The organism is Streptomyces sp. NPDC050145 (assembly GCF_044460245.1).
In the GTDB taxonomy this organism is placed as follows: Bacteria; Actinomycetota; Actinomycetes; order Streptomycetales; family Streptomycetaceae; genus Streptomyces.
In genome coordinates, this window is the sequence record NZ_JBITJS010000024.1 from 1 (window position 1) to 115343 (window position 115343).

General features: G+C 75.1%; 52 protein-coding genes (1 of these 52 running past the window's edge). 8 read left to right on the top strand and 44 right to left on the bottom strand.

Features of this window, described 5'->3' with window-relative positions; genetic code table 11:
• The 21 genes from ACIBTU_RS35150 to ACIBTU_RS35250 all read right to left on the bottom strand — a co-directional run.
• Positions 1–1976 (bottom strand): homocysteine S-methyltransferase family protein (locus ACIBTU_RS35150; RefSeq protein ID WP_399130743.1); only part of this gene is annotated, 1976 nt, incomplete at its 3' end.
• Positions 1973–2956: a carbohydrate kinase family protein gene (locus tag ACIBTU_RS35155; protein ID WP_399130744.1), complete on the bottom strand. Its 984-nt coding sequence runs from the start codon at positions 2954–2956 to the stop codon at positions 1973–1975. The genes ACIBTU_RS35155 and ACIBTU_RS35150, both read right to left, overlap by 4 nt.
• Positions 2957–2987: 31 nt before the next feature.
• Positions 2988–4211 carry a methionine adenosyltransferase gene (gene metK, locus ACIBTU_RS35160; protein WP_399130745.1) on the bottom strand — a complete coding sequence of 408 codons (1224 nt, stop codon included), beginning with the start codon at positions 4209–4211 and terminating at the stop codon, positions 2988–2990.
• Between the two features lie 30 nt (positions 4212–4241).
• Positions 4242–5087 (bottom strand): LLM class flavin-dependent oxidoreductase, encoded by an 846-nt coding sequence (locus tag ACIBTU_RS35165; RefSeq protein WP_399130746.1) that lies wholly within the window; start codon positions 5085–5087, stop codon positions 4242–4244.
• Positions 5084–6376, bottom strand: coding sequence for an LLM class flavin-dependent oxidoreductase (locus ACIBTU_RS35170; protein WP_399130747.1), 1293 nt, complete (start codon positions 6374–6376; stop codon positions 5084–5086). The genes ACIBTU_RS35165 and ACIBTU_RS35170 overlap by 4 nt, the downstream gene beginning before the upstream one ends.
• A 35-nt stretch (positions 6377–6411) precedes the next feature.
• On the bottom strand, positions 6412–13707 hold the full coding sequence (locus tag ACIBTU_RS35175; RefSeq protein ID WP_399130748.1) for an amino acid adenylation domain-containing protein: 7296 nt from the start codon (positions 13705–13707) through the stop codon (positions 6412–6414).
• Between the two features lie 151 nt (positions 13708–13858).
• Positions 13859–15181: a PLP-dependent aminotransferase family protein gene (locus ACIBTU_RS35180; protein ID WP_399130749.1), complete on the bottom strand. Its 1323-nt coding sequence runs from the start codon at positions 15179–15181 to the stop codon at positions 13859–13861.
• Entirely contained in the window at positions 15178–15396 is a 219-nt protein-coding gene (locus tag ACIBTU_RS35185; protein WP_399130750.1) for an MbtH family protein, read from the bottom strand. Before ACIBTU_RS35185 ends, ACIBTU_RS35180 begins: the two co-directional genes overlap by 4 nt.
• The gene (locus ACIBTU_RS35190) at positions 15393–16238 is read right to left on the bottom strand and encodes a thioesterase II family protein (RefSeq protein WP_399130751.1); all 846 of its coding nucleotides are present in this window, start codon (positions 16236–16238) and stop codon (positions 15393–15395) included. Before ACIBTU_RS35190 ends, ACIBTU_RS35185 begins: the two co-directional genes overlap by 4 nt.
• Positions 16235–17245 (bottom strand): alpha-ketoacid dehydrogenase subunit beta, encoded by a 1011-nt coding sequence (locus ACIBTU_RS35195; protein ID WP_399130752.1) that lies wholly within the window; start codon positions 17243–17245, stop codon positions 16235–16237. Before ACIBTU_RS35195 ends, ACIBTU_RS35190 begins: the two co-directional genes overlap by 4 nt.
• Positions 17242–18306 carry a pyruvate dehydrogenase (acetyl-transferring) E1 component subunit alpha gene (pdhA, locus tag ACIBTU_RS35200; RefSeq protein WP_399130753.1) on the bottom strand — a complete coding sequence of 355 codons (1065 nt, stop codon included), beginning with the start codon at positions 18304–18306 and terminating at the stop codon, positions 17242–17244. The genes ACIBTU_RS35195 and pdhA overlap by 4 nt, the downstream gene beginning before the upstream one ends.
• Positions 18303–19715 (bottom strand): enoyl-CoA hydratase/isomerase family protein, encoded by a 1413-nt coding sequence (locus ACIBTU_RS35205; RefSeq protein WP_399130754.1) that lies wholly within the window; start codon positions 19713–19715, stop codon positions 18303–18305. Before ACIBTU_RS35205 ends, pdhA begins: the two co-directional genes overlap by 4 nt.
• A gap of 17 nt (positions 19716–19732) precedes the next feature.
• Positions 19733–34273 carry an amino acid adenylation domain-containing protein gene (locus ACIBTU_RS35210; RefSeq protein ID WP_399130755.1) on the bottom strand — a complete coding sequence of 4847 codons (14541 nt, stop codon included), beginning with the start codon at positions 34271–34273 and terminating at the stop codon, positions 19733–19735.
• A complete protein-coding gene (locus ACIBTU_RS35215) occupies positions 34270–42078 on the bottom strand; it encodes an amino acid adenylation domain-containing protein (RefSeq protein ID WP_399130756.1) in 7809 nt (2602 codons plus the stop codon). Before ACIBTU_RS35215 ends, ACIBTU_RS35210 begins: the two co-directional genes overlap by 4 nt.
• A 102-nt stretch (positions 42079–42180) precedes the next feature.
• Positions 42181–42918: a DNA-binding response regulator gene (locus ACIBTU_RS35220; protein ID WP_399130757.1), complete on the bottom strand. Its 738-nt coding sequence runs from the start codon at positions 42916–42918 to the stop codon at positions 42181–42183.
• 166 nt (positions 42919–43084) lie between these two features.
• Complete coding sequence (locus tag ACIBTU_RS35225; protein WP_399130758.1) at positions 43085–43891, bottom strand: 4'-phosphopantetheinyl transferase family protein; 807 nt, start codon at positions 43889–43891, stop codon at positions 43085–43087.
• A 13-nt stretch (positions 43892–43904) separates the two neighbouring features.
• Entirely contained in the window at positions 43905–45680 is a 1776-nt protein-coding gene (locus ACIBTU_RS35230) for an acyl-CoA dehydrogenase (RefSeq protein WP_399130760.1), read from the bottom strand.
• Complete coding sequence (locus ACIBTU_RS35235; protein ID WP_399130761.1) at positions 45677–46633, bottom strand: aromatase/cyclase; 957 nt, start codon at positions 46631–46633, stop codon at positions 45677–45679. The genes ACIBTU_RS35230 and ACIBTU_RS35235 overlap by 4 nt, the downstream gene beginning before the upstream one ends.
• A 10-nt stretch (positions 46634–46643) precedes the next feature.
• Positions 46644–48398, bottom strand: coding sequence for an FAD-dependent oxidoreductase (locus tag ACIBTU_RS35240; protein WP_399130762.1), 1755 nt, complete (start codon positions 48396–48398; stop codon positions 46644–46646).
• Entirely contained in the window at positions 48395–48718 is a 324-nt protein-coding gene (locus ACIBTU_RS35245; RefSeq protein ID WP_399130763.1) for an antibiotic biosynthesis monooxygenase family protein, read from the bottom strand. The genes ACIBTU_RS35240 and ACIBTU_RS35245 overlap by 4 nt, the downstream gene beginning before the upstream one ends.
• A gap of 70 nt (positions 48719–48788) precedes the next feature.
• Positions 48789–50360 (bottom strand): class I adenylate-forming enzyme family protein, encoded by a 1572-nt coding sequence (locus ACIBTU_RS35250; RefSeq protein WP_399130764.1) that lies wholly within the window; start codon positions 50358–50360, stop codon positions 48789–48791.
• Between the two features lie 259 nt (positions 50361–50619).
• Here ACIBTU_RS35250 and ACIBTU_RS35255 point away from each other — a divergent pair, with 259 nt between their 5' ends.
• Entirely contained in the window at positions 50620–50859 is a 240-nt protein-coding gene (locus ACIBTU_RS35255) for a DUF6059 family protein (protein ID WP_399130765.1), read from the top strand.
• A 30-nt stretch (positions 50860–50889) separates the two neighbouring features.
• Here ACIBTU_RS35255 and ACIBTU_RS35260 read toward each other — a convergent pair whose 3' ends face one another.
• The 4 genes from ACIBTU_RS35260 to ACIBTU_RS35275 all read right to left on the bottom strand — a co-directional run bounded on the left by ACIBTU_RS35260 (position 50890) and on the right by ACIBTU_RS35275 (position 55327).
• The gene (locus ACIBTU_RS35260) at positions 50890–52344 is read right to left on the bottom strand and encodes an FAD-binding protein (protein ID WP_399130766.1); all 1455 of its coding nucleotides are present in this window, start codon (positions 52342–52344) and stop codon (positions 50890–50892) included.
• A complete protein-coding gene (locus ACIBTU_RS35265) occupies positions 52328–53653 on the bottom strand; it encodes an FAD-dependent monooxygenase (protein ID WP_399130767.1) in 1326 nt (441 codons plus the stop codon). Before ACIBTU_RS35265 ends, ACIBTU_RS35260 begins: the two co-directional genes overlap by 17 nt.
• The gene (locus ACIBTU_RS35270) at positions 53650–54423 is read right to left on the bottom strand and encodes a thioesterase II family protein (RefSeq protein ID WP_399130768.1); all 774 of its coding nucleotides are present in this window, start codon (positions 54421–54423) and stop codon (positions 53650–53652) included. Before ACIBTU_RS35270 ends, ACIBTU_RS35265 begins: the two co-directional genes overlap by 4 nt.
• 82 nt (positions 54424–54505) lie before the next feature.
• Positions 54506–55327 (bottom strand): BTAD domain-containing putative transcriptional regulator, encoded by an 822-nt coding sequence (locus ACIBTU_RS35275; protein WP_399130769.1) that lies wholly within the window; start codon positions 55325–55327, stop codon positions 54506–54508.
• Positions 55328–55577: 250 nt separating this feature from the next.
• Here ACIBTU_RS35275 and ACIBTU_RS35280 point away from each other — a divergent pair, with 250 nt between their 5' ends.
• The 5 genes from ACIBTU_RS35280 (at position 55578) to ACIBTU_RS35300 (ending at position 60011) form a co-directional block, all read left to right on the top strand.
• Positions 55578–55883, top strand: a complete 306-nt coding sequence (locus ACIBTU_RS35280; RefSeq protein WP_399130770.1) for a phosphopantetheine-binding protein — start codon at positions 55578–55580, stop codon at positions 55881–55883.
• A 111-nt stretch (positions 55884–55994) separates the two neighbouring features.
• Positions 55995–57092: an LLM class flavin-dependent oxidoreductase gene (locus ACIBTU_RS35285; protein ID WP_399130771.1), complete on the top strand. Its 1098-nt coding sequence runs from the start codon at positions 55995–55997 to the stop codon at positions 57090–57092.
• A gap of 11 nt (positions 57093–57103) precedes the next feature.
• Positions 57104–57841 carry a thioesterase II family protein gene (locus tag ACIBTU_RS35290; RefSeq protein ID WP_399130772.1) on the top strand — a complete coding sequence of 246 codons (738 nt, stop codon included), beginning with the start codon at positions 57104–57106 and terminating at the stop codon, positions 57839–57841.
• Complete coding sequence (solA, locus tag ACIBTU_RS35295) at positions 57838–58986, top strand: N-methyl-L-tryptophan oxidase (protein WP_399130773.1); 1149 nt, start codon at positions 57838–57840, stop codon at positions 58984–58986. Before ACIBTU_RS35290 ends, solA begins: the two co-directional genes overlap by 4 nt.
• Positions 58987–59021: 35 nt before the next feature.
• Positions 59022–60011: a BTAD domain-containing putative transcriptional regulator gene (locus ACIBTU_RS35300; RefSeq protein ID WP_399130774.1), complete on the top strand. Its 990-nt coding sequence runs from the start codon at positions 59022–59024 to the stop codon at positions 60009–60011.
• Between the two features lie 32 nt (positions 60012–60043).
• Here ACIBTU_RS35300 and ACIBTU_RS35305 read toward each other — a convergent pair whose 3' ends face one another.
• The 16 genes from ACIBTU_RS35305 to ACIBTU_RS35380 form a co-directional block, all read right to left on the bottom strand.
• Complete coding sequence (locus tag ACIBTU_RS35305) at positions 60044–60589, bottom strand: flavin reductase family protein (RefSeq protein ID WP_399130775.1); 546 nt, start codon at positions 60587–60589, stop codon at positions 60044–60046.
• A gap of 16 nt (positions 60590–60605) precedes the next feature.
• The gene (locus ACIBTU_RS35310) at positions 60606–61445 is read right to left on the bottom strand and encodes a 4'-phosphopantetheinyl transferase family protein (protein WP_399130776.1); all 840 of its coding nucleotides are present in this window, start codon (positions 61443–61445) and stop codon (positions 60606–60608) included.
• A complete protein-coding gene (gene fabD / locus ACIBTU_RS35315; protein WP_399130777.1) occupies positions 61442–62338 on the bottom strand; it encodes an ACP S-malonyltransferase in 897 nt (298 codons plus the stop codon). The genes ACIBTU_RS35310 and fabD overlap by 4 nt, the downstream gene beginning before the upstream one ends.
• Positions 62339–62357: 19 nt before the next feature.
• Complete coding sequence (locus ACIBTU_RS35320; RefSeq protein WP_399130778.1) at positions 62358–69983, bottom strand: amino acid adenylation domain-containing protein; 7626 nt, start codon at positions 69981–69983, stop codon at positions 62358–62360.
• 21 nt (positions 69984–70004) lie between these two features.
• Positions 70005–76811: an SDR family NAD(P)-dependent oxidoreductase gene (locus tag ACIBTU_RS35325; RefSeq protein ID WP_399130779.1), complete on the bottom strand. Its 6807-nt coding sequence runs from the start codon at positions 76809–76811 to the stop codon at positions 70005–70007.
• Between the two features lie 33 nt (positions 76812–76844).
• Complete coding sequence (locus ACIBTU_RS35330; RefSeq protein ID WP_399130781.1) at positions 76845–77642, bottom strand: polyketide synthase; 798 nt, start codon at positions 77640–77642, stop codon at positions 76845–76847.
• Entirely contained in the window at positions 77639–78373 is a 735-nt protein-coding gene (locus ACIBTU_RS35335) for an enoyl-CoA hydratase/isomerase family protein (RefSeq protein ID WP_399130783.1), read from the bottom strand. Before ACIBTU_RS35335 ends, ACIBTU_RS35330 begins: the two co-directional genes overlap by 4 nt.
• Positions 78370–79620 (bottom strand): hydroxymethylglutaryl-CoA synthase family protein, encoded by a 1251-nt coding sequence (locus ACIBTU_RS35340; protein WP_399130784.1) that lies wholly within the window; start codon positions 79618–79620, stop codon positions 78370–78372. The genes ACIBTU_RS35335 and ACIBTU_RS35340 overlap by 4 nt, the downstream gene beginning before the upstream one ends.
• Before the next feature lie 27 nt (positions 79621–79647).
• Positions 79648–80922 (bottom strand): beta-ketoacyl synthase N-terminal-like domain-containing protein, encoded by a 1275-nt coding sequence (locus ACIBTU_RS35345; protein WP_399130785.1) that lies wholly within the window; start codon positions 80920–80922, stop codon positions 79648–79650.
• A complete protein-coding gene (locus ACIBTU_RS35350) occupies positions 80919–81170 on the bottom strand; it encodes a phosphopantetheine-binding protein (RefSeq protein ID WP_399130786.1) in 252 nt (83 codons plus the stop codon). Before ACIBTU_RS35350 ends, ACIBTU_RS35345 begins: the two co-directional genes overlap by 4 nt.
• Positions 81171–81217: 47 nt before the next feature.
• Positions 81218–89116, bottom strand: a complete 7899-nt coding sequence (locus ACIBTU_RS35355; RefSeq protein ID WP_399130787.1) for a beta-ketoacyl synthase N-terminal-like domain-containing protein — start codon at positions 89114–89116, stop codon at positions 81218–81220.
• Entirely contained in the window at positions 89113–104088 is a 14976-nt protein-coding gene (locus ACIBTU_RS35360) for an amino acid adenylation domain-containing protein (protein WP_399130788.1), read from the bottom strand. Before ACIBTU_RS35360 ends, ACIBTU_RS35355 begins: the two co-directional genes overlap by 4 nt.
• A 21-nt stretch (positions 104089–104109) precedes the next feature.
• A complete protein-coding gene (locus ACIBTU_RS35365; protein WP_399130789.1) occupies positions 104110–106113 on the bottom strand; it encodes a thiamine pyrophosphate-dependent enzyme in 2004 nt (667 codons plus the stop codon).
• Positions 106114–106273: 160 nt separating this feature from the next.
• On the bottom strand, positions 106274–107098 hold the full coding sequence (locus ACIBTU_RS35370; RefSeq protein WP_399130790.1) for a BTAD domain-containing putative transcriptional regulator: 825 nt from the start codon (positions 107096–107098) through the stop codon (positions 106274–106276).
• A 177-nt stretch (positions 107099–107275) separates the two neighbouring features.
• Positions 107276–108175 carry a N5-glutamine methyltransferase family protein gene (locus ACIBTU_RS35375; protein ID WP_399130792.1) on the bottom strand — a complete coding sequence of 300 codons (900 nt, stop codon included), beginning with the start codon at positions 108173–108175 and terminating at the stop codon, positions 107276–107278.
• Positions 108172–108522, bottom strand: coding sequence for a chorismate mutase family protein (locus ACIBTU_RS35380; protein ID WP_399130793.1), 351 nt, complete (start codon positions 108520–108522; stop codon positions 108172–108174). Before ACIBTU_RS35380 ends, ACIBTU_RS35375 begins: the two co-directional genes overlap by 4 nt.
• Before the next feature lie 114 nt (positions 108523–108636).
• Here ACIBTU_RS35380 and ACIBTU_RS35385 point away from each other — a divergent pair, with 114 nt between their 5' ends.
• Positions 108637–109503 (top strand): prephenate dehydrogenase/arogenate dehydrogenase family protein, encoded by an 867-nt coding sequence (locus tag ACIBTU_RS35385; protein ID WP_399130794.1) that lies wholly within the window; start codon positions 108637–108639, stop codon positions 109501–109503.
• A 35-nt stretch (positions 109504–109538) separates the two neighbouring features.
• Here ACIBTU_RS35385 and pabB read toward each other — a convergent pair whose 3' ends face one another.
• From pabB to ACIBTU_RS35400, 3 genes are read right to left on the bottom strand one after another with little or no spacing between them, the layout of a single operon-like run.
• The gene (gene pabB, locus ACIBTU_RS35390) at positions 109539–111683 is read right to left on the bottom strand and encodes an aminodeoxychorismate synthase component I (RefSeq protein ID WP_399130795.1); all 2145 of its coding nucleotides are present in this window, start codon (positions 111681–111683) and stop codon (positions 109539–109541) included.
• 17 nt (positions 111684–111700) lie between these two features.
• On the bottom strand, positions 111701–112912 hold the full coding sequence (locus ACIBTU_RS35395) for a cytochrome P450 (protein WP_399130796.1): 1212 nt from the start codon (positions 112910–112912) through the stop codon (positions 111701–111703).
• 47 nt (positions 112913–112959) lie between these two features.
• Positions 112960–114018 carry an ornithine cyclodeaminase family protein gene (locus tag ACIBTU_RS35400; RefSeq protein ID WP_399130798.1) on the bottom strand — a complete coding sequence of 353 codons (1059 nt, stop codon included), beginning with the start codon at positions 114016–114018 and terminating at the stop codon, positions 112960–112962.
• Between the two features lie 192 nt (positions 114019–114210).
• On the opposite strand from ACIBTU_RS35400, the gene ACIBTU_RS35405 reads away from it, so the two are divergent.
• A protein-coding gene (locus ACIBTU_RS35405; protein ID WP_399130799.1) for a (2,3-dihydroxybenzoyl)adenylate synthase crosses the window boundary here: on the top strand, positions 114211–115343 show its 5' portion. It continues 520 nt past the right edge of the window; 1133 of the gene's 1653 nt are visible here — the first part of the coding sequence; its start codon is at positions 114211–114213; its stop codon lies beyond the right edge, outside the window.

The following is a 115343-nucleotide window of genomic DNA, read 5'->3' on the forward strand; positions in this document are numbered from 1 at the left end:
TTCTCACCGTCGATGATGCGGGCCTTGAGCCGCTCCTCCAGCGGCAGCGCCGCCAGCTCCTCCGCCTTGCCCGCCTTCAGCGACTTCGCGGTGGCACCCTCGAACAGGGCCATGAGCTTCTGGAGGGGGTCGTAGTCGTCGGTCCGCCGGTCGTGGATCAGGTCGAGAGCGGTGGTGACCTGCTCCTCGTCGAACCGGGCGATCGGCAGGATCTTCGAGGCGTGCACGATCGCCGAGTCCAGACCCGCCTTCACACACTCGTCCAGGAACACCGAGTTGAGAAGGATGCGGGCGGCCGGGTTCAGACCGAAGGAGATGTTCGACAGGCCGAGGGTGGTCTGTACGTCCGGGTGACGGCGCTTCAGCTCGCGGATCGCCTCGATCGTCGCGACACCGTCGCCCCTCGACTCCTCCTGACCGGTACAGATGGTGAAGGTGAGGCAGTCGATGAGAATGTCGGACTCGAGGATGCCCCAGTTTCCCGTCAGGTCCTCGATGAGCCGCTCGGCGATGGCGACCTTGTGCTCGACGGTGCGGGCCTGGCCCTCCTCGTCGATGGTCAGCGCGATCAGCGCCGCGCCGTGCTCCTTCGCGAGCTGGGTGACCTTCGCGAAACGCGACTCCGGCCCGTCACCGTCCTCGTAGTTCACCGAGTTGATGACCGCACGCCCACCCAGCTTCTCCAGACCCGCCTGAATGACATCGACCTCGGTCGAGTCCAGCACGATCGGGAGGGTGGAGGCGGTGGCGAAGCGGCCGGCCAGCTCCTCCATGTCCGCGACACCGTCGCGGCCCACGTAGTCCACGCACAGGTCCAGCATGTGCGCGCCCTCACGGATCTGATCGCGCGCCATCTCGACACAGTCGTCCCAGCGGCCCTCGAGCATGGCCTCACGGAACTTCTTCGACCCGTTCGCGTTCGTCCGCTCACCGATCGCCATGTACGCCGTGTCCTGCCGGAACGGCACCGTCTGATACAGCGAGGAGGCACCAGGCTCGGGGCGGGCCGCACGCTCGGGCGGCGTCATCTCCCGTACGCGCTCCACGACCTGGCGCAGATGCTCGGGAGTCGAGCCACAGCAACCGCCCACCAGGGACAGGCCGAAGCTGTTGACGAAGTTCTCCTGCGCGTCCGCCATCTCCACCGGAGTCAGCGGGAAGTGCGCACCGTCCTTCGTCAGGATCGGCAGACCCGCGTTCGGCATGCACATCAGCGGCGTCGTCGAGTGCTGCGCCAGATAACGCAGGTGCTCGCTCATCTCGGCCGGGCCCGTCGAACAGTTCAGGCCGATCAGATCGATGCCGAGCGGTTCGAGGGAGGTCAGCGCGGCGCCGATCTCCGAACCGAGCAGCATCACACCGGTCGTCTCGAAGGCCAGCGAGCAGATCAGCGGCACCGACACACCCAGCGCATCCATCGCGCGGCGGGCACCGATCAGGCTCGACTTCGTCTGGAGAAGGTCCTGCGTCGTCTCCACGATCAGCGCGTCCGCGCCACCCGCGAGCAGCCCCTCGGCGTTCTGCTGGTAGCCGTCACGGATCGTCGCGTAGTCGATGTGACCCAGCGACGGCAGCTTCGTGCCCGGACCGATCGAGCCCAGCACCCACCGCTGGCGCCCGTCCTTCGCCGCGAACTCGTCCGCGACCTCACGCGCGATCCGCGCGCCCGCCTCGGACAGCTCCACGATCCGGTCGGCGATGTCGTACTCACCCGACGCCGTGTGATTCGAACCGAACGTGTTCGTCTCCACACAGTCCACACCGACCGCGAAATACTCCTCGTGCACCGACCGCACGATGTCGGGCCGCGTGACGTTCAGGATCTCGTTGCAGCCTTCCAACTGCTCGAAGTCGTCCAACGAGGGATCCTGCGCCTGAAGCATCGTGCCCATGGCGCCGTCCGCCACCACGACACGGGTGGCGAGGGCGTCCCTGAGGGCGGCCACGCGGGCTCGGGGATCGGATGCGGGCGTCATGACAGGTCTCCGAGCCAGGAGGTGAGCGGCCCGGCCGCGGCGGCGCCGTACGTCCGGGCCACCGTGGCGAGGAGTGCGGTGCCGTCCGCGCGGTAGGTCTGGGAGCCCACGGTCGCGAGGGCGAGGGCGGCGACGGCGCAGCCGAGGCGGGCGGCGGTCTCGATCGGCAGGCCGCGGGAGACGGCGCCGAGGAAGCCGGCGCGGAAGGCGTCGCCGACGCCGGTCGGGTCGGTGACCGGGACGTCGGGGACGGCCGGCACGGTCAGCGCGGGCCGGCCCTCGGCCTCGATGCGCACGCCGCGTTCGCCGAGGGTGGTGACCCAGGTGCCGACGTGGTCCAGGACCTCGTCGCGGGTCCATCCGGTCCGCTCGCAGAGCAGGGCGGCCTCGTACTCGTTGGTGAACAGCCAGCGCGCCCCGGACACGAGCTGCCGGGTCTGCGGGCCGTCGAGCCGGGCCAGTTGCTGGGAGGGGTCGGCCGCGAAGGCGAGGCCGAGTTCGCGGCACTGGCGGGTGTGGCGCAGCATCGCGTCCGGGTCGTTGGGGGCGACGACGACCAGGTCGAGTTCGGCGGCGGGCACGGGCAGCCGGGTGAGGTCGATCTCGCGGGCCTCCGCCATCGCCCCGGTGTAGAAGGACGCGATCTGGTTGGCGTCGCGGTCCGTGGTGCACATGAAGCGGGCGGTCTGCCGTTCGGCCGACACGTGGACGCCGCCGGTGTCCACGCCGTGTTCCTTGAGCCACACCTCGTACTCGCCGAAGTCCGCGCCGACGGCGCCGACCAGCAGCGGGCGCAGGCCGAGGCCGCCGAGGCCGAAGGCGATGTTCGCGGCGACGCCGCCCCGTCGCACGTCGAGGCTGTCGACGAGGAACGACAGGGAGACGTGGTCCAGCTGATCGGGGATCAGCTGGTCCGCGAACCGGCCGGGGAAGACCGTCAGATGGTCGGTGGCGATCGAGCCGGTCACCGCTGTACGCACGTGAGCACTCCCGTCGGGCCGGACGCCCCGGTCAGACACCGGCGGCGAGCTTGAGCTGCTGGGCGCGGTCGGTCCGCTCCCAGGTGAAGTCGGGCAGTTCGCGGCCGAAGTGTCCGTAGGCGGCCGTCCGGGTGTAGATCGGGCGGAGCAGGTCGAGGTCGCGGATGATCGCGGCCGGGCGCAGGTCGAAGACCTCGCGGACGGCCTGCTCGATGCGCTCCTGGGAGACCAGGCCGGTGCCGAAGGTCTCGACGAAGAGACCGACGGGCTCGGCCTTGCCGATCGCGTACGCGACCTGGACCTCGCAGCGCTCGGCGAGGCCGGCGGCGACGACGTTCTTGGCGACCCAGCGCATCGCGTAGGCGGCGCTGCGGTCGACCTTGGACGGGTCCTTGCCGGAGAAGGCGCCGCCACCGTGGCGGGCGTAGCCGCCGTACGTGTCGATGATGATCTTGCGGCCGGTGAGCCCGGCGTCGCCCATCGGGCCGCCGATCTCGAAGCGGCCGGTCGGGTTGACCAGGAGGCGGTAGTCGTCGGTCTCCAGCTTGATGCCGTCCTCGGCGAGGCGGGCGAGGACGTGCTCGACGACGTGCTCCTGGATGTCCGGGGTGAGCAGCGAGCCCAGGTCGATGTCGGGCGCGTGCTGGGAGGAGACGACGACGGTGTCGAGACGGACCGGACGGCTGCCGCGGTACTCGATGGTCACCTGCGTCTTGCCGTCCGGGCGCAGGTACGGGAGCGTGCCGTCCTTGCGGACCTCCGTCAGCCGGCGCGAGAGCCGGTGGGCCAGCTCGATGGGCAGCGGCATGAGGTTCGGCGTCTCGTTGGTGGCGTAGCCGAACATGAGGCCCTGGTCGCCGGCGCCCTGCTGGTCGAGCTCGTCCCCTTCGTCTCCGCGGGAGGCCTCCTCGACGCGCTTCTCGTACGCCGTGTCGACGCCCTGCGCGATGTCGGGCGACTGGGCGCCGATGGAGACCGAGACGCCGCAGGACGCGCCGTCGAAGCCCTTGGCGGAGGAGTCGTAGCCGATGTCGAGGATCGTGTCGCGCACGAGCTGGGCGATCGGCGCGTAGGCCTTGGTGGTGACCTCGCCGGCGATGTGGACCTGGCCGGTGGTGATCAGGGTCTCGACGGCGACGCGGGAGGTGGGGTCCTCGCGCAGCAGGGCGTCGAGGATCGTGTCGCTGATCTGGTCGGCGATCTTGTCGGGGTGGCCCTCGGTGACGGACTCCGAGGTGAACAGGCGAGAGGACATGGTTCTCCAAAGGGCTGGGCGGACGGAGTGTCAGACCGTGGCGGTGACGCCGGTGTCGGCGTCGGCGTACCGGCCGGCGGGGCGGTGCAGGCCGAGCCGGGCGCGCAGGGTCGGTGCGTGCGGCCGGCCGGACGCGCCGGCCGCCGTCACACGGAGCGGGTCGTGGGCGTCGCGCAGTTCGACGACGAGGCCGTCGGCGCCCGAGGCGGCGAGCAGGTTCCCGGTGTCGGCGCCGGCGGGCGGGGTCAGCAGGATCTTGGCGCCGGGGGCCCGGTCGCGTACGCCGGGCACGTCGGCCGGGTCGTCGAGCAGGACGAGGTCGGCACGGTCGGCCAGTGCGGGGCCGGACACGGCGACGACGGGGTGGCCCTGCGGCGGGCGGGCCACGTTGAGCGGGCCCGCGACGTCGAAGTGGCGGCCCTGGTGGTCGAGTCGGTGCATCGCGTCGAGGCGCCAGTACAGGCCGTCGGCGCGGTCGTGGACGTAGGCGTCGTCGTCGAAGCTGTCCCACAGGCCGCGGGCGACCTCGATGAGCTCGGCGGTCCGGCCCTCGGGGTCGCCGCTGCCGGCGAGCCAGCCGGTGCGGCCGCGGCCGAGGTGGTCGAGCGAGGCGACGATGCGGGCCACGTGGTAGGGCGCCTGGTCGGCGGGGAGCGCGGAGACGATGAGGCCGATGCGCTCGGTGCGGGCGGCGAGCGCGGCGGCCAGCGTCGTGGCCTCGAAGCGGCCGGGCCCGGCGGCGGGCCGCGCCGAGTCGTCGAGGATCAGGGCGTCGAACCCGGCGTCCTCCGCGGCGCGGGCGACGGCGGTGAGCGTGTCGAACGTCGCGCCGTCGGCGTGCGTGTCGATGCGGCCGGCGAGAATCGGGGCGCTCATGCGGTGGCTCCTGCGGGGACGTCGGTGGTGCGGCCCGGCGCGGGGGTGTCGAGGCCGAGGTTCTCCCGCAGCGTGCCGCCCTCGTAGGAGGTGCGGTACAGGCCGCGGCGCTGGAGCTCGGGCACGACGTGGTCGACGAAGTCGTCGGCGGAGCCCGGCAGGTACGGGAAGTCGATGTTGAAGCCGTCGGCGCCGCGGCCGGTGAACCAGGACTCCATGTGGTCGGCGAGCTGCTCCGGCGTTCCGACGACGATGTCGCCCATGAGCCGCAGGGCGAGTCCGCGGATCGACAGGTTCTCGGCGCGGGCGAGGCCGATGAGCCGCTCGGTCGTCGACTGGGACTGGTTGGTGTACGGGATGTCGGGCACGGGGCCGTCGATCGGGTAGGTGCTGAGGTCGACGTCGTCGCCGAGGAAGTCCTGGAGGGTGCGCAGCGCCACGTGGTCGTGGGTGAGGTCCTGCAGCTCCTGGAGGCGCTGCTTCGCCTCGGTCTCGGTGGCGGCGACGATCGGCGCGAGGGTGGGCCAGACGAGGACCTTCTCGGGGTCGCGGCCCTGGGCGGCGACGCGCTGCTTGAGGTCGGAGTAGAAGGCCTGCGCGTCGGGGAGCGTGTTGTGCCGGGTGAAGATGACCTCGGCGTGCCGGGCGGCGAACTCGCGGCCCACGGGCGAGGACCCGGCCTGGATGATGACGGGCCGACCCTGCGGCGGGCGGGCGACGTCGAGCGGTCCGCTCTCGTCGAAGTGCGCGCCGTGGTGGTCGATCGGGCGGCCCTCGCTGTCCCAGAGCGCCTTGACGACCTCGATGAACTCCTGGGCCCGCTCGTAGCGCTTGCCGTGCTCCAGGTGCTCGGGGAAGCCGAAGTTCGCGGACTCCCAGGGGGCGGCGGAGGTGACGACGTTCCAGCCGGCGCGGCCGCCGCTGAGGTGGTCGAGCGAGGCGAAGCGGCGGGCGATGTGGGCCGGCTCGTTGTACGTGGTCGTCGCGGTCGCGCACAGGCCGATGTGCTCGGTGGCCGCGGCGTAGGCGGCGAGCAGGGTCAGCGGTTCGAAGTGCTCGGTGCGCGAGGTGCGGCACAGCGAGTCGAGGCGGGTGCCCCACACGGCGACGATGTCGGCGATGAACACGGCGTCGAACAGGCCGCGTTCGAGGGTCCGCGCGTTCCTCTTGTGGAACTCGAAGTCGAGTTGGGCGTCCGCCTGGGTCGACGGGTGGCGCCAGGCGGCGACGTGGCCGCCGGGGCCGTCGATGATGCCGGCGAGCGTGATGCGCCGGCGGGGCGTGGTCATGGTCGGTGCTCTCCCTGGGTTCGGTGCGCTCGACGTCAGCGGCGGACGGCGGAGGCGAGGATGCGGGCCAGGCGGCGGACGTTGTCGCCGGTCAGCATCGTCACGTGGTTGCCCGGTACGACCCGGATGGACAGGTCCTCGACGTGGTCCTCCCAGCCGAGTCCGGGCCGCGCGTGGAAGCGGTCGCTCTCGTCGTACTCGGTGCCCTTGCCGAAGCCGGTGTCGCCGGCGCGCAGCACGGCCGCGGGGCCGTCGTAGGGCCGGGGGCGGTAGCGCTGGACGGCCTCGACGCTGTCGCGCATGAGGGCGACCGGGTCGCCGCCGCCGTCGCCGCGCATCCAGTCGGCGATCTGGGCGAGTTCGCTCAGGTAGGAGGCGGAGCCGTCCGGTTCGGCGAGCGGGTCCGACCCGTCGTCGGCCTCGTCCTCGGCGGGCGCGCCGGCCGGTCGTGCGCCGGGGCCCTCGGCGTCCGGTGCGGGGGTACGGCCCTCGGCGACGGCCCGCAGCTGGCTGGCGAAGGATCCGTCGGCGTCGGCGTCGGTGAGTTCGCCGTCGGGCGCGCCCGCGTCGACGAGGAGGACCAGCGGGGGCCGGCCGCCCTCGGCGGTGATCAGGCGGGCCATCTCGTACGCGATGACGCCGCCGCCGGAGAAGCCGCCGAGGACGATCCGCTCGCCCGCGTCGAGCGCGGGGCGCAGCGCCGCGACGTAGTGGTCGGCGAGCTGCTCGGCGGTGAGGTGGCGCGGCTCGGGTTCGTCGACGCGCGGGTCGCGGATGCCGACGAGCGCCTCGGGGCCCTCGTAGCAGTGGGCGAGCTGCGCGTAGCAGGCGACCTGGCCGCCCGGCGGGTGGACGAGGTAGACGGTGCCGGCACCGGGCTGCCCGGCGGGGCGCAGGGGGACGAGGACACCGCGGGGGGAAGTGGCGTCGTCGTCCCCGGGGTCCCGGTCGAGCAGCCCGGCGATCTGTCCCGCCCTGGGGTGGGCGAGAAGTTCGTCGAGACGCAGGGTGCGTCCGGATCGGGTGTTGATCTCGCGCAGCAGCCGCATCGCGAGGAGCGAGTGACCGCCGGCTTCGAAGAAGTGCAGTCCGGCGTCGAGGGGTTCGGTGCCGAAGACGGCCTCCCAGGCCTCCTTCACCAGGCCGGTGCTGGGGCCTTCGGGCCAGGTGACGTGCGCGGCGCCGGCCGCGTCGGTGCCCGGTTCGGCGCGCTCGGCCATGCGGGGCAGGCCGGCGGCGTCCAGGCCCGCGACGATGTCCCCGACCGTGGTCGTGTCGTCGGCGGTGTCCGGCAGCTCGCGCAGCAGGCGGGCGCACTGGGCGACGAGACGGCCGGCGTCCCGGTCCGCGATCCGGCCGCGGTCGTGCACGGCGGTGAGGACGAGGCTGCCGTCGACGTCGCGGTGGGCGAGCAGCGTGACGGGGAACGCGGTCTGGGACCCGGCGGCCTCGGGGAGTTCGACGCGGATGTCGTGCGCGGCCAGCGCCGCCTCCAGGTCGTCGGAGGAGCGCGGGTAGTTCTCGAAGACGATGAGGCTCTCCACGAGCTTCTCGTCGGCCCGGCGCCCGCTCCACTCGTGGATCTGGCCGGTCGACACCCATTCGTAGGCGGCCATGTCGAGGGCCTGGTCGCGCAGTTCGGTGAGCAGCCGCGGGACGGTGTGCGCGGGGTCGACCTGGATGGTCATGGGGAGCGAGTTCATGAGGAGTCCGGGCAGCCGCTCGATCGAGTCGAGGGGGATGCCGCGGCCGGACACGGTGACGCCGAAGCCGACCGGGGCGACGCCGTCCGCTCCGGAGGCGCGGTACAGGAGCAGGGCCCACACGGCCTGGAGGGCGCTGGACTCGGTGGCGGCGCGGGCCGCGGCCCAGGCACGCAGCCGGTCGGCCTCGGCCCGGCCGATGCGGACCTCGGCGCGGCCCCAGCCGCTCTCCTCGGTCGCGGGACCGGGCAGGGCGGGGCGCACGGCCGGGGCGGCCGACGGTACGGCCGCCGACCAGAACTCCCGGGCGGGCGCGGTGTCCTGCTCGGCCAGCCAGTGCGCGTAGTCGCGGATGTCGGGACGGCGTTCGCTGCCGGGCAGGGCGCCGCCGACGAGGTAGGCCCGGTAGAACTCCTGGAGCAGCACGGACACGCTCCAGCCGTCCAGGAGCACGTGGTGGAAGGTGATCAGGACGCGGGTCGAGGGGGCGCCGCCGGCGTTCTCGGGGCCGGCCGCGGCGGCGTCGTCGACGAGGGTGGCGCGCAGGAGTCCGGGCTCGCGCAGGTCGAAGCCGCGCCCACGGTCACGCTCGAGGAGTTCGTCCCAGTCGACGCTGCCGGCGGGGTGGCGGACGATCTCGGGGGTGACGTCTTCGTGCAGGACGAGGCGGGGATCGTCGTCCCAGTCGAAGGCGGCCCGCAGGACCGTCTCGCGCTCGAACACGGACCGCCACGCCGCGACGAAGCGCTCGGTGTCCAGGGCGCCGTACCAGCGCCAGTACAGCTGCTCGACGTAGCGGCCGGTGCCGCGGTGGGCGAGTGCGTCGAGGAGCAGGCCGTGCTGCTGCGGGGTGACGGGCACCGTCTCCGGCTCCGCGGCCGCGATCGGCAGGGCGGCGCGGGACAGGTCGTCCTCCTCCCGCTCGGCCGGGGCGACCGGTCGGCCGGGGGCGGTGATCTCGGCGGCGGACACGTCGCGCGGGTCGGCGCCGGCGAGGGTCGCCAGGACCCAGCGCATCTGGTCGACGAGCGCCTCGACGCCCGCCTCGTCCACGCCGTCGGCGGGGCTGGGGACCCAGGTGAGCCCCATGCGCAGCCGGCCGCCGTGGACGATGCCGTAGACCTCGATGCCGTACACGCGCTCGCAGTGTGCGGAGTGCTCGCGCGGGATGGGGCGGCCGGACATGGTGAAGCCGCCGTTGGGGCTCAACTGGTCGGCCTGGCCGTAGTAGTTGAAGCAGACGAGGGCGGGCGGCAGTGCCCGCAGGAGGGTGCGCAGGGCGGGGTCGTCGGAGAACTCGCGGCACGCGCCGAACCCGACGCCGCCCTCCGGCACCTCGGTCAGCCCCTGGGTGACCTCGGCGAGCCAGCCCTCCGGGTCCTGGGCGCGCTCGGCGGCCAGGACGATCGGATGGATGGAGGTGAACCAGCCGACGGTCCGGAAGAGGTCGTCGCGCCCGTGCCGGCCGTGGGTCTCCACGTCGAAGGTCACCTGACGGGTGCCGCGCCAGCGGGCGAGCGCCTGTGCGAAGGCGCCGGTCATCACCTGGTGCACCTGGAGGCCGAGGCGGCCGGGCAGCGGGCCGATGAGCCGGGCGGTGGCCTCGGGGTCGAGCGCGAACTCGACCCGGCGGATGTCCCGTTCGTCGGGCGCGGGCGTGGTGAGCAGCAGGCTCTGCGCCGCGCTGCGGGCATCGGCGAGGGAGCGCCAGTGCTCGGCCTCGCCGGGCCGGGCGGCGACGGCGGGCAGGGAGGCGACCCAGTCCTCGTACCGGCACGCCTCGTCGGGCAGGGCGGGCAGGGCGCCGTCGGACAGGGAGGTGAGCGCGTGCTCCAGGTCCTCCAGGAGGATCCGCCAGGACACCCCGTCGACGACGAGGTGGTGGACGGCGATCAGGAGCAGGCCGTCGCTGTCGGGCCGGCGGTGGTCGTGCGCGAGCAGGGCCCGTACGTGCACGCCCTCGAGGGGGTCGAGACTGGCCTCGATGTCCTCCAGGGCTCCGTCGAGTCCGGCGTCGTCGTGCACCTGGCACTCGCGCAGCACGTCGCGGGGTTCGTACGCGGCGAACGGGGCGGCGGCGATCATGCGGCCCCCGGCGTGGTCGCCGTGCGCGTCGGCCTCGAAGCGGGCGCTGAGCGCGGGGTGGGCGGCGACGACGGCCTGGAGGGCGAGGCGCAGCACGGTGGGGTCGACGGGCCGGTTCAGCTCCAGGAGCACCGACTGGTTCCACTGGTGGGCGTCGGTCCTGATGTGCCGGAAGAACCAGGACTGCACCGGCGCGAGCGGTGACGCGGCGCCGCGGGGCGTGGCGGGCCTGGCCGTCGGGGCGGTCGCTGGGGTGGTCTCGGCGGGGGTCTGTGCCGGCGCGGGCGCGGGGGCCGTCTCGTCCAGGTGGGCGGCGAGCGCGGCGAGGACCGGGTGCCGGTAGATGTCGCGCATGGTGAGGGTGAGTCCCTCGCGGCGCAGCCGGGAGACCATCTGCATGGCGAGGATGGAGTCGCCGCCGGCCTCGAAGAACTGGGCGTCGTCCCGCGCCTCCCCCAGCAGTTCCCGCCAGACGGCACGCACGGCGGGCAGCGCGGCGGGGGCGGGCGGGGCCGTGGCTACGACGGGGGTCACGGGTTGTGCGATCTCTGCGTCCTTCTCAGGCGTGACGGGCTGTGCGGGCTGTACAGACTGCTCGGGCTGTGCGGGCTGTGCGGGCTGCTCGGGCTCGGCCGGCTGGTCGCCCCGGTCCGCGAGCCGGGCCAGGGCCTGCCGGTCGGTCTTGCCGTTCGGCAGGACGGGGATGACGGGGACGCGGTGGAGGTGGGCGGGGACCATGTGGGACGGCAGCAGCCGGGCCAGCTCCGCGCGCACCCGCGCGACCTCGGCGTCCGTCACCACGTGGGCGACGATCTGCAGGCTGCCGCCGGCGTGCCGGGACACCTGGACGGTGGCGTCCCGGACCTCGCGCAGCGACATCAACGCGCCGCGCACCTCGCCCAGTTCGACCCGGTTGCCGTTGATCTTCACCTGGTCGTCGAGCCGGCCCAGGTGAGTGAGCGCGCCGCCCGGCAGCAGCCGGACCAGGTCGCCGGTGCGGTAGACGGTCCCGTTGCGCGGGCCGAGGTCCAGGGTGCGGTAGCGCTCCGCGGTGCGCTCGGGGTCGCCGACGTAGCCGTCGGAGACGGTGCCGCCGCCGATCCACAGCTCGCCCGGGGCGCCCGGCGGGAGTTCGCGCAGGCCCTCGTCGAGCACGTGGCAGCGGATGTTGTCGAAGGGGACCCCGATCGGCACGTCGGCCCGCCGGGTCCAGAAGGCGTCCTCGTCCCGGCTCCAGGAGAAGACGGTGGAGTACGAGGTCTCGGTCGGCCCGTACGCGTTGTGCAGCCGCGCCGGGTGCGCGGCCTCGAAGGCGGCGCGCAGTTCGTTGGGCAGCGTCTCGCCCGTGGACACGACGGTGCGCAGGGTGCGGTTGCGCCGGAAGGCGTCCGCCTCGATGAGCAGCCGCAGTTGGGAGGGGACGGCGTGCAGCAGGGTGACGCCGTGCCGGTCGACGGCCTCGGCCATCACATCGGGGTCACGCTCGGCGTCCGGCGGCGCCACGATCAGCCGGGCGCCGGACACCAGCGCGACGAGCATCTCGTGGGCGCTGACGTCGAAGGTGAACGGGGCCTTGAGCAGCATCGCGTCGTCGGGCCCGATGCCGAAGTGGCGTACGGCGGCGAGGACGTCGGTGACCAGGGCGCGGTGGCTGAGCTGGACGCCCTTGGGTGTGCCGGTGGAGCCCGAGGTGTACAGGATGTGCAGGGCGTCGCCCGGGCGGGGGCCCTGCACGTGGGCGGTGCCGGGCCGGGCCAGCTCGTCCAGCGGCACCCGCTCGGGTCCGGCGGGGCAGGCCCGGGCCGTCTCCGGGTCGACGACGGCGAGCCGGATGCCGCTGCTGTCGACGATGTGGCGGCGCCGCGTCTCGGGGTGGGCGGCGTCGATCGGCACGTAGGCGGCGCCGGTGCGCAGGATGCCGAGCATCGCGGCGACGGCCTCGTCGGTGCGCGGCAGCAGCACGCCGACCCGGTCGCCGGACCGTACGCCGCGGGCGGTCAGTCCGGCCGCGTACGCCTCGATGCGGGCGTCCAGTTCGCGGCGGGTCCAGCGGCGGTCGCCGAACTCGACGGCGACGGCGTCGGGATCGTCCTTGGCCGCCCGGCGGATCAGCGTGTCGATGTCGGTGTCGTCGAGGCGGTGGTCGGTGGCGTTGAGGAAGTCGAGGGTGGCGCGGGCGCGCGGCCCGATGCCGTCGAGGTCGGCGACGGCCTCGTCGGGGCGGCGCACCAGTTGCCGGGCGAGTTCGGTGACGTGGTCGGCGAACGCCTCGGCGGTCGCCGCCTCGATGCGCGCGGCGTCGTACTTGAGCCGGCCGCGCAGCGTGCCCCCGCCCTCGTACAGCTCCAGGGTGAGCAGGCCGAGGCCGGGGGTGGGCACGTCCTGGCGCCAGCGGGCGCGCAGCCCGCCGCGCAGGGCGACACCCTCGTCGGCGGCGGTGCCCGGATCGGCCCAACTGTGCATGACGAAGGTGCAGTTGAACGGGTCGGCGGCGGCGCCGCCGGGGGCCAGGCGGGCGATGCGGGGGAAGGGCAGGCGGGCGTGGTCGACGGCGCGGGCCAGTTCGGTCTGCACGCCGGTGACGAACGCGGCGGCGGTCAGCTCCGGCTCCTGGGCCGGGGCACGGACCAGGAGCGTGCGGACGAAGTAGCCGACGGTGCGGTCGAAGCGCGGGTCGGTGCGGGCGCCGAGCGGCACGCCGACGGTGGGCGCCGACTGCCGGCCGTACGTGCCGAGGGCCTTGAGGTAGGCGGCGAGGAGCACGGCCGCGGCGCCGGCGCGGTGCGCGCGGGAGAAGCCGGTGATCTCCTCCCACAGGCCGGTGTCGAGCTCGAGCGGCACCATCGCCTCGCGCACGGTGTCGGAGCCCGGGGTGTCCAGCGGGAAGTCGACGGTGAGGTCGGCGCCGTCCAGCCGCTCGCGCCAGTACGCCTCGTCGGCGTCGGTGCGCGCGGCGGCCTCCTGGGCGCGGGCGGTGACGTAGGCGCCGAAGCCGGTGGGGGCCGGGGCGGTGACCTCTCCGTGCTCGTAGGCGTCGAGGAGGTCGGCGAGGAGGAGCCCGGTGGACTCGCCGTCGACGACGACGTGGTGGACGACGAGGAGCAGGGTGTGGTGCTCGGGCCCGTGGGCGGCGAGGACGGCGCGCAGGACGCCGGAGCCCTCCAGGTCGAGGGCGCGGCGGGCCTCGGCGAGCAGGTCGGCGGCAGGCGCGGCACCGGGGGCGTCCTGGCGTTCCAGGCGCGGGGCGCGGGCCGGGTCGAGGTCGAGGCGGGGCAGCCCGTCGCCGTCGTCGTCGCGGACCCGCGCGGACAGCAGCGGGTGGCGGGCGACGAGCCGGGCGAGCGCGGCCTCCAGGGCGGGGACGTCGAGGGGGCCGCGCAGGTCGACGGCGAGCGGCACGTTGTAGGGCGAGTTCTCCGGATCGGCCCGGTGCTGGAGGAGCAGGCCGAGCTGGTCCTCGGTCAGGGGTACGGTTCCCGCCTCGTCCGCCCCGCGGCCGGCGGTCTCGGCGGTCTGCGCGCCTGAGGGCTGGAGCATGGTCATCGGGTGTCTCCTGAGTCGGAATTCCGAGGCTTGGGTTCCTCCGGGCACACCTCGGCCCGGTGGTCCGCACCGTCCGGGGACGAGTGTGGTGCTCGCCGCCGACACGCCGCTGACGTGCGGCTGATGCGCGGCGGGGGCGCGGGGGCGGACGTCAGGCGCGGCCCGAGCGAGCCTCGACCAGGGCCGCGAGGCGGTCGAGGCCGACGGCGATCTCCTGCGGGGTCAGCACGGAGTACGAGAGCCGGAGCTGGTGGAGTCCTCCGGTGCCCGCGTAGAAGTGGTGCATCGGGGTCCACAGCACGCCGAAGCGGCGGGCGGACTCCTCCAGGGCCTGTTCGTCGGCGACGAAGGGGACGCTCACCACGGCGAAGAGTCCGCCCGCGGGCACGTTCCAGCTGACGCCGCTGTCGCCGTCGCGCGGGAAGCGGGCGGCGAGTCCGTCGAGGAGCGCGCGCAGGTTGCGGCGGTAGACGGCGGCCTCGCGGGCGCAGGCGCGTTCCATGCTGCAGTCGTGCTCGAGCAGCAGTCCGCCGATCGCGGCCTGGGACAGCGCCGAGGTGTTGAGCGTGAACATGCTCTTGAGCTTGGCGAGCTGGTCGGCGAAGAGTCCGCCCTGGGCGACCGGCTGGTCCGCGATGACGTAGCCGATCCGGGCGCCCGGGTAGGCGGTCTTGGCGTACGAGCCGATGTAGACGACGCGGCCGGCGGTGTCGAGGGACTTGAGGGTGGGCAGCCGTCCCTGGCCGTCGTGGAACATCGAGTACGGGTTGTCCTCGATCAGCAGGATGTCCGCCTCCTCGGCGACCCGCAGCAGGCGCCTGCGGTCGTCGAGGGACATCCGGGAGCCGCCCGGGTTGGCGAAGTCGGGGATGACGTAGCAGGCGCGCGGGCGCAGGCCGTCGGCGCGGGCGCGGGCGACGGCGCGGGCCAGTTCCTCGGGGTCGAGGCCGTCCGCGCCCTCGGGGACCAGGCGGACGGCGGTCTCGGTGAGGCGGGCCGCGCCGGTGAACCCGACGTAGGTCGGCACGGCCGCGAGCACGACGTCCTGGGCGTCGCGGCGCAGTGCGCGCAGCAGCAGGACCATGGCCTCCTGGCAGCCGGTGGTGACGACCACCGCCTCCGGATCGGCCGTGATGGACTCGTCGGCCAGGAGCTGGCGCACGACCAGCTCGTTGATGATGCCCTTGGTGGGCCCGTACTGGAACAGGGTGCGGCGCACCCGCTCCTCGTCCAGGCCGCGTTCCTGCTCCAGGTACCGGGTGTAGCGCCGCAGGTGACGGTGGAGCGCCTCGGTCCGGTAGTGGCCCTCGTAGGGCCGGCCGGCCGCGAAGGACACGGCGTCGGGGTGGTCGCCGGTGATCTCGTTGAGCAGGGTCATCGAGGTCAGGGCCGGGTCGGTGAGGCTGGCGTGGAGGTCGGAGGTGGCCAGCAGGGGCGCGGCCCGCGGGGAGTCGAGCAGCGCGGCCGAGGTCACGCCGCGGCCCCGTCCATGGCGTCGGCCAGGGACTTGGGCCGCATGTCGGTCCACTGCTCGCCGATGTGGGCGAGGGCGCTCTCGCGGTCGGTGGCCGGCAGGGCGACGGTCCATCCGGCGGGCACCTCGGCGAAGGACGGCCACAGCGAGTACTGGCCCTCGTGGTTGGCCAGGACGAGGTAGGTGCCTTCGGCGTCCTCGAAGGGGTTGCTCATGACGGTCTCCCGGTTGCTGATGCTGGACGGGTCGGACGTGCGGGGGCCGCGTGTGCAGCGGTCCCCGTCCAGGCTGGTCCGGTCCGCCGACGCGGGGCTGACATGTCGCTGACGAGGTCGTCGACCAGTTCGAGGAGGACCGGTGCGGGCTCCTCGGCCAGGTGGAAGTGGCCGCCGCGGAAGGTCCGATGGCGGACGTCCCCGGTGGTCGCGAGGTCCCATTCGGCCGCCTCCTCGGCGGCGAACTCTGGGTCGGCGAGGCCCCGGTGCACGGTGACGGGCAGGGCGGGCAGGGGGCCGGGGCGCCGGGTGTAGGTCTCGGCGAGCGCGTAGTCGGCGCGGGCCGTGCGCAGCACCAGTTCGACCAGGTCGGGGTGGTCGAGGACCTCGTCGGGGACGCCTTCGAGGCGCCGGAGTTCGGCGAGGAGTTCGGCGTCGGTGCCGAGGTGGACCGTGCCGGGCCTGACGCGGTGCGGCGGCGGCATGCCGGACACGGTCAGCCGCATCGGCGCGTGCCCCGCGGCCACCAGGCGCAGCGCGGTCTCGTGGGCGACGAGGGCGCCGAGGCTGTGCCCGTACAGGGCCAACGGGCGGTCGAGGAGCGGGAGCAGGGCGTCGGCCGCGGCGTCGGCGAGGGCGTGCAGATCGGTGTGCGAGGGTTCGCCGATGCGGTCGGCGTGCCCGGGGTACTGGGCGGCCCGCAGCTCGACCGTGTCGGGCAGCAGGGCGGGCCAGCCCCAGTAGGCGGACGCGGATCCGCCGCCGTGCGGGAAGCAGACGAGGCGGGCCCGGGCGGCCGGCCGGGGTACGGGGCAGCGGTACCAGTGCGCGGTGGTGTTCACGCGGCGGCCCCGGAGGTCCGTGAGGTCGCGGGCCACTCCAGGCGTTCCACCGCGTCGAGGATGCGCCCGACGTCGGGGAGGTAGTGGCCTTCGAGCAGCGGGGCCGGGTAGGGCACGTCGAGGCCGGTGACGCGGCGCACGGGCGCCTCCAGGTGGTAGAAGCAGCGTTCGGTGATCCGCGCGGCGATCTCGGCGCCGGGCCCGGCGAAGCCGTGGGCCTCGTGGACGACGACGGCGCGTCCGGTGCGGCGGACGCTGGCGGCGACCGTGTCCTCGTCGAACGGGGACAGAGTGCGCAGGTCGACGACCTCCAGGCTGCGGCCGTGTTCGGCGGCGGCCTCGGCGGCGGCGAGGGCGACCGGCAGGGTCGGCCCGTACGTGACGAGGGTGGCGTCGGTGCCGGGCCTGCGGATCGCGGCCCAGCCGAGCGGCCCGGTGTCGACAGGCAGCGCCACCTCGTCCTTCTGCCAGTACAGGCGCTTGGGTTCGAGGAAGACGACCGGGTCGGGCGAGGCGATGGAGCGGCGCAGCAGCGAGTACGCGTCGGCGACGGTGGCGGGCGTGACGACGGTGAGGCCGGGGGTGGCCATGTAGTAGATCTCGGAGGAGTCGCTGTGGTGCTCGACGCCGCCGATGCCGCCGCCGTAGGGGATGCGGACGGTCAGCGGCAGGGGCAGGGCGCCGCGGGTCCGGGAGCGGAACTTGGCTACGTGGCTGACGAGTTGCTCGAAGGCCGGGTAGGCGAAGGCGTCGAACTGCATCTCCACGACGGGCCGGTAGCCGTACATGGCCATGCCCACGGCGGTGCCGATGATCGCCGATTCGGCGAGCGGCGTGTCGAAGCAGCGTTCCTCGCCGAACTCCTCGGTCAGCCCGTCGGTGACGCGGAAGACGCCGCCGAGCGTGCCGACGTCCTCGCCGAAGACGAGGGTGCGGTCGTCCTCGCGCATCGCGTGCCGCAGGGCGGCGTTGAGGGCCTTGGCCAGGGTGACGGTGGGCGGCGTCATCGGTCCTCTCCTCCTCGCACCGCGGGGTCACCCGCCAGGAGCGCGGCCTGCTCGCGCAGGTGGTGCGGCGGCTGGTGGTAGACGTGGCGGAGCATCTCCATCGGGTCGCGCCGGGGCGGCTCGGCGAAGTCGCGGCGCAGGGCGGCCGTCAGCGCGTCGGCGGACGCGGCGATCTCGGCGATGCCGGCGGCGTCGAGCACGCCGTCGTCGACGAGGGTCCGCTCCAGGCGGGCGACCGGGTCCTTGCCGGACCAGGCGGCCACCTCGTCGGCGGAGCGGTAGCGGGTGTCGTCGTCGGCGTTGGTGTGCGCCTCGACGCGGTAGGTCAGGGCCTCGATCAGGGTGGGGCCGGCGCCGGAGCGGGCCCGCCGGGCCGCCTCGGTGACGGCGGCGTGCACGGCGAGGGCGTCGTTGCCGTCGACCTGGACGCCGGTCGCGCCGTAGCCGGGCGCCTTGTCGGCGAGGGAGCGGGCCGCGGTCTGCTTGCTGAGGGGGACGCTGATCGCGTACTGGTTGTTCTGGACGAAGAACACGACGGGGGCGCGCCGCACGGCCGCGTAGTTGACGGCCTCGTGGAAGTCCCCCTCGCTGGTGGCGCCGTCCCCGATGTAGGCGAGGGCGACCACGTCGTCGCCGCGCATCCGGGCCGCGTCGGCGAGCCCGGCCGCGTGCAGGCACTGGGTCGCCAGCGGGGTGCACTGGGGGGCGGTGCGGTGGGCGGCCGGGTCGTAGCCGCAGTGCCGGTCGCCGCGGAAAAGGGTGAGGACGTCCTCGGCGGGGATGCCGCGGGTCAGCAGGGCGACGCTCTCCCGGTAGGTGGGGAAGATCCAGTCGGTGGGGCGCAGGGCGAGCACCGAGCCGGTCTGGCAGGCCTCCTGGCCGCGCGAGGAGGGGTAGACGGCGAGCCGGCCCTGCCGGGTGAACGCGGTGGCGGTCCGGTCGAAGGCCCGGCCGACGACCATCGCCCGGTACAGGCTCAGCGCGGTACGGGCCTCGGCCGGGGCCTGCGCGGAGGCGGGCGGCGCGGAGGCGGGCGGCGGGGGCGCGTCGAGCACCGTCATCGCTGACCGCCGCCGCTCGTCGCCCGGTTCCGGTGGATCCAGGTGCGCTCCAGGGTGCTGATCAGCGCGGGGCTGTGCAGCTGGCGGGACTGCTCGTAGGCGTACTGGGCGAGGTAGCGGCGGAACAGGTCGAGGGGCTCCTCGACCATGGTGAGCATGCGCCGGTTGGCGCCGACGGCGGGGTGGTCGAGGTGCTCCGCCGCCGCGCGCACGGCGTTGTCCATGGCGTCCGCGGGCACGGTCTCGTCGACGAAGAGGGACGCCTCGGGGTCGGTGGCGCGCAGCTTCTGCCCCCAGAAGACGAGGCGCCGCGAGAGCCGCGACCCGGTGGAGTGCAGCAGCCGCATGTTGGCGAGGCCGGGGACCAGGCCCTCCTCCATGGCGGGCAGGCTGAACCAGGCGTCGTCGGCGGCGACGACCCGGTCCATGGTGGGCAGGATCTGCATGCCGCCGCCGATGGCGAAGGCGTCGACGGCCGCCACCCACGGCTTGTCGGCGTCCGGCCACCAGCCCTCGCCCGCCGTGTCGTCCAGGCACAGGCCGCGCACGAACTTGGCGATGTACCCGGCCTCGCGGCGCAGCAGGAAGCCGAGGAGCGAGATGTCGCCGTGGTACAGGTGCGTGAGGTTGATGCCGGCGCTGAAGACGCGCCGGCCCGCGTGGGCGGGGTGGGACTGGGCGGCGCCGCGCAGCACGCCGACGTGGCTGGCCGGGTCGAGCAGCACCAGGTCGGTGCCGGTCTCCAGGGCCTCGACGGCGGCGTCGTCCTCGGCGTTGAGGAACTCGTCGTTGCACAGCTCCAGATGGGCGATGCCGTCCTGGCGGGTGACGGTGGCGATGCCGAGGTCGGCGCGGCCGGTGAGCTGGAAGTCGAGGAGGGCGGCGCGGGCCCGCTCGGTGGGCCGGAGCATGGAGCGCAGCAGGTGGTTGCCGGCCGTCGGCGCGTTCAGGACGGCCTGGAAGAAGGTGCCGACGGCGACCTCCCAGCCCTCCTTGTTGCGCTGCATGTGCCGTGCGTCGTCGGCCAGTTGGGCGCGGGTGGGGACGAGGCCGGGGAAGCGGGCGGCGGCGAGCGCGGTCAGCTCGTCCAGGCGGGGGTGGCGGGTGAGGCCGTCGGTGAGTTCCGCGTAGACGCCCTCCGCGTGGACGGCGAGGAACCGTCGGCGCAGGGCGTCCGCCCCGGCGTGCAGGGCGGACGCGTCGCGCTGCTGGGACGCGCTGCGGGCGACGCGCGGCGGCAGGGCCTCGATCAGGCGCGCGGCGGACTCCAGGTGGTCGCCGACGGGCCCGCGGTCCAGGTCGAGGTCGCCGGTGAGGACGGGCGGGCGGCCGGGTTCCGTGTGCAGGAGCACAGCGGTTCCCGCGGTGGTGGTCGACGGGGTCGGGTCGGCGAGCGTGGGTGTGCGCACGGTGTGTCTCCGATCGTTCAGTGGCCGGCCCGCGGGGCGCGGCGGTCCGCGAGGGTGCGTGCGATCCGGCCGAGGGCCTCGGGCCGGGCGAGGCCGGCGTGGTCGGTGTCCAGGTGGTGCTCCTCGACCCGGCCGGCGACGTAGGGGCTCCAGTTGGCGGGGGTGAGCGCGGGGTCGGTGCGGCCGACGGTGGCGCCGAAGAACACCAGGTCGCCGTCGAACCGGGCGGGCCGGAAGTCGGCGATGAGCCGCGTGTTGTTGAGGAAGACGGTGACCATGCGGGTGACCGAGGCGTCGTCGAGGTGGGCGAGCGCGCTGCCGGTCTCGCCGAGCCGTTCGAGGACTGCGGCGCGTTCCAGGGGTGCGTCGCCGAAGGCCTCGGCGCGGTCGACGCCGGCGGCGTTGAGCAGGATCGCGAGGACCTGCTCCTCGCCGACCTCGTGCTCGGTGCCGTCGTAGGCGTCGGGGTATCCGTCGAGGACGGCGAGGAGGCTGACCTCGGCGCCCTCTTCCTGGAGCCGGGTGGCGACGGCGTGGGCGACGAGTCCGCCGAAGGACCAGCCGAGGATCTCGTAGGGGCCCTCGGGGACGGTCTTGCGGATCTGCTCGGCGTAGTCGCGGGCCATGGCGTCGATGTCGGCGGGCAGCGGCTCCTCCTGGCTCAGGCCGCGGGCCTGGAGCGCGTACAGGGGCTGCTCGCGGTCGATGTGGCGCAGCAGTCCGGAGTAGATCCAGCCGAAGCCGCCGGCCGGGTGGACGCAGAACAGCGGGGTGCCGCTGCCGCCCGCCCGCAGGGGCAGCACCACGCCGAACGGGTCCTGCCGGCTGCCCGGTTCGCCGTCGATGCGTGCGGCGAGCGCGGCCACGGTGGGGGCTTCGAAGAGGGTGCGTACGCCGATGTCGCCGCCGAGTTCGGCGCGGACGCGTCCGGCGAGCCGGGTGGCGAGCATGGAGTGGCCGCCGAGTTCGAAGAAGTTGTCGTCGATGCCGACCCGTTCGGCGCCGAGGACCTCGGCGAACAGGCGGCACAGCAGTTCCTCGCGCGGGCCGCGCGGCAGCCGGCCGGTGCCGCCGCCCCAGACGGGTTCGGGCAGGGCGGCGCGGTCGAGCTTGCCGTTCGGGGTGACGGGCAGGGAGGTCATGGGCACGAAGGCGGCCGGGACCATGTAGTCGGGCAGCGACTGTTCCAGTTCGGCGCGGAGTTCGTCGGTGGGGACCTCCTCGCCGACGAGGTAGGCGACGAGGGCCTTGTCGCCGCCGGGGCCGGGGCGGGCGACGACGGCGGCGCGGGTGACGGCGGGGTGGGTGGCGAGGGCGGTCTCGATCTCGCCCGGTTCGACGCGGAAGCCGCGGATCTTGACCTGCTGGTCGGCGCGGCCGAGGAACTCCAGGAGGCCGCGGGTGCCGCGCCGGGCGATGTCGCCGGTGCGGTACATGCGTCCGCCGACGTCGCCGAAGAGTTCGGCGTACGGGTCGGCGGTGAAGCGCTCGGCGGTGCGGGCGGGCTGGTCGAGGTAGCCGCGGGCGAGGCCGGCGCCGGCGATGTAGAGCTCGCCGGGGACGCCGGGCGGCACGGGCCGCAGGCGCTCGTCCAGGACGTAGGCGCGGGTCTCGTCCAGGGGGCGGCCGATGGGCACGGCGGCCGGGACCTGGGACGCCTCGGTGAAGCGGTGCCAGGTGCAGCCGAGGGTGATCTCGGTGGGCCCGTACAGGACCTTGACGGTGGTGCCGGGGCAGGCGTCGAGCACCCGGCGCACGGCCGTGGGCGACACGACGTCGCCGCCCGTCCACACGTCCCTGACACCGGCGAAGACCTCGGGGGCCTCGTCGGCGACGACGCCGAGCAGCCCGGCGGTCAGGAGCAGCGAGGTGACGCCCTGCTCGGCCAGGACCCCGCGCAGGGCGTGCGCGTCGATGTTCCCGGGCGGCGCGACGACGATGCGGCCGCCGGCCAGGAGGGGGCTCCACAGCTCGTAGGTGGAGATGTCGAAGGCGTAGGGGCTGTGCATGAGGACGCGCGAGTCGGCGGTGGTCTCCCAGCAGCGGTCCACGGCGAGGGCGATGGCGTCGCGGTGGGTGATGCCGATGCCCTTCGGCACGCCGGTGGAGCCGGAGGTGTACATGATGTACGCCAACTGGTCGGGCAGCACCGCGACTTCGGGGGCGTCGGCGCGCACGGCGCCGGGTCCGTCGTCCGGGGTGAGGGTGCGCACGCCCAGGCGCGCGGCGGTCGCGGCGTGTGTGGCGTCGGTGATCAGGAGTGCCGCGCCGGTGTCGGACAGCACGTGCCGCATCCGGTCCTCGGGGTAGCCGGTGTGCAGCGGCACGTAGGCGCCGCCCGCCTTGAGGACGGCGAGCGTGGTGACGACGAGGTGCGCGGAGCGTTCCTGGAGCACGGCGACGGGGGTTCCGGGGCGGACGCCCTCGGCGGCGAGGCGGTGGGCCAGCGCGTTGGCGCGGGTGTCGAGTTCCGCGTAGGTGAGGGTCGTGCCGCCGGGTTCGGTGACGGCGACCGCGTCGGGCGTCGCGGCGGCGCGCTCCGCGACCCGGTGCGGCAGCGAGGCGTCGGCGGCCTCCCGGCCGGGGCGGTGCGCCGTGTCGTTCCAGCCGGTCAGGACGAGGCTGCGCTCCCCCGCGCCCAGGACGGGGACGTCGGTGATGCTCATGTCGGGGTCGGTGGAGACGTACCGCAGGAAGGAGATCAGGCGGTCGGTGAGCGCCTGGGCGGTCGCCGCGTCGAACAGGTCGGTGCTGTACTCGAGGACGGCGTCGATGCCCTGGGGCTCGCCGTCCGTGTGCCGTTCGGCCAGGTTGAACGTCAGGTCGAACTTGGCGGCGCCGAGGGCGACCACCTCGGGCCGGACGGTGAGGCCGGGCAGCTCCAGGAGGGCTTCCGGGGTGTTCTGGAGGGCGAGCAGCACCTGGAAGAGCGGGTGCCGGGACAGGGAGCGTCCGGGGCTGAGCTCCTCCACGAGCTTGTCGAAGGGCACGTCCTGGTTGGCGTACGCGGCGAGGTCGAACTCGCGGACCCGGTCGAGGAGTTCACGGAAGCTGGGGTCGCCCGAGGTGTCGGTGCGCAGCACGAGCGTGTTGACGAAGAAGCCGACGAGGTCGTCGAGGGCGTCGTCGGTACGGCCCGCGATCGGGCTGCCGACGGGGATGTCGGTGCCCGCGCCGTGCCGGGTGAGGACCGCGGAGAGGGCGGCCTGGAGCACCATGAAGAGGCTGGCGCCGCTGGAACGGGCCAGGTCGAGCAGTTGCCGGTGCAGGGCGGGGTCGAGGGTGCGGAAGACGGCTTCGCCGCGGTGCGCGGGGACGACCGGGCGCGGCCGGTCGGCGGGCAGTTGCAGCTCGTCGGGAAGGGCGGCCAGGGCCTCCTTCCAGTAGGCGCTCTGCCGGGCGACGGTGCTGGCCGGGTCCGTCTCGTCGCCGAGCACCTCGTGCTGCCACAGCGTGTAGTCGGCGTACTGGACGGGCAGCGGCGTGTACTCGGGGGCGCGGCCGGCGCGGCGGGCGTCGTAGGCGGTGACGAGGTCGCGGGTGAGCGGGGCGAGCGACCAGCCGTCGCCGGCGATGTGGTGCAGCAGCAGGAGCAGGACGTGCTCCCGCTCGCCGACGCGGAACAGGACGGTCCGCAGGGGCAGGTCGGTGGTGAGGTCGAAGGAGTGCCGTGCGGCGGCGGCCAGTTCGGCGGCGAGCCCGTCCTCGGTGGTGTCGCGCAGGTGCAGGACGGGGCGGGCCTCGTCCGGGGCGAGGATGTGCTGGCGGGGGCCGCCGTCCTCGTTCTCGGGGAAGACGGTGCGCAGGGTCTCGTGGCGGGCCGTCACGTCGGAGAGCGCCGCTTCGAGGGCTTCCGCGTCCAGGGTGCCGGTCAGCCGCAGGCCGACCGGCATGTTGTAGCCGGGGTCGCCGCCGGTGAGCCGGCCCAGGAACCACAGCCGCCGCTGGGCGGGCGACAGGGGCAGGGTGTCCGGGCGGGTCCGGGACACGAGGGCCGGACGGCTGCGGCCGCTCTCGGCGGCGGCCACGGCCTCGGCGAGCCGCGCCACGGTGGGCCCTTCGAACAGGTCGCGCAGCGAGATCTCGGCGCCCAGGACGGTACGGACGCGGCTGAGCAGGCGGGTGGCGAGCAGGGAGTGCCCGCCGAGGTCGAAGAAGTTGTCGTCGATGCCGACCCGTTCGGCGCCGAGGACCTCGGCGAACAGGCCGCACAGGACCTCCTCGCGCGGGTCGCGCGGGGCGCGGCCGGTCGCGTCGGGGGCGTCCGGGGCGGGCAGCGCGGCGCGGTCCAGCTTGCCGTTCGGGGTGAGCGGCAGTTCGTCCAGGGCGATCCAGGCGGAGGGCACCATGAAGTCGGGCAGCCGGGCCGCGAGTCGGGCGCGGACCTCGGCGAGGTCGACGCCGTCGCGGGTGACGAGGTAGGCGACGAGGCGGTCGCCGTGGGGGACGGCGGCGGCGCGGACGACGCCCGGGTGGGCGGTGAGCGCCGCCTCGACCTCGGCGGGCTCGACGCGGAAGCCGCGGATCTTGACCTGGTGGTCGACGCGTCCGGCGAACTCCAGCAGGCCTTCGGTGTTCCAGCGGCCGAGGTCGCCGGTGCGGTACATGCGGGTGCCGGGGGCACCGTACGGGTCGGCGACGAAGCGGGCGGCGGTCTGGGCGGGCTGGCCCAGGTAGCCGCGGGCGACGCCCGCGCCCGCGAGGTACAGCTCGCCGGTGACGCCCGGCGGAACGGGGCGCAGCGCGCTGTCGAGGACGTAGACGCGGTCGTGGTCGACGGGGCGTCCGATCGGCGCGGAGGCCGGCCAGTCGGCCGGGTCGGCGGGCAGGGTGTGGGTGGTGACGGCGTGGGTCTCTGCGGGGCCGTACACGTTGTGCAGACGCCGGCCGGGGACCGCGTAGGCGAGGTCGCGGACGCGGGCGCTCGGGGTGAGGGCCTCGCCGCCCTGGAGAATGTCGGTGAGCCGGGGCAGGGTGCGGCCCGCCTCCGCGGCGGCCTCGGCGACGGCCTCGACGACGAGGTTCGGCGCGAAGAGTTCGGACACCTCCTGCTCGTCGAGCCAGGCGGTGAGCAGTTCGGCGCTGTGCCGTACGTCCTCGGACGGCACGACCAGGGCCTTGCCCATGACGAGCGGGGAGAGGATCTCCTGCACGGAGAAGTCGAAGCCGATGGCGGTGAACTGGGCGGTGCGGACACCGGCCGCGCCGGGGAAGCGGCGGGCGTGCCAGGTCAGCAGGTTCTCGAGGCCGCTGCCGGGCATGACGACGGCCTTGGGCGTGCCGGTCGAGCCGGACGTGTAGATGACGTACGCGGGATGCTGCGTCAGCAGCGCCGACGTCCGCTCACCGTCCGTCAGATCACCGTCCGCGTACCCCTCAAGCCCCGACGGCATCGCGTCCAGCACCAGCGCCGGGGCCGCGTCCTCCAGCATGAACGCGATCCGCTCCGCCGGATACGACACGTCCACCGGCAGATACGCGCCCCCGGCCTTCAACACCGCCAGCAGCGCCACGTACAGATCCAGCGAACGCGGCATACGCAGAGCGACCACGCTCTCCGGGCCCACACCCCGCTCCACCAGATACCGCGCGAGCCGGTTCGCCCGCGCGTTCAGCTCCGCGTACGTGAGCGACGCGTCGCCGTGCACCAGTGCCTCGGCGTCCGGCGTCCGCGCCACCTGGCGTTCGAAGAGCTCCGGTACGCGCGCGTCCTCGGTCGGCCGCGTCGCCTCGGTCTCGTTCCAGTCCTCGAGGACGCGGCGGCGTTCGGCGGGGTCGAGGAGTTCGATGCGGCTCACGCGGGTGCCGGGCTCGTCGGCGACGGCCGCGAGCAGGCGCAGCAGCCGGTCGACGAGGGCCTGGGCGGTGCCGCGCTCGAACAGGTCGGTGCTGTACTCCAGGGCGGCGCGGACGCCGCCGGGCGCGCCGTCGCCCGCGCGGAGTTCGACCATGCTCAGGTGCAGGTCGAACTTGGCGACGCCGACGCCGACGGCGAGTGCCTCGGCGGCGAGGCCGGGCAGGGCGAGGCGGGCCTCGCCGCTGTTCTGGAAGGCGAGCATGACCTGGAAGAGGGGGTGCCGGGAGAGGGAGCGCTCGGGGCGCAGCCGTTCCACGAGCTTCTCGAAGGGCACGTCCTGGTTGGCGTAGGCCGCGAGGTCCGTCTCCCGTACGCGGTCGACGAGTTCGGCGAAGGTGGGGTCGCCGGAGGTGTCGGTGCGCAGCACGAGGGTGTTGACGAAGAAGCCGACGAGGTCGTCGAGGGCGTCGTCGGTACGGCCCGCGATCGGGCTGCCGACGGGGATGTCGGTGCCCGCGCCGTGCCGGGTGAGCAGGGTCGCGAACGCGGCCTGGAGCACCATGAAGAGGCTGGCCCGGCGGTCGCCGGCGAGGGCGGCGAGCCGCTGGTGCAGCGCGGGCTCGATGAGGAACGGCACCTGGTCGCCGCGGTGGGTGGCGACGGCGGGCCGGGGCCGGTCGGTGGGCAGCGGCAGCTCTTCCGGGACCCCGTTCAGGGCCTCGGCCCAGTGGGCGAGCTGGCGGGCGTGGCGGCTGTCCGGGTCGTGCTCGTCGCCGAGCAGTTCGCGCTGCCAGAGGGTGTAGTCGGCGTACTGGACCGGCAGCGGGGCGAAGTCGGGGGCGCGGCCGGCGCGGCGGGCGGCGTAGGCCTCGGTGAGGTCGCGGGCCAGCGGCGGCCAGGACCAGCCGTCGCCGGCGATGTGGTGCATGAGCAGGAGCAGGACGTGCTCCCGCTCGCCGAGCTCGAACAGGGTGGCGCGCAGGGGCGGTTCGTGGGCGAGGTCGAAGCCGCGCCGGGCCGCCTCGGAGAGGTCGGCCTCCAGCCCGTCGGCGGTGGTGGCCCGGGTCTCGACGGCGGGGGCCGACGGTTCCAGGATCTGCTGGCGCGGGACACCGCCGCGCTCGGGGTAGACGGTGCGCAGCGCCTCGTGGCGGGCGGTGACGTCGGCGAGGGCGGCGCGCAGGGCGTCCCGGTCGAGGTCGCCGGTCAGGCGCAGGCTCATCGGGATGTTGTAGGTGGCGCTCGGGCCCTCCATCCGGTGCAGGAACCAGAGCCGGTACTGCGCGAAGGACAGCGGCACCTCGTCGGGGCGGGTACGGGCGGTGAGCGCGGGCCGGGCCTCCTGGGCGCCGTCGATGCGCTCGGCGAGCGCGGCGACGGTGGGGGCCTGGAACAGGTCGCGGACGGCGAGTTCGGCGCCGAGCACGGTGCGGATGCGGCTGAGCAGCCGGGTCGCGAGGAGGGAGTGGCCGCCGAGGTCGAAGAAGCTGCGGTCGATGCCGACCCGGGGCAGGCCGAGCACTTCGGCGAACAGGGTGGAGAGGATCTCCTCGCGCCGGGTGCGGGGCTCCTGGCCGGTGGCCTCGGCGCCCTGGTCGGGGGCGGGCAGGGCGGCCCGGTCGAGCTTTCCGTTGGCCGTCAGCGGCAGCGCGTCGAGCAGCACGTAGGCGGCGGGGGCCATGTGGGCGGGCAGCCGCTCGGCGACGAGGTCGCGCAGTTCCCCGGTGAGCCGGGTGTCCTCGCCGCCGCGGGCGGGGTCGTTGGCGAACGGCCTACCTGCCTCGCCGCGGCGCGGCAGGTAGGCCGGTCCGTCGCCCCGGTACGCGTCGAAGGTGTCGTCGCGGGCGCCCCAGGTGCACCGGACGCCGAGGGCGTGGAGGGTGTCGGGGTCGAGGGCCTCGGCGGGCAGGGGCCCGTCGAGCAGGCCGGCGGCCTCGGCGGCGGCCGGGCCGTCGAGCGCGCGCAGGGCCGCGCTCTCGCGGACGAGGCGGGTGTTGGGGATGCCGGTGACGCGGAGGGGGCCGCCGTGGCGCAGCGCCTCTTCGAGCGCGTCGGCGGTGTCGAGGTCGGTGCCCCAGGTCAGGGTCCGCTCTCCCCCGATCCTCCGCTCGCCCTCGTCGTCGGCCGCGGTGCGGCGCAGCGTCACGTCGTAGCGGTGCCGGCTCATCTCGTTGTGGTGGGAGCCGGCGCGCAGGGTGATGTCGGCGCCGGCGAACAGCGGCTCGCGCGCGGCGAGGTCCGTGAAGAAGTCGGGGTCGAGGAGGAGTTCCTTCTCGGTGGTCAGGGACTGCTCGATGGCGGCGCGCACGGCGGCCGGGTCGGCGAAGGCGCCCGCGCGGCGCAGTTCCACGGCGGTGCGGAAGGTGCGCAGGGTACGGAGGTTGCGGACGTCGCCGAGGAAGACGGTGCCGCCGGGGGCGAGGAGACGGGCGGCCGCGCGCAGCACGTCGGCGAGGTAGTCGGCGTTCGGGAAGTACTGGACGACGGAGTTGACGACGACGGTGTCGAAGCGGCCCTCGGGCAGCCCCTGCGTCTCGTGCGCGGCGCCCGCGCGCACGGTGACCTTCCCGGCCAGGTCGGGCCGGGTCTCCAGGCGGGCGCGGAGCTGGTCGACGACGCTCGCGGACAGGTCGGTGCCCCAGTACTCGGTGACGTGCGGGGCCACCTGGGAGAGGATCAGGCCGGTGCCGCAGCCGATCTCCAGGACGCGGCGCGGCCGCAGCGCGAGGACGCGGTCGACGGTGGCCGCGCGCCATTCGCGCATCTCGGTCAGGGGGATCTCGGCGCCGGTGTAGCTGCTGTTCCAGCCGGAGAAGTCCTCGCCGAACTCCTGGCCGGGCTCGGCCTCGTAGAGCTGCTCGTACGTCTCCTGCCACATGTCGATCTGGTCGGCGCCGCGGGCGGTGTCGGGCCCGGTGCCGTGCGGGTCGCGCACGACGTAGGCCACGAGGCGCTTGCCGGTGTCGGCGGGGCCGTCCTCGCGGGCGACGACGGCGGCGGTGGCGACGGCGGGGTGCGCGGTGAGCGCCGCCTCGATCTCGCCGGGTTCGACGCGGAAGCCGCGGATCTTGAGCTGCTGGTCGGCGCGGCCCGCGAACTCCAGGGTGCCGTCCGCGCGCAGGCGCGCCAGGTCGCCGGTGCGGTACATGCGGGCGCCGGTCTCGCCGAACAGCAGCGCGTACGGGTCGGGCACGAACCGCGCGGCGGTCAGTTCGGGGCGGCCGAGGTAGCCGCGGGCGAGCCCGGTGCCGGCGACGTACATCTCGCCGGTGACGCCCGGCGGGACGGGGCGCAGCCGCTCGTCGAGGACGTACACGCGGGCGCCGGGGACGGGGCGGCCGATCGGGGGCACGACGGCGCCGGCGAGGGGCTCGCTCATGGTGGCGCACACGGTCGTCTCGGTGAGGCCGTACGCGTTGACCATGCGGCGGCCGGGGGCGAAGCGGGCCGTCTGGTCGGGGGCGGTGACGTCACCGGCGACGATCAGGTCGGTGCCGGGCGGCAGCGCGTCGTCGGGCAGGGCGGGCAGGGCGCTGGGCGGCAGGGCGATCAGGGTGACGCCCTGGTCGCGCACGAGCCGGGCGAGGCCGGGGCCGGGCAGCAGGTCGTCGGCGCCGGCGAGGACGAGGCCCGCGCCCGAGAGGAGCGCGGCGGTCAGTTCCCACAGCGCGGCGTCGAAGCTGATCGACGCGAAGTTGAGGACGCGGCTTCCCGGGCCGAGGCCGAACCCGGCGAACTGTGCGGGCAGGGTCGCGGCCGCGGTGCCGTGGGGCACGACGACGCCCTTGGGCAGGCCGGTGGAGCCGGAGGTGTAGATGACGTACGCGGGGTGCTGCGGACGCAGCGGCGCCGTGCGGTCGGCGTCGGTGAGCGGGGTGTCGGGGTGGGCGCTCAGGTCCTGCGGCAGGGCGTCCAGGACGAGGGCCGGGCGGGCGTCGGCGCACATGTGCGCGATGCGGTCGGCCGGGTAGTCCGGGTCCATGGGCAGGTAGGCGGCGCCGCTCTTCCACACGGCGAGCAGCGCGGTGATCAGGTCCAGGGAGCGGGGCAGCCGCAGGCCGACGATCCGCTCGGGTCCCGCGCCCCGCTCGACGAGGTGGCGGGCGAGCCGGTTGGCGCGCGCGTCGACCTGGGCGTACGTGAGCGAGCGGTCGCCCATGACCAGGGCGGTGGCGTCGGGGGTGCGGGCGGCCTGCTCCTCGAAGAGGGCGGTGAGGGTGGTCGGAGCCGCTTCGGGGACGTCCGCGGTGGTGTTGAGGCCGACGAGCAGCCGGTGGCGTTCGGCGGCGCCGAGCAGGTCGACGGAGCCGATGGTGCGCTTCGGGTCGTCGGCGACCGCGTCCAGGAAGCGGACCAGACGCTCGCCGAGCGCCTCCACCGTGGCGCGCTCGAAGAGTTCGGTGCTGAACTCCCAGTCGCCGCGGATACCCGCCCGGGCGCCGTCGGCGGTGTGCTCCTCGACGACGGCGAGGCCCAGGTCGAACTTGGCGAAGCCGACGCGGACGGGCTCGGCCGCGACGGTCAGGCCGGGCAGGGCGAGATCGGCGGCGGGCATGGACTGGAGCGCGAGGACGACCTGGAAGAGCGGGTTGCGGGCGAGGGACCGCTCGGGGTTGACCTCCTCGACGAGCTTCTCGAAGGGCAGGTCCTGGTGGGTGTAGGCGGCGAGGTCGAACTGCTTCACCCGGTCGAGGAGTTCGGCGAAGGTGGGGTCGCCGGAGGTGTCGGTGCGCAGCACGAGCGTGTTCACGAAGAAGCCGACGAGGTCGTCGAGGGCGTCGTCGGTACGGCCCGCGATGGGGCTGCCGACGGGGATGTCGGTGCCCGCGCCGTGCCGGGTGAGCAGGGCGGCGAACGCGGCCTGGAGCACCATGAACAGGGAGCAGTCGCCGGCCTTCGCCAGGGCGGTGAGCTTCTCGTGCAGGGCGGCGGGGATCCGGAAGGGCACGGTCTCGCCGCGGTGGCTCGCGACGGCGGGCCGCGCGTGGTCGGTGGGCAGCTCCAGGTGGCCGGGCGAGCCCTTGAGCGCCTCGCGCCAGTGCGCGAGCTGGGCGCCGTGCAGGGACCGGTCGTCGTTCTCGTCGCCGAGCAGTTCGCGCTGCCACAGCGTGTAGTCGCCGTACTGCACGGGCAGCGGCGCCCAGTCGGGGGCGCGGCCCGCGCGGCGGGCGGCGTAGGCGCGGCCGAGGTCGCGGGACAGCGGCGCGAGGGACCAGCCGTCACCGGCGATGTGGTGCAGCAGCAGGAGCAGGACGTGCTCCTGCTCGCCGAGCTGGAACAGGGTGGCGCGCAGGGGCAGTTCGCGGGTCAGGTCGTAGGGCCGGGCGGCCTCCCGCGCGAGCCGTTCGGCGAGCGTCGCCTCCTCGGCCAGCTCCACGCCGAGCGCGGGCACGGCGTCGACGGCCGGCAGGATCTCCTGGTACGGCTCGCCGGCGTGGCTCGGGTAGCGGGTGCGCAGCGTCTCGTGGCGGGCGGTCAGGTCGGCGAGCGCGGCGCGCAGCGCGGCCCGGTCGACGTCGCCGCGCAGCCGCAGGGCGAGCGGGATCGTGTACGTGCTGTTGGGGCCGTCGAGCCGGCCGAGGAACCACAGCCGGCGCTGGGCGTACGACAGCGGCAGCCGGTCCGGGCGGGCCGCGGGTGCCAGGGCGGGGCGGGCTCCGGCGGCGCCGTCGAGACGCTCGGCGAGCCCGGCGACGGTCGGCGCCTCGAACAGGTCGCGCAGGCTGATCTCGGCGCCGAGGACGGTGCGGATCCTGCTGATGAGCCGGGTGGCGAGCAGGGAGTGGCCGCCGAGGTCGAAGAAGTTGTCGTCGATGCCGGTGCGCGGGACCTTCAGGACGGTCGCGAAGAGGTCGCAGAGGATCTCCTCGCGCGGGGAGCGCGGGCCGCGCCGGACCGTCGTCGTCACCGGCGCGGGCAGGGCGGCCCGGTCGAGTTTGCCGTTGGGGGTGAGCGGCAGCGCGTCGAGGGGGACGACGGCGGCCGGGACCATGAACTCGGGGAGGGTGCGGGCCAGTTCGGTGCGCAGGGCGGCGGGGTCGACCGGGCCCCGGGCGGGGACGACGTACGCGACGAGGCGTTTGTCGCCGGGCCGGTCCTCGCGGGCGAGCACCGCGGCGCGGGCGACGGAGGGCAGGGCGGTGAGGGCCGCCTCGACCTCGCCGGGCTCGATGCGGAAGCCGCGGATCTTGACCTGATGGTCGGCCCGTCCGGCGAACTCCAGCTGTCCTTCGGTGTTCCAGCGGCCGAGGTCGCCGGTGCGGTACATACGGGTGCCGGGGGCGCCGTACGGGTCCGCGACGAAGCGCTCCGCGCTCTGCACGGGCCGGTTCAGATAGCCGCGCGCGAGTCCCGCGCCCGCGAGGTAGAGCTCGCCGACGGCGCCGGGCGCGACCGGGCGCAGCGCGCTGTCCAGGACGTAGGCGCGAGCGCCGGTGACCGGGGCGCCGACGGGGGCGTTCTCGGGCCAGTCCGCGGGGTTCTCGGGCAGGGCGGTGCCCGTCATCACGTGGGTCTCGGCGGGCCCGTAGTGGTTGTGCAGGCGGCGGCCGGGGACGGCGGCGACGAACGCGCGCACACCGGCGCCGAGGGCCAGTGCCTCGCCGGCCTGCGCGATGTGGCGCAGCGCGGGCAGGGTGCGGCCGGTCTCGGCGGCGGCCTCGGCGACGGCCTCCACGACGAGGTTCGGGGCGTAGAGCTCGGCGATCTCGTGTTCGTCGAGCCAGGCGGTGAACTGTTCACCGCTGCGCCGCACGTCCTCGGGCGGCACGACGAGGGTCTTCCCGTGCAGCAGGGTGCCGAGGATCTCCTGGGCGGCGACGTCGAAGCCGATGGTGGTGAACTGGGCGACGGGGGTGCCGGCCGGGCCGGGCATCTCGCGGTCGTGCCAGGCGAGCAGATTGGCGAACGCTCCGCCGGGCATGACGACGGCCTTGGGCGTACCGGTCGACCCGGACGTGTAGATCACGTACGCCGGATGCTGCGGCAGCAGCGCCGCCGTCCGCTCACCGTCGGTCAGATCACCGTCCGCGTACCCCTCAAGCCCCGACGGCATCGCGTCGAGCACCAGCGCCGGGGCCGCGTCCTCCAGCATGAACGCGATCCGCTCCGCCGGATACGACACGTCCACCGGCAGATACGCGCCACCCGCCTTCAACACCGCCAACAGCGCCACGTACAGATCCAGCGAACGCGGCATGCGCAGAGCCACCACACTCTCCGGACCCACACCCCGCTCCACCAGATACCGCGCGAGCCGGTTCGCCCGCACGTTCAGCTCCGCGTACGTCAGCGTGTCGGGGCCCACGGAGAGGGCCGCGGTGTCCGGGGTGCGGGCGGTCTGCTGCTCGAAGAGCGCGGGCAGGGTGTGGTGCGCGGCCGGGTCGCCGCTCGCGTTGAACTCCTCGACGACGCGGCGCTCCACGTCGGCGGGCAGCAGGGCGAGGCGGCCGACGGGCCGGTCGGCGCCGTGCTCGGCGATGGCCGCGAGCACCGTGTCGAGGCGGCGCAGCAGGTCCCGGGCACCGGTCTCGTCGAGGACGTCGGCGCGGTGGTCGAGGCGGAAGCGGAGGGTCTCGCCGGGGATGGCGAGGAGGCTGAGCGGGTAGTGGGTGGCGTCGCCGACCTCGAAGCCGGCGAGGCGCAGACCGCGGGACTCGGCGCGCAGGACGGCCGGGTCGAGCGGATAGTTCTCGAACACCACGACGGTGTCGAAGAGTTCACCGGTCCCGGCGGTGGCCTGGACCTCGGTGAGGGACAGGTGGCGGTGCTCGATGAGCGCCGCCTGCTCCCGCTGGACGCGGCCGAGCAGCTCGCCGAGGCTCTCGGCGGGGCGGATCCGGACTCGCACCGGCAGGGTGTTGATGAACATGCCGATGGTCGACTCGATGCCGGGTATCTCCGGCGGCCGGTGGGCGACCGTGGCGCCGAACACGACGTCGTCGCGGCCCAGTTCGGCGCCGAGGAGCAGCGCCCACACGCCCTGGACCAGGGTGTTGAGGGTGAGGCCGAGGGAGCGGGCGAGGGTGGTGAGGCGCTGGGTGGTCGGGGCGTCGGTCTCGTGCCAGATCTGCCCGGGCAGCGCCGCCGCGGCGCTCGCGCCCCGGCCGGAGCCGGCGTCCGCGACCAGGCTGGGCCCGTCGAGGTCGGCGAGCGCGGTGCGCCACGCGGCGCGGGCCGCGTCGTCGTCGCGGCCGGCGAGCCAGCCCAGGTAGGCGCGGTACGGGGTGACCGGCGGCAGGTCCGCGTCGTCGCCGGCGCTGCCGTACAGGGTGAACAGCTCCTTCACGAGCAGCGGCATCGACCAGCCGTCGAGGAGCAGGTGGTGCGTGGTGAGCACGAGCTTGTGGTGGTCCGGGCCGAGCGCGAGCAGGCCGAACCGGATCAGCGGCGGGGTGCCCGGGTCGAAGCGCTCGGCGCGGTCCTCGGCGACGTACGCGGCGACGGCGCGCTCGCGGTCCGCGGCGCCGAGTCCGGTGAGGTCGCGGGTGCGCCAGGGCAGCGGCACCTCGTGGGGCACGAACTGCACGGGCCGCTCGACGTTCTGCTGCCAGAAGCCGGCCCGCAGGTTCGGGTGGCGGCGCAGCAGACCGCGTACGGCCGCCTTCAGGTCCTCCTCGACGAGGGGTCCGCGCAGCTCGAAGACCATCTGGACGGTGTAGACGTCCGTGCCCTCGGTCTCGGCGCCGTAGGCGACCTGGAAGAGGAGTCCTTCCTGGAGCGGGGACAGGGGCAGGACGTCGGCGAGTCCGGACTGCGTCATCGGGCTACCTTCCAGGCGGCTTCGAGCTGGTCGATCTGGTCCTGACTGAGCGAGACCAGGGACAGGTCGGAGGGGGTGATACCGCCCGCGTCGGGGCGCGTGGTGTGGGTGACGAGGGCCTCGAGGGCGCGGAACCAGCTCTCGGCCAGGTCCCGGACGGCGGCCTCGTCGAGGAGCCGGCCCGCCCAGGTCCAGACGGCCTGCAGACGCGGTCCGGAACTCTCGTCCCGGGTGTGCGCGTTGACCTCGACGGCGTGCGCCAGGGGCAGGGTGGGGTCGGTGCCGTCGCCGATCAGGTCGGCGTCGGGAGCGGCGGTCCACAGTCCGCCCTCGGCGGCGGGGAAGCGGCCCAGGTAGTTGAACCCGACGGCGGGGGTGCCGTGCGGGGCGAGCGCGGCGAGGCTGCGGCCCGTACGGGCGTCGAGCCGGCGCAGCAGACCGTGGCCGATGCCGCCGTCGGGGATCTCCCGCAGCTGCTCCTTGACGCGCTTGACGGCCTGGCCGGCGGCGGGTCCGCCGGCCAGCGCGTCGGCGCGGTCGAGCGGTCCGGGGGCGAGCCGTGCGGGGTACATGCTGGTGAACCAGCCGACGGTGCGGGAGAGTTCGGCGCCGCTGTCGCCGGGTTCGCGGCCGTGGCCCTCCAGGTCGATGAGGACGGCGTCGCTGTCGCCGAGGCCGCGGCGCCGGCGCCAGTCGGCGACGGCGAGCGCGAACGCGGTGAGCAGCACGTCGTCGACCCGGCCGTGGAAGGCGGCGGTGACGGTGGTCAGCAGGGCGTTCGTCGTGGCGGTGTCGAGGTCGAGGTCGATGCTGCGGGCGGTGGCGGCCGTGTCCCGGGCGGGGTCGAGCGGCTCGGCGGTCACGGGGGCGCCGCCGCCCGCGAGGGTCCGGGTCCACAGCTCCAGTTCGGCGGTGCGCTCGGGGCGTGCCGCCTCGGCCTCCAGGTGCCGGGCCCAGGCGCGGAAGGAGGTGCCGACCGGCAGGGGGGCGCCGGTGGCTCCGGGTTCGCCGGCTTCCCAGGCGGCCTTGAGGTCGGGCAGCAGGATGCGCCAGGAGACGCCGTCGACGACCAGGTGGTGCAGGGTCAGCAGCAGCCGGCCGGGCCGGTCCGGGCCGGCGTCGAGCCAGACGGCCTGGCCGCAGCGTCCGGCGAAGGGGTCGAGGCGGTCGCGGGCGGCGGCGGCCTGCTCGGCGGCCAGGGCGCGCAGCGCCGGGTCGTCGAGGCCGGCGGCGTCGACGCGGCGCACCCAGTCCTCGGCGCGGACGGTGCCGGGGGCGCCGACGCGCATCGACCAGTCGGTGCCGGTGCCGGTGCCGTCGCGGGCCTCGCGGGAGAACACCGCGCGCAGCACGTCGTGGTGGTCGAGGAGGGTGCGGATCGCGGCGGTGAGCCGTTCGAGGCCGAGGTCCGACGGGACCGGGACGACCATCGACTGGCTGAACGCCTCGACGGGGCCGCCGCGTTCGCGCAGCCAGTGCATGATCGGGGTGAGCGGCACCTCGCCGGTCGCCTCGGTGTCGAGGGCGCCCTGTCCGGCGGGTTCGGGTGCCTGGTCGAGGGATTCGGCGACGGTGGCGAGCGCGGCGACCGTCTTGTGCTCGAAGATCTGCGCGGCGTTCAGGGAGAGCCCGGCGCGGCGGGCCTTGCCGACGAGCTGGATGACCATGATGCTGTCGCCGCCGCGGTCGAAGAAGCTGTCGTCGATGGAGACGCTCTCGGTGCCGAGGACCTCGCCGAACAGCACGGTGAGGAGTTCCTCGCGCGGGGTGCGCGGGGCCCGGCCGGCCGTGTCGGCGGCGCCGAAGTCCGGGACGGGCAGGGCGCGCCGGTCCAGCTTCCCGTTGGGGGTGAGCGGCAGGGCGTCCAGGCCGACGAACGCGGCGGGCACCATGTAGTCGGGCAGCGCCGCCGCGATGTGCGGGCGCAGTACGGCGGCGTCGGTCCCGGCGCCGGGCGCGGGCACCACGTAGGCGACGAGCCGCTTGTCGCCGGGCCGGTCCTCGCGCACCAGGACGGCGCACTGGGCGACGTGCGGGTGGGCGCCGAGCACGGACTCGATCTCGCCGAGCTCGATGCGGAAGCCGCGCACCTTGACCTGGTGGTCGGCCCGGCCGAGGAACTCGAGGACGCCGTCGGGGCGGCGCCGGACGAGGTCGCCGGTGCGGTACATGCGGGCGCCGGGGGCGGGGGCGAACGGGTCGGCGACGAACCGTTCCGCGGTGGCGTCGGGCCGCTTGAGGTAGCCGCGGGCCAGACCGGCGCCGCCGATGTACAGCTCGCCGGTGACACCGGGCGGGACGGGCCGGAGCCGGTCGTCGAGGACGTGGCAGGTGGTGTTGTCGAGCGGGGTACCGATGGGGACGGTCGTCTCCTGCTCCCAGGGCGCCCGCATGAAGTGGTGGGTGGCGAAGGTGGTGGCCTCGGTGGGGCCGTACCCGTCGACGACCATCGTGTCCGGCGAGGCGGCGAGGACCCGGCTGACGGCGGCCGGGGAGACGACGTCGCCGCCCGTCCACACCTCGCGCACGCCGGTGAAGCAGTGCGGGGACTCCTCGGCCAGCAGGTTGAACAGGCCGGAGGTGAGCCACATGCCGGTGACGCCGCCCTCGACGATCGCCCGTTCCAGGGCGCGGGTGTCGAGGTCGCCGGGGGGTGCGACGACGACGGCGCCGCCGGACAGCAGCGGCACCCACAGCTCGTACTGGGAGGTGTCGAAGGAGTACGGGGAGTGCAGCAGCACCCGGCGCTGGTGGCCGGTGCGCCAGCAGCGGTCGGCGGCGAGCGCGGCGACGTCGCCGTGGGTGATGGCGACGCCCTTCGGGTTCCCGGTCGAGCCCGAGGTGTACATGACGTAGGCGAGCTGGTGCGGGTGGACGGGGACGACGGGCAGGACGTCGCCGTCGTCGGGGAGCGCGTCGACGACCAGGACCTCGGCGTCGCCCGCCCAGGAGGCACAGGCGTGCTCGGCGTCGGTGACCCGGTCCGTGAGCAGCACCCGGGCGCCGACGTCGGCGGTGATCAGCCGCATCCGGGAGGCCGGGTAGCGGGTGTTGAGCGGCACGTAGAAGCCGCCCGCGCGCACCACGGCGAGCAGGGAGACGACGAGGTCGGCGGAGCGCTGCTGGAGGACGGCGACGGCCGACTCGCGGCCGACGCCGGAGTCCGCGAGCCGGCGGGCGAGCCGGCCGGACCTGCGGTCGAGTTCGGCGTAGGTGAGTTCGCGGCCGTCGTCGCCGACGACGGCGACGGCGTCGGGGGTACGGGCGGCCTGCGCGGCGAACTGTTCGGCGAGGCCGCCGGGCGGCACCGGCCGGGCGGTGTCGTTCCAGCCGTCGAGCCGCGCCCGCTCGGCCGCGTCGAGCAGCTCGTGTCCGCCGACGGGGGCCTCGGGGTCGGCGACGGCCGCGTCCAGCAGGACGAGCAGGCGGCGCACGACGGACTCGGCGGTGGCGCGGTCGTAGAGCGCGACGTCGTACTCGAGGTCGCCGTCGATGCCGGCGAAGGCCCCGGCGTCGGTGCGGTGCTCGACGAGGTTGAACGTGAGGTCGAACTTGGCGACGCCGAAGTCGACGGGCTCGGGCCGTACGTGCAGGCCGCGCAGGGCGGCGCGGGCCTCGAAGTCCTGGTAGGAGAGGACCACCTGGAACAGGGGGTGGCGGGCGGCGGAGCGTTCGGGCTGGAGCCGCTCCACGACCCGGTCGAAGGGCACGTCCTGGTGGGCGTAAGCGCCCAGGGCGGCGCTGCGGACCCGGCCGAGCAGTTCGGTGAACGAGGGGTCGCCCGAGGTGTCGGTGCGCAGCACGACCGGGTTGACGAAGAAGCCGACGAGGTCGTCGAGGGCGCTGTCGGGGCGGGCGGCGGTGGGGCAGCCGATGGGGATGTCGGTGCCCGCGCCCAGCCGGGTGAGCAGGCCGGCCAGGGCGGCCTGGAGCACCATGTGGCTGGTGGCGCCGCGCTCGCGCGCGAACGCGTCGATCCGGGCGTGCAGGGCGGCGCCGACGCGCAGCGGGACGGAGCCGCCGCGGTGTTCGGCGACCGGCGGGCGGGGCCGGTCGGCGAGGACGTCCAGCTGGTCGGGGAGTCCGGCCAGGGTCCGTTCCCAGTAGGCGAGCTGCCGTCCGGCGAGGCTGTCGTCGGCCCGCTCGTCGCCGAGGAGCTCGCGCTGCCACACGGCGAAGTCGCCGTAGGTGACGGGCAGCGGCGGGTAGTCGGGGGCGTGACCGGCGAGGCGGGCGGAGTAGGCGGTGGCCAGGTCGGCCAGGAGGGGGCGCAGCGACCAGCCGTCGCCGGCCACGTGGTGCATCAGGACGAGCAGCACCTTGTCGCCGTCGGGCAGCGTGAACAGGTGGGCGCGCAGCGGGAGTTGGCAGTCGAGGTTGAAGGGGGTGCGGGCGGCGGCGGTGAGCGCGGCGGGCAGGTCCTCCGGCTCGGTGCGGGTCTCGACGACCCAGGGCCTGGCCTCCTCGGGCGGCAGCAGCCGCTGGGCGGCGCCGCGCTCGCCGCGCGGGTAGACGGTGCGCAGGCTCTCGTGCCGGGCGACGAGGTCGTGCAGGGCGTCGCGCAGGGCGCCCCGGTGCAGCGGACCGGTGATCCGCAGCGCGATCGGCATGTTGTAGGTGGGCGCGGCCCCCTCGACCTCGCGCAGCACCCACATGCGGTGCTGCGCGTACGACATGGCGGGCTCGGTGCCGTGCGGGACGGGGCGCAGCGGCGGGCGGTCGGCGCGGGCGGCGCCGGCCACGCGGGCGGCGAGGCCGGCGGGGGTGGGCGCCTCGAAGAGGTCCTGCACGGTGAGTTCGGCGCCGAGGCGCTCGCGCACGGCGCCGATGAGCCGCCCGGCGAGGAGGGAGTGGCCGCCGAGGGCGAAGAAGTCGCTGTCGCCTCCGATCCGGGCGCCCTCGGCGAGACCGAGGACGTCGGCGAAGACCTGGCGCAGCGTCTCCTCCTCGGGCCCGGCCGCGGGCTCCTGGCGCGCGGGGGCGGCGTCGGGGGCGGCGAGCGGGGCCGGGAGCGCGGTGCGGTCGAGCTTTCCGTTGGCGGTCAGCGGCAGCGCGTCGAGCGGGGTGAAGGAGGCGGGCACGCAGTGGGCGGGCAGTGTCGCGGCGAGCAGCCGGCGCCAGTCGGCCGGGTCGGGGGTGCGGCCCGCCACGGGCACGGCGTAGGCGGCGAGCCGCCGGTCGCCGGGCCGGTCCTCACGGACGACGACGGCGGCCTCGGCGACACCGGGGTGGGCGGTCAGGGCGCTCTCGATCTCGCCGAGTTCGATGCGGAACCCGCGGATCTTCACCTGGTGGTCGCCGCGGCCCAGATAGGCGAAGGTGCCGTCGTCGAGGCGGCGGACGAGGTCGCCGGTGCGGTACATGCGGGAGCCGGGCGGGCCGTAGGGGTCGGCGACGAAGCGCTCGGCGGTCAGCGCGGGCCGGCCGAGGTAGCCGCGGGCGAGTCCGGCGCCGGACACGTACAGCTCGCCGGTGAATCCGGCGGGGACCGGGCGCAGCGCCGCGTCCAGGACCCGGGTGCCGAGGTCGGGCAGGGGGCCGCCGACGAGGGAGCGGGCGCCGGGCACGGCGTGCTCGGGGCCGAGCGGGGCGCAGGTGACGTGCACGGTCGTCTCGGTGATGCCGTACATGTTGACGAGGCGGGCGGTGGTGCCGCGCCGGGCGTACCAGTCGGCGAGCCGGGCGGGTTCGAGGGCCTCGCCGCCGAACACGACCTGTTTCAGGGCGAGTTCGGGCGCGTCGGCGCCGCGCTCACGGTCGGCGGTGTCGAGCTGGTGGAAGGCGGTGGGCGTCTGGCTGAGCACGGTGACGCGTTCGCGCGCGAGCAGGTCGAGGAAGTCGCCGGGCGAGCGGCTGACGGCGTACGGGACGACGACGAGGCGGCCGCCGTGCAGCAGGGCGCCCCAGATCTCCCACACGGAGAAGTCGAAGGCGTAGGAGTGGAACAGGGTCCACACGTCGTCGGTCCCGAAGGCGAACCAGGGGCGGGCGGCCGTGAAGAGGCGGACCACGTTGGCGTGCGGGACGACGACGCCCTTGGGGCGGCCTGTGGAGCCGGAGGTGTAGATGACGTACGCCGGGTGGCCGCTGCCGACGGCGGCGCCGGGGTCGGTGTCCGGGTACGCGGACAGGTCCCGGGCCATGGCCTCGGGGTCGAGCACGAGGACGGGGCGGGCGTCCTCGAGCATCCAGGCGAGCCGGTCGGCCGGGTAGTCGGGGTCGAGCGGCAGGTAGGCGGCGCCGGACTTCAGGACGGCGAGCAGCGCGACGACGAGGTCGAGGGAGCGCGGCAGGGTGAGGGCGACGAGCCGCTCGGGTCCCGCGCCCGCGGCGACGAGGTGGTGGGCCAGCCGGTTGGCGCGGGCGTCGAGTTCGGCGTACGTGAGCCGCTCGCCCTCGTGGCTGACGGCGACGGCGTCGGGAGTGGCGGCGGCGCGGGCCGCGAACAGGGCGTGCAGGGTGTCGCCGACCGCGGGCGCCGGGTGCGGGGCGACCGGGTCGGGCGGCTGCTCCTCGCCGGGCAACCGGGCGGGCGGCACGTCGGGGCCCGCCTCGGCGGCCGCGGTCAGGAACCGGGTGAAGCGGGCCAGGTGCGCCGCGGTCTCGGCCTCGTCGTACAGGTCCGGATTGGCCTCGAGGTCGAGGCGGAGTCCGGCGTCGCCGGGCTCCTCGTAGAAGGAGAACTTCAGGTCGTCGACGGGGCCGGTGGACACCGGGTGCACGCTCGCGCCGAGTTCGCCGAACCGCGGGGCGTGCCCGTACGGCATCACGTTGACGACCGGGCCGTGCGAGGCGGCGCCCACGTGGCCGAGTTCGCGGCGGATCTCCTCCTGCCCGAGGCGCTGGTGGCGCAGCACGGGCGTCATGGCGTCGCGGGCGGCGGCCACGAGGTCGGCGAGCGGGGCCGCCGGGCGCGGCTCCAGGTGCAGCGGGTGCACGTGGGCGACGGTGCCGGCGGCCTGCCGGGCGGCCGAGGTGCCGCGCACGGCCACCGGCAGGCTCAGCGTGATGCCCGTCTCGCCGGTCAGCCACTGCAGGTACGCGGCGACAGCGGCGGGCGCGGCGACCGGCCAGCCGGTATCGGCGGCGCGGGCGAGGTCCTCCAGGCGGTCCAGGACGTCCCGGCCCAGGAAGGCGGTGTACCGGTGCGCGTGCGCGGCGGCGGGCGCGGTGGCTCCGGCCGCGGACACGGGTGTCCTCAGCGGCTGCGCGAGCCAGTGCGCGCGGTCCCGGTCGTGGGCGGGCGAGTCGCGCCACCGCGCCTCGGCGTCGGTGAGGTCGCGCACGGAGCCGTCGGCGGGCCCGGGGGTCCCGGTGTAGGCGCGGGCGACACGGTCGGCGACCAGCCGGAAGCCGAAGCCGTCGAGGAGGAGGTGGTGGACGTGCTGGAACCAGCGGTGGTGCCCCTCCCCCAGCTTCAGCAGCGCCTGGGTGAACAGGGGGCGCCCGGCGGTGACGTCGAGCGGGTGGGCGACGACCTCGCGCATCCAGGCGTCGGCGGCGGCGGCCGGGTCCGCGGCCGTGCTGAGGTCGACGTGGTGGACGGTGAAGTCCGGGTCGGGGTCGGGGCTCTGGCTCACCGTGCCGTCGGCGTCGGTGTGGAAGCGCAGCCGCAGCGCGTCGGTGCGGGCGACGACCTCGCGCAGTGCCCGCTCGAAGCGGTCCGTGTCCAGCGGGCCCGTCAGCTCGATGTACTCGCCGGTGTTGAAGACGGGGCTGCGCGGGTCCCGAGCCTGGGCGAACCAGATGCCGAGTTGGGCCGCCGTCAGCGGCAGGCGCGCTACGTCGGGAACGGGAACAGCCACTCTTCCCCCAAAGTCCGGGCCGTCCGCTGCTGGTCGGCGCAGTACCGGCTCAGCCTCGCGGGCGGGGTTGACGGCGCGCTGACCCGGACCTGATGCGGGGCGTCAGCGCAGCCCGGACTCGAAGGCGTAGATGGCCACGTGGACGCGGTTGCGCACCCGCAGCTTCTGCAGCAGGTTCTGCACATGCGTCTTGACGGTGTGTTCGGACAGAGTCAGGGACTGCGCTATCTCGGTGTTGGACAGGCCGCGCGAGACGAGGTCGAGCACCTGGCCCTCGCGGTCGGTCAGCAGGTCGGGCGGCACGTCGGACACGGTGCCCGTGCCCGTGCCCGTTCGCAGGCCCGTCCTGCCGATGCCGCGCGGACGGGCCGGTGCGGCGTCCTCGGGTTCCGGACGGCCACCGCGGCTCAGCGCGTAGCCGGCGGCGGCCAGGGACACGGCGGCGGCGAGCTGCCGCGCGGTGGTGGTGGCGGGCAGGTGTCCCCGCAGGATCCGCGCGCTGGCCGCGTCGGGTTCGCAGCCGCCCACGGTGAGCACGGGCAGCTCGGGGTCGATGTCCGCCAGGAGCGCGGCGACCTCGCGGGGCTCGCCCGGGCCGTGCACGACGAGCACGTCGGGTCGGTGCGCGCGCAGCGCGGCGAGCGCGCGGGGCCCCGGCTCGTCGTCGCCGACGAAGGCGAGGCCCTCGTGGTCGGCGAGCAGCGCCATCACGCCCGCGCGGGCGAGGGCGTCACCGCCCATGAGGAAGATCCGCACCGTGCCCGGCGCGGGCGCGGCGGCACCGCCGGGCAGCACCCTCAGCCTGGCAGTCCGTACGAGTTCGGCTCCCGCTTCCGGCATGACGTGCCCCCTCACGCACTCGGTGGATGCCGAGCACGCTAGCCGCCACCGGGCCCGCGCCCCCTTCGGCTCCAGCCGGTCTCGAGGGCCGGGCGAGCGCTTCCGGAGCAGGCCCACGAGGAGCGGGCCCGGAAGGAGCGGGCCCGAGAGCGGGAGGGGGCGGGCCTCAGAACACGTCGGCCATGGCCGCCGCGAATCCCGCGTCCAGGGTGGTGCGCGCCGAGGTGTCGTGGGAGGTGTCGAGGCCCGCGTCGTGGCAGGCGGTGCTCAGGAGGTAGCGGTCCAGGGCGTGGTGGGTGGCGAAGGACCACTCGCCGCGCGAGGCGCGGTTGCCGTCCGGGGCGATCAGCCGGCCGGTGCGCAGACCGAAGCCGAACTCGGTGAAACCGAGCCGCATGCCCTGGCCGAGCGCCTTCGTGTACGCCTCCTTCAGCGTCCACAGCCGCAGTGTCTCGGCGGTCTGCTCGTCCTCGGGCAGCGGGGCGAGCTCGGCGGCCTCCGACGGGGTGCACATCTGCGCCTGCAGCAGGTCGAAGCGCATCTGCCGGTCGGCCGGTTCGGCGTCGACCCCGATGCGTCCGTCCCGGCTGAGCCCGACGGCCATGAGGTCGCCGGTGTGCGTGAGACTCAGGTCGATCTGGTCGAACCCGCGCAGGTAGGGCCGCCCGCCCAGCCGGTACGACACCTCCAGCGACTCGGGGTCGGCGCGCAGGGCGGCGGCCGCCGTGTACTTCATCAGGAGCCGCGACGCGACGAACCGCAGCCGCACGGTCGGATCGGGAAGCCGCCGGTAGCGGGTCCAGTCCCGGCCGAGCAGCCGGCGCAGCCGGGGTTCGGTGACGGCGGCCGGCACCCATTCGCCCCACGTCGTGTACACGATGGCGTTGCCGTACTCGGCCAGGTGCTCTGGCACCCTGCGCCAGGGCCCGGCGGGCCGCACGTGCAGGGGCGGAGCGATTCTCGGCTGGTCCAATGCAGGCTCCCTTCTAGCCCGGGACGTGCGTGTCGTACACGTCGAAGCTGCGCCCCTCGCGGTGCCGCAGCAGCACCTCGTCCAGGACGGACCGGGTGACGGTGTCGGGCAGTTCGGGGACCGGCACACCGAGCCTGCGGCCGATCCGGGTGAGGGCGAGGGCCGCCCAGTCCGGCTGGGCGAGGAAGGAGTCGGTGCCGTCCTGGCCCTGCCACACGCCCAGGCACGCGGCGGCGGCGAGCACCAGCACGTACCGGTCGGCGAGCGCGCAGACCCGGGGGTCGGCGAGCAGGTCACGCGCCGACTCCGGCAGCGCGGCGCACTGCTCGCGCAGGGCCCGCATCTCCTGCACGAACGCGTCGGCGAGGTCGGCGAGCGCCGCCCAGCGGGGGCCGGCGCCGCGCAGCGGTCCCAGCCGCTGCGCGACACCGATCAGGGCCGCGGTCAGCACGTCGTCGCCGCCGGTCAGGGACAGTTTGCGGTAGTCGAGGGGCGGGACGGGCGCGGTCAGCAGGAACAGCCGCGCGGTCGGCTCCTCCGTGGCGAACCACGAGGTGCGGGCCAGCGCGCGCAGCCTCGGCACGAGCACGGCCCGGCAGGCCGCGTTCCCCGCGTGGCCGAGCCCGGCGACGGGCAGATCGCGGACGAGTTTCTGGAAGCCGCCGTACGAGGGCCCCCGGTCGTAGCCGCGGGCGCCGAGGACGGTGGCGAGTTCCTCGAGGTCCTCGCGCAGCAGGTCCGGCATGGTCAGCTTGACGGCCGCCGCGGTCAGATGGGCGCTGTCGGGCAGCAGGCTCAGGGAGCGCAGCCCGGTGACGGCCATGCTGTCGCAGGCCAGCAGGTCGGCGAACACCCCGGCGAGCACCTTGTGATGGCGCCGGGCCGGCTGCCCGCCGGCGCGGCCCGCCGTGGCCGCGCGCACCGCGAACCGCAGGGCGCTGTCCACCCCGGCGACGACCGTGCCGGGGATGAGGCAGCGGTTGACCATGTAGGTGCGCAGCGCGAGGGGGACGCCGTCGCCGACGTCCCCGACGAGCGCGTCGGCGGGGGCCGGGCAGTCGGCGAACTCCAGCCCGGAGAATCGGCTGCCGCGCATTCCGGGGGTGGGAACGCGCGGCAGCCTGCGCAGGCCGCCCGGCGGGAGCCGCTCGGGATCGAGCAGCAGCACGGAGTGACTTCGTGAGCCGGCCGTGGTCGCCGTGCGGGCGTACATGACGAGCGCGTCCGCGCGGTCGGCGTTGATGACGACGTCCTTGCGGCCGCCGAGCACGAAGCCGCCGCCGACGGCGGAGCGCGCCGTGAACTCGTCGCGCAGGATCGCGTTCGCGTGCGCGAGTTCGTGGTGCACGATCGTGACGCGCCCGCCGCCGCCCTCGAGGAGCAGACGCGCGGTGTGCGCGCGCTGGCGCTCGTCGCCGGCCGCCCAGACGGCGGAGGCGCCGAACAGGGAGGTGATCCCGTGGCCGAAGCCGAGCGCGACGTCCCGCCGGAACACCGGTCGCAGCACGCGCGCGAGCAGGTCCGGGCGGGCGAGTCGGCCGCCGAGGCCGCGCGGGACGAACTCGGCCCCCAGGCCCACGTCGGACAGCAGCGCCTCGGTGGCCTCGGGGGTGCGGCGCTCCTCGTCGGCCTCCAGCAGGGCCCGGTAGCCGTGCGGGTTGTGCGGGTCGTAGGGGTCGCCGAGGAGCCGCTCGAGGCGGGCGGCGCGCTCGACCCCGTCGAGGGGCTCCTGCGCGGGCGGGCCCGGCCGGGGCGCCGGGGGCGCGTCAAGGACGGACGTCCCGCTCACAGGACCGTGACCGCGCTCTCCGCGTGCCGCTTGGCGAGTTCGAGGGTGGCCGTGCTGTTGCGGCCGAGCGCCTCGCGGACGTAGCGGCGGGCACGGGCGACGTCGGCGTCCTCGCCCAGGACGCGCGTGATGTTCTCCTCGCGCAGCACGACGTTGTGCTGGGAGGTGACCGTCACGCCCGTCTCGTCGGGGACGACGGACCATTCGCCGGTGTGCGCCGACATCAGCAGCGGGGTCGCCGTCTGCTTGTAGACGATGCGCCCGGCGTGCGGGAAGCAGACGCGGACCGACTCGGTCGTGTGCGTGCCGCCGTCGGCGGTACGGGTGTCCATCGACATGACCTGCACACCGGGCTCGTCCTCGGTGAAGTCGAGCCGGGAGACGTGCGGCACCAGCTCGGGCCAGTCGCCGATCCGGTACAGGAAGTCGTAGACGAGTTCGGCGGGGCCGTTGACGCGCACCGAGTCCTCGAAGGACAGGACCAGTTCGTCGAGGCGGCCCCAGCGTTCGGCGAGGCGGCGCAGGTTGTCCAGTTCCGAGCGGCTGTTGGTGTCCGTGGCCCGCTGCACCCAGGCCACGTCGTCGGCGTTGTCGTCGGCGACGGTGAACTCGTGCAGCAGGGTCAGCCGGGACCGGTCGGCGCCGAGCGCGTCGACGATCCACGTGCCGCCCATGGACTGGACGGGGGCGGCGGGCAGCTCCTGGCGGAACTCGACGCGCCGGCGGCCCGGGTCCAGGAGACGGCGCGAGGTCCACGACCTGACCTCGTCGTTGGCGACGGCCCACATCCGCAGCCGCTCGCTGTCGCCGTCGAACTCCAGCTGCTCCACGTGCACGTTGGGCGGGAAGAACAGCGGCCATCGGACCGCGTCGGAGATCAGTCCGTAGACCACGCCCGCGGGCGCGGCCACCGTCACCTCGTGCGTCGTGCGGTGCACTCGCTCAACGGCCATGTCCAGTCCCTCACTTCCTGCTCAGGGGGCGGCCCGGGGCGGTCCGCCCACCCTGTCCGCCGGTATCGACGGTGTCCTGAACGGCTCGAAGGCCGCCGGAGCGGCGCTCGAGAGCCGCCTCAGGTCCGGCGGGCACCGGGTGGGCCGGGGCCAGGGCGGCGGCCAGCGCGGCCGGGGTCAGGTACTCGCCGCGCGCGGCGAGGTAGCCGTCGGGGCGGACGAGCGCCCAGCCGCCGGCGGCGAGGCCCAGCGCGGCGCACAGGGCGCCGTCCGGGTCGGGCAGCGGTGCGGGCCCGGCGCCGCTGCCGCCCACGGAGCGTACGGAGAGCCAGGCCCCGTACCGGTCGGCGGCCTGCCGCGCGGCGCGCACGGGCCGGGCCGACGCGTCGTGGCCGCCGGGGGCCACGAGCAGGGTCCAGCGCACGTCGCGCAGCTCGTCCAGGAGGGCGTCGCTGACGCGGGCGGCGCCGGCGACGCGTTCGCCGGGCGCGGGCACGTGGCGCCGGCGGGGCACCATGACGGGCGCCGCGACGGGGGTGGCGACGGGGACGGGTTCGGGGCCCGCGCCGGTGGTCAGCGGGGAGTCGGCGTAGTCGAGGCGCAGGCCGGACATGCCGCCCAGGACCTTGCGCTGGATGGCGCGGCGCAGCGCGGGCACGGCGCGCACGACGGAGAAGACGACCGGGAGGGCCACGCCCGCCAGCGCGTTGCGGAACTGGACGAGTGCGGTGGCCGTGCGGGTCGAGCCGAGCAGGGCCTTGCCGACGGGGACGCGCTCCGCGTCGTAGGTGTCGAGCAACTGCCGTCCCGCGTGGCCCTGTTGGACCGCGGCCAGCTTCCAGGCGAGGTTGTACGCCTCCTGGATGCCGGTGTTCATGCCCTGGCCGGAGGCGGGGCTGTGCACGTGGGCGGCGTCGCCCGCGACGAACACCCGGCCCTCGTGCATCCGCGGCACCATGCGCTGCTGGAACGTGAACACGGAGGTCCACTCGGGTTCGCCGACCCGTACGTCGGTGCCGAGGCCCCTGGAGAGCTTGGCGGCGAACCGGTCGGCGGCGCCGGTCGCGTCGGGGGCGTCGGGGGCCGTGTCGAGGAGCCGCCAGCGCCCCTGGTCCGCGTAGGGGACCATCATCAGGGCCTGGCCGCCGGTGTGGACCCAGTAGATGCTGTCGGGCGGCAGTTCGGTGCGGACGGGGGCGTCGGCGAGCATCCACGTGTCGCGGCTCTCGCCGAGCAGCGGCAGTCCGAGCGTCCTGCGGACCGTGCTGTGGCCGCCGTCGCAGCCGACGAGCCAGGGCACGGTGCACCGTTCCTCGGTGCCGTCGGGACGGGTCAGCCGTACCCGGACGCCGTCCGCGTCCTGCTCGAAGCCGGTCAGGCGCACGCCCCATTCGACCTCGGTGCCGAGCCGGGAGACGGCCTCGCGCAGCACGGCCTCGGTGCGGGTCTGCCCGATGATGACGCTGTAGGGGTGGCGGGTCGGCATCGACGCGTAGTCGGCCTCCAGGCGCACGAGGCGGCGTCCGGTGGCGTACATCGTGAACGCCCGGTTGCGGCGGCCGTGTTCGAGGATGCCGTCGACCGTCCCCATCTGGTCGAACGTCTCCAGGGTGCGCGGGTGGACGGCGACGGCGCGGCTGGTGCGGGAGGGGCCCGAGGCGGCGTCGACGAGGCGCACCCGCAGGCCGCGGCGGGCCAGTTCGTGGGCCGCGGTCAGGCCGACGGGCCCGGCGCCGACGACGAGGACCTCGGTGCCGGGGCTCATCGGGCGCCGGCCGTGACCGGCTCGGCGGGGGTGCTGCTGCGGTCGGCCAGGACCTCGTACAGGCCGGGCTCGGGGGTGGCAAGGCCGCGCAGGCCGCCGACGAGCGCCTGGAAGTCGGGGTGGGTGACGGCGGCGCGGTGGGCGGCGGCGTCCTGCCACTGGGCGAGCTCGAGGAACACGGGCGCGCCGCCGGACAGGCGGAGCGTCTGGTGACCGAGGTAGCCCGGCTGGGCGCACATGTAGGCCGTGACGCGGTCCTTGGCGGCGAGGAACTCCTCGACGTCGCCGTGGACGGTCAGCTTGTTCACGAAAGTCACCATGTCGGGTCTCCTGTCGGGCGTACGTGGGACGGGCGGGGGACGCATTTTTCGGGGTCAGGTAGGAGGCGGGTCAGGCGGACAGGCGGCGGCGCAGGGCCCGGCGTTCGGGCTTGCCGGTGGGCGTGCGCGGCACGGCGTCGAGGGCCTCGACCGTGTGGATGCGCTCGAAGACGGCGAGGCGCCGGTTGGCCTGTTCGGCGACGGACGCGAGGACGGCGTCGCGGGTCTCCGGCTCCGGGTCGCGCAGGACGACACCGGCCCAGGTGGTGGCGCCGTGCACCGGGTCGGGCCGGCCGACGACCACGCACTCGGCGACTCTCGGGTCGTCCTCGAGGACGCGCTCGACGGCGGTCGGCGACACGAGTTCGTTGTCGTGCTTGAAGACGTCGCCGAGCCGGTCGACGAGGTACAGACGGCCGTCCTCGTCGAGATAGCCGATGTCCCCCGTGGAGAACCAGCCTTCGGCGTCGATGCGGGACGGTTCGTCGTCGTCCAGGTAGCCGGCCATGACCTGCGGGCCGCGCACCTGCACCTCGCCGGAGGCCCACACCGGCACCGGTTCGCGTGAGCCGAGCTCGACGACGCGGCACTCGGTTCCGGGCAGGGCCCGGCCGACGGCGCCGCGCACCGGGGCGTCGCCCGGGCGCTGGGTGTGGGAGAGCGGGGAGAGTTCGGCGAGGCCGTAGCCCTGGACGACGGGGACCTTGAGGGCCGTCTGCAGGCGGCGCGCGGCCTCGGGGGCCAGCGCGGTGCCGCCGGACAGGACCGCCTTCAGGCGGGGCCCCGCCGGGACGCCCTCCGGGCCCTCGGCCAGGCGCGGGTCGCCGGCCAGCCGGTGCAGCCGGGCCGGCAGTCCGTAGTAGTGGGTGCAGCCCTCGCGTGCGGCCACGGCGAGGGAGGCCACCGGGTCGGGGTCGCGGCACAGGATCTGCGAAGCGCCCGCGCACACAGCCGAGTTCAGGTGCATGACGTGGAACAGGGGCAGGTGGTTGAGGGTGACGGAGGCGGCGTCGAGGCGGTGGGCCAGCGCGGTCTGGGTGGCGTTGGCGACGAGGTTGCGGTGGGTGAGCCGCACGCCCTTGGAGCGTCCCGTGGTGCCGGTCGTGAACTGCAGGCAGGCCACCGCACCGGGGTCCAGGCCCTGGCCCGCCGGTTCGAACGGGTCGTCGGGCACGCCGTCGAGGGCTACGTGCAGCGGCACGGTGTCCCCCGGGACGACCCCGTCGTCGGCGTCGGTCACCAGGACGGTGTGCAGCAGGGGAAGCCGCTCGCTCAGCTTGGTCAGCTGTTCGGCGGTGGACCGGGGCACCACGGCGATCTCGATCCCGGCGGCGGCGCACACGTGGTGCAGGGCGTCCTCGTTCAGCAGCGGGTTGATCAGGGCGACGGTCGCGCCGCTGCGGCTCGCGCCGTAGTAGGCGGCCGGGAACACCGTGTCGAGGGTGTGGGCGACACCGATCACGGCGCCCGGACCTCCGGCGATGCGGGCGAGGCCCCGGGCGATGCGGTCGGCGCGGGCGTCGAGCTCGCCGTAGGTGACGGTGTGCTGTCCGGTGGTGAGGGCGGCGGAGTGCGGGGCGCGTGCGGCGGCACGGCGCAGCAGTCCGTCCAGTGGCAGTTCCGGGTACGTGAAGCGCGGCACGGCGAGCGGCCCCCTTCGACGGGCTGACGGGCTGTCGCTCACCAAGCTCTGCGGCGGTGCTCGAGAAAGGTTCGAAAGCCGCTCGATCCCCGCCTCAGGAACCGCGGGGAAGCGCCGGAGAGCGGGTGCGGTGCGGCGCGGGGACTCTTCCACCCGTCGTCCACCGGCCGTCGACCCGCGGTCGACCCGTCGTCGACCGGTCGTCGACCGATCCCTGAGAGCGTCACGGACGACCTGTCCACGGAGCGAGGGAGTCGGCGTGAGCGCGTACCGGCGTTGGCACTACCGTCTGCTGCGGCAGACCTGGAAGGGGCTCGTCGCCATGGGCACGGTCCATCTGGCCGGCGAGATGGGCCAGTTGGCCGTCGAGACGGCCCGGACGGATCCGCCGAGCACCGCTCTCCAGGGGCCGCCCGCGGGGCATCCGGAACAGCTGTGCCCCGAGATTCCGCTGAGCGTCCTGGAGCTCCGGCTGCTGCGGGAGCTGGGCCGGATCTGACGCGCGGCGTCCGGCGTCCGGCCCGGCCGGTCAGGCGGGGCGGATGCCGAGGCCCTGGCCGAACATGCCGCGCGGGTCCCAGTGCGCCTTCGCGCGTTGCAGCCGGCGGTAGTTGTCCTTGTAGGGGAAGCGGTGCCAGGGCACGCCCGAGGTGTTCCACCGGGGGTCGGCGAGGTCGGGGTCCGGGTGCCCGGCGAGGCAGCCGTCGCTGCCGTCCGCTCCGGGCACGGGCACACCGCCGGTCGCGGCGAACACGTCCCGGTACAGACGGCGCAGCCCGTCGACGGCGTCCGGCGACGGCCGGCCGCCGGCCGTGAACTCCGCCTCCAGGACGGAGTCGCGGTGCGCGTCGGCGGTGGCGTACGTGGGCAGCGTGTTGGCGCGGCCGCCGCCGGAGCGCAGCGTCACGGTCAGCTCGCCGGGGGCGTCGGAGGCACTCAGGTGCCGGTGCAGGGCGTCGATCTGCGCGTCGTCGAGGCCGCGCCGCAGGCAGGCCGACTTGGTGGGCCCGCCGTGCGCGCCGCCGTCCCTGTCCGTGTCCGGCACGGACTGCCAGGGGACGACGGCGAGGTCGTCGGTGAGCGTGCCGGGGTCGAGGCCGTCGGTGAGCTCGTCGACGTGGCGGCGCAGCAGGCCGCGCGCGTCGGGCAGGCCGGCGTCGAAGCGGGTGCGGACGACCGCTGCGTTCCCGGCGCCGGGTGCGTCCCCTCCGGACAGGACGAGGCTGCTGTCCAGGGCCGCGTACGGGGATCCGGCGCCGGCGTGGTGCTCGTGCCAGCGTCCGTGGTTGCGGACGAGCCGGTGGAAGGTGTCGCGGTCGCCGGCCGCGCGCGGGAGCGTCAGGGTGTGGGAGAGCAGGGTGCCCGGCGGTCGGGGCAGCTGGGTCGTGGGGTCGGTGCCGGTGGCGTCCGGGGAGCGGAACCAACATCGGGTGACGGCGCCGAAGTTGGCGCCGCCGCCGGTGTGGGCCCACCACAGGTCGCGGTGCGGGTCGTTGCGTTCACGGCTCGCCACCACGGCGCGGGCGGTGCCGAACACGTCGACGACCACGACCTCGATCGCGAGGAGGTGGTCGGCGGTGAGACCGAAGGAACGGCTGAGGGGGCCGGGGCCGCCGGCCGTGACCTGTCCGACGACGCCGTCGCGGCCCGGCCCCGCGGTGGGGAGCGTGACGCCCCAGCCCTCGTAGAGGGTGCGCCGCACGTCCGTGAGCCGGGCCCCGGCCTCGACCATGAAGGCCTGCCGGTGCGGGTCGTGGGCGACGGCGGCCATCCGCCCCAGATCGACGACGGCCGCAGCGCCGCCGTCCGCCACCGGGCGCCCGGCGTCGTGTCCGCCGTACCGCACCTCGAGGCGGCGGCGACCGCGCGCGGCGTCGGTGACGGCCCGGACGACCTGGGCGGTGGTGACGAGGGCGGGGGACGACGACGGTGCCGGTGCGGTCGGGCGGGTGACGGGGCGCGGGCGGCTAGGAGCGGTGGTCATCGTGCACCTTTCTCGCGTGGACGGCACGAGGCGTGTGGCTCGCGCGGTGCGCGGCACCCGTGTCGGTCGGGACGGGCTCGGGGTGCGTGAACAGGTCCGTCCGTACGTGGACGGGCGCGGCGCCGTAGGCCACCTTGGCGGTGATGCGGGCGCCGATCGGGGTGCGGGTGACGAGCTTCGCCGCGCCCGCCCTGGCGAGCGTGGCGGCGCGTCCCGCGGTCCCGAAGAACGCCTTGGCCTGGAGGCGCTGGGCCCGGGTCACCGCGTCGGCGGCGGGCGCGCGCAGTTCCTGGAAGCGGGCGAGGCGGGCGCGGCTCGTGTCGCCCGCGTGCAGCGCCTCGACGAGGACGGGGTGCAGGGCGGCGGCGTCCTGGAGGGCGAGGTTGATGCCCTGGGCGCCGAGCGGGCCGTGGGTGCGGGCGCTGTCCCCGAGGAGGACGAGTCCGTCGCGGGACCACTGCGGGGCGCGGGCGGCGAACACGTCGAGCAGTTTGAGGTCGGACAGGCCGGTCAGGTGCTCGGCGACGAGGTCGGCGAACTCCGGTACGGCGGCGGCCAGCCGGTCCTTCACCGCGCCGATGCCGCGTTCGGCGACGGCGGGCCAGGACCGGTGCGGCAGGGTCCAGCCGATGCGGATGCGGTCGGGGTGGGTGTCGTGGACGAGGACGGCGGTGCCCTCGGCGCGGTGGATGCGGACGTGCCGGGTCGTGCGGCCGGGGGCGGGCACGGAGAACCAGACGAGGTCCTGGTCGAAGGTCTCGGTGCGGCCGGCGTCGATGCCGGCGAGCGCGCGGGTGCGGGAGAAGCGCCCGTCGGCGCCGACGACGACGCGCGCCCGCACGGTGCGCGGGCGCCCGTCGGGCCCGGTGACGACGGCTCCCGTGCCGCGGCCGTCGTCCTCGGCCAGCGCGGAGAGCCGGTGTCCGTCCCGGTAGGTGAAGCCGGGCCGGGTGCGGCAGGCCGCGAGCAGGGTCTCCAGCAGGTGCCGTTGGGGCAGGGCGAGGAGCCGGCCGTGGGGGGTGCCCAGGCGGGCGTAGTCGATGTCGAGGAGCAGCCGGTCGCGTTCGAGGACCTGGAATCCGCGCAGGGCGCGGTCCCCGCGGGCCCGTGCCGCGTCGAGCACGCCGAGTTCGTCGAGGATCCGCTGGCCGCCGGGTTGCAGGATCTCGCCGTGGAAGTCGCGGGCGAAGGAGCGGGACTTCTCCAGGAGGGTGACGGCGAAGCCGGAGCGGAGCAGCAGCAGGCTCAGGGCGAGTCCGGCCGGTCCCGCGCCGACGACGCAGATGTCGGTGTGTTCCGCCCCGGTCACGGCGCGGGCCGGGACGTCGGGGCGCCGGCCGCGAGCGGGACGCGGCTCGCGTCGATCCGGGCGGCCACCCGGCAGGCGCGTCCGATGAGCCGGGGCAGTTCGGGGCCGCGTACGAAGAAGTGGTCGCCCGGCACGGTGCGGCGCACGCACCGCTCGTCGGTCCACCGCTGCCAGCCGTCGAGGGCCCGCGCGCCGACGACGGGGTCGTGGCTGCCGCCGACGGCGAGCACCGGCACGGGCAGGCGCCCCCCGGTGTCGAGGGCCGCGGCGCGCAGCGACCGGGCGAGCTTGAGGTCGTCGCGCAGCACGGGCAGGACGGTGCGGTGCCAGACGCTGTCGGGCTCGGCGAGCGCTCCGTCGGGCGCGGAGCCGACGTCGCCCACGAAGCGCAGGAGTTCGTCGTCGCCGAGGTCGTCGGTGGCGGCCGCGGCCCGCACGGTGTGCGGGGCGGGGCAGCCGCCGACCGCGAGCAGCCGCGGCCCCGGGAGCCCGGCGTCGAGCAGGGCCCGGGTCAGGGTGTGGGCGACCATGCCGCCGAGGCTGTGCCCGTAGAACACGTACGGGCCGTCCGCCGCCGCCCCGGCGATGTCGTCGAACAGGGCGTCGAGCAGCGCCCGCCGCCCGGTGGGCCGCGGCTCGTGGCGGCGGGAGTCGCGCCCCGGCAGCAGCATGGGGACGACCTCGACCCCGGGGCCGCAGCGCCGCGGCCAGCGGCCGAAGCTCGACACCCCGGCGCCGGCGTGCGCGAAGCAGTACAGCCTTACGTCCATGGCACTCCAGCCTCCGCGCGTTCTCTGGAGAACGGCTCGAACTCCCCGTCGGGCCCCGCCGTCGGCGTCATCGGGCGGCCCGTCAGGCGGCGTACAGGTCGAAGGTCGAGGAGCGGCGCGGGCCGCTCATGACGTCGAGCTGCGGGTCCACGGCGAGCATCGCCTGGTGCAGCCGCTGGAGCTGGGGGGCGGGTTCGACGCCGAGCTCCTCGATGAGGCGGCGTCGCAGCCGCTGGTAGACGTCGAGCGCGGTGGCCTGCCGGCCCGAGCGGTACAGGGCGACCATGGCCTGCGAGTGCAGCCCCTCGTGCTGGGGGTGACGGGCTATCAGGTCGGTGAGCTCGGCGATGACCTCGACGTGCCGGCCCAGGCGCAGGTCGGCGTCGATGCGCCGCTCGCGGGTGACGAGGCGGCTCTCCTCCAGGCGCATCACCTCGATCGCCAGGATGGGCCCGACCCGCACGTCGACGAGCGCGGGGCCCTCCCACAGGGCGAGCGCCTCCCGGTAGGTGGCGGCGGCCTTCTCGTCCTCGCTCTCGTCGGAGGCCTGCTGGGCCTCGCCCACCAGACGCTCGTACTCGTGCACGTCGACGGCGTCGGACGGGACCTGGAGCAGGTAGCCGCCGTGCCGGGTGGCGAGGACGTCCTTGGCCGCGCCCGGCACCCCCGGCCCCATGGCCGTGCCCAGCCGGCGGCGCAGTTGGAGTATGTACGTCTGCAGGGTGGTGAGCGCGCTCTGTGGCAGCTCGGTGCCCCAGACCTCTTCCATGAGCGTGGGGACGGGTACGACCCGTCCCGGGTAGAGCGCGAGCAGTGCGAGGATCTGCCGTGGCTTGGCCGCCGTCGGAACGATCGACATCCCGTTGACGGCGGCACTCAGCGGACCCAGAACCTGAATCTTCATGGTCTCCTCCGTACCGGTATCCGATGAGCGTCGATATTGCGCCGCAGAACGGATTCCTGTCCTTTCCTCACAACCGTGGAGCGAGTCGAACCGTAGCCCCTCGCGAACTTTCGCATCGTCATCTTCCAGTAGTCTTCGAGCAGTTCTCCACGTTCCGCCTCCTGACACGGCACTGACGCGGACCTGACCCTTTCGGGAGGGAGTCGGAAAGTCCTTCCGGAAGATTCACGGCGCCATTAGCTTCGGCTGCATGGATAACGGTGGAAAGCACGACGTGCCGGTGGCGGCCGATCCGCTGACCCGGCAGCTGCTGCGTCAGATGGTGGCCGGCGCCATGCAGCTCGACCCGTCCGAACTCCCCGACGACCAAGGCGATCTGGTCGACCACGGGCTCGACTCGATCAACACGATGCGGCTGATCTCCGCGTGGCACCGGCGCGGGATCGAGGTGGGCTTTCCCGAGCTGATGGCCCGGCCGACCCTCGGCCACTGGTGGGATCTGATTTCCCGGTCCGGCCCCGCACAGCGCCTCGAGGCGGCGCCCACAGCTCCTTGAGAGACGCTCGCGTACGCCCCGCGAGCACCCCGCACCGTCTAAGGTCCGATAGCCGAAGAGCTGCCCATGGTTTTCCGGGAAACCGGAAAAGGACCACCAGACGGAGCCCCCATGAAATTCGGCGTGAACTTCTTCCCGGTCATCGATCCGGCGAAGAAGAGTGCGAGCACCTATTACGACGAAAGCCTGCGGCTGGTCGAACTGGCCGAGGCCCTGGACTTTGAACACGTGCAGACGGTGGAGCACTACGGCTCCCCGTACGGCGGCTACAGCCCGGACCCGGTCGTGTTCCTGACCGCCGCGGCGGCGCGCACCAGCCGCATCCGTCTGGTCACCGGCGCCGTCATCGCCTCGTTCGCGCATCCGGTGCAGACGGCGGCGCGGCTGGCGCTGCTCGACAACCTCTCGCACGGCCGCCTCGACGTCGGCTTCGGCCGCGGCTTCCTGCCCGACGAGTTCGAGCTGTTCGGCGTGCCGATGGAGGAGAGCCGCACCCGTTTCACCGAGGTGATCGACGCGTGCACGGCCCTGTGGAGCGGCGAGGAGGTCCGCTTCGAGGGCGAGGTGCACCGCTTCGGCCCGGTGACCGGCTTCCCCCGGCCCCACCAGCACCCGCACCCGCCGGTGTTCGTGGCGTCGGCGACCAGCGCCGAGTCCTGCGCGCTGGCCGGCGCCCGGGGCCACCACCTCCAGGTCGTGCCCTCGGTGACCAGCCGTGAGCAGCTGATCGGGATGACCGCCGCCTACCGCGCGGCACGCAGCGCCGCGGGCCACGAGGGCCCGGGCCGGATCCAGATCAAGTACACCTGCTACCTGGGCGAGGACCGCGAGATCGCGCTCGCCGACGCACGCGTCAACGAGCGCAACTACGTGGAGACGATGGCCGGCGCCGTGGCCGCGTGGGCGGACGCCCGCTCGGAGCAGTACCCGGGCTACGAGAAGTTCGTCGAGAAGGCGCGCGCCTACGACTTCGACAAGGCGCTCGCCGACCACAAGGTGCTGGCCGGCACGCCCGCCGACGTCCGCGCCCAGATCGAGACGATCCGCGGCTGGTACGGCGCGGACATCTGCCTGAGCCTGCAGTTCAACCCCGGGCACGTGCCCTACGAGCGGGCCGAGCGGGCGATGGAGCTGTTCGCCGCCGAGGTCGCTCCCGCGTTCACCGAGTCCCGCGACGGCGCGTCCGTGTCCGCCGCCGTGGCCGCGTGAGGGGGACCGGCATGTACTCCGACCGGCCTCTGCGCCTGTACGTCTTCCACCACGCGGGCGGCTCCCACCTGCTCTACCGCGAGTGGCCCGCCCTACTGCCCGCGCACTGGGACGTCCGGCTCATGGACGTGCCCGGCCGCGGCCGCCTTTCGGGCCGGCCCCAGATCGACGACGCCCGGGAACTGGCCGACTTCTTCCTGCGCGCGATGGCGGGTGAGCCGTCCGGCCCCTTCGCGTTCTTCGGCCACAGCATGGGCGCGCTCGTCGCCTACGAGATGACCCAGCGCCTGGCCGCACAGGGACGCGAACTGCCGGTGTGGCTCGGCCTGTCGGCGCGCGGCGCGCCGCGTCCGCAGGGTGAGGCCACCCGTCGCCACGCGCTGCCCGACGAGGAGCTGCGCCTGCACCTCGCCGCGATGGGCGGCACCCCGGTCGAGGTGCTGCGCGACCCGGACCTGTGGGCGATGTTCGCCCCCGCGATCCGCAACGACCTGAAGCTCGTGGAGAGCTGGCGTCCGCTGCCGGACACCCCGAAGCTGACCATGCCGGTCGCGGTCTACGGCGGCACGCAGGACGTCGTCGTCGCGCCCGAACGCCTGGCGGCCTGGGAGCGGTTCGCCGAGCGGTTCCAGGGGCTGCGGATGCACGAGGGCGGCCACTTCTACTTCCAGACGGACCCGCACCCGCTGCTCGGCGAGATCACCCGGGACGCGACGGCGGCCCTGTCGGCGGCGGTGAGCCCCTCGTGACCGCGCCGGACGCGGACATAGCCGTCGTCGGTCTCGGCGCCTGGGGCGCGAGCGCCCTGTGGCAGCTGGCCCGGCGCGGCCTGCGCGTGATCGGCGTGGACCGCTACGGCCCGGCGAACATCAACGGCTCCTCGTACGGCGAGAGCAGGATGTTCCGTACGGCCTGTCTGGAGCACCCCGGTCTGGTGCCGCTGGCCCAGCGGTCGCGGGAGCTGTGGCAGCACCTGGAACGGGAGAGCGGCACCCGGCTGCTGGAGCCGACGGGCGCCATGCTGATCGGCCCCGAGGACGGGCGGATCGTCGGCGGCGCCCTGCGCGCGGCCCGGGAGCACGGACTGGACATCGAGGTGCTGGACCGCGACACCCTGCGCCGCCGCAGCCCCGCGCACGAGGCCCTCCCGGCCGACCACATCGCGGTGGTGGAGCCGGCCGGCGGCCTGACCCGGCCGGAGGCGACGATCCGCGCGGCGCTGGCCTCGGCCCGCGCGGCCGGTGCGGAGATCCTCACCGACACCCGGGTCACCGCCCTGGAGCCCGAGAGCGCGGGAACGGCCGTGCACACGGCGTCGGGTCGCGTCCTGCGGGTCGGACAGGTCGTGGTGACGGCGGGCCCGTGGCTGGACCAGCTGGTGCCCGGTCTGCCGCTGGAGGTCGTCCGCATGCCCACCACCTGGTTCACCCCGCGCGTGCCGGACGAACGCTTCACGCTGGAGCGGCTGCCGGTGTTCATGCGGGAGGTCGAGGACGGGGACGTCCTGTGGGGCCACGGCACCCTGCCGGGCCGCACCGAACTGAAGCTGGGGCTGGAGGACGGCGGCCGGCACTTCCGCGTCGTGGACCCGGAGACCCTGGACCGGTCCGTCTCCCCGTCCGACTGGTCCGTGCTCGGCCGCCGGCTCGCCGACGCGGTGCCCGGCGTCGGCCGGGAGCCGTCCCGGGCCACCGCGAACATCTACGCCCGCACGCCCGACGGCCAGTTCGTCATCGGACGGCCCCGCGGCAATCCGCGTCTGGTGGTCGCGGGCGGGTGCAGCAGCCACGGGTTCAAGCACGCCACAGGGGTCGGAGAGGTCCTTGCCGACCTCGTCCAGGGCAAGGAGCCGGCCTTCCCCCTGGGCTTCACCGATCCCGACCGGTTCGAGTGACGCGCGCGGCGTGACGCGCGGGGAGGTAGGGGGAGATGCAGTTCCGCATTCTCGGTCCCGTGGAGATCCAGGACGAGCGCACCGGTCTGAGGATCCTTCCCACGGGCGCCAAGCAACGCGCCCTGCTGGGCGCGCTCGTGGTCAAGTCCGGGCACGTCGTGTCCGTCCACCGGCTGATCGACGAGCTGTGGGGGGAGAACCCGCCCGCGAACGCGACCAACGCGCTGCAGGCGCACGTGGCGCGGCTGCGCCGCCTGCTGCCGGTGCCCGAACCGGGATCGGGGGAACCGCACCACGAGTGGATCGTGACGCGTTCCCTCGGCTACGTCCTGCGTCCGGGCCGCAGCACGACGGACGCGCAGCGGTTCAACGAGCTGGCCGCGCGAGGGCGGGCGGCGGCCGCGGAGGACCCGCAGCAGGCCACCGAACTGCTGCGCGACGCCCTGGCGTTGTGGCGGGGCCCCGCCCTGGAGGGCAGTGTGCGCGGAGACATCTGCGCGGCCGAGGCGGCCCAGTTGGAGGAGAACCGGCTCACCGCCCTGGAGACCCTGTACGACGCCTGTCTGCGGGCGGCGCGGCACGACGAGATCATCGGTGAGCTGGAGGAGCTGACGACGGACCATCCGATGCGCGAGCGGTTCTACGACCTGCTGATGGTGGCGCTCTACCGGTGCGGGCGGCAGGCCGAGGCGCTCAGCGTGTACGACCGGGCGCGTAAACGCCTGGTGCACGAACTGGGGGTCGAGCCGGGTCCCGCGCTGCGCGGCCGGATGGACGCGATCCTCCAGCACGACCCGGGTCTCGCGGCGCCGGGCGCACCCGGCCGGGTCGCCTCCGTGGTGGCGATGCCGCTGCCGCCGCGCCCGCCGGGCCCGCCGGCGGGGGCCGGGCCCGACGCGACGGTGCTGAGCCTGAGCGGGGAGATCGCCCGGCTGCAGCACCGCATCGAGCGGCTCTCCCTGGAGCACGAGGAACTGATGCGCCGCTTCGACCGGCTGGTCGCCCAGCCCGCCGCCGGCCAGTAGGCGCCGCACCCACCGCCCGCCCGCACGGCCGCTCAGGCGCCGTGCGGGCGGGCCGTGTGGAATCCGCGCCGGTACCAGAGCAGCGGGGCGGTGTCCGCCGTGCCGTGCCGGAACTCGACGGGGGTGGCGAGCACCAGGTCGTGGTCCCCGGCGCGGACGATCCGCGCCGTGCGGCAGCGCACGAGCAGCGCCGCGTCCGGCAGGTACGGCGTACCGGAGTCCTCCCACGGGGCGAACCCGCCGCCCGCGAAACGGTCGGCGTCCCGCGTGGCGAAGCGCCGGGCGAGGTCCCGGTGCTGCGCGCCCAGCACGTTGACCACGAACTCGGGGGTGGTCGTCAGCGTCGCGTGGCAGCTGGAGGTCAGCGCGACGCCCGCGAGGATCAGCGGCGGGTCCAGCGACACGGAGCTCACCGAACTGGCGGTGAACCCGCGCCGCCGCCCGTCCGGGTCGAGCGCGGTGATGACGCTGACCGGGGCGGCGAGCTGCGCCATCGCGTCGCGGAAGGACTGGGCGGCGGCGGCATCGTCGGGTCCGGCGGGCCGCTCCCGCACCGCTGTCGTGTCCAGGGCTGTCATTCGGTCTTCTCCTCGGTCATGCGCCGGCGCCGACGAGCGGAGCCAGGGCGCGGTGGGGTCCGGGCAGCGGGATGTCGCGCGGCACGGCACGGCCCCAGGGGAAGCCGTCGTGCAGCTCGATCCGCGCGGGCGGCGCACCGTCCGGGCTCCGCTCCACGGCGAGCGACACCAGCACCTGCGGGCGCGGCGTCAGTTCGACGAAGCACCAGCGGTCCGCGTTGTCGCCCTCCGGCGGCCGGAACGCCGTCACGCCCTGCTCCTCGTCCAGTTCGAAGGAGAACGAGTCGAAGGGCAGGCCCAGACCGAGGCCGCGCGCCTTGGCGTAGGCCTCCTTCAGGGTCCACAGGCGCAGCGTGGCGCGGTCGCGGCGGCCGCCCGCGGTGAGTCCGGCGAGGTAGGCGCGCTCCTGGGGGGCGAAGGACTCCACGACCCAGTCGAAGCCACGCTCCCCGCCCCGGTCCAGGCGTTCGATGTCGACGCCGACGCGGCGGTCGCGGGCCACGGCCATGACGTTGAACCCGTGCGCGTGCGACAGGTTGAAGTCGAGGTCGCGCGCGCCGTCGGGCAGTCCGCCGGGCGGGGCCTGGAGGAAGGGCCGGCCGCGCGAGGAGCGCCACAGGACGGCCTCCGCCTCCGGGATGCCGGTCTCGAGCGACAGCACGCGCCGCACCAGGCAGTGGGCGACGAGGTACTGCCGCCGGTCCCGCTCGAACAGGAAGCGTCCGGCGGTCTCCCGCTCGTGCTCGTCGAGCCAGTGCGGGGCGAGCAGGGTGCTGGTCGGCTGGTCGAGTCCGTCGTTGGGGCAGAACCACAGGCCGACGGTGTCCTCCCGGGTTCCGGGGTGCGCGGGCTTCATCGCGCACCCGCCGCGGCCGGCACCCGGTCCTGGTCCCGTTCCCGCCGGATCTGGCGCAGCAGGCCGGCGAGCACGCGGCCGGTGCCGATCTCGGTGAACTCGGGTTCCGGTCCGTGGTTCCCGTCGAGGATCGCCGAGACGGTCTCGTGCCAGCGGACCGGCTGGTGGATCTGCTGGAGGAGGGTCGCGCCGACGAGGTCCTGCTCGTAGGGCCGGGCGGTGGCGTTGGCGATGACGGGGAAGGCGAGCGGGGCGAAGACGGTCCGTGCCACGACGGGTTCGAGGCGTTCGGCGGCGGGGGCCATGTAGCGCGAGTGGAAGGGTCCGCTGACGTCGAGCCGGCGGACCATGCGGGCGCCCGCGTCCTCCAGGATCGGGCCCGCCTCCGCGAGGTCGTCGACGGGTCCGGCGAGCACGATCTGGCCGGGGGTGTTGAGGTTGGCCAGGTCCAGGGTGTCGAAGCCGGCGCGCATGAGGAGGAAGCGGAGCCGGGTCTCGGGCAGGCCGACGACGGCGCTCATGCCGCCGCCGGTGACCTCCGCCATCGCGGCGGCCCGTGCCGCGACCAGACGCAGTCCGTCGGCGAAGCCGAAGGCGCCCGCCGCGTGCAGGGCGTTGTACTCGCCGAGGCTGTGGCCGACGGCGAGGTCGGCCGGTTCACCGCCGTCCTCCAGGTGGGCTCGGTGGGCGAGGGCGCCGACGGCGAAGAGGGCGGGCTGGGTGTAGCGGGTGTTGCCGAGGTGTCCCTCGGGGTCCTCCAGGCAGAGCCGGCTCAGGCTGTAGCCGAGGACGTCGTCCGCCTCCCGCACCAGGTCGGGGAAGCGTGCGAACAGGTCCCGGCCCATACCGACGCTCTGGGCGCCCTGGCCGGGGAACATGAGGATCCGCGTCATGGTGGTCACTGCTTTCGGCTCAGACGGTCACGGGGGCGGGGAAGGCGTGCTCGGCCAGTTCGCCGAGGTCGGCGGCGGTGAAGAGGGTCTCGAGGGAGATCTCCCGGCCGCCTGCGGCGGTGATCCGGGCGGACAGGCGCAGGAGTTGACGGCTGGTGGCGCCGAGCGCGAACAGGTCGTGGTCGGGGGTGATCCGGCCGGGGCCGGTGCCGAGTTCGGCGGCGACCAGCGGCGCCAGCAGGTCGAAGGGGGTGCCTGGCGCGGCGGGTCGCTCTTCCGGTACGGGGCGCTCTTCCGGCGCCGGTTCCTCGGCGGGGCCGATGCCCCACACCGATCCGAGCCGCTCGGACAGGGCGCCGGCAGCCACGGGTGCGGGTGCCTGTACGGGGGTGGGTACGGGTGCCGGTGTCGGGGCGACGGCGCCGGTGGGCAGCGGCGGGCGGGTGCGGGTGAGCGGGGTGGCCGGGAGCGCGGCCCTGGGCGCGGTGATCGCTGGCCAGTCGACCCGCTCCCCCGCGACCCACGCCGTCAGGGATTCCCGCTCCGCCTCGGGGGCGTCGGACCCTGACTCGACGGCTCCGCCGCCCTCGGTGCGGACGCGGTGCGCCAGGAGGCGCAGCGTGGCGGCCGCGCCGGCGGCGTCGGTGATCAGGCCCGCGCGCACGGGACGGTCGGGGCGGCCCTCGCGCAGGGCGCGGGCGACCCGGCCGGCGCCCAGGGACGGGTCACGTTCCCACAGGTCGGCGATGCTGTCGGCGAGCGCGGCGAGGTGCTCGGGGGTGTCGGCGGACAGCGGCAGGGCCCAGGTGCCCGCGTCGTCCGGGCCGGGCCGCGCGGCCGGGGGTTCCTCGACGACGAGGCTGCCGTACGAGCCGCCGCCGGCGAAGCCGTTGACCAGGACGCGGCGGGGGGCACCGGGTGCGGTGCGCCAGTGGCCGGCGTCGCCGGTGGCCAGAGTGACGGTCTTCGCGGCGCCCGCGAGTGCCGGGTTGGGCGCGGAGGTGAGGAGCGTCGGATACACGTCGCGGCGCCGGAACTGGGCGATCACCTTGCCGAGCTGGGCGAAGACGGAGGCCGCTTCCAGGTGCCCGGTGTGGGGCTTGACCGTGCCCACCGGGACCGGCGCCGCCCCCTGGGCTCCACCGGAACCGGCGGTGTCGAACAGCCGTCCCAGGGCGGTGAATTCGAGGGCGTCGGCGAGCGCGGCACCGGCCGCGGCGGCCTCGACGTACCCGATGTCGTCGGGCCGCAGCCCGGCGTCGTCGAGCGCGGACCGCATGGTGGCCTCCTGCCGCTCGGGGTCCGGGATGCCGAACTGGCGGGTGGTGCCGGAATGCTGGAGGGCGCCGCCGCGCAGCACGGCGTGCACGGGGTCGCCGTCGGCGAGGGCGCGGTCCAGCGGCTTGAGGAGCAGCGCGCCGACGCCCTCGCCGACGAGCCAGCCGCCGGCGCGGTCCGTGAAGGCGCAGGAGTCGGCGTTCTCGGCGACGAGGCCCATCTCGGAGAGGACGTCCAGGTGGTCGGGGTGGAGCACCAGGTTCGCCCCGGCGGCGAGGGCGGCCTCGCAGCGGCCGTCGGCGACGGCGCGGTACGCGGCCTCTACGGCGGCCAGTCCGGACACGCAGCCGCTGTCGATGAGCACGCTGGGGCCGGTGAGGCCGAAGGCGTGCGAGGTGCGGTGGGCCAGCCCGCCGCGGGTGGCATGGGTGCCGTCCTCGGCCCGTCCGTCGGCGCGGGCCGCGACCCCGTACAGCGCGTGGTCCTGCCACATCGAGCCGACGAAGACGCCGACCCGGTCTCCGGCGCGGTCCGGGGTGAGGGCGGCGTCCTCGAAGCAGCGCCGGGCGACGGACAGCAGCAGGCGTTCCTGCGGGTCGACCGCCGCGGCCTCGTCCTCGGGGATGCGGAACTCCTCGCCCTCGACGGCGAGGACGTCGTCGAGGTAGCCGCCGACGGCCGCGCCGGCCCTGCGCGCCGTGGAGCGCAGCGGCTCCCAGCGGTCGGCCGGTACGGGTCCGGTGGCGGGGGTGCGGGAGCCGAGCAGGGTGTCGAGTTCGTCGAGGGTACGGGCGCCCGGCAGGTCGGCGGCGAAACCGACGACCGCGACGGCCCGGTCGGCGGGCCGCGCCGGGGCGGGGACGAGGGCCGGGGCGGGGACGAGGGCGGCGCGGCGGGACCGTGCCTGCTCGGTGAGGGCGCCGCCCCACAGCGAGAGGAGCAGTTCCTGTCCGTCGTCGACGCCGAAGTCGGCGCGCACCGCGTCGAAGTCCATCTCGCCGACGGCGCACAGGCCGAGCCCGCGCTCGGGCGCCCCGGTGAGCAGCAGTTGGGCGATGTGCCCGGCCTCGATCGTGGAGAAGCGGGCGGCGTTGCGCTCGCCGTAGGCGGGGGCGATGGCGGCCGGGGTCGACACGAGGAAGACGCCGAAGCCGGCGGCGTCCACGAGCGCCCGGTTGTGGTGGACGTGCAGGTCGGTGCCGTAGCGGGCGTCGGGCGCGAGGGCGACCAGGGCGCGCTCGGCCGGGTGCAGGTAGTAGAGGCCGGCGTCGAGCCCGCGGACGGCGCCGGGGGCCGCGTACACGTAGACCTGGACCGGGTAGAAGCCGCCGCCGGAGGGGTAGCGGCGCTTGGCCCGGCCGTCGAGGTCGCCCCAGGTGACGGCGGCGAGCAGGGTGAGCAGGTCCTCGGCGGGCAGCGGGCCGTCGGTGAACTCGCGGAAGGAGGAGGCGTCGAACAGGGCGCGGGGCTCGTCGGGCGTGACCGGCGGGACGGGGACGCGGCGCAGGGCGGCGGGCAGGCGCCGTTCGGCGATCCGGGCCTCCTTGAACGCGGCCTTCGCCTCGGGGTCCAGGGCGATCCGTACGTCGGTGCCGGTGGCCGCGGGCCGTGGGCGCGCGGTGGCGGGCTCGGTGGCGGCCGGGGTGACGCTCCGGGCGATGGAGCGCGGGGTGGGGCTCTGGATGAGGACGTCGACGGGGACCTGGGCCCCGGTCTCCGCCTCGATCTCCTGGGCCAGCCGGATCATGGTGAAGGAGGTGGCTCCCAGGTCGAACAGGTCGTCGTCCGGGGCCACTTGGCCGACGCCCAGGACCGCGGCGGCCCGGCGGGCGATGTCCTGCGCGTCCAGGGCACGCGCGGTGGTGTCCGGCGCGGTGGCCTGCTCGGGGGCCTGCTCGGGCAGGGCGGCCTTCAGGAGGGCGCCGAGCGTCGGCTTGCTGATGAGGGCGTCGACGGGCAGGGCCGTGCCGGTGAGACGTTCGATCTCCTGCGCGATACGGATCATGGTGAACGAGGTGGCGCCGAGGTCGAACAGGTCGTCCGTGTCGGCCGGTTCGGCCACGCCGAGCACGTCGGCGACGACGGCGCGGATCTCGGCGACCGGGCCGCCGGACGCGGCGGTGTCCTGGGCGGGGGCCGGGGCGGCGGCGGGGACGGGTTCCGGTTCCGGCGCGGCGCCGAAGAGCGCGGCGGCGGCCCGCCGGTCCAGTTTGCCGTTGGTGGTCAGCGGAAGGTCCTCCACGAAGCGGAAGCGGTTCGGCACCAGGTAGCCGGGCAGGACGTCGGCCAGGGCGCGGCGGATCCCGGGGACACCGGGGGCGTCGCCGGGGGTGCGGGGGACGCAGAGGGCGGCCAGGACCTGTTCGCCGGAGGCCGGCTCGTCGACCGGGAGCACCCGGGCGTCGGCGACGCCGGGCACGGCGGTCAGGGCCGCCTCGATCTCCTCCGGTTCGATACGCAGGCCGCGCAGCTTGAACTGACCGTCGATCCGGCCGAGATAGCGGATCTCCCCGTCGTCCCCGAGCAGCCCGAGATCGCCCGTGCGGTAGAGCCGGGGCGAGTCGTCGAGGTCCGGGAACGGCGACGCGACGAACCGCTGCGCCGTCAGCTCCGGCCGGTCGTGGTAGCCGAGCGCGACCTGCCGGCCGCCGATGAGGATCTCCCCCGCGACGCCCGGCGGCACCGGGCGCAGGCCCTCGTCCACCACGTGGATGCGGGTGTGGCTGACGGGGCGGCCGATCGGCACGGTCGGTTCGTCCCAGTCGGGACGGCACGCCCAGTGGGTGACGTCGACGGCCGCCTCGGTGGGCCCGTAGAGGTTGTGCAGTTCGGGCCCGGCGGTGCCGAAGACCTCGTAGAACCGGCGCATGGTGGCCACGGGGAGGGCCTCGCCGCTGGTGAACACGGCGCGCAGGGCGGTGCCTTCGGCCGCTTCGGGGTGGCGCAGGAACATGCCGAGCACGGAGGGCACGAAGTGCGTGACGGTCACGCGTTCCTCGCGCAGCAGGCGGGCGAGGTAGGCCGGGTCGGTGTGGCCGCCGGGCCGGGCGACGACGAGGGAGGCGCCGGCGACGAGCGGCCAGAAGAACTCCCAGACGGAGACGTCGAATCCGTACGGGGTCTTCTGCGCGACCCGGTCGCGGGCGGTGAGCCGGAAGCGATCCTGCATCCACAGGATGCGGTTGGCGACGCCCTGCTGGCTGTTGCGGCAGCCCTTGGGCCGGCCGGTCGTGCCCGAGGTGTAGATCGTGTAGACCGGGTCGTCCGGCCCCACCGTGACGGCCGGGCGGGTGCCGGGCAGCGCGTGGAGCGCGGCCCGGTCGGCGTCCCGGTCGGGGCAGATCACCGTCGCTCCGGCCGCTTCCGGCACCTCGGCGAGGGCGGCGTCGGCGATCACGACGCGGGCCCCGCTGTCCTCCAGCAGGTAGCGCACCCGCTCCGGCGGGTTGGCCGGGTCGACGGGCACGTAGACGGCGCCGGAGCGGACGATGCCGACCAGGGCGGTCACCAGGCGTTCGGAGCGGTCCATGTGGACGGCCACGTGGTCGCCGGGCCGGACGCCGAGGTCGTGCAGCCGGCGGGCCAGCCGGGCGCTGCGGCGGTCGAGGTCGCCGTAGGTGAGGGTGCCTCCGGCGTGGTGGACGGCGTCCCGGTCCGCGCGTCCGGCGAACGCGGCCTCGACGAGCTCGACGAGGGTGAGCGGGGTGTCGGGGTCGACGGGCCCGACGACGTCCAAGGCAGGCTGCTCGGGCTGCTCGGGCTGCTCGGGCTGCTCGGGCTGCTCGGGCTGCTCGGTGACGAACTCCCGCACCCGGCGCGCGTACCGCTCGAACATCGCGTCCAGCCGGTCCGGGGCGAGGGCGCCGTCGGCCGCGTCCCACTGCCCCATCAGGTCGTCGCCGACGAGCAGCGGCACGTGGTCGAGCGCCACCTGCGCGGTCTGCGACTGGCTGGTGCGCAGGTCCACGTCCGCCGGGTGGAGCGCGGGGTCGATCTCCGGCACCCGGGTGAAGACGACGGGCAGCCGCAGCGCGCCGCCCGAGCGGAACACCCGGGTGCGCAGCTCGCCGAGCCCCGGCACGAGTTCGGCGCGCTCCAGATCGGCGCGGACCCGGTTCCACAGCGCGCGGGCGCGCGCGGCGAACTCGTCCGGGAGCGTGTCGTCGACGGTGACCCAGGCGAGCTGGGTGAAGTCGGCGACCATCGCGTCGGCGTGGGCGAGCGCGGCGGGCCGGTCCCAGGAGACGACGGTGACGGTGAACGGGCCGGTGCCGCCGAACTCGGCGCGCAGTTCGTCGGTGTAGGCGGTGAGCAGCACCATGTCGGCGGGGACGCCGATGGCCGCCGCCCGCTCGGTGAGGGCGCGCCACGAACCCAGGGGTGCCTTGCGGTGGGCGCGGGGCGCGCCGGGGGCGGGCTCGGGCAGGGCGGGGCCCGGGGGCAGCGCGGCGAACTTCTCGCGCCACGCGGTACGGGCGCCTTCGCCGGCCGGGGTCCGGCGCAGTGCGGGCAGGGCGCGCAGGTGGGCCGTGGGATCGGCGGGGCCGGACAGAACGGTGTCGTCACGGTCGTGCAGGGCGAACAGCTGCCCGAACAGGAGGGCGAAGCTGCGGGCGTCGGCGAGGAGGGCGTCGAGCACGACGTGCAGGACGGTCGTGCCGTCGGGCAGCACGCTCGCCTCGAGGGCATACATGGGGCTGGTGCCCAGCGGGAACGTGGTGTCGCGCAGCCGCGCCGCGACCCGCGCGAGCTCGGCCTCCGGGTCGGTGGCGCCGGTCAGGTCGTGCCGGGCGATCCGGTAGCGGCCGGTGACCGGGGTGACGGTGAGGGTGCCGTCCTCGTGGACGGCGGCGCGCAGCATGGGGTGGTGGGCGAGCAGCCGGTTCCAGGCGTCCTCGAGCCGGTCGGTGTCGTGCCGGTGGAGCAGGAACTCCTGGTACACGCGGGTCTCGGCGTCGCCGCCGAGCCCGCCGATCCGGCCGACGAGGTAGGCGGACTGCACCTCGGTGAGCGGGACGGGCTCGGACGGGGCCTCGGCGGGCAGTTCGGCGGGTCCGGCGAGCGCGGTTCCGCCCTCGTCGGCGATCCGCTCCAGGGCCGCGCGCAGGGCGTCGAAGGCGGCCCGGGTCCGGGTCTCGTCGACGTCGGTCGGCGCGAAGTCCCAGGAGACGAGGAGTGCCCCTGCGCGTTCCTGGACGCAGCTCTCCAGGTGCACGCCCGGGGTGAGGGTCGCGGAGGCTTCGAGGTCGACGTGCGCGGCCCAGCTGTCCGGGTCGTCGCCCAGGGCGGTGAGGCTGCCGAGCAGGCTGGTGAAGACGAGCGGGATCGCGGCGGTGCGGCGGCCCGGTACGGACCTGGCGTGCTCGCGCAGGGCGCGCACCCCGCTGACGGCGGAGTGCTCGAGGTCGCTCCACAGCCGGGCCCGCACCAGGTCGAGCCGCTCCCCCGCCGTACCCGTGGCGGGCGGCGCGACAAACACGGACGTCGAGATGAACGGGCCGACCAGGCGCGGCACATCGGGGTGCACCCGGCGCCGGTTGTAGGTGGTGAGGACGACGGGCAGCGGCGCCGGGTCCCCGGCGCCCTGCACGGCGGCGGTGCACAGGGCGAGCAGCAGCGCGGTGGGGGTGGCGCGGGCCTCCTTGGCGGCGGCCTTCACCCGCTCCCAGCGCTCCGGCTCCAGGCGCAGCGCGATCCGGCGGTGGGCCGGTCCTGACGCCGCTCCGCCCGCCAGGGGCAGCGGCCTCGCGAGATCGACGTCCGCCAACTGCTCGCGCCAGTACGTCAGCGACTCCTCGGGCACCTTCGCCCCGGCGCCCGCGGCGCAGTACTCACGGAAGGTCAGTGCCGGCTCGGTGACGGCGGTGCCGCGCGCGTACCGCTCGTACCACTGCTGGAGCAGCAGGGAGACGCTCGGCCCGTCGGCGATCAGCTCGTCCACGGTGAACAGGACGCGGGCCCGGCCGCCGCCGAGCAGGGCGACGCGGATCGCGAACAGCGGCCAGCGGTGCGGGTCGGAGCCGGCCAGCGCCTCGCGGCGCAGGCGGGCCAGTTCGGCGTCGCGCGCCGCGGCGTCGAGGCCGGTCAGGTCGGCGCGGACGAAGCGGTGGGCGGGCACCTGGGCGCGCACCGTCTGGCGGGCGTCGGGCAGCATGTGGGCGCGGAGCATGTCGGTGGCGGCGACGACGTCGTTCCAGGCGCTCTCGGCGCGGTCGGTGTCGAAGGCGTCGGCCTCGAACTCCAGATGGATCTGGGTTCCGGCGCCCGCGCCCGGGCCGGCGCCGAGCGTGCGGCCCACGTAGAACGACTCCTGGATCTCCGTGAGAGGGAACGGCTCGAACCGGTCGGTCGGGTCGGTCTGCGGCATGGCTGGGTTCTCCGGTTCCCTCTACTTGCTCTGCGGGTCGGACAGGTGGGCGACGAGTTCGTCGACGGTGAACTCGCTGAGGAGCTGGAGCGGCAGCGTCCGGCCGAACCGCTCGGTGATCTCGAAGCGCAGGTTCATCGCGCCGATGGAGTCCACGCCGAGTTCGACGAGGGTACGTGCGGTGTCGATGGGGCCCTCGGCGCCGGGTCCCGCGGCCAGTTCGCCGACGAACTCGACGAGCCGGGTGAGCCGTGGATCGGTGGTGGCGGGCTCGGGCACGGGCGTGGGCTCGGGTGCGGGTGTGAACTCGGGTGCGGGCGACGGGGTTTGGGCGGTGCCGGATGCCTCGTCGGCGAACCAGTGGCGGCTGGCGAGGTACGCCGACGGCGGCAGAGACACGATGCGGCCTGGGCCGGACTCCGGGGCATCCAGGGATTCCAGGGCCTCCCGGTCGACCTCCCAGCCGCTCACCCACAGGTCGGCGATCTGTTCCAGGCGGCCGGCCCGCCACAGCGCGGCCACGAGGTCGTCGGTCTCGGGGGCCTGGTCGCGGGCGGCGGTCGCCGTGCCCGTGCGCAGCGCGCCGCCGGCGGTGCCGTCCGCGGCGAAGCGGGCCAGTTCCCCGGCGAGTGCGGCGACGGAGTCGACGACGACGGCGAGCCGGTGTTCGTGGCCCGCCCGGCCGAGGTGCAGGGTGCGGGCGAGGTCGGCGAGCGGGGTGTCCGCCCCGGCGCCGGTCAGCCAACGGGCCAGGCGGTGCGCCGTGGCCGACAGGTGGGCCGGGCTCGGCGCCGACAGCACGACGAGCTGCGGGGCGCGGGTCCGCGGCCGCGCGGGGGCGGCCGTCAGGTGCTCCTCCAGGACGACGTGGGCGTTGACCCCGCCCGCGCCGAAGGAGCTGATGCCGGCGCGGCGGGGCAGTTCCCGGCCCTCGGCGTCGCGCGGCCGGGGCCAGGGCGCGGCGTCGTGCTGGAGCCGGAAGCGCGTCGCGGCGAGGTCGAGGGCGGGGTTGACGGGGTCGGCGTGCAGCGTGGGGGCGAGGGTGCCGTGCCGCAGCTGGAGCAGGACCTTGGTGAGCGCGGCGATGCCCGCGGCGGACTCCCCGTGGCCCACGGCGGACTTCACCGAGCCGAGCGAGCAGGGCACCTCGGCGGCGGCGCCGCGCCCGTACGTCTCCTGGAGCCCGGCGAGTTCGACGGGGTCGCCGAGTTCGGTGCCGGTGCCGTGCGCCTCGATGACGCCGACGGTGGCGGGGTCCACGCCGGAGCGGCGCAGCGCCTCGCGCACCACCCGGGCCTGGGCCCACGGGCTGGGCGCGGTGAAGCCGTTGGTGCGGCCGCCGTGTGCGACGGCGGTGCCGCGGATCACGGCGTGCACGGTGTCGCCGTCGGCGAGGGCGCGGGCCAGCGGCTTGAGGACGACGGCCCCGACGCCCTCGCCGGGCCCGAACCCGGCGCCGCCCGCGCCGAAGCTGCGGCACAGGCCGTCCTCGGCGAGGAAGCCGGACTGGCGCAGCATGCGGAACCGGGAGGGGTGCAGGTAGAGGTTGACGCCGCCGACGAGCGCGGCCGCGCACGCGCCGCTCCGCAGTGCCTCCACGGCCTGGTGCAGGGCGACCAGCGAGGAGGAGCAGGCGGTGTCGACGGGCTGGCTGGGGCCGCGCAGGTCGAGGAGGTACGAGAGCCGGTTGGGCAGTGACCAGGCGTGGCTGGAGGGCATGTCCCGGCCGCCGGCGGCCCAGCGTTCGGCGCCGAGCAGCGGGTAGTCGGCGGAGGTGATCCCGGCGAAGACGCCGACGCTGCGGGGTTCTCCGTCGGGGGCGGTGAGCCGGTCCAGACGGGTCCCGGCGAGCCCGGCGTCCTCCAGGGCTTCGCGGGCCACCTCGAGGAAGAGTCGTTCCTGCGGGTCGGTGTACGCCGCCTCCCGGGACGACATCCCGAAGTACGCGGGGTCGAACCGGTCGACGTGGTCGAGGAAGTGGCCCCGGGCCCGGACGTCCCCGGTGTGCTCCCAGCGGTCGGTGGGCAGGTCGCCGACGGTGTCCTTGCCGGCGAGCAGGTTCTCCCAGAGCGCCTCCGGGTCGTCGGCTCCCGGGTAGCGGCCGGCGAGTCCCACGATCGCCACGGCGTCGTCGGGGACCGGGTCCGCGACCGGCTCGGGGGTGGCGGCCGGGACGGCCGGTTCCACGGGGGTTTCCGTTTCCGCGGCGGCCTGGGGGCCGGGTACGAGGCGTGCCAGGTGCTCCGTGAGTTCGGTCAGGTCGCGCAGGCCGAACAGCATCTCGGGGCCGACCGGCGCCACTTCGGCGCTGAGCCGGGAGGCCAGCGTCCGGATCATCACCGAGTCGAGGCCGAGGGCTTCGAGGGAGGTGCGCGGGCCGATCGCGGACAGGTCGTGGCCCAGGGCGTCGGCGACCGTCCGGCAGACCAGGTCGAGGAGAGCGCCGGGGGGCGTCGGGCCGGCCGATGCGGGCGCGGCCGGCATCGTCGGGGCGGCGGTGGACTCTGAGGGCCGGTTGTTGCCGGGCAGCAGGTGCAGGTCGGTCAGGCTCCGGTGCCAGCGGTCCCGGTCGCCGTGGAAGAGGGACACGACGACGGGGCCGTCGGGGCCGAGGAGCCGTTCCAGGGCGCGCAGTCCCAGTTCGGCAGGCAGCGGGACCATGCCGACGCGCTCCTCGACCTCCTCGCGGACCGGGCCGGGGATCGTCATGCCCGGCACGTCCCACAGCGGCCACTGCACGGACACGGTCCGCCCGTGCCGCTCCCCCGCCGCGACGCGTTCCGCGCGCCGCTCGGCGAGGGCGTCGAGGACACCGTTGGCGTAGGCGTAGTCGGCCTGGCCGAGGTTGCCGCCGAGCGCGGCGACCGAGGAGAACAGGGCGAACACGTCGAGCGGCAGCCCGGCCGTGGCCTCGTCGAGCGCCACGGCGCCGGCCGCCTTGGGGGCGAGCACGGCGGCCACGTCGTCGGGGGTCTTGCGCAGCAGGTAGGCGTCGCGGACGACGCCCGCCGCGTGGAACACGCCGTGCAGGGCGCCCTCGTGGGCGAGGACGTCGTCGACCAGCGCCCGGGCACCGGCGGGGGTGCTCACGTCGGCGCGTACGTAACGGATGCCGCCGGAGCCGTCGGCGGGCGGGCGCCCGGCCGGATCCAGCTCGACCCAGGGCGTGCGCCCGCACACCACGACACGGGTGCCTGGGCGGGTGGCGAGCCGGCGGGCCAGCGCGCGGCCGATGCCGCCCATGCCTCCGGTGACCAGGTGCACGCCGCCTGGGCGGAAGGCGAAGTCCCGCTCGGGCAGGGGCGCGGGGCGCAGCACGCGCCGGGCACGACGTCCCCCGCGGACGTCGGCGAGATGCCCGGACTCGGCCTGGGGCACGGTCAGTTCCGCCCGTACGGCGTCCGCGGCGGCGGCCCCGTCGTCGTCGACGAGCAGGGCCCGGCCGTCCAGGCGCGGGTTCTCCTGGCGCAGGGTCTGCACCAGGGCGCGGGCGGCGTCCGCCTTCAGCGGGTCGGCGGTGACGGCGAGGACGGTGAGCCGCTGGGTGCGGAAGGCACCGAGCACGGTGCGCAGCGCGGCGAACGCGTCGGTGTCCGCGTCCGCTTCGCCGCCGAGCCGCACGACCAGCGTGACGGCCTCGGGCTCCGTGCCCCGCACGCCGTCGATCCCGTCGAGTCCCTGCCCGCCGAGCGCCGCGGTGAGCGCCCCCGCGGTGTCGTGCACGAGCAACGGCCCCCGCGCGGCGCCGTCCGGCGCGGCGACCGGCAGGGGCGAGTCCTGCCAGGCGGGGCTGTGGAGCGCCAGCGCGGCGAGGTCGTACGGGGGTGTGGGCGGGGCCGGGAGGGTGGGCGGGGCCGGGACCGTGTGCGGGGCCTGGGCCGTGTGCGGGGCCTGGGCCGTGTGCGGGGCCGGGACCGTGTGCGGGGCCGGGACGGTGAGCGCGGCATCGACCGTGGGTGCGGCATCGACCGTGGGTGCGTTCGAGACGGAGTGCGGGCCGTGGTCGGTCTGCGCGCCAGGGGCCGTGTGCCCGTCCGAGACGGTGTGCCCGTCCCTGACCGTGTGCAGGTCCGAGAGAGTGAGCGCGCCCGGGACGGGACGCAGGTCCGAGACCACGTGCCCGTCCGAGACCGTGTGCAGGTCCGACAGGGTCAGCGCGCGCGGGACGGGACGCGGGTTCGGGACCATGTGCCCGTCCGAGACCGTGTGCGGACCCGCGACGACGTGCCTGTCCGAAACCGGGTGGGGGCCCGAGACCACGTATCCGTCCGAGGCCACATGACCGTCCGAGACCGTGTGCAGGTCCGAGAGGGTGAGCGCGCCCGGGACGGGGCGCGGGTTCGAGACCACGTCCCCGCCCGGGACCGCGTGCGGGCCCGAGCCCTCGTGCCCGTCCGAGACCGTGTGCAGGTCCGAGAGGGTGAGCGCGCCTGGGACGGGGCGCGGGTGCGGGACGGGCCGTTCGGCATCGGCCGGCCGCCCAACGATCACGGGCTGCTCTCCCGTGATGGGCCGCCCGGCGGTCACGGGCCGCCCAGCCGTCGCAGCCTGCCCGGCAGTCCCGGGCCGCCCAACCGCCAGGGACGCGCCAGCCGTCACAGGCCGCCCTCCCGCCACGGGCTGCCCACCCGTCCCGGGCCGTTCCGCCGTGACGTAGTGGCGGTCGCGGGCGAAGGTGTAGCCGGGGGCCGGGATGCGGTGGTGGCGGGTCGGTGGGTACAGGCGGGTGAAGTCGATGTCGTGGCCCTCGGTGTAGAGCCGGGCGAGTTCGCGCAGCGCGCCGGGGCGGGCGGTCGCGTCGTCGGCCCCGTCGAGGAGGCGGTCGGTCAGGGCGGCGCGGGCCCGGCGGTGCTCGCGATCGGCGGAGGGCGCGGCCGGGGCGTCGATGCGCCGTTCGTCGGGCTCGCCCGAGGCCAGCCGGTCGAGCGCGTCGAGGAGTTCGTCCCGGTCGGCGACCAGCAGGGCCGCGCGGTGGCGGTGGTGGTCGCGGGCGCAGGACAGGGTGTGGGCGAGGTCGCTGAGGGCGGCCTCGGCGCCGCCGGACGAGCGCAGCCAGCGGGCGAGTTCGGCGGCGCGGTCGGTGACGGCCCCGGGGCGGCGGCCGGACAGCGGGACGAGCACCGGGCCGTCGGGCTCGGGGGTGTGCGCGAGCGGCGGGGCCTGCTCGACGACCACGTACGCGTTGGTGCCGCTGAAGCCGAACGAGCTGACGGAGGCGCGGCGCGGCCGGTCCGCCGGCGCGGGCAGCGCCTGCCGTTCGGTGGCGACGGTGAACGGCCCGTCCGTGAAGGGGATCCCGGGGTTGAGCGTCCCGGCGGTGCAGTGCAGCGACGGCGGCACCTGGCCGGAGCGGACGATACCGATGGCCTTGATCAGCCCGGCGAGGCCCGCGGCGGCGGACGTGTGGCCGACGTTTCCCTTCACCGAGCCGATCGGCACGCTGCCCGCGGGGCGGCCCGCCGGGGCGAACACCTCGTTGAGGGCGGTGACTTCGATGGGGTCGCCGAGCGGGGTGCCGGTGCCGTGGCACTCGACGTAGTCGATGCCGTCGGGGGTCAGGCCGAACCGGTCGAGGGTGGCGCCGATCAGGCGGGCCTGCGAGGCGGCGCTGGGCGCCGTGATCCCGTTGGTCCTGCCGTCCTGGTTGAGGCCGCTGGCGCGGACGACCGCGTGGACGTGGTCGCCGTCGGCGAGCGCCTTCGACAGGGGCTTGAGCACGACGACGGCGCAGCCCTCGCCGGGGACGATGCCGTCGGCGGACGCGTCGAAGGGGCTGCAGTGGCCGCGGGGCGAGAGCATGCCGGCGCGGCTCATGAAGACGTGGGGCAGTTCGGTGAGGTAGAGGGTGACGCCGCCAACGAGCATCATGTCGGCGTCCCCGAGCCACAGGGACTGGCAGGCCTGGTGGAGGGCGACCAGGGAGGAGGAGCAGGCCGTGTCGACGGTGACGGCCGGTCCCTTCAGGTCCAGGTGGTAGGCGATGCGCGCGGCGAGCAGCGAGTTGGAGTTGCCCTGCATGACCTGGGCGAGCCGGGCGTGCGCGCTCTCGCGCTCGACGAGGTCCTGGTAGTCGTTCATCATGACGCCGGCGTGCACGCCGACGCGGGCCCCGGCGAGCGAGCCGGTGCGCTGCCCAGCGTGTTCGAGGGCGCGCCAGGACTCCTGGAGGAAGAGCCGGGCCTGCGGGTCGGTGAGTTCGGCCTCGCGGGGTGTCATGCGGAAGAAGTCGGCGTCGAAGCGGTCGACGTCGTCCAGGAACGCGCCCCACTTGGAGACGGACTTGCCCTCCGCGCCGGGGTCGGCGTCGTAGTGCTCGTCCACGCGCCACCGGTCGGCGGGCACCTCGGTGACGAGGTCGTCCCCGTCGAGGATCCGCTGCCAGAAGGTGTCGGCGTCGCCCGCTCCGGGGAACCGGGCGCTGTAGCCGATGACGGCGACGGGCTCGAGCACGGGCGCGGATGCGGGTGCGGGCGCGGCCGGCTCGGCTGCCGGGGCGGGGGCCGGGACCGGAGGCACGGCAGCGCGCAGCAGTGCCTCAGCCGTCGCACGGTCCACCGCGGCCGGTTCGGGCGCGGCCGCGACCGGCTCGACCGCCAGGTCGGGGGCCGGCGCGGGGGCCGGGGCCTGTGCCGAGGCGGGGGCCGGTGCCTGAGGCGCGGCAGCGCGCAGCAGTGCCTCGGCCGTCGCGCGGTCCACGGCGGCCGGCCGGGGCGCCGGCTCGGGCGGGGCCGGGGCGCGCAGCAGCGCGGCGGCGGACGCGGCGTCCAGCGCACCGGTCTTGACTCGGGTCAGGATCTCTTTCGCGTCCATGCCGTCCATGCCGTCCATGCCGTCCTTCGGTTCCTTCGTCGCGGGCTCGGGTCAGTGGGCTTCGGCGCCGTACGCGCCGACGATGCGTTCCATCACCTCGGGCAGCCGGAACGAGGTGCGGTGCAGCGCCGCCTCGCGGGCCACCGCCTCCCCCGTGGCGGCCAGCAGCGGAGCGGCCAGCTCCCGCTTGAGCAGTTCGATGGAGGCCCGGGGGGCGTGGGTCATGGACCGCGCGAGGTCCAGCGCGGTGCCCGGTACGTCGTGGTGCGGTACGACACGGACGGGCGCGCCGCGCTCGCGCAGTTCGGCGCCCCGGTAGGTGCGGGCGGTGAAGAGCATCTCGGTGCCCAGCTCGCGGCCGAAGCGGCTCGGGAACAGATGGGTGGCGCCCATGCCGGGGGTGAAGCCGTACTTCATGAAGTTGCCCGCGTACATGGACCGTTCGCTGAAGACCGCGAAGTCGGCGTACAGGGCCAGTACGAGGCCGCCGCCGATCGCGTGCCCCTGCACCGAGGCGATCACCGGCAGCGGGCACCGGGTGAACACCCGGAAGAAGTCGTCGGTGTCGAAACTCCCGTTGCCCCGCGCGAAGTTGACCAGCTCGCGCTGGGTGCCGCCGGCGCAGAACAGCTCGGGCCGGCCCTCGACGACGACGGCCCGGGTGCGCGGGTCGGCGGCGGCCTGCTCGATCGAGTCGACGAGCCCGGCCGTGAGCCCGGCGGAGAAGGTGTTGCGGCCGTCCGGGTCGTCCATGGTGACCACGGCGACGGGGCCCTGCCAGGTCAGCCGGACGACGGAGAGGCCGGAGGGGGCGGTAGGGCTGGTGGGGACGGTCGGTGCGGTGGTCATGCGGCACGCTCCGCGATCAGTCGGTGCACGGCGGGGTCGGTGAGCCGGTCGAGGAAGGCGCGCCCCGCGTCCCGGCCCAGCCGCCCGTCGCGCGGGAAGAGCCGGGCCCGGTACTCCTTGAGCGCGCCGGCGGTGCTCCGGTCGACGCGGCTGAGGCCCACGAGGACGCGCCGCAGCGCGCCTTCGGCGTCCTCGGCGGCCGTGTCGGCGAGCCCGGCGTCGACGGCCGCGGCGGCGTCCAGGTCCTCGGCGAGCAGGGTCGCCGCGAACGCCCGCTGCTCGCCGGTCCTGCGGGCCACGAACGGCAGGGCCATGGCGGGCACCAGGCCGACGAGGGCCTCGGTCAGCCGGAACCGCGCCCGGGGACCCGCGATCACGAGGTCGCAGGCGGCGGCGAGACCGACACCGCCCGCGGTGGCGCGACCGTCGACGAGGGCGACGGTGACCACGGGGGTGCTGGTCAGCCGGTCGAGGAGCCGCCAGTACGGCAGTTCCTCCGCCGCGGCGTCGGGCACTTCGGATGGCGCGCCGTCCGACAGGTCGGTCCCCGCACAGAAGTCGTCGCCGCGCGCGGACAGCACGAGGACCCGGCAGTCCGGGTCGGCCTCGGCGCTGTCGACGGCGGCGTGCAGGGTGTCCAGCAGCCGCGGGGTGATGGCGTTGCGCAGTTCGGGCTGGTCGAGCCGGGCCCGGATCACCCCGCGGACGCGGGTCAGGGTGACGGCGGTCATCGCTGCTCGCCCCCCAGCCACACGTACTCGCGGTGGTAGTCGCGCACGCCCGCGAGGACCAGCCGGCGGCCGCCGTCGAAGCGCGCCTTGGTGATCTGCGGGAAGCGGTCGAGGTCGAACGTGAAGTCCTGGGCGCCGAACTTCAGCTCGGCGGTGGCGGTGAGCAGCTCGTCGTACTCCTCGACGCTCAGCGCGTACCGGGCGTCGAGGGCCTCCCGGATGCCCATGGCACGGACGGCGCGCTGCGAGGCGGGGGTGACGACGGCGCTGTAGAACTCGGAGGCGCAGCCCGAGCCGTAGGAGAAGATGCCGACGCGGCGCTCGCGGTCGATGACGGCGTTGTCGATCGTCGAGGCGAGGGCGAGGAAGACGGTGCCGGCGTAGATGTTGCCGACCTGCTGCGGGTACTGGATCGCGGCGCCGAGACGGGTGGTGAAGTCGTCCTCGACGGCCTGCGGGGCGATGCCGCGCTTGAGCCTGCGCAGCGCGGCGCGGTGGGCGCCCTTGACCATGCCGGGGAACGGGGTGTGCATGGCGAGCAGGTCGAAGGAGTCCACGAAGTCGGCCCCGTCGACCTTGGCCGCGTAGTCCGTGAACGAGCCCTTGAGGCACTCGATGTAGGTGAGCAGCGACAGGTCGGTGTCGCCGGCCTCGCGCTCCGGGTCGGGGCGGCAGGTGTCCATGACCTCGTAGCTGTGGAAGCCGTTGGCCCCCTGGTCGAAGGCGGCCACGACCGGGTTGTCGCTCACCAGCATGGCCATGGCGCCCGCGCCCTGGCTGGGCTCGACGTAGGTGTGCGGCACGGGGCGGGCCACGTCGCTGCTGATGACCAGGGCCTTGGTCCCCTCGAAGGGGCTGGCGGCGACGACGGCGGCGGCCATCTGGAGGGCGGCGGTCCCGCTGTAGCAGGCCTGCTTCGTCTCGAACAGGCGGCAGTTGCGGGACAGGCCCAGGTGGTCGTGGACGTAGGTGGCGAGCGACTTGCCGAAGTCGACCCCGGACTCGGTGCCGACGATCAGCAGCTCGATGGAGTCGCGCTCCTCCTGGCTGAGGGCGTCGACGAGGGGCTTGGCCGCGTTCACGGCGAAGGACACGGCGTCCTCGCAGTGCAGCGCCACGCTCTTGCGGGCCATCATCAGGTTGCCGATCCGGCTGTCGTCGAGGCCGCGGGCCGCGAACAGGGTCGGTACGTCGATGTAGGTCTCACCGCAGTAGGCGTTGATGGCTTCGATGCCGACCTGCTTCATGCTCTTCTCCGTAACTGCGAGGCTGCTTCAGGGCTGGACGCGGATGACGACGGAGGCATTGATGCCGCCGAACGCGAAGCTGTTGCTGAGGGCGGTGCGCAGGGGCCGCCGCTCGGCCGTCCGGCCGGCCAACGGCAGGTCGGCGATGGGGTGTTCGAGGTTCGGGTTGGGGTGTACGGCCTGCGCGCGCAGCTGGGCGATCGTGGCCACCGCCTCGACCAGGCCCGCGGCGGACAGGCAGTGGCCGGTGAGCGGCTTCGTCGAGTTGACGCGCAGGTCCGTCCGGGCGCCGAACACCTTGTGCAGGGAGGCCGCCTCGGTCTCGTCGCCGAGGACCGAGCCGGTGCCGTGGGCGTTGACGTAGTCGATGTCCTCGGGGGTGAGGCCGGCCGTCGTCAGGGCCGCGCGCATGGCGGCGGCCTGGCCCTCGGCGTCGGGTTCGGTGCCGCGCCGGGCATCCAGGCGCTGGCCGTGCCCGACGATCTCGGCGAGGACCTCGGCGCCGCGGGCGCGGGCCGCCTCGGGCCGTTCGAGGAGGACGGCCGCCGCGGCCTGACCACGGACGAAGCCCTGCCGGTCGCGGTCGAACGGGCGGCACATCCGGGCGGGTTCGCCGCGCAGGTTCTCGTGGGCGAGCGCGCCGGTGCGCCGGAAGGCCTCGGCCTCCACGGGGGACAGTTCGGCGGCGGGCGCGACGACGAGGACGCGCTCCGCCCAGCCCGCGGCGACGGTGCGCGCGCCGTGCACGAGGGCGAGCGTGCCGCTGGCGGAGGCGCCGCCCAGTGCCCAGCCCTCGCCCCGGATCCCGGTCAGCTCGCTGACGACACCGATCACGTCGGCGTCGAGGTGGGTCAGGGCGTACGAGGCGCGCAGCCGGCCCGGGGCCCGGTCGTGGCCCAGGACGGTCTCGGCCTGGTGGGCCAGCGCGAGGTTGCTCCCGGCGACGAGCAGCGCGGTGCCGTCGGCGAGTTCCCCGGCGCCGAGCCCGCTGTCCCGCACGGCCCGCAGCGCGACGCACGCGGCGGTGCGCGCGGGCAGGGCGGCGCGGCCCGCGACCTTGCGCAGCCGGGCCGTCGTCGCGGGCTCGTCCGGCAGGTGCCGGGCCGCCCAGTCCGCGAGGGTGAACCCGTCGAGCGCGGCGACGGGCAGGCACGCCTCGTCGTCCGCGGAGTCCTCCGCGGACGGCAGGGTCACGGCGCTGCGGCCGGCGAGCAGCGCGGCGGTGAAGCCGTCGAGGTCGTCGGCGAGCGGGCTGAGCACCGAGGCGGCGGTGACGGCCACGGCGCCGGGTATGCGGGTCACGCGTGGGCGCTCGCGTGGGCGCGGAACACGGCGACCAGGGAACGCAGGTCGTTCGCCCGGGTCAGCTCCGCGTTGGGCACCTTGATGCCGAGCTCGTCCTGGGCGGCGATGACGACGTCCATGCGGTCGATGGAGTTGGCGCCGAGGTCGCGCATGCTGTGGTCGAGGGTGATCTCGACGTCGGCCGCCTCGGGCAGAACGTCGACGATCTGGGCGCGGATGACGGCGAAGATCTCTTCCTCGGTCATGAGGACGGTTTCCTTTCGGGTGCGCGGGGGCTCGGAGGCTCTGGTGCTCAGGAGTGCTGGGGCAGGAGGGACAGCGCCTGCTCCACGGTCATCCGGTTGTCGCGGACGGCACCGAGCAGGGCGTCGAGGTCGGCGGCGCTGATCTGCGCGGGCGCCGGGGCGGAGGGGGCGGCCGGGGCGGCGGGCGCCGAGCGGTCCGTCGAACGGGCGGCGATGTGCGCGGCGAGGGCGGTCAGGCTCGGGTGGTCGTAGAGCACGCCGGCCTTCTCGTCGAGGCCGTAGGCGTTGTTGAGGAACGCGACGAACTCGACGCCGAGGATCGAGTCGAGGCCCAGCGCGTTGAAGGTCGCGTCGACGTCGACGTCCCACACGTCGCAGTAGAGGGTCTCGGCGAGCTGCTCGCGCAGGGTCTCCAGCACGGCGGCGGAACGGGTGCCGTCGGCGGGGGTGGTGGCGGGTGCGGCGGGGGCCGGTACGGGCGCGGTCGGCTGCCCGGCGACCGCCCCGGCGACCCGGCGGGCGAACGCGCTCGGCGTGGGGTGGTCGTAGAGCTCGGTGGCCTTGAGGTCGGTGCCGAACCTGGCGTTGACCAGGGCGATGAACTCGACGCTGAGGATCGAGTCGACACCGAGCGTCTGGAACGTGTGCTCCGGGTCGAGGTCGGCCGGCTCCATGTAGAGGACCCCGGCGAGCACGTCCCGCAGGTCCTCGGCCACCTGGTCCGCCTTGCGGGCGGCGGGCGGGGCGGACGCGGGCCGCGGCGCCGGCGGCGGAGAGGCCGGTACCGGTGCCGGTGCCGGGGTCACGGCCCCGCCCAGCGGTCGGAGGGAGATCTTGCGGGCTCGGGTCATGGGAGACGCCTCCTGAGGCGTGGTCGTGTTCGTCACGGTCGGCGCCGCGTTCAGCGGCCGGAGCACGGCGGTCGCGGGGGCCTGCACGGTCACCGGCGCGGGGGCCACCGGGGCCTGCGCGGACACCTGGGCATCACCCCGGTCCGGCACCGGCGTACCGGCCGAGCCGGCGACCGGCTCGGCAGCCGGCGAGGCCGAGCGCAAGAGAACCTGCGCGGAAGCCCGGTCCGGTGCCGGGGTGGGGGCCGGATCGGCGGGTGGCTCGGGGAGCGCCGCCGAAGCCGGTTCGGCCACCGGCACGGCGACCGGCGAGGCCGCACGCAAGAGGGCCTGCGCGGAAGCCTGGTCAGGCACCGGAGTGGTGGCCGGTGCAGCGGCCGACTCGGGTACCGCCACCGAAGCCGGCTCGGGGGCCGGCGCGGCCACCGTCGCGGCGACCGGCGAAGCCGCACGCGCAGGGGCCGGCGAGGCGGCGCGCAGGAGAGCCTGCGCGGCGGCCGACGCGGGGACCTGGGCGGGAGCCCGGTCCGGCGCCGGCGCGGGAGCCGGACCGGCGGCCGGTACGGCGGTCGGCTCGGCCACCAGCTCGGCGACCGGCGAAGCCGCACGCAGGAGAGCCTGCGCGGCGGCCGACGCGGACACCTGGGCAGAAGCCCTGTCCGACACCGGCGTAGGGGCCGGCTCAGCCGCCCGTGCGGCGACCGGCGAGGCCGCGCGCAAGAGGGCCTGCGCGGCGGCCGATGCAGGCACCTGCGCGGAAGCCCGGTCCGGCGCCGGGGTGGGGGCCGACGCGGGGACCTGGTCGGAAGCCCGGTCCGGTGCCGGGGTGGGGGCCGGATCGGCGGGTGGCTCGGGGAGCGCCGCCGAAGCCGGTTCGGTCACCGGTGTGGGGCGGGGCGGTTCGGGGGTCGGCGCCGCGGGCTGTGGCGCGCGGCCGAAGTCGCGTAGGTGGGAGCGGAGTTCGGGGGGCGTGGGGGACGCCGTGCCGAGGCTCTGGCGGTGGAGGCGTTCGATCTGGAGGTCGTACCAGCAGCGGACGCGTTCGAAGGGGTAGTGCGGGAGCGGGACGCGCCGGGCGTCCGGTCCGGCGCCGCAGACCGCGACCCGGTCGATGCGGCCTCCGTCGAGCCACGCCCGTACGGGATCGTCGGCGGCCACCTCGGTGCGGCGCCAGGGCCGGGGGCGGCCCGCGGCGACGGCTTCGAGGCCCGCGAGGAGTTCCGGCAGCGATCCCGCGGCCACCGCGGCCCGGTGCTGGAGATCGGCGCGTCCGGCGGCGAAGGTGTGGGCGACGTCGGCGGGCCGCACCGGTTCACCGCGCTCGGCGGCGGCGCTCAGCGCGTCGCGCAGCGTGCCGGCGTAGGCGGCGAGGGCGGTGTCGGTGCGCGCGGAGAGGAACACCACGACGGGCTCGGACTCCGCGGCCGAGCGCGCGGCCTGCGCCGGCGGTCCCTCGACGACGACGTGGGCGTTGCCGCCGCCGGCGCCGAAGGAGCTGATGCCGGCGCGCAGCGGCCGGTCGGTGCCGTCGCGGGTGGTCCAGGGCGCGATGTCCTGCTGGACGGTGAACGGCACGCGGTCGAAGTCGATCTCGGGGTTCGCGGGGGTGGCGTGCAGCGAGGGCACGAGCGTGCGGTGCCGCATCTGGAGCAGGACCTTGGCGAGCGCGACGGCGCCCGCCGCCGACTCGAGGTGCCCGACGTTGGACTTCACCGAGCCGATCGGCAGGTCTCCGGGCCCCTTGACGCCGTCGCGGGAGAACGCGGAGGCGAGGCCCCGGATCTCGATGGGGTCGCCGAGCGCGGTGCCGGTGCCGTGGGTCTCCACGTAGTCGAGGTCGCCGGCGCTCAGCCCGGCGTCGCGCAGGGCCTTGGTGACGAGGTCGGCCTGGGCGCGCGGGTTGGGCACGGTGTAGCCGTTGGTGCGGCCGCCGTGGTTCACGGACGTGCCGCGGATCACGCCGTGGACGTGGTCGCCGTCGCGCAGGGCGTCGGCGAGCGGTTTGAGGACGAACGCGCCGACGCCCTCGCCCGGTACGTAGCCGTCGCCGCCCGCGCCGAAGCTGCGGCAGCGGCCGTCGCTCGCGGCGAAGCGGCCCTGGCCCAGCATGAAGTACTTGTTGGGGTGGATCAGGACGTTGACGCCGCCCGCGATGGCGACCTTCGAGCTGCCGGCGCGCAGCGACTCGACCGCGAGGTGGATCGCGGTGAGGGCGGAGGAGCAGGCGGTGTCGACGGCGGTGCTCGGGCCCTGGAAGTCGAAGAAGTAGGAGACGCGGTTGGCGATGGACCAGTAGGCGCTGTTGGCGAGCACGTGGTTGCCGCGCAGCCGTTCCTCCGCCTCGTGGAGCTGGTACTCGCCGTACATGGCGCCGACGAAGACGCCGACGTCCTTGCGGTGCACGGGGTCGCCGCCGGTGACGAGGGTGTCGGGGGTGTATCCGGCGTCGTCGAGGGCGGCCCAGCAGGACTCGAGGAAGAGCCGGGACTGCGGGTCGACGGTGCCGGCCTCGCGCGGGGAGATGCTGAACAGCGGCGCGTCGAAGTTCTCGACGCCCTTCACGAAGCCGCCCCACTTGGTGTAGGTGCGGTCGACGCGGGTCTTGTCGGGGTCGTAGAGGGCCTCGGCGTCCCAGCGTTCGCGGGGTACCTCGGTGATGCTGTCGCGCCCGGCGACGAGGTTGTCCCAGAACGCGTCGAGTCCGTCGGCCTCGGGGAACCGTCCGGCGACGCCGATGATCGCGACGGCGCGGGGGTCGACGGCTTCGTGCGCGGCGGCCGGTGCGGACCGGGGAGCGGCCTGGACGCGGGCGCTCGCGTCGAGCGGCGCGGTGGAGGAGGCGGGCGGTTCGGCTACGGCCGGGGCGGGCTCGGGCCGGTCCGCGCCGGTGAGTTCGGCGCAGCGTTCGGGGAACTCCTCGGCGAGGTGCTCGGCGAGCTCGGCGACCGTGCGGCACTCGAACAGGAGCGTCTTGGAGAGCCGGCCGAAGTCGGCGGCCAGGAGTTCCACGACGCGGATGGCGAGGAGCGAGTCGATGCCCAGGTCGTCGAAGGGCCGGTCGGGGGTGACCTGTTCGACGGGCGTGCGGGTCGCCTCGGCGACGACGGCCCGCAGCCGCTCCTCCAGCAGTCCGGCGACCGGGGCCGTGGCAAGGGGGGCCGCGACCGGGCCGGGTTCCACGGGCGTCACCGGTGTCACCGGCGCCTCGGGCTTCTCGGGCCCGGCGGCCGGTTCCGGGTCGAGCAGTGCGAACGCCTCCCGCAGCCGGTCCAGGTCCCCGTACAGCACGACCGGCGCGCTCTCCTCGCCGTCCCGCCCGGGCGCGCCGAGCAGGGCTTCGAGGACGGCGGTCCCGGTGGCGGTGGGCATCGGGCGCATACCGAGCGCGGCGAGTTCCTGCTCGGCGTCCGGGCCGGTCCGCATGCCGCCCTCGGCCCAGTACGGCCAGCTGACGGAGAGGGAACGGCCGCTGCGGGACGCGGACTTGGCGAGGCGCGCGCGGCGGGCGACGAACCCGTCGGCGGCCGCGTTGGCGAACGCGTAGTCGGCCTGTCCGGGGCTGCCGAGCGCTCCGGAGACGGAGGAGTAGACGACGAAGAAGTCCAGCGGCCAGTCGGCGGTGGCGGCGTCGAGCGCGGTCGCGGCGGTCAGCTTGGCCGCGATCACGTCGGCGGCGTCGGTGGTCTCCTTGCGCAGCACGTAGGCGTCGCGCAGGACGCCCGCGCAGTGCAGCACGCCGTGGACCGGGCCTTCGGCCCTGATCCGCTCCGCGCGGGTGCCGACGGCGGCCGCGTCAGTGCTGTCGAGCCGGTGGTACGTGACCGATCCGCCGACGCGCGCGGCATGTTCGGCGAGCCGGTCGATCTCCGCTCCGCGCTCTCCGGTCGCGGCGGACCGGCCGGTGAGGACGAGGTGCGCGGCACGGGTGTCGAGCAGGTGGCGGGCGAGCAGGGTGGCGAGGCCGCCCATGCCGTTGATCCAGTACCGGCCGCCGTCGCGGAACGGGGCGCGGCCACCGGCCGGAAGGGCGGTGGGGCGCAGTACGGAGGTGGTGAGGGTGCCGTCGCGGGCGACGCCGAGCCGGCGGGCCTCGGGGGCCCGGGTGACGGCGGCGCGGACGGCGGACGCGAGCGCGTCGGGTCCTGCCTCGGTGTCGAGCGCGAGCGCGGTCACCTCGAAGCGCGGGTTCTCCCCGGCGAGGGAGCGGCCCAGGGCGGCGACGCCGTGTCCGGTGACGGCCGCCGCGTCGTCGAGGGCGTCGGCGGGGTGCGGGACGAGGATCTTGGCGCCGCGCCGGGAGAGCGGGCGCAGCAGGGCCTTGAGGAGGGCGAGCAGGCGCAGGGCGTCGGCCGGGGACCCGGTGGCGGCCCGCTGGAGCGGCCACACCACGACGGGGGCGGCGGTGCCCTCGCCCAGCCGGGCGACGAGCTCGGCGCCGGTGGCGGCGGCCTGCTCGGCGTCCTCGGGGTCGGGCAGCCGTACGGCGGCCCCTTCGAGGGGAGTGTCGCCGATGACGACGAGCGGGGCGTCGAGGCGGTCCTGCGGGGACACCTCGAACGGGATGCTCGCGGGCGCGAACAGGTGGATTCCGTCGGGCAGTTCACGGGGCGCGGAGGAGGAGCCGTCCGTACGCGGTACGGGGCGCAGGGCCAGGCCGTCCAGGGTGAGGACGACGTTTCCGTCCGGGCCCGCGACCGTCACGTCGTACTTGCGCACCCGGCGCCCGCCGCCGGCCAGCCGCACGGGCCGCACCCGCACCCAGGCCTCGCGCGGCAGCGGGGCGTGCGAGGTCAGGGCGTCGACGGCGAAGGGGATGAACGTCTCGCCGTCGAGGTCCTCGCGCAGCACGCAGCCGATGACGGTCTGCAGGGCGCCGTCCAGGACGTACGGGCACAGGGTGTCGCCGCCGGAGGGGCCGTCGGCGGCGATGCGGGCGAGGGCGCCCTCGCTGCCGTGGCGCAGTTCGCGCAGCACCTGGAAGGCCGGGCCGTAGGTGACGCCGTGCTCGGCGAAGTACCGGTACAGGTCCGCCGGTTCGGCCGTGTCGGGGAAGGCGGCGCGCAGGGCGGTGAGGTCGAGCGGGGCGGGGGCCGGCGGGGCGCCGGTCGTGGGGCGGGCCTCGGCGTGCTCGGTGTCGGACAGGACGCGCACGCTCTCGCCGGTGACGACGGCGGTCAGGGTCACGGGGGCGGTGACCTCGACCGGCCGGTGGAAGGCGATGTCGGCGAGGCCGGATGCGGCGGGGTCGGTGCGGCGGGCCGCGGTGAGGGCGAGGTCGAGCTGGGCGGCGGCGGGCAGCACCGGGCGGCCCGCCACGACGTGGTCCGCGGCGACCGGGTCCTCGGGCCGCACGGTGCGGGTGGGGGCGGCGCCGGGCCGGGGCCAGAGCGTGCGGGCGAACGGATAGCCGGGCAGCCGGACCCGGCGGCCCGCCGGGGCGTCCGCGTCGGCTTCCGGCAGTTCGCCGGTGCCTTCGGCCCAGGCCCGGTAGGCCTCGGGTGCGTCGGGCGCAACCGGCTCCGCGCCGGCGGCCAGCTTCCGTAGGGTGTCGGCGAGTTCGGTCGTGGACGCGGCGGGGAGGGCGGCGCGCACGCGGCGGGTGCTGCGGCCCGTGCGCAGGGTGTGCGCCACGTCGGTGAGGGGGTACTGCGTGACGGCGTCGGCGAGTTCACCGGCGAGGGCGCGCAGCGCGGTGTCGGTGTGGGCGGACAGGACGCACCACCGCGCGTCGCCGTCCCCATCGCCGTCCCCGTACCCGTACCCGTCGGTGCTCGGCGCCTCGGATCGCGGAGCCGGCGGGGCCTGTTCGAGGACGACGTGGGCGTTGGTGCCGCCGATGCCGAAGGAGCTGACGGCGGCGCGGCGCGGCCCGTCGGGCACGGGCCAGCCGCCGGAGACGAGGTCCGCGTCGGCGACACGCAGTCCCCCGGCCCCGCGCAGCGCGCGGTTGGGTGTGGAGTACGGGGACTGGACCGGCACGGTGCCGTGCTCCAGGGCCAGGACGGCCTTGACGACGCCCGCGATGCCGGCGGCCGTGTTGAGGTGGCCGAGGACCGACTTGACGGAGCCGAGCGCGGCGGGGTGCGGGCGTTCGCCGCCGTAGACCCGCTCCAGCGCGGCGAACTCGACCGGGTCGCCCAGGTGGGTGCCGGTGCCGTGGGTCTCCAGGTAGCCGACCGAGTGCGGGTCGGTGCCCGAGACGGCCAGGGCCTCGCGGATCACGGCTTCCTGCCCCTCGGGGGAGGGCGCGTGGTAGTCCATCTTGCGGCCGCCGTCGTTGTTGACGGCGCTGCCGCGCAGCACGGCCCGCACGGGGTCGCCGTCGCGCACGGCGTCGGCGAGGCGGCGCAGCACGAGGGCGCCGCCGCCGTTGCCGAAGAGGGTGCCGTCGGCGGTGTCGTCGAAGGGGCGGCACTCGCCCGTCGGGGAGAGGATCATGCCGGGCGCGGCCAGGTATCCGGCCTGCGGGAAGTGCAGGGACGCGGCGGCCACGACAGCGAGGTCGCACTCGTGGCCGAGCAGGCTCTCCGCGGCCAGGTGCAGGCCGACGAGCCCGCTGGAGCAGGCGGTCTGCACGGTCAGGCTGGGACCGGTGAGGCCGAGCTTGTAGGAGACGCGGGTCGCCGCGAAGTCCTTGTCGGACGACGAGAAGCGGATCATGCCGGCGGCGTCGAGCTCCGTGATGCCGACCGGCGGAAGGGTCGGCTGGCCGACGGAGACGTAGGCGGCGGTGCGCAGCCCGGTGCGGTCGGGGGCGAAGCCCGCGTCCTCCAGGCCGTGCCAGGCGACCTCCAGGAGCAGCCGCTGCTGCGGGTCCAGCCATTCGGCGTGCTGGGCGCTGTAGCCGAAGAACTCGGCGTCGAAGGCGTCCGCGTCCTCGAGGACGACGCCGGCGGGCACGAACTCCTCGCGGGCCAGGGTGGCGGGGTCGTGTCCGAGGGCGATCAGCTCGGCGTCGGTGTGGCGCCGGATGCCGGAGCGTCCCTCGTCGAGCAGCTGCCAGAGCCGGCCGACGGAGGTCGCGGGCCCGAACCGGCAGGCCATGCCGACGACGGCGATGGCGTTGGGGTCGATTCCGGTGGCGTCGTGGGTCATCGTTCGTCTCCGAGTCGGAACGCGCGCCGCAGCTCACGGCGGGAAGGTCGGTCGGGGGCGGCGGCGGGTGCGCTGGGCGCGGAGGGGGCGGTGGCGCCGAGGCGTCCGGCGAGCAGGCCGACGAGGTCGTCGACGGTGGGCCGGGCGAACAGGTCGGCGAGTTCGAGGCCGGTGTCCGGGTGGGCCGCGTCGAGCCGGGCGAACAACTGGCCGAGCAGCAGGGAGTTGCCGCCGAGGTCGAAGAACCTGCGGTCGGTGGGGACGTGGTCCGTCTCCAGCAACTCGCGCCACAGGTCGAGGACTTCGGCGCGCAGTGCGTCGGTGCTCACCGTGGCCGTCCCGGGAGCCTGTTCCGGGGGCGTTCCGGGAGTCGGCGCGGCCGGAGTCTCCTGCGCGGCCAGGTTCTCCTGCGCGGCCAGCCGGACGGCCTCCTTGCGGTCGACCTTTCCGTTGGGCGTGAGCGGCAGTTCCTCGGCCGCGACGAGCCGGTCGGGCAGCATCCACGGCGGCAGGCTCGCCGAGGCGAACTCGCGCAGGGCGGCGAGGTCGGGCAGCGGGCTGCCGGCGCGGGGCACGGCGATGACGAGGAGCCGGGCCGAGGGGCCTTCGCCCCGCACCGCGAGGACGACGCGGGCGAGCGCCGGGTGGGCGCTCAGCACGGCCTCGATCTCGCCGAGTTCGATGCGGTGGCCGCGGATCTTGACCTGGCTGTCGGCGCGGCCGAGGAAGAGCAGGCGCCCCGCCTCGTCCCGCCGGACCAGGTCCCCGGTGCGGAACCAGCGGCCGCCGCCGGTGGCGCGGACCGGATGGCCGGTGAAGCGCTCGGCGGTGAGCGCGGGCTGCTGCCAGTAGCCCTGGGCCACGCCCGCTCCGCCGATCCACAGTTCGCCGGGCTGCCCCGGCGCCGGGGGCCGGCGACCGTCGACCTCGGTGAGGACGAGTTCCGTCGCGCCGATCGGCTCGCCCAGGTGGACGGGGCCGTCATCGGTGACACGGGCGAGGGTGGACCAGATGGTGGCCTCGGTGGGGCCGTAGACGTTCCACAGGCTGCCCGTGCGGGCGGCGAGGGCGGTGGCGAGACTGCCCGGCAGCGCCTCGCCGCCGCAGAGCGCGACGAGTCCGGCCGCGCCGTTCCAGCCGCCCTCCACGAGGAGTTGCCAGCCGGCCGGGGTGGCCTGCATCGCGGTGATGCCGCGGGACTCGATGAGGCGGGCGAGGCGGCGGGCGTCGACGACGTCGGTGCGTTCGGCGACCACGACGGTGCCGCCGGTCAGGAGCGGCAGGAACAGTTCGAGGACCGAGATGTCGAAGCAGACGGTGGTGACGGCGAGGAGCCGGGCCGGGTCGCGCTCGTCGATGCCGACGGTCGCCGCGATGGCTTCCAGGGTGTGGACGACGTTGCCGTGGGTGACACCGACGCCCTTCGGCCTGCCGGTGCTGCCGGAGGTGAACATCAGGTACGCGAGATCGGTGGGCGCGGGCGGGCTCCCGGCGGGGGTGCCGGTAATGGTGTCGGTGCCGGTGTCGCCGCGCAGGTCCGCGGGGTCGAGGGTCGTGAGGCGTCCGGGCAGCAGCCAGGTCAGGTCCCGGTCGGCGACGGCGACGGTGCAGCCCGCGCCCTCGACGACCAGGGACAGCCGTTCGCTGGGGTAGGAGTCGTCCAGCGGGACGTAGGGGCGGCCGCTCTTGAGGATGCCGAGCAGGACGGCGGGCAGCCGTGCGGAGCGGTGCATCAGGACCGCGACGGGCTCGCCCGGCTGCGCCGCCGCGTCGACGCGGCGGGCGACGGTGTCGGACAGGGCGTCGAGTTCGGCGTAGCTGAGGCGCTCGTCGTGGTCCTCGACGGCGGTCGCGTCCGGGCAGCGGCGGACGGTCGCGGCGAAACGGGTCACGAGAGTGCCCGCGGCCGGATCGAGCAGGTCGCCGACCGAGGTGCCGGTCGTGGCGCGGGCGGCGGTCGCGAGGTCGACGGCGGTGCGGCGCAGGTCCTCCACGAACCGGTCCACGCCGGCGCCGTCGAGGACGGCGGTGCGGTGGTTGGCGAGGATCTCGGTGCCGTCGGGGGTGTCGGTGATCTCGAGGCCGAGGTCGAAGTGGCCCTGCTGGCCGCGCCGGTGGACCGGCTCCCAGCCGGCGGGCGCGGGCTCGTCGGCCCGCTCCCAGTTCTGGTAGGCGAGCGTGACGGTGGGCAGGGCGTCGTCGCCGTGCGCGGCACGGCACAGGGCGGCGAACCGCGGGTAGGGCAGCGCCGCGTGGGCGAGGGCCTCGCGGACGGACCGGCCGAGGGTGCGCAGCCAGGCGGCGGGGTCGAGCGCGGGGTCGAGGTCGACGCGTACGGGGACCGTGTTCACGAAGCAGCCGACGGTCGCCTCGTCCTGCGCGGAGGAGCGCCCGTAGGTGGGCACGGCCACCAGGAAGGAACGCCGGCCGGTGGCCCGCGTCAGGGAGAGGGCGAACGCGCCGAGCCACGCGGTGAACCGGGGCACGTCCGCGGCCCGCGCGAGCTCGCCGAGGGCGGCGGTCAGGCTGCCGGGCAGCGTGTACTCGCGGTGGGCTCCGGCCGGTCCGGCCTGCTCACCGCCGCCGGGGAAGAGGACACCGGCGGGGGTGCCGTCGGCCAGGCGGGTGCTCCAGTGGCGTTCGGCCTCGGCCCACACGGCGGGCTCGGCGCCGTCACGTTCGCCGCGCAGCGCCGCCGCCGGCGAGCCCGGCTCGGGCAGTTCGGCGGGCACGCCGCGCACGTGGGCCGCGTACAGGGCGGTGATGTCGCGGCGCAGCAGGTCGGCGGAGCGGCCGTCCACGGCGATGTGGTGCGTAGTGAGCTGAAGGACGGGGCGCTCCCCCGCGACCTCCCACAGCACGGCCCGCAGCAGCGGTTCGGCGGAGGTGCGCAGCCTGCGGTCCCCCTCCTCGGCGACGGCCCGCTCCAGCGCGTCGCCGTCGACGATCCGGGTGACGAGCGCGGGGGCGTCCGGCGCGGGGACGAACGCGGGGCTTCCGTTGTGGGTGCGCACGCAGCAGCCGAGCAGGGGGTGGCGCCGCACGAGATCCGCCACGGCGGCGCGCACGGCCTCGCGGTCGGCGCCCTCGGGCAGCCGCCAGGACAGCGAGATGTTGTACGGGGTGTGCGGGGCGGCGGCCTGGTCCGCGGCCCACATGCCGACGAGCCGGTCGGGCAGCGGGGCCGGGAACGTGGCGTCGACGACCGGGGTGACCGGGGCGGCGACGGTGGCGGCTCCCTCGGCGGCGAGGGCCGTCAACTGGGCGCCGCGCGAGTCCAGCAGACGCCTGGTCAGGTCCCGCAGCCCGGTGCTGTCCAGCAGCAGCGGCAGCGGCACCCGGCCGAGATCGTCCTCCAGGATCCGGGCCAGCCGCATCAGGGCGATGGAGTCCAGCCCGTGGTCGGCGAGCGGAAGATCGGGGTCGAGCTCGAGGTCCCCGGCACCACGCCCGAGGGTCTGCGCGACCCGCCCGGTGATCCACCGCAGCGCGCCCTGCTCGGGGCCGCCGGGGGACGACTGCGGTACGGGGGTGGGCTCGGGCCGGGCGGACGTGGGCGGAGAGTCGGGCACCGGTGTCGGCTCCGTGCGTACGCCCACGGCCGCTTCCCACGCGGTGAGGTCGCCGGCCGCCAGGGCCGCGTAGGGCGTGGCGGTGTCCGGGGCGAGCAGGGGCCATACGCGACTCAGGGCCGCCCGGGTGCCGACGGGGCGCAGGCCGTACGTGTCGGACAGGTAGGCGAGGGTGTCGGGTTGCGGGGCCATGCCCGCGTCCGCGAGGACGGGCCAGCCGACGGACAGGGTGCGGCCGGGCCGGCCGGTCGCCGTGCGGCAGGCGGCGAAGCCGTCGAGGAAGCCGTTGGCGAAGGCGTAGTCGGACTGGCCCTGGTTGCCGACGAGGGCGGCGAGGGACGAGGCGAGGACGAAGAAGTCGAGGGGGTGGTCGGCGAGGGCCGCGTCCAGGCGCAGGGCGCCGAGGACCTTGGCCCGGCACACCTCCTCGACGGTCTCGGCCGTCTTGCCGCGCAGGAATCCGTCGCGGAGGACGCCGGCCGTGTGCACGACGCCGCGCAACCGTATGCCCTCCTGGGCGAGCCAGTGCCCGAGCGCGGCCACGTCGTCGGCGTCGGCGACGTCGCAGCGGCGGTACGTGACGGCGCCGGCCCGGCTCAGTTCCTTCAGAGCCGCGGCGTCCGGCTCCGAACGTCCCACGAGCACCAGGCGGGCACCCGGCGTACGGGCCAGGATGTCGGCGGCGACGTGGCGGCCGAGTCCGCCGAGCCCGCCGGTGACGAGGTAGGCGCCTTCGGGCCGCAGGGGCGGGCACGCCGTGTCCGGGGCGGTGAAGGCCGACCCGGTGAGCGGACGCAGGACGGACGCCCTGCGCCCGGCGCCGCCCAGCCGGACCCAGTCGGCGCCCGCGGCGGGCCGTGCGGCCTCGGCGAGCAGCTCCGTGATGTCCGTGGGGGCGGCGGCCCCGTCGAGGGTCACCAGACGCACCGTGAACCGGCCCGTCTCTCCGGCGACGGTCCGCGCCAGGCTGTGCAGAGCGTGCGTCAGGGGCGGGAGGACGCCGTCGCGTCCGGCCCGGGTGACCAGCAGGACGCGGGCACCGTCCAGGGCGCGGCTGCGGACGAACGCCCGCAGGAGCCGGAACACGGGGCCCAGTTCGCCGCTCACGAACCGCTCCCACTCCCCCGTGACCTGGTCCGGGGACAGCGGTTCGGCTCCGAGGCGCGCGGCCGCGCCGCCGTGCGCCAGGTCGACGAGGACGACGGCGGGCGGGCCGGTGCGCCGGGCGGTCTCCGCGAGGGTCTCCTCGTCGGCGGCCTGCTCCGTCCCGAGGGTGGCGGCGGCCGGTGCGTCCCAGCCGGGGGCTCCGGTGCCGACGACCCACAGCGGTGCCTGCGGGAGGTCGGGGCCGGCCGCGCCGGCCGGTGCGGGGTGCCAGTCCGTGACGTATCCCCGTACGGGCACGGGGTCGGACGCGATGTCGGTGGTGGATGTGGATGCGGCGGCCGGGCGGGGGGCGGCCGGTCGGATCCCCTCGTCCACGAGGACGCGGAAGCCGGTCACGTCGGCGAGGACGTCCCCGCTGACCGGGTCGATGACGTTCAGGTCGAAGACGTGGATGCCGGCGGCGGCGTCGTGGCGTACCCGGCGGGCGTGCACATAGGCGCCGCCGGTGGTCGGCTGATGGACCGTCAACCGCTCCACGGCCAGCGGGCGCAGGGTGCGACCGGCGCCGGACCCCTCCCGCAGCAGCAGGTACGCGGCCGTCTGGCAGGCCCCGTCGAGCAGCGCGGGGTGCACCACGTGACGGCCGTCAGGGTCCTCGCCCTCGTCGAGCCGCAGCTCCGCGGTGACCTCCTCGCCGCGCGCGACGGCCCGCCGCACGGTGCGGTACAGGGGGCCGTACGCGAATCCGTGGGCCGCGAACAGCCCGTAGAAGTCCTCGCCGTCCCCGGCGCCGAGGTGGGCGTCGAGTTCGGCGGTCCGGTAGACGAGGACGGGCCGTACGGGGCCGTCCGCGCCGGGGGCCGGCGCCGGGTCGACCCAGCCCTGGGCCACGACGTTGTCCTCGACGCAGGTCCTGAAGCGCCGCGAGCCGCGGGCGTCGGGCTCGTCGAGGACCGTGCTGACGGTCATCGGCAGGCCCGCGGCCGGCCGCGGCCAGACGAGGTCGCGCAGGACGGTGCGGTAGGGGTTGCCGCCCGCGCCGAGCAGCGCCTCGTGCACCAGCTCGGGGTGGAAGGCCCCGGGCAGCAGGGGCTCGCCGTCCACGACGTGGTCGGCGACCCAGCGCGAGGCGCCGCCCAGGCGTGCGGTGACGGTGCGGGCGGCCGGCACGGTCAGGGTGTCGGTGAGCGGCATCGGGGAGCTGCCGGACTCGGGCAGAGCGCAGCGGACGCGGGCGAACGGCGTGCCGGGCAGCGGGATGCGCCGCCCGCCTGCCGTGGGGGCGCAGGCGGCGTCGGCGACCCAGGCGCGTGCTGCGTCGTCCGCGCCGTCCGCCCGCGGGTCGGTGAGGAGCGCGGGGTGGGTGGCTCCGTCGGCGAGAGCGTGCAGCGCGGCGCGCAGTTCGTCCGTGTCGTGGGCGGTGACGGCGGCCCGGCAGGGACCGTGGTCGCGGCCGGTGTGCAGGGTGTGGGCGATGTCGGCGAGGGAGTGGCCGTCGACGGCGGCGGCGAGCGCGCGGGCCGTGTCGGCCAGGCGTCCGGCGTCCGGTGCGGAGAGGGGTATCAGGACGGGCCCGGCCGCACGCTCCGCCGCCTTGTGGTCCTCTCGGTACTCCTCGCGATACTCCTCCAGGACTACGTGGGCGTTGGAGCCGCCCGCGCCGAACGAGCTGACGGCGGCCCGGCGCGGCGTAACGGTGCCGGTGCCGGTGCCGGTGCCGGTGAAGGTGGAGGTGCTGTTCCAGGGTTCGGCGGCCGTCTGGATGCGCAGCGCGGTGCCGTCGAGGCCGAGCTTGGGGTTGGGCCGTTCGGCGTGCAGGGTCGGTACGAGGCGTGCGTGCCGCAGTTGCAGGATGGTCTTGGTCAGTCCGGCGATCCCGGCGGCGGCCTCGGCGTGGCCGATGTTCGACTTGACGGAGCCGACGCGCAGCGGGCCGTGGGTCCCGGCGTCCTCGAACGCGAGCGCCAGGGCGCGCAGTTCGACGGGGTCGCCGAGTTCGGTGCCGGTGCCGTGCGCCTCGAGGTAGCCGACGCTCGACGGGTCGACGCCGGAGCGGCGCAGCGTGGCGCCGATGAGCGCGGCCTGGGCGCGCGGGTTGGGGACGGTGTAGCCGCCCGTGCCGCCGCCGTGGTTGAGGCCGGTGCCGCGGATCACGGCGTGGATCGTGTCGCCGTCCGCCTCGGCGCGGTCGAGCCGCTTGAGGACGACGGCGCCCGCGCCCTCGCCGGGGACGAACCCGTCGCCGCCCGCGCCGAACGCCCGGGTGTGCTCGCCGCGCGAGGGCATCCCGAGGGCGCACAGGCCGGTGAAGCGGTCCGGGTGCAGGTACAGGTTGACGCCGCCCGCGAGCGCGAGGTCCGCCTCGCCGTTCTGCAGGGTGCGGCAGGCCAGGTGCAGGGCGGTCAGGGAGGACGAGCACATCGTGTCTACGGTCAGGCTCGGGCCGCTCAGGTCGAAGACGTGCGAGACGCGGTTGGCGACGGACGCGGCGGCGGTGACCGCGTACTCGGGGTTGTCGGCGCCCGCGGCACGGGCGTCGCGCTGGACGAGCAGGTGGCTGTTGGCGGTCACTCCGGCGAACACCGCGACGGACGGGCCGCCGTGGCTGCCGGCGAGGCTCCGCCGGGCGTAACCGGCGTTCTCGAAGGCCTCCTTGGCGATCTCGAGGAACAGCCGCTCCTGCGGGTCCATGAGCGCGGCGTCGCGCGGGGTGAGCCGGAACATCGCCGGGTCGAAGGCGTCGATCCCGTCGACGAAGCAGCCCCAGCGGGCGTATCCGCCGCCGAGGGTGCGGGCGGTGCGCCAGTCCCACCGTTCGGCGGGCACCTCGCGCACTGGGGTGCGTCCGGCGTCCAGCAGCTCCCAGAACGCGTCGACGTCCGCGGCGCCCGGATAGCGTCCGGCGAGTCCGACGACGGCGATGGCGTCGCTGCCCGTGGCTCGCTCGGGGGGTGCGGCCACAGGGGTCACCGGTGCCGCCCTGTGGGGCTGGGCGACCTCTCGTACGGCCTGGTCGGCTTCCGTACGGGTCGGCAGGGACGCGCTCGGCGCCGGGGCCAGGTGCCGGGCCAGGTCCCTCGGGGTCGGGTGCTCGAAGAGCAGGGTCGACGTGACGGTCCGCTCGGGGAACCGGGCCCGCAGCCGCTCGCAGAACTCCTCGTTGAGGAGGGAGTCCACGCCGAGCGCCGGGAAGTCACGGTCCGGGTCGAGCAGGGTCCGGTCGCGGGCGGTGAGTTCGCCGACCAGGTCCAGGAGACCGTCCAGGACGTCCCCTGATATCTGCGCCGGCAGCGGCTGGGGCTGGGGCTGGGGCTCTGCGGCGCGCTCGGCCACTCGACCGGGACCCGCCGTCCCGCGCGCCGCCAGCATCCCGGCCAGCTCGTCCACGGTCCGGTGCTCGAACAGGGCTGTCGCGGTCACCGGGCCGTACCGGCGCGACACCGCCTCGACCAGCTCCATGTTCAGCAGGGAGTCGACACCCAGCTCCTGCCAGGGCAGATAGCCGGGCACCTCCGCGCCGGGATCGCCGAGCAGATCACGCACGACGGCCCGCAGCCCCTCGGCGATGTCCGCGGTCGCGGGCTCCGTGCCGAGCGTCTCGAGCGTCCCGGGCACCTCGGCGCCGGGCGGCAGGCAGGTCAGCAGGGCCACGCAGCCCGGCACGTCCCGCAGCCGGTCGACGCCGGTGAGCCGCCACCCGTGCTCCTCGAGCAGCGCGCGCCAGCGCGGCACGTCGAGGAGCGGGCCGTGCGGCATGCGCCGGTCGGTGTCGACGTACCGCCACCAGCCGTCCGTCAGGCCGAAGGTGAGGGTGTAGACGGCCGCGGGGGCGACCATCTCGGCGAGGAGCAGGCGGCCGCCGGGCGCGAGCAGCCGGCCGATGTGGTCCAGGGTGCGGGACAGGTCGCGGGTCGCGTGGATGACGTTGCTGGCGACGACGAGATCGACGGCGGCGGCCGGGAAGCCCTGGGGCTCCGGGTTCTTCTCGATGTCGAGCAGGCGCGGCGTCACGCGGTCGCCGAACCGGCGGCGGCCGTGCTGGAGGAAGGCCGGCGAGACGTCGGTGTACGTGTAGTAGGCGTCCCGCACCCCGCGTGCGTCCAGGGCGGCCAGCGCGGCGGTGGTGGTGCCGCCGACGCCCGCGCCGATCTCCAGGATCCTCGGTGCGCGCAGCGCGGCGGCGCCCTCGGCGAGGGCTTCGGCGGCCGCGGCGTTGACCGGGTCGAAGAGCTGGTTGCCGCTGTAGACGGCGGTGACCCCGCTGAGGTCGCCGCCGGGGAACAGGACGGCCGTGGCGGGCAGTTCGCCCCGCAGGACGGGCCCGTACGACTCCAGGGTGCGGTCGAGCAGGGTGAGGTGCCCGGCCAGGTCGGGGTGGGCGGCGAGCAGGCGGTCGCGGGTGCGGTCCAGCTCCGCGCGGGTGGGCACGGGTGCTCCCGCCTCGGCGTGCTCGGTGAGGAGTTCGAGGACGGCGGCGAGGAGCCTGCGGTGCTCGGGGACGATGCCGAGGAGCGTGGACGCGGTCTCCGTGACGGTCGCGGGCCGCGCGGCGAGCGCCGGCGCGAGACCGAGTTCCGTCATCCGGTGGGCGAGCGCGCCGCGCGCGTACGTGTCGAGCCGGCGTGCGGGGTCCGTGCTCTCCCCGGCGCCCGTGCTCTCCCCGGCCTTAGCGCTCTCCCAGGCCGTGGTGGCGGGTGCGGTGAGCGGGCGCAGCGGCTCCGGTTCGCCGCTGAGCACGAGGGACTGCGGTCGGTTGCCGGACATGCCCGCTTCCAAGGCGGCCACTCCCCTTTCCGGGTCGAATGCGGTGATGCCGGGATATTCGCGGGCGACGTGCGTGGTGTAGCGGCGGGCCAGGCCGGTGTCCCGCCACAGTCCCCAGTCGAAGGCGCGCACGGCGAGTGCGGTGTCGCCGTCGACGGCGGTGGCGTAGTGGCCGAGGAAGGCGTTGGCGGCCGAGTAGTTGAGGCCGCCGACGCTGCCGAAGAGGCCGGCGGCGGAGGAGAACAGGACGAGGGCGGCGGGCCGGCCCGCCGGGCGCTCGCGCAGGGCGCGGCGCAGGGCCAGGACGGCGGTCACCTTGGTCGCGAGGACCCGGTCCAGGTCCTCCCGGCGCAGGTCGTCGAGGCGGGCCGGGCTGAGCGAGCCGACGCTGTGCACGACGCCGTCCGGTGCGCCGAACGCGGCGCGGCAGGCGGCGACGGCGCGTTCGACGGCGGTGGGCTCGGCGATGTCGGCGCTGAAGTACCGTGCCCGCGCCCCGAGTCCGGACAGCTCGGCGAGCAGGGCCGCCGTCCGCTCGTCGGCGGGCGAGCGGCCCACGAGGAGGAGCCGGGCCTGGTAGCGCCGGGCGAGGTGGCGGGCCACTTCTGCTCCGATGCCTCCGGCGCCGCCGAACAGCAGATAGGTCCCGCCCGTGACGAAGCCGTCGCCGTCGCCGGCGGATGCCGGTGCCGGGCGGTCGGCGTAGATCTGGCGCAGGCGGCGGCCGCCGCGCAGGGCGACGAGCGGTACGGCCGGGGCGCAGGGTTCGGCCAGGGCCGCGGCGAGTTCGGCGGGGCCCGCGTCCGCGTCGAGGTCGACGGCGGCGGCGGTGAGTCCTTCGATCTCCCGGGGCAGGGTCCGCAGGGCACCGAGCAGGGCGCCCTGAAGCGCCGCTCCGGGCCGCGGCGCGCCGCCGTCCGGGGCGGTGAGTCCTACGGTGACGAGGGTGAGCCGGGCACCGTCGTGCGCCCGGGCCACGGTGAGCAGGGTTTCGAGCCGGTCCCCCAACGCCCGTACGCCCGCCGCGTCCTCGCCCCAACGGGAGCCGTCCACGAGCAGGGCGACGTGCTCGGCGCCGCGCACGGCCCCGGCCAGCCCGGGGTCGTCGGCGGACACGGCCCGCACACCGGGACTCCCGGCGAGCCAGGCGCTGTCCCCGTCGTGCACGACCACGACGTCGTGGGCGGGCGAGGAGTCCGCGGGGGCCGCTTCGACGTGCCATTCCGGCACCAGCACGCGAACGTCGCCGCCCGGTCGGTCGTCGGCACGCGCAGGTTCGGGCACGGGCGTGTCTTCGCCCGGTCGTCCTTCCGTGCGGGCCGGACCGGAGCCGGGCACCGGCACGGGGCCGGATGACGCGGTGGCGTGCAGGCGCAGGCCCGCGACGCGGAGGACCGTCCGGTCCTCGGCCTTCACTTCCAGGTCGACGACCGTGTGCGTGGCGCTCTGCGCGGTGCGGACGACCCGGAGGTCCGCCCGCTCCGGTACGGCGCCGGACCAGTCCACCTGCTCCGCCGCCGCCGCGACCTGCCGGCCGGGGGCGTCCGTCAGGGACAGGGCGGTCTGGAGCGCGGCGTCCAGCCAGGCCACGCGCCGGGTCCGGGCGTCCGGGGCGGCCGGGGCGACGAGGTGGGCCAGGGCCTGTTCGCCCTGGCGGCGCAGCTCGCGTACGACGTCGTAGACGGGGCCGGTGACAATGCCGCGCCCGCTCAGCACGCGGCGCAGGTCGATGTCCCGGGCCGGACCGTGGAGTTCCTGGGCGGGCAGGGGCGCCGCGGGGCCGTCGGCGCGCTCGGCGCGGGCGACGGTGGTACCGGCGTGCTCGACGGTGACCCGGGCGGTGCCGCCCGTCTCCGCGCTGCCGCGCAGCAGCCGCACGGAGCCCTCAGCGGGCACGGGCACCGGCCGCAGGAAGCGCAGGTGCCGCAGTGCGACCGGGCCGCCCTCGGCGAGCGCGTCGATCAGGGCCGCGCCCGGGAGCGTGGCGACGCCGCCGACCCGGTGCTCGGCCAGCGGATCGCCGGCGTGCACGACATAGCCGTCCGCAGAGCCGTCCGTGCCGGGCAGCCAGTGGGAGGCGTGTTCGAAGGGGTACGGCACGAGCGGCACGCGGCGCGGGCGCGGCCCGTCGGGCAGGCGCGCGGCCCAGTCCGCGAGGCTCGTGTCCGCGCCCCGGAGCCAGTCGCGCAGCCAGGGATCGGCGGGCTCCTCGTGCTCGCCATGAGTAGCGAACTCCTGGGCTGCGCAGGCGAGTTCGGCCTGGTCGCGGACGACGAACAGGGCGCGGTGCGCGAGGTGCCTGCGGCCGGACTGGAGCGTCCAGGCGATCGCGTCGAGCGTGGGCGCCGACGCCCCGGCGGCCAGTTCGGCGAGGCTCGCGGCGAGCCGGGTCAGCGAGCCCGGCGTCGCCGCGGACAGCGGCACGGCGAACGGGCCGCCGCCCTGAGTGGGCGTGCCGTGGAGCGGCGGCGCCTCCTCCAGGACGACGTGGGCGTTGCTGCCGCCGAACCCGAAGGCGCTCACCGCCGCGCGGCGCGGTACGCCACCGGTCCCGGCCGGCCAGGGCACCGGCTGCGCGGCGACCCGGACCGGGGTTCCGTCGAGCTCGATGTGCGGGTTGAGGCGGGTGAAGCCGGGCGTGCCGGGGATGAGTCCGTGCCGCAGGACCTGGACCGCCTTGATGACTCCGGCCAGGCCGGACGCGCCTTCCAGGTGGCCGATGTTGGCCTTGGCCGAGCCGACCCAGACGCGGCCCTCGGGCCCCGCGGCGCGCTCGGGCATGCCCTGCGGTCCGGCGTCGAGCACTTCGCGGAAGGCGTCCAGTTCGATGGGGTCGCCGAGCGGGGTGCCGGTGCCGTGGGCCTCGAGGTAGCCGAGGTCGGCCGCGCTCAGACCGGCCCGGTCGAGCGCGGTGCGGATCAGTCCGCTCTGTGCGCGCGGGTTGGGCGCGGTCAGCGCGGCGGCGCGGCCCCCGTGGTTGACGGCGGTGCCGCGCACGACGGCGAGCACGGGGTCGCCGTCGGCGAGGGCGCGGCGCAGCGACTTGAGGACGAGCCATCCGGCGCCCTCACCGCGTACGAACCCGTCGGCGTCCGCGTCGAAGACCCGGCTGCCGCCCTGGGGCGAGAGCATGCCGGCCCGGCGGTAGGCGCGGGCGTTGAAGCTGTTGCTGAGCAGGTTCGCGGCGCCCGCGAGCGCGACCTCGCACGCGCCGGAGCGGATGGCGGACTCGGCGAGGGACAGGGCGGTGAGGGCGCCGGAGCAGGCGGTGTCGACCGTGATGCTGGGGCCGGTGAAGTCGTACAGGTGCGAGATGCGGTTGGCAAGGAACGCGGGGAGGGTGCCGGTGGTGGCGTAGCCGTCGGCGGCGGGCCCGTGGGTCACCAACTGCTCGCGGTAGTCGTAGCTGCACGCGGCGGCGTACACGCCGACGGGGGTGCCGGCGAGGGTGTCGGGGGCGAGCCCGGCGTGCTCCAGGGCGTGCCAGCTGAGTTCGAGCAGGGCCCGCTGCTGGGGGTCCATGGACGCGGCCTGACGCGGTGTGACGTCGAAGAAGTCCGCGTCGAACAGGTCGATGCGGTCGAGCAGTCCGGCCCGGAACCCGTCCGGCACCTCACCCGCGAGCCGTCCCTCCCCGACCGGCCCGATCCGGCACTCCCCCGCGCTCAGAAGCCGCCAGAACTCCTCGGCATCCGCCGCACCCGGCACCCGGCAGGCCATACCGATGACGGCGACGGCGTCATCGGCGCCGGAGCCGGTGCGGGTGTCCGTGGCGGTGACAGTGCCCGTGCCCGTGTCCGTGCCGGTGCCCTGGCCCACGCCGGTGCCGGTGCCGGTGCCGGTGCCGGTGCCGGTGCCGGTGCCGGTGGCAGTGCCCGATCCCGATCCCGTGCCCGTGCCCGTGCCCGTGCCCGTCGCAGTGGCGGTGCCCGAGCAGGTGCCCGTACCCGTGCCGTTGTCCTGGGGCGGTGCCTGTTCCGGGGCCTGCTGCGGAATCTGCTGCGAGGCCTGCTCCGTTGTGGTTGTCCGCTCGTCTCGGGCCCGTTCGGACAGCACCTCCGCCAAGGCCTCGAGCGTGGGATGGCGCCAGACGGCGGTGGCGGGGAGCGGGACACCGAAGGCGGTGCGGGTCTCGCGGATCAGGAGCAGCGCACGCGCGGAGTCGAGTCCCTGCTCGCCGAGCGGGCGCGCGGGGTCCACGCGGTGGCCGAGGATCTCGGACGCCAGGTCGACGAGCCGTTCCAGGACATCGGCCGGCGCGGCCGTGACGACCCGAACCGGCGCCTCCGGGGTCTCGTCGGCCGCGCCGGCCGACCTGAGGGACGCGGTCACCGCGTCCAGATAGGCGGACGCGTCCCGCCCGTTGAGCACGGTGTGGTCGAAGGCGAGCACCATCCGGCGCACGGGGCGGGTCCCGGTGTCGTCGACGCCGCCGAGGAAGAGGGTCGCGACGGCGGGCGGCACGACCACCGGCACCGCGAGGTCCGGCCCCCGGTCCCCCAGGTGGGAGAGCAGGAGGGTGACGCGGCCGTCGGCCTGCGACCGGCCGCCGAGCGCCTCCTCGACTGCCTGCGCGTACCGGCCGTCGAACTCGGCGGCCGGGAGGGTGTCGGCCGCGCGCACCACGGCGACGGTGAGATCCGCCTCGTCGGTGGCCACGGCGATCCCGAGGTCCACGTGCTCGTGCACCCGCAGCGTGCCCGGGTCGAGCCGGCGCGAGCGCAGCCGGGCACCCTCGGGCGCCGCCGCGCAGCGGGCCGCGTGGTGGGCGAAGGCCTGGAAGGCGGTCGAGAAGCGGGTGCCGCGGTGCCGGCGCAGCGCGGCCTGGAGTGTCTCCTCGTCGACGAGCGCGGAGACGACGGCGGGGACGACCTGATCGCGGGCGGCGAGCAGCGCCCGGTTGAGGGCGCGCTGACGGTCGGACTGGACGACCTCGGTGAACCCGGCCTCCGCGCCCTCTCCCCCGTCACCGCTCCGGGCGGCGATGTACCGCTGCAGATCGGCTGGCATCAGGCTGCTGCCCTGCGCGGGCACGCTCGGCAGCAGACTCTCGTCGATGCCGAGGCGGCGGGCGTGGGCCCGGGTGCGCGGAGGAATGCGCCGCGTCCCGCCGGGCCGCAGCCCGGGCACACCCCGCACGGACGCGCCGGGGGCCTGCGCCCCGGTGTCCGGTGCCGGGTCGGCGCCCCTACCCCTACCCGTACCCCTACCCGTACCCGTACCCGTACCGGCAACAGCCGGGACCTCCCCACCGGCACCACCAGAAGTCTCCGTACCGGCCTGCCCCACCGGCACGATGCGGCCCACGGAGCCGCCGATCGGGACGGTGTCGCCGACCTCGACGAGCCAGGCCTCGAGGGTTCCGGCCACCGGGGACTCGATCTCGACGGACGCCTTGTCGTGCTCCATCTCGTAGACGACCTCGTCCTTGGCGACCGTGTCGCCCGGCCGCTTGAGGAAGCGGACGATGCGCACCTCGACGATCCCTTCGCCGAGGCGCGGAACGGACAGCACGGATTCCGTGGTCATCTGCGCTTCTTCTCCCTGCGGTCAGGCCAGTACGGAACGGACGGCCGCGACCACGTCGTCGGCGGCGGGCAGCACGGCGCGCTCGAGGTCGGGATGGAAGGGGACGTGCACGTCCTCCCGGGTCACCAGGCGCGGCGGGGCGAGCAGCGAGTAGAACTCGTCGTCCCGCGACAGGAGTTCGGTGATGAGTCCGGCGCCGAAGCTGCTGGTGCGGTTGTCCTCCTGCACCACGACGAGGCGGCCGGTGCGGCGTACGGAGGCGGCGACGGTCTCGCGGTCCAGGGGCACGAGCCAGCGCAGGTCGATCACGTCGGCGGTGACGCCGTCGGCCGCGAGGGCGTCGGCGGCGTCCAGGGCGAGTTCGGTGCCGTTGCCCCAGCTGACGACGGTGACGTCGGCGACGTCGGTGCCGCCGCGCAGGGTGCGGGCGCCGAGGGCGGGTGCGGGCCGTGCGGCCGGTTCGCGGCGGCGGCGCATGAGGTGCTTGGGCAGCAGGATGAGCGTCGGGTCGGACGCGGTGAACGACTCGAGGAACGCGGCCTCGGTGTCCTCGGGGGTGGAGGGGACGACGACCCTGAGGCCGGGCAGGTGGGTGAACAGGCTCTCGTTGCTCTGGCTGTGCCAGATCCCGCCGCCGGGCAGGTATCCGCCCCAGGGCGCGTAGAGGACGACGGGGCACTGCCACGCGGAGAGGCTGCGCCAGCGCAGGGTGGTGAGCTGCGCCGCGATCTGGTTCCAGGCGGGCCCGGCGAAGTCGACGAACTGGAGCTCCACGACGGGCCGCATCCCGGCGGCGGCGAGTCCGACGGCGGCGCCGACGATGGTGGCCTCGGCGAGCGGCGCGTTGGTCATGCGTGCGCCCGCGGCCTCGCCGAGCCCCTTGGTGAAGCCGAAGACGCCGCCCTTGGGGTCGTCGATGTCCTCGCCGAACAGGACGAGTTCGGGGTGGCGGGCGAGTCCCGTGGCCAGGGCGCGGTTGACGGCGGCGACCATGGTCCCGCCGCACGGCTCGGTGAGCGGCGCGGCGTCCGTGTCCGTGTCCGTGACGGCCGGCTCGGGGGCGAAGAGGTGGTCCATGACGGTCTTGGGGTCGGCGGCCGGCTCGGCGGCGACGCGCGCGTAGACCGCCTCGACGTCGGCGGCGTGCCGGGCCGCGGTGCGCTCGATCCACGACGCGTCGACGACGCCCTCCTCGACGAGGCGGGCGCCGAAGAGTTCCACTGGGTCACGCAGCGCGGCCAGGTCCTCCTGGCTGCGGTAGACGCGGTGGTCGTCGGAGGAGGTGTGGGGGTCGAGCCGGTCCAGCTCGCACCACAGGACGTGGGGTCCCCGGCCGTCGCGTATCGCGTCGAGGGCGGTCCGGCCGGCGGCGTGCACGGCGTCGGGGTCGGCTCCGTCGACGACGGTGGTGCGGTCGGGCGGGAGCAGTCCGAGGGCCCGGGGTGACATGTCGGCGGTCGGCGTGGAGATGCCGTAGCCGTTGTCGGAGACGAGGAAGAGGACGGGCAGCGCGCGTTCCACGGCGAACGCGACCGCCTCGAAGAATTCGCCCTGCCGGGTGGAGGCGTCTCCGATGGAGCAGACGACCACCTGTTCGCGGTGCTGCAATTGCGCGGCCCAGGCGGCTCCGGCGGCCGGGAGACACTGGCTTCCGGTCGGGCTCGCGACCGAGAAGACATTCCCTTCGCGGTGGCCGAAATGGGCGCTCATATTGCGTCCGCCGGAATGCGAGGCGGCCTTGGCCATGAGGTCACGGGCCTGGGCCTCGGGGTCCATTCCGCGGGCCAGCAGCAGGGTGCGGTCGCGGTAGTGAGGGACGATCAGGTCCTCGGGTTCCAGCAGCTCACAGAGGGCCGCGAGCGCTTCGTGCCCGGCGGAGGAAATGTGGAACCAGGCCTCGCCCTGCCGCAGCACGATTCCCGATCGGCGGTCGCATTCGCGGGAGAGCAGCATGAGTTCGAGGAAGTCAGCCCGCCGGTCGGCGGGTATCCCCGAAGGCCCGGTTTCCTTCTTCCGATTCGTCACCACCGCATCGTGCCGTGCCACCGTGATCGCGGGCATCGCCCCCAACGACCAATTGGGAGAAGACCGTCGATCCCTCTTGAGAGGGAGTTCCGGGGGAATGGCCGCGGAACGGCGGCGGCCCCTCCCTCGTAGGAGGGAGGGGCCGTGCGGGCGGGTGGTCTCAGCGGGTGACGAGCCGCGCGCCGACGGCGTCCGGCACCGGCGCGGCGGCCGGCTCGGGGTGGGCCATGAGGATGGACCGCTGGAGCCGGCCCAGCGCGGTCGACGGCTCGAGGCCGAGCTCCCGTACGAGGGTGGTGCGCAGCCGCTGGTAGACGCTGAGGGCCTCGCCGCGCCGGCCGGAGCGATGCAGGGCGAGCATGAACTGGCCGTGCAGGCTCTCGTGCATCGGGTACCGGTTGACCAGCACCGTCAGTTCGGAGAGCAGCTCGCGGTGGTGGCCGAGCCGCAGGTCCGCCTCGATCCGCTGGTCGAGGGCGCACAGGCGGGTCTCCTCCAGGCGCCTGACCTCGAGGGTGATCTGGCTGCCGGCCTGGACGTCGGCGAGCGCGGCCCCGGTCCACAGCGACAGGGCGTCGCGCAGCCGCCGGGCGGCTCCCGCGTAGTCCTCGGCGTCCATGGCCCGGTACCCGGCGCCCGCACGCCGCTCCAGTTCCTGGAAGTCGAGGGTGCCGCCGCGGGTCTCCAGGCGATATCCGCCGGGCAGGGTGACCAGGACGTCCTTGGCCTTGGTGCCCTCGTCGCCGCCCTGGAGCAGCGCCTCACCGATGAGTTCCCGCAGTTGCAGTATGTAGGTCTGCAGGGTGGTGCGGGCGCTGCGCGGGGGCTGTTCGTCCCAGAGCTCCTCGATCAGCGTGGGCACGGGGACGACGTGGTCGGCGTTGAGTGCGAGCAGCGCGAGGACCTGACGCGGCTTGGGGGCGGTCGGCGCGATCGAGATGCCGTGCTCCCGCACCGACAGCGGGCCCAGTACTTCGATGTCCATCTTTTCTCCCCAGTTCGGTGCATGCAGGTCAGCGCGTGCAGGGCCACCCACCTCGACGCCGGAGCGGGCATGCTGCGGCATCGGGGCCCATGCAATAAAAAAACAGCATGGTCGGTTTGTCAATCTGGAACAAGTAATCTCTGCCCCATGAGCCCCCGACACCGAGAGAAGAGCGGGTCAGTCGGCCGCCCCGAGCGCCGCCCCGCGGACCGCCGTCAGGCATCCGTCATTGCTGGTGGAAACGGATTCAGCGTCCCTCCAGCGCCCCGTCTCGGCGAACAGCAGGGGCACCGAAGCCAACTGGTAGCGACCGTGCTCCAGCAGCAGAACTCCCCCGCGCCGCAGCAGCCGGCCCGCCACCTTCTCCATCGCGCGGATCATCTGCAGACCACCCTCACCAGCCCAAAGAGCCAGCGGTGGATCGTAGTTGAGCACCTCGGGGGCGCTGGTGCGCAGCCCGATGGGGATGTAGGGCGGATTGCTGACGACGAGGTCGACGGTTCCGTCGAGTTCGGGGAAGGCGTCGCGCGCGTCACCCTGGACGATCCGCGCCCCGGTCCCCCGTGCATTGCGAACAGCAACACGTGCCGCCACCTCGGAGAGTTCTACACCGTAGACCTTCGCCTCGGGGACGCGCCGGGCGATCGACACCGCCATGGTGCCGGGCCCCGCACACAGGTCGACCACCACGGGGGACCGATTTCCCCGCCGAATCAGACCATGCAGTCGGTTTATTGCGTCCTCAACGACCTCAGCCGTCTCGGGCTTGGGCACGAACACCCCGGGTGCCAGCTCGAAGCGCTGCCCCATGAACCAGGCGTGCCCCATGATGCGTTCGGCGGGCTCCCGCGCGACGCGGCGCTCCACGTACGCCCAGAACTCCGCCGGGACCGGCCCCGCGCTCAGCGCGTCGAGTCCGGAGGGCTCCACCCGCAGCGCGTGGGCGGCCAGCAGCCGCGCGTCCTCCCGGGCGGCCGCCTCGTCGACCCCGGCCGCGGCGATCCGTGCGGCGGCCTCGTCCAGAGCCTCGGCCAGAAGGTCCGGTGCGGTGGCGTCCGTACGGACCTCGGCGCTCACGAGGCCCTCCGCTGCCCCGCGCCGGCGTCGTCGCCCGTACCGCCGGAGGCGATCCACTCGTCCTCCAGGCGGCACGTCTCCGCGATGATCGTGTCGTACAGGCCGCGCAGGAACGCGGGCTCGATGCCGTGCTCCTCGGCGTACCGGACCGCGCGGCCCTGCACGGTGGCGATGCGGTGCGGCTGCATCATCGCCACGCCGTTCACCCGCTTGTACTCGCCGATGCGCAGGCAGATCTCCAGGCGCTCGCGCACCGCGTCGAGCAGGTCCGCGTCGACCGCGTCGAGACGCGCCCGCAGCGACTCGAGGTCCTCGGCCCCGTCCACGGGCCCGATGCGTAGGGACATGGCAACTCCTCTTTTTCCGCTCGTTTTTCCGCTTGCTGTTCCGCTTGCTTTTCCGCTTGCTTCTCGTCGTGCGATCACTCGTGCGATCAACCGCTGAAGGACTGGGAGACGAAGATGTTCGAGCACTGTGTGGTGGCCGGAGGCACGGGAGCGGTCGGGCGGTTGTTCGCCGGACGGCTGGCCGCGTCGGGTGCGGAGGTCCTGTGCGTCGACCCCGCGGCGAGCGGTCCGGGCGCCGTGGCCGACGACATCCGCGCACCGGGCCCCGCCACCGCCCGCGCCCTGGCCCGCGCCGACCTGGTGCTGCTGGCCGTACCGGAAGCGGTCGCCCTGGACGCCGTGCGCCCGGTGACCCGGCTGATGCGGACCGGGGCGCTCTTCGCGGACACCCTCTCCGTCAAGGAGGGCGTCGCCCGGCGGCTGCGCGACGAGGCGCCCGGCGTCCAGGCGGTGGGCCTCAACCCGATGTTCGCCCCGTCGCTGCCCCTGCCGGGCCGGCCCGTGGCGGCGGCCGTCGTCACCGACGGGCCCGCCGTACGGGAGCTGCTCGGGCTGATCGCCGACTGGGGCGGCCGGGTGGTGGAGATGACGCCGGACGCGCACGACCGGCAGACCGCCGCGCAGCAGGCGGCGACCCACGCCGCCGTCCTCGCCTTCGGTCTCGCCCTCGGTGAGCTGGGGGCCGATGTGGACGCGCTGCGCGCCACGGCGCCGCCCCCGCACCGCACGCTGCTGGAGCTCCTCGCCCGCGTCGCGTCGGGCACGCCGGAGGTGTACTGGGACGTCCAGGCGGCGAACCCGCACGCCGAGGCCGCCCGGCAAGCCGTGGGCCACGGCCTCGAGCGGCTGGGCCGGGCCGTGGCCGACCACCGCCCCGAGGCCTTCGAGGCCCTCTTCGACGAGTTGCGGGCCACCCTCGGCGAGGGGCACCTGACCGAACTGGCCGACGCCTGCGCCGAGTCCTTCGCCCGGCCGCGCTGACGTCGCGGGCGGCCCCGGCCGCCGTCCCGGTGCGGTCACCGCACGCTGCCGGCCAGCAGTTCGCGGGGCCCGGCCGGTGCGGCGGCCTGCGCCTGGCGTAGGGCGCGCAGCGTGGTGCGGGCCTTGAGGAGCATCTCCTGCACCTCGTCGTCCGGGTCGGACAGGGCGATGACCGCCCCGCCCACCCCGATCGTGGCGGCTTCCTCGGTGGCGACGATGGTCCGGATCACGATGCTGAGGTCGACCGCGCCGCTCAGGGCGAAGTAGCCGAGCGCCCCCGAGTAGACGCCGCGCGCCCCGCCCTCGAGCCGGTCGATGAACTGCATGGTGCGCACCTTCGGCGCCCCGGTCATCGACCCGCCGGGGAACGCGGCCCGTACGGCGGCGGGCCGTGAGACGCCGGGGGCCAGCCGCCCGCGCACGGTGCTGACCAGCTGGTGCACGGTCGCGTACGACTCCACGTCGAACAGCTTGGGCACGTGGACGCTGCCGATCTCGCAGACCTGCCCGAGGTCGTTGCGGACGAGGTCCACGATCATCAGGTTCTCGGAGCGGTCCTTCTCCGCCGCGGCCAGGTCCCGGGCGATGGCGGCGTCCTCGGCCGGGGTGGTGCCGCGCGGGCGCGTGCCCTTGATCGGTTTGGACTCGGCGACGCCCTCGGCGTCGATGCGCAGGAACCGCTCGGGTGAGGAGGACAGCACCGCGCCCTGCGGGAACTGCAGGTACGCGGCGTACGGGGCCGGGCTGATGGCCCGTAGCGCCCGGTAGGCGGTGAGCGGGTCGACGCGGCCGGGCACCCGCAGCAGGTTCGTCAGGCACACCTCGTAGGTCTCGCCGTCGCGGATGAGGCGCCGGCACTCCTCGACGAGCTCCCGGTACTCGGCCGGGTCGTGCCGGAACTCGACGTCCAGCGGGAGCAGTTCGTCCTCGGGCAGCAGGACGAGGGGCGGGCCGGGGACGGTGGCGGCCAGGCTCGCCGCGGCCTCGGCGAGCCAGCCCTGTGCCGCGCGGGCGCTCACGGGACGCCGGGGATCGCTGAGCGCGATCAGCCAGGCCCGGTGCTCGGCGTGGTCGAGGGCCAGCATCCGGTCCGCGAACAGGACGGCTCCGTCCGGCAGTTCGGCCGCGTGGGCAGCCTCGCCCCCGGCGTCGGCCTTCATCTCGTACCCGAGGTAGCCGACGTAGCCGAGGTTGAACTGGAACGGCAGGTCCGGTGCGGCGGGGGTGCGGCGCGCGGCCAGCTCCCGTTCCAGGTGCTCGAAGAGGGTGCCGGGGCTGCGCCGCTCCTGCCCCGCGTGGTCGCGTACGCGGACGAGGTGCTCGGCGACGTCGTACGTGAGGATCTCGCCCAGCGGCCCCGTGGGGGCGCCGAGGAAGGTGAAGCGGGACAGGCCCGGGTCGACGCGGCTGCTGTCGAGCCAGAAGCGGGCCGGGGCGTCGCCGAAGAGCGCCTCGAACGCGGCGTCGGCGTCGGGGACCTCGGCCAGCTCCCGCACGTGCAGCCGCAGTCCGCTCCCCTCCCCCACGCCGGCCGGGGTCTCGGCGGCGGGCCGCACGCCGGGCACCTCGGTGGCGAACGGGGCGCGCCCGAGGGCCCGCAGGCTCAGGTCGCGGAAGTTGGCGAGCAGCCGGTGGCCGTGCTCGCTGCTGATGGACTCGGGGTGGAACTGCACGCCCCAGCGCGGTGCCGCCCGGTGCCGTACGGCCATCAGGAGGCCGTCGCGCGTCGCGGCGGTCGTCACCAGCTCGGCGGGCGGCCGGTGCACGGTGAGCGAGTGGTAGCGCACCACGCGCAGCGGCGAGGGGACCGCCTCGAAAAGGCCGGTGCCGTCGTGCTCGATGAGGCTGGTCCGGCCGTGCACGGGCTCGGGCGCGTGCCCGACCTCGCCGCCGCCGAGCAGGCACAGTGCCTGGTGTCCGAGGCACACGCCGAGCAGCGGCAGGTCCCAGTCCTCGATGACGCGCCGGCTCAGGCCGAGGTCGGTGTCGGTGCCGGGGTGGCCGGGGCCCGGGGAGACGACGACGTTGTCGAAGTCGAGCGGGTCGAGTGCCGCGAAGGCCGCGTGGTCGTCGTTCTTGACGACGACGGGCGGGCAGGCGTTCACCTCGGCCAGCATCTGGAACAGGTTGTAGGTGAACGAGTCGTAGTTGTCGATCAGCAGGGTTCGTACGGTGCGCACGACTGCCCCCTCGGGTCTCAGGCTCGCCGTACGGTCAGCGGGAGGTTCCGCACACCGAACAGTCCGTCGCGGTGGTAGCGCAGAGGTGCGCCCTCGGTGACGCGCACGTCGGCGAAGCGGTCGAGCAGTGCCTCGAGCGCGATGCGGCCCTCCATGCGGGCGAGCGGGGCGCCGAGGCAGTAGTGGATGCCGTGGCCGAACGCGATCTGCTGCCGGTTGTCCCGTGCGGGGTCGAAGCGCTCCGGGTCCGGGAAGAACCGTTCGTCGTGGTTGGCGGACAGGAGTGAGGGGACGACCATCCGCCCGGCCGGGACGGGAACCCCGGCGATCTCGGTGTCCCGGGTGGTGACACGGGCCATGACGGTGATCGGCGGGCGCAGCCGCATGACCTCCTCGACGACGGCGGGGATCAGCGTCCGGTCGGCCCGGACCGCGGCCGCGATCTCGGGGTTCTCCTCCAGGCACAGCACCGTGTTGCCGAGCATCATGGACGTGGAGACGTGCCCGGCCATCAGCAGCAGGCCGCCGAACTCCACGATCTGGCGGTCGGTCAGCCGCTCGCCGTCGACCTCGGCGGCGACCAGCGCGGAGATCAGGTCGTCGCCCGGGTTCTTCCTGCGGTCCTCGACGTGCCCGAGAAGGTAGGCGTGCATCGCCTTCATCGGTTCCTTGACGAGCTTCTCGTAGTCCTCGCCCGCGTCGTCCCCGAACTGCATGTCCGCCGGGTCGTCGACCTGCATCGACAGCATCCGCTCGGACCAGGACCGGAACAGGGTGCGGTCCTCGGCCGGGACGCCGAGGAGTTCGGCGATCACGATGACGGGCAGCGGGTAGGCGAAGTCGCCGATCAGGTCGAGGGAGTCCCCCTCGATCCCGTCGAGGAGCTGCCCGGCGAGCTCCACGATGCGCGGCTCCAGCGCCGCGATCGTGCGCGGTGTGAACGCCTTGCTGACCAGCCGGCGCAGGGTGCGGTGCAGCGGCGGGTCGATCACCGAGAGGATCTCCTCGGTGAGGGCCTCCGAGTCGGGGCGCAGCCGGTGCAGTTCGGAGGAGAAGACCACCGGGTCCGAGGAGACGGCGACCACGTCGGCGTACCGGTGGACGTGGAAGACGCCGTACTCGTCCTCGTGGACGGGGTGTTCGTCCCGCATCTCCCGCAGCCAGCCGAAGAGTCGGTGTCCGCCGTCCTCGACGGTCGGCCGGGGTGCGGGGAGGGTCTTCTGGGCCATCGAGGGGGTCTCCTTCGTGGGGGTGACGGTCCGGGGGCGCGGCCGGTTCAGCGGCCGGCCGGGGTGGGGGCCGGCTGGAGCGCGTACGGGTCGAGGGCGTCGGCGGGGTGGTGCTCGATCTGGAGCCGGCTGCCGAGGCCGTGCTCGGCGGCCACCTGGAGGAACACCTCCATGGCCAGCGCGTCCTCGAGCGCGAACCCGGTGGAGTCGAACACGGTCAGCGCGCCGCGCTGTTCGCGGGCCAGGACCGGTTCGGCCACCAGCAGGGTCAGCCCCGGTCCGGTCTGGTGCGGGGCGAGGCGCTGGCACTCCCCCTCGCGGTGGGCCTGCTCGGGGTGGTCGGCGGTGACGAACGCCCGGCGCAGCAGGGTCAGGGGCAGTTCGGTCTTGCCGACGAGGTCGGCGCCGATCGCGTTGATGTGCAGGTGTTCGCGGTGCGGCCCGTCGGGCAGGACGGGTCCGGCGCCGACGGGGACGGAGGTGGCCGTGGAGACGATGTCCGACTCGGCGAGGATCCGCGCGGGGTCGGCGATCTCCACGTCGAGGCCGGTGAAGGCGGCACGGCGCGCGAAGCTCTCGCGGTGGGCGCGTTCGGTGTCCCAGACGAGGACCTTCTCCAGCGGGAACTCCAGGGACAGGGCGTGGAGCTGGGTCACCGCCTGGGCGCCGGCGCCGACGAGGCCGAGCACGCGGCTGTCGGGTGCGGCAAGGAGTCGGCTGGCGACGGCCGCGGCGGCACCGGTACGGATCGCGGTGAGGAGGACCCCGTCCATGAGGGCGGTCAGCGCGCCGGTGCTGTCGTCGTAGCGGGCGACGGTGCCGATGATGGTGGGCAGCCCGAAGTGGTGGGGGTTCGCCGGGCTGTAGCCGACGGTCTTGAGGGTGATGCTGTCGCCGGGATCGCGGTGCGGCATCCACTCGAAGATGCCCTGCACCGGCTCCGACCGCTCGAACCCGTCGCGCAGCGGCGACAGTTCACGCGTGCCGCGTCCGACGTCGGCGAAGCCTTCGGCGAGCCGGTCGACGACCCGGCGCATCAGGGCGTCGCGCCCGACCGCGGTCACGACGTCCGCGATGTCGTCCCTGCTCAGGACCCAGGTCTCCATCGGGTTCTCCCATTTCTCCGGCCGCGCTCGGCATGGCTTTCCCTCAGCCCGTACGTCCGCATCGTGGCCGGACGGGCTGACGCCGCCCTGATCGCCGCCTGACGCGCCGGGCCGCCGCGGCACGTGCGCATCAGCGCCGTGTCAACGCCCCTGCCGAGACTGGGCCGAACCCGAACGGCGGAAGGACGGACGATGCTGGACGGATGCGTTCCCTGGCCCGAGGATCTGGCCGCGCGCTATCGCGCGGACGGGTACTGGCGGGGCGAGACGCTCGGTGCGCTGCTGCGGCGGTGGGCCGGCGAGTACGGCGACCGGGAGGCCCTGGTCGGCGCGGACGGACGGCGGCGCCTCACCTACCGGGCCCTGGACGCGTGGTGCGACCGGCTCGCCGCGGGCTTCGCGGCACGCGGGGTGGCGCCCGGTGACCGGGTCCTGGTGCAGCTGCCCAACACCCCGGACTTCGTGGCGGTCTGCTTCGCGCTGTTCCGCCTGGGCGCCCTCCCGGTGTTCGCGCTGCCCGCCCACCGGGAGAACGAGATCCGGCATCTGGCCGAATTGTCCGGGGCGAGCGCCTATGTCGTACCGGACAGCTTCAACGGCTTCGACCACCGTGCGCTGGCCGTGTCGGTCCGGGACAAGATCCCCGCGATCACGCAGGTGTTCGTGGCGGGCGATCCCGGCGACCCGGACGAAGGCTGTGTCGCGCTGGCCGACGTGGACGCCGAGCCGGTGGACCTGCCCGAGCCGGACGCCTCGGACGTCGCGTTCTTCCTGCTGTCGGGCGGGACGACGGCGCTGCCGAAGCTGATCCCGCGCACCCATGACGACTACGCGTACCAGACGCGGATCACCGGGGAGATCTGCGGCCTCGACGCCGACACGGTCTATCTGGCGGTGCTGCCCGTCGAGTTCAACTTCCCGTGGGGCTGCCCCGGCATCATCGGCACGCTGCGGGTCGGGGGCCGCGTGGTCTTCGCCGAGACGCCGCAGCCGCTGGCCTGTTTCCCGCTGATCGAGCGGGAGCGCGTCACCCTCACGTCGGTGATCCCCACCATCGTCCATCTGTGGCTGGACACCGTCGAGGAGGGTCACGGGCACGACCTGTCCAGCCTGGAGGTCCTCCAGGTGGGCAGCGCCAAGCTGCACGACGAGCTGGCGGAGCGCATCGAGCCCCTCCTGGAGGTGCGGCTCCAGCAGGTGTTCGGCATGGCCGAGGGGCTGCTGACGTTCACCCGCTACGACGACCCGCGCGAGACGATTCTGACGACGCAGGGCCGCCCGGTCTCCCCCGCCGACGAGATCCGCGTCGTCGACGCGGACGGCGC

Bases quoted from the DNA above. Each gene is read 5' to 3' on its own strand.
- ACIBTU_RS35235 (WP_399130761.1), bottom strand. From the start codon at position 46,633: ATGGCCGTTGAGCGAGTGCACCGCACGACGCACGAGGTGACGGTGGCC.
- ACIBTU_RS35325 (WP_399130779.1), bottom strand. From the start codon at position 76,811: ATGGACGGCATGGACGGCATGGACGCGAAAGAGATCCTGACCCGAGTC.
- ACIBTU_RS35210 (WP_399130755.1), bottom strand. From the start codon at position 34,273: ATGACGCAGTCCGGACTCGCCGACGTCCTGCCCCTGTCCCCGCTCCAG.
- ACIBTU_RS35195 (WP_399130752.1), bottom strand. From the start codon at position 17,245: ATGACGCCGCCCACCGTCACCCTGGCCAAGGCCCTCAACGCCGCCCTG.
- pdhA (WP_399130753.1), bottom strand. From the start codon at position 18,306: ATGACGGTGCTCGACGCGCCCCCGCCGCCCGCCTCCGCGCCGCCCGCC.
- ACIBTU_RS35330 (WP_399130781.1), bottom strand. From the start codon at position 77,642: ATGACCACCGCACCGACCGTCCCCACCAGCCCTACCGCCCCCTCCGGC.
- ACIBTU_RS35355 (WP_399130787.1), bottom strand. From the start codon at position 89,116: ATGACCCACGACGCCACCGGAATCGACCCCAACGCCATCGCCGTCGTC.
- ACIBTU_RS35360 (WP_399130788.1), bottom strand. From the start codon at position 104,088: ATGACCACGGAATCCGTGCTGTCCGTTCCGCGCCTCGGCGAAGGGATC.
- ACIBTU_RS35400 (WP_399130798.1), bottom strand. From the start codon at position 114,018: ATGGAGACCTGGGTCCTGAGCAGGGACGACATCGCGGACGTCGTGACC.
- ACIBTU_RS35245 (WP_399130763.1), bottom strand. From the start codon at position 48,718: ATGGTGACTTTCGTGAACAAGCTGACCGTCCACGGCGACGTCGAGGAG.
- ACIBTU_RS35320 (WP_399130778.1), bottom strand. From the start codon at position 69,983: ATGCCGCAGACCGACCCGACCGACCGGTTCGAGCCGTTCCCTCTCACG.
- ACIBTU_RS35340 (WP_399130784.1), bottom strand. From the start codon at position 79,620: ATGAAGCAGGTCGGCATCGAAGCCATCAACGCCTACTGCGGTGAGACC.
- ACIBTU_RS35240 (WP_399130762.1), bottom strand. From the start codon at position 48,398: ATGAGCCCCGGCACCGAGGTCCTCGTCGTCGGCGCCGGGCCCGTCGGC.
- ACIBTU_RS35385 (WP_399130794.1), top strand. From the start codon at position 108,637: ATGTTCGAGCACTGTGTGGTGGCCGGAGGCACGGGAGCGGTCGGGCGG.
- ACIBTU_RS35350 (WP_399130786.1), bottom strand. From the start codon at position 81,170: ATGACCGAGGAAGAGATCTTCGCCGTCATCCGCGCCCAGATCGTCGAC.
- ACIBTU_RS35270 (WP_399130768.1), bottom strand. From the start codon at position 54,423: ATGGACGTAAGGCTGTACTGCTTCGCGCACGCCGGCGCCGGGGTGTCG.
- ACIBTU_RS35185 (WP_399130750.1), bottom strand. From the start codon at position 15,396: ATGAGCAACCCCTTCGAGGACGCCGAAGGCACCTACCTCGTCCTGGCC.
- ACIBTU_RS35335 (WP_399130783.1), bottom strand. From the start codon at position 78,373: ATGACCGCCGTCACCCTGACCCGCGTCCGCGGGGTGATCCGGGCCCGG.
- ACIBTU_RS35165 (WP_399130746.1), bottom strand. From the start codon at position 5,087: ATGAGCGCCCCGATTCTCGCCGGCCGCATCGACACGCACGCCGACGGC.
- ACIBTU_RS35280 (WP_399130770.1), top strand. From the start codon at position 55,578: ATGGATAACGGTGGAAAGCACGACGTGCCGGTGGCGGCCGATCCGCTG.
- ACIBTU_RS35290 (WP_399130772.1), top strand. From the start codon at position 57,104: ATGTACTCCGACCGGCCTCTGCGCCTGTACGTCTTCCACCACGCGGGC.
- ACIBTU_RS35310 (WP_399130776.1), bottom strand. From the start codon at position 61,445: ATGAAGCCCGCGCACCCCGGAACCCGGGAGGACACCGTCGGCCTGTGG.
- ACIBTU_RS35305 (WP_399130775.1), bottom strand. From the start codon at position 60,589: ATGACAGCCCTGGACACGACAGCGGTGCGGGAGCGGCCCGCCGGACCC.
- fabD (WP_399130777.1), bottom strand. From the start codon at position 62,338: ATGACGCGGATCCTCATGTTCCCCGGCCAGGGCGCCCAGAGCGTCGGT.
- ACIBTU_RS35260 (WP_399130766.1), bottom strand. From the start codon at position 52,344: ATGACCACCGCTCCTAGCCGCCCGCGCCCCGTCACCCGCCCGACCGCA.
- ACIBTU_RS35395 (WP_399130796.1), bottom strand. From the start codon at position 112,912: ATGGCCCAGAAGACCCTCCCCGCACCCCGGCCGACCGTCGAGGACGGC.
- ACIBTU_RS35175 (WP_399130748.1), bottom strand. From the start codon at position 13,707: ATGACCATGCTCCAGCCCTCAGGCGCGCAGACCGCCGAGACCGCCGGC.
- ACIBTU_RS35380 (WP_399130793.1), bottom strand. From the start codon at position 108,522: ATGTCCCTACGCATCGGGCCCGTGGACGGGGCCGAGGACCTCGAGTCG.
- ACIBTU_RS35370 (WP_399130790.1), bottom strand. From the start codon at position 107,098: ATGGACATCGAAGTACTGGGCCCGCTGTCGGTGCGGGAGCACGGCATC.
- ACIBTU_RS35300 (WP_399130774.1), top strand. From the start codon at position 59,022: ATGCAGTTCCGCATTCTCGGTCCCGTGGAGATCCAGGACGAGCGCACC.
- metK (WP_399130745.1), bottom strand. From the start codon at position 4,211: ATGTCCTCTCGCCTGTTCACCTCGGAGTCCGTCACCGAGGGCCACCCC.
- ACIBTU_RS35275 (WP_399130769.1), bottom strand. From the start codon at position 55,327: ATGAAGATTCAGGTTCTGGGTCCGCTGAGTGCCGCCGTCAACGGGATG.
- ACIBTU_RS35170 (WP_399130747.1), bottom strand. From the start codon at position 6,376: ATGACCACGCCCCGCCGGCGCATCACGCTCGCCGGCATCATCGACGGC.
- ACIBTU_RS35220 (WP_399130757.1), bottom strand. From the start codon at position 42,918: ATGCCGGAAGCGGGAGCCGAACTCGTACGGACTGCCAGGCTGAGGGTG.
- ACIBTU_RS35285 (WP_399130771.1), top strand. From the start codon at position 55,995: ATGAAATTCGGCGTGAACTTCTTCCCGGTCATCGATCCGGCGAAGAAG.